This window comes from Paraburkholderia ferrariae NBRC 106233, from assembly GCF_000685035.1.
Lineage (GTDB): Bacteria > Pseudomonadota > Gammaproteobacteria > Burkholderiales > Burkholderiaceae > Paraburkholderia > Paraburkholderia ferrariae.
On the sequence record NZ_BAYB01000023.1, the window covers coordinates 1 to 115,343 of the forward strand.

The following is a 115,343-nucleotide window of genomic DNA, read 5'->3' on the forward strand; positions in this document are numbered from 1 at the left end:
AACCCTGAAGGTTTGGACGCCTGACACCCTGCATTATGCTTTCAAATACGGGTTTTGGCTCATACGCTGAGCGGCCCGGGCGCAATCGCGTCGATGAAGCGTGCGAGCGCGATGTCGCGCGAGGTGAGGCCGTTGGCGTCGTGGGTGGAAAGCGTGATCTCGACGCGGTTATACACGTTGAACCACTCGGGATGGTGGTTCATCTGCTCGGCCTTGATAGCCACGCGCGTCATGAAGCCGAAGGCCTCGTTGAAGTCGGCGAAGCGGAAGCTGCGCTGGATGGCGTCGCGCCCGGCCACGGCCTGCCAGCCATGGAGTTCGGCGAGTTGGGTGGCGCGTTCTTCGGATGTGAGTCGATTGATCATTTCTACACCTGTCGTGATGCGGGCCCGGTGCGGGTTCTCGGGGCCGATCAGCCATTTTTTCACGGATGGCGCCGGGGTGCGAGCAAAGTGGGCGGCCGGTCCGACGCGCAGCGGCGCCGGCGGGGGCTAGACGTCCCCGTCTTCGAGCCAGCCTGCGCCCGTGCCGCGCGTGAGCACCGTATCGCCGGCGAGAACGTCGCCCGCGCCGAATGCGGGTCCATCCAGCAGCGCCGCGGGATCGGCCAGACGCGCGGCCACCCCTTCGCCCAGCGCTTCGAAAAGCTGCCCGAACGACTCGATCACGAAGTAGGTCTTCTGGAACGTGTCGATGCGGTAGCGCGTGCGAAGCACCCGGTCGAGATCGAACGCGATGCGGTTGGGCGCCTCGCTTTCCACGCTGTAGAGCGATTCGCCCTTGCTGGAGACGATGCCCGCGCCGTAGATCTTGACGCCATGCGGCGCGCCGGCCTCGCGCATCAGGCCGAACTCCACCGTGTACCAGTAGAGCCTCGCGAGCAGCGTGAGCGCGCGCGCATCGCGTGCGTGCGCGGCAAGCGCCGCCTGACCATAGGCACGGATGGCATCGGCGAAAACCGGGTCGGTCAGGAGCGGCACGTGGCCGAACAGGTCGTGAAAGCAGTCCGGCTCCTGCAGATAGTCGAGCTGGTCCGGGCGGCGCATCCACCAGGTCACCGGAAAGCGCCGGTTAGCAAGGTGTTCGAAGAAAATGCGGTCGGGAACGAGGCCCGGCACCGCCACGATGCGCCAGCCCGTGGCCGGCATCAGGCGCTCGCTCACGGCCTCGAACGACGGCACGTGCGCAACGTTCAGCCCGAGGCTCTGCGCCCCCGAGAGAAAGGCATCGCTCGCGCGGCCTGCGAGGAGGGCGCTCTGGCGGCGGTACAACTGGTCCCAGACGGCGTGATCGACGGCGCCGTAACGCGCGAGCGGCTGGTCGATCGTGAAATCGGGACGGGTTTGTAGCCCGGCGTCGAACTGCTCCTGCAGCTTGGCGGTGGCGGCAGCGGCGGCCATGTTTGTAACGCTCCACTCAATACGAATACGGAGATGCAAGTGTAGAGCGGGGTACACGCGGCGTGTGCGCGTATTGGGTGTCAGAAAGCGCTATTATGCAATAATCGCGCATCATAAACGGAATCGATGCGGAATTCATTCATGCTTGAACTCGATCACTTCGATCTCGCGCTGCTGGACGTCCTGCAGCGCTTTGGCCGCGCCACGCATCAGCAACTGGGCGAACAGGTGCCGCTCTCGCCCTCGCAGATCGGCAGGCGCCTGCAGCGCCTCGAAGCTTCGGGGGTGATCGACGGGTATCGCGTCGTGCTGCGGCCCGAGAAGCTGGGCCTCGGCGTCACCGCGTTCACGAGCCTGAAGCTCAAGCATCACGGCGACTCGATCATCGAGCAGTTCCAGCAGCAGATCGACGTGCTGCCCGAAGTGCTCGAATGCCATGCGGTGGTGGGCGACGCCGACTATCTGCTGCGTATCGTGGCGCCCGATCTGAACGCGCTGTCGTCGTTCGTCATGAAGAAGCTGATGCGCGTGCCCGGCGTGGATAGCGTGCGCTCGAACATCGTGCTCACCACGTTCAAGCGCAACGGGCCGCTGCCGCTGTCTCACCTGGAGCCGGGCGCGGGCGCGCCCTGACTCCCGCTTCCGGCCGGCGCCGGAAACTCAAGCCGCGACCGGCGTATTGAGCAGATCGACGTAGGCGACCGCCACAAGGTCGCCCTCTTCTACGCCGAGCTTCTTGAACATCGCGTGGGCTTCGGCCTCGCCGCCCTCGTCGTCGTCGTCGGGGCCGAGCACCACTTCGAGCTCGACGAAGTCGCCGAGGCCATCCACACGGTCCAGGTGGATGCGCGTGCGGCCCACCAGGTACACGTGGCGCTCCTTCGAGACGATGCCGCGCGTGGTCAGCGCCGTGGCGAGCAGCGCGTGCATGGCCTCCGCATTGGTCACCGGGCTGCGCGTGTAGTACGAGGCCTTCGGGCCGTCGCGGTCGTCGCGCTGGTAGAAGATCAGCTCGGGCGGCGTGCCGTCGTCGAACTGGCGCAGCTTGAGGCGGCCGCGCGGGACGTCGTAGAAGAAGTCCTGCTGGCGAAAGATCAGCGGAGCGTCGGGGGCGATCCGGGCGGCGCGCTCGCGCAGCGCGTCGAATTCGCGGGCGCGGGCTTTGATTTCAATGTTGCGGGCCATGCAAGCTCCTGTCTGTCGAGGGTACGAAGGGGGCGGAAGGCTACGATTCGCGCGGGCGAAATTCGAATCTAGCAAAACTTGCGTGACGCCGCTGTTACACCGCGCTGGCCGCAGCGTTGGCTTCACGCGCGCCCTCATGAGCGGCGCTCATATCGCCCATTGGGTCTCGATGGCCTTGAGCGCGGCCGCGATGGCCGGCTCGTCGCGGCGCGAATCGAGCGTAATGAAGGTGAGTTCGGTGGGCACCGTCACGCCCTCCACGATGGTGAGCGCGTGCGCGTGCGCCTCGGCAATCGCGGTGGCGTCGCGCGCCAGCGTGAGTCCCACGCCCGACTTCACGAGGTCGAGCATCGACGGCTCCTGGTCCACCTCGGCAACCTTCACGGGCCTGGCGTTCGCGGCTTCGAACAGGTGCGTCAGCAGCCGGTTGTGCGCGGAGGCGGGCGGTGTCCAGATCCAGGGGAGCGCGGCGAGCGAACGCCAGTCGCGCGCGCCTTTCACGCGGTCCTTCCAGCCCGCGGGCGCGAGCACACGGTACTGGAAGCGCGTGAGCGTGAGGGTGTGGAAGGCGGCCGCGTCCGGGCCCGGCTGGCCGATGTAGTAGCCCACGTCGAGTTCGCGCGCGCGCACCTGGTCGAGCACCCAGCCCGACATGCCGTGGCGCAGCGCCGTTTCGATCTGCGGCCAGTTTTCCACCAGTTGCCGCAGGAAGCCGCCGAGGCGCAGGAACGCGGGATCGAGGATCGTACCGATGCGCAGGCGCCCGCGCACCTCGTGGCGCAGCGCAGCAGCGGCGCGCTGCACGTCGCCGGCGGCGGCGAGCGCCCGTTCGGCATGCGGCAGCAGCGCCTGGCCGTCGCGCGTGAGCGCGAGGCCGTGCGAGGTGCGCGTGAAGAGCGCGACGCCGAGTGTCTCCTGGAGGTGCTTGATCTGCAGGCTCACGGCGGGCTGCGTCAGATGCAGATGCCCCGCCGCGCGCGTGAGATTGCCCTCGCGGGCGACCGTGACGAAGGCGCGGAGCAAGGTCAGGTCCATAGCCTGATATTAACCCGCCTTATATCGCTATTGAGCATTAATCATTGGATCGCCGCGCGCATTGGCGATTACGCTTCTTGCTGATTCAGACGAACAGACAAAAGAGGCACACATGGGCGAGACACATCTGAACGACACGGGCGTACGCACGCTCGCGCACCACGTCAACGGCAAGCCGCAAAGCGGCACGGGCGAGCGCTACGGCGATGTCTTCAACCCGGCCACCGGCAAGGTCGGCGCGCGCGTGCCGCTCGCCACCGTGACCGAAGTCGATGCCGCCGTGGCCGCGGCGAACGCGGCGTTTCCCGCCTGGAGCGAGATGCCGCCCGTCAAGCGCGCGCGCATCCTCTTCAAGTTCAAGGATCTGCTCGACCAGCACCATGACGAGCTCGCCGAACTCATCACGCGCGAGCACGGCAAGGTATTTTCGGACGCGAAGGGCGAGGTGATGCGCGGCATCGAAATCGTCGAGTTCGCGTGCGGCATTCCGAATCTCCTGAAGACCGATTTCACCGACCAGATCGGCGGCGGCATCGACAACTGGAACCTGCGGCAGCCGCTGGGCGTCGTCGCCGGCATCACGCCGTTCAACTTTCCGATGATGGTGCCGTGCTGGATGTTTCCGGTGGCGCTCGCGTGCGGCAACACCTTCGTGCTGAAGCCTTCGGAGCGCGATCCCTCGGCGTCGCTGCGCCTTGCCGAACTGCTCAAGGAAGCGGGCCTGCCCGACGGCGTTTTCAACGTCGTGCACGGCGACAAGGTGGCCGTGGACGCCCTCCTCGCGCATCCCGACGTCACGGCGCTCTCGTTCGTCGGCTCCACGCCGATCGCCGAATACATCTACACGGAAGGCACGAAGCACGGCAAGCGCGTGCAGGCGCTGGGCGGCGCGAAGAACCACCTCGTCGTGATGCCGGACGCCGACCTCGACCAGGCGGTCGATGCGCTGATCGGCGCGGCCTACGGCTCGGCGGGCGAGCGCTGCATGGCGATATCGGTGGCTGTGGCCGTGGGCCACGTCGCCGATGAACTCGTCGAGCGCCTCACGCCGCGCGTGAAGGCGCTGAAGATCGGCAACGGCATGGACAGCGCCTCCGAAATGGGCCCGCTCGTCACGGGCGCGCATCGCGCGAAGGTGAAGGGCTATATCGACGCCGGCGTGAGCGCGGGCGCGAAGCTCGTGGTGGATGGCCGCACGCATGCGGTCGAGGGCCACGAGGAGGGCTTCTTCCTCGGCGGCACGCTGTTCGACGACGTGAAGACCGACATGACGATCTACAAGGAAGAGATCTTCGGCCCGGTGCTTTGCGTGGTGCGCGTGCCCGATTTCGCGAGCGCGGTCGAGCTCATCAATCGCCACGAGTTCGCCAACGGCGTGTCGCTCTTCACCTCGGACGGCGGCGTGGCGCGGGCGTTCTCGCGCCAGATCAAGGTGGGCATGGTGGGCATCAACGTGCCGATTCCGGTGCCCATGGCGTGGCACTCGTTCGGCGGCTGGAAGCGCTCGCTGTTCGGCGATCACCATGCGTATGGCGAAGAAGGCGTGCGTTTCTACACGCGCTACAAGAGCATCATGCAGCGCTGGCCGGACAGCATCGCGAAGGGCGCCGAATTCACCATGCCCGTCGCGAAGTGAGCACGCAGAACAAGAACGCGTAGGAAAGCGAAATAACGGATGCGGGCGGCGTACCGGCGCCCGCATCGGAAGTGCCAGAACAATCAGGCCGAAGCAAGGCTGAGCCGAGGCCACAGTCAGGCCGAAGCGTGGCCAAAGCGTGGCCAAAGCCAACCCGGCCATCGAGCAGGAGACAAGCATGCCCGCGACCCAGGAACCCACGGGAGGACGACCGTCCTCGCGCCGCCTCGAAGGCGAGTTCGATTACGTGATCGTGGGGGCCGGCACGGCCGGCTGCGTGCTCGCCAACCGCCTCACCGAAGATCCGGCTGTTTCCGTGCTGCTGCTCGAAGCAGGCGGTCAGGACGACTACCACTGGATTCACATTCCCGTCGGCTACCTCTACTGCATCGGCAATCCGCGCACGGACTGGCTCTACAAAACGCAGGCGGAAGCGGGCCTGAACGGGCGAGCGCTGTCTTATCCGCGCGGGCGCGTGCTGGGCGGGTCCTCGTCGATCAACGGCATGATCTATATGCGCGGCCAGCGCGAGGACTACGACGCCTGGGCACGCGAGACCGGCGATGCGTCGTGGTCGTGGGACGCCGTGCTGCCCGTGTTCCGGCGCAGCGAGGACTATCACGGCGGTGCGGGCGAGTTCCACGGCGCGGGCGGCGAATGGCGCGTGGAGAAGCAGCGCCTCAAGTGGAAGATTCTCGAATCGTTTGCGCAGGCAGCCACGGAGCAGGGCATTGCCGCCACCGACGACTTCAATCGCGGCGACAACAGCGGCGTCGGCTATTTCGACGTGAACCAGAAGCGCGGCGTGCGCTGGAACGCATCGAAGGCATTCTTGCGCGCCGCGATGAAGCGCCCGAATCTCACCACGGTGACGGGCGCGCTCACCGAACGTGTGATCTTCGAAGGCAAGCGCTGCGTGGGGGTCGAATACCGCGGCGGCGGCCTGGATTACGTGGCGCGTGCGCGCGGCGAAGTGATTCTCTGCGCGGGCGCCGTGAACTCGCCGCAGTTGCTCGAACTTTCCGGCATCGGCGATGCCCGGCGGCTCGCGGATCACGGCATCCCGGTGGTGCAGGACCTGCGCGGCGTGGGCGAGAACCTGCAGGATCATCTGCAACTGCGCATGGCGTATCGCGTGAACGGCGTGCGCACGCTCAACACGGCTTCCGCGCACTGGTGGGGCAAGCTCATGATCGGCCTGCAGTACGCGCTCCTCCAGAGCGGGCCGATGTCGATGGCGCCATCCCAGCTCGGCGCTTTCGCGAAGTCCGACCCCGACGATCCGGCGCTCACGCGCCCCGACCTCGAATATCACGTGCAGCCGCTCTCGCTCGAACGCTTCGGCGAACCGCTGCACCGTTTCAATGCGTTTACGGCCTCGGTGTGCAATCTGCGGCCCACGTCGCGCGGCAGCATTCACATCGCCAGCCCCGATCCGGCGGCCGCGCCCTTGATCGCACCGAACTATCTTTCGACCGATCACGACCGGCGCGTGGCCGCGAACGCCCTGCGCCTCACGCGCCGCATCGCGGGCTCGCCGGCGCTCGCGCGCTACCGGCCCGAGGAAATCCTGCCGGGCACGGCATTCCAGACCGAGGCGCAGCTGCGCGAGGCGGCGGGCAACATCGGCACGACGATCTTCCATCCGGTGGGAACCTGCCGCATGGGCCGCGCCGACGATGCCGGCGCCGTGGTGGATTCGCGCCTGCGCGTGCGCGGGGTAGAGGGGCTGCGCGTGGTGGATGCGTCGGTGATGCCGTTTATTACATCGGGCAATACGAATTCGCCGACGCTGATGATTGCCGAACGCGCCGCCGCCATGATGCGCGCCGACCGCAACGAAGGGGCGAGCGCGCGCTCGAGCGTCGATGCCGCTGCTCCGTTGGCCGTGAGCTGACCGATGCGCTGAAACACGGCCAGCGCAGCGCACTATCCAGGACGCGCGCCCGAGGTTTCGGGCGCGCGCGGCGGCGCTCATCCCAAGCCCGCGAGCGTGCGGACGGCCCACGCGAACGCACCGATAATGTGCTGCGATCGCACGCCCATCATGTAGCCAACTCCTTTCATCCCAGCATGGTCACATCGCGACCCGCGGGCGCAAACCCTAAGTGCAAATCCCAATGATTGCGGTGCATCATTGGTGAGACAATGCGCGAAACCGGTCGGTGTGGAGACGCTTCCAGCGATGCTGAAAAGCGGGCCCGCCGATCGGTGTCTGCATTCGTGCGGCGGCTCGCGCGAACAACGTGCGCAGTAACGCCTTTACATCGCGTGGAAGGGGACATGATTCTCGGCGACACGATTCTGGAAACCCGCGGCCTCACCAAACAGTTCAAAGGCTTCACGGCCGTGAACGGAGTAAACCTGCGCGTGTGCCGCGGCACGATACACGCGCTGATCGGGCCCAATGGAGCAGGCAAGACCACCTGCTTCAACCTGCTCACCAAATTCCTCGAACCGAGCGACGGGCGCATCGTCTTCAACGGCATCGACATCACGCACGAGCGGCCCGCGCAGATCGCGCGGCGCGGCATCATCCGCTCGTTCCAGATCTCGGCGGTGTTTCCGCATCTCACGGCGCTGCAGAACGTGCGGATCGGGCTGCAACGCGCGCTCGGCACCACCTATCACTTCTGGAAGAGCGAGCGCACGCTCGCCGAACTGGACGATCGCGCCATGGATCTGCTCACGCAGGTGGGCCTGACCGATTTCGCGGGCGTGCCCACCGTCGAGCTCGCCTATGGACGCAAGCGCGCGCTCGAAATCGCCACGACGCTCGCGATGGAGCCCGAACTGATGCTGCTCGACGAGCCGACCCAGGGGATGGGCCACGAAGACGTGGACCGCGTGACGGCGCTCATCAAGAAGGTGTCGAGCGGCCGTACGATCCTGATGGTCGAGCACAACATGAACGTGATCGCGGGCATCTCCGACACGATTACGGTCCTGCAGCGCGGCGAGGTGCTGGCCGAAGGCAGCTACGCCGAAGTGTCGAAGAATCCGCTCGTGACGGAGGCCTATATGGGCAGCGCGGACGCGGCCCTGGCGGGAGCCCACGCATGAGCACGGTGACGGAAAAAGAACCGGTGGCCGAGGGCGCCGCGGCGCCCGCCGAGCCGGCACTCGCGATTGCGGGGCTGCAGGCGTGGTACGGGGAATCGCACATTCTTCACGGGGTGGACATCACGGTCGGACGCGGCGAAGTGGTCACGCTGCTCGGTCGCAACGGGGCGGGGCGCACCACGACGCTGCGGGCCATCATGGGCCTCACGGGGCGGCGCACGGGTTCGATCCGCATCGGCGGCCGCGAGACCATCCACATGCCCACCTATCGCATCGCGCATTGCGGCGTGGGCTATTGCCCCGAAGAGCGCGCGATCTTCGCGAGCCTCTCGTGCGAGGAAAACCTGCTGCTGCCGCCGCAGGTCAACGCGAGCGTGCCGGGCATGTCGCTCGACGAGATCTACGCCATGTTTCCCAATCTCGCCGAGCGGCGCCACAGCCAGGGCACGCGGCTCTCGGGCGGCGAGCAGCAGATGCTGGCCGTGGCGCGCATCCTGCGCACGGGGGCGAACCTGCTCCTGCTCGACGAGATTTCCGAAGGCCTTGCGCCCGTGATCGTGCAGACGCTTGCGCGCATGATTCTCACGCTCAAGTCGCGCGGCTACACGATCGTCATGGTCGAGCAGAACTTCCGCTTTGCGGCGCCGCTTGCCGACCGCTTCTACGTGATGGAGCACGGCCATATCGTCGAGCAGTTCGGCGTTGCCGAACTCGACGCCAAGATGCCCGTGCTGCACGATCTGCTCGGTGTCTAGGATCCAGAGGGACACGCGTCGCGGCCGGCGCAATGCGCCTGCCGTGCCGCGTGCGATGTGCCTGTTTTGCTGTTTTGCCTCCGCTGTCAAGCCCGGATAACAATGCAACCAGAAAAGAAGGAGACTGCAATGAAGAAAACGACGTTCGCGCGGCTCGCCGCGCTCTTTGCCGCCGCAGCGGCTGCAACGGCGATGAGCGCTGGCACCGCGCAGGCTGCCGACGACGCGGTGAAGATCGGCTTTATCACCGACATGTCGGGCCTGTATGCGGACGACGACGGCCAGGGCGGTCTCGAAGCGGTCCGCATGGCGGTGGCGGACTTCGGCGGCAAGGTGCTCGGCAAGCCGATCGACGTGCTGTATGCGGACCACCAGAACAAGGCGGACATCGCGGCTTCGAAGGCGCGCGAGTGGATGGACCGCGACGGTATCGACATGCTGCTGGGCGGCACCAACTCGGCCACCGCGCTCTCCATGAATCAGGTGGCGCTGGAAAAGAAGCGGGTGTACTTCAACACAGGCGCGGGTACGGATGCGCTGACCAACGAGCAATGCACGCCGTACACGGTTCACTACGGCTATGACACGGTGGCGCTCGCGAAGGGCACGGGCCTCGCGGTGCTCAAGCAGGGCGGCAAGACCTGGTTCTTCCTCACGGCCGACTACGCGTTCGGCAAGTCGCTCGAAAAGAACACCGCCGACGTCGTGAAGGCGAACGGCGGCCAGGTGCTCGGCGAGGTTCGCCATCCGCTCTCGGCTTCGGACTTCTCCTCGTTCCTGTTGCAGGCGCAAGCATCGAAGGCGCAGATCCTCGGCCTCGCCAACGCGGGCGGCGACACGGTCAACTCGATCAAGGCCGCGAGGGAATTCGGCATTACGAAGACGATGAAGATCGCCGCGCTGCTGATGTTCCTGCCGGACGTGAACAGCCTCGGGCTCGAAACGACGCAGGGCCTCGTGCTGACGACCGGCTGGTACTGGGACCAGAACGACGCCACGCGCCAGTGGGCGCAGCGCTATTACGACAAGATGAAGAGGATGCCGTCCGAGCTGCAGGCGGCCGACTATTCGGCGGTGACCACCTACCTGAAGGCCGTGCAGGCAGCCGGTACGACCGACGCCGACAAGGTGATGGCGCAACTGAAGAAGACGAAGGTCGACGACTTCTACACGAAGGGCGGCTATATCCGTCAAGACGGCGTGCTGATCCACGACATGTATCTGGTGGAGGTGAAGAAGCCGTCCGAGTCGAAGCGTCCGTGGGACTACTACAAGGTCGTGCAGACCATTCCGGGCGAGCAGGCCTATACGACGAAGCAGGAGAGCCGCTGCGCGCTGTGGAAGTAGACGCAGCGCGAGCGCGGCACGCGGCGTGGCGCCCGGGGCAACCCGGGCGCCGCGGCGTGTGCCGCACGAATGCGATCTTGAGGGGGTGGCAGCTTCCATGACTATCTTTGGCATTCCGTTGCCGGCCATGCTGAGCCAGTTGTTGCTCGGGCTCGTGAACGGGTCGTTCTACGCGATCCTGAGCCTTGGCCTCGCGGTGATCTTCGGCATGCTCAACGTGATCAACTTTGCGCACGGCGCGCTGTTCATGCTGGGCGCGATGCTCACATGGATGGGGCTCGCGTACTTCAATCTGCCCTACTGGGTGATGCTCGTCGTCGCGCCGCTCGTGGTGGGCGCGTTCGGCATCCTGATCGAGCGCTCGATGCTGCGCTGGCTCTACCAGCTCGATCATCTCTACGGACTCCTGCTGACTTTCGGCCTGACGCTCGTGGTGGAGGGCGTGTTCCGTGCGGTCTATGGCTCGTCGGGGCAGCCCTACGACGTGCCCGAGGCGCTCTCCGGCGCAACCGATCTGGGCTTCATGTATCTGCCGAACTATCGCGCGTGGGTAGTCGTCGCGTCGCTCAGCGTGTGCTTTGCCACCTGGTACGTGATCGAGAAGACGCGCTTGGGCGCCTACCTGCGCGCGGGCACGGAGAACCCCAAGATCGTGGAAGCGTTCGGCATCAACGTGCCGCTCATGATTACGCTCACCTACGGCTTCGGCGTCGCCCTCGCGGCGTTTGCGGGCGTGCTGGCCGCGCCCGTGATCCAGGTCTCTCCGCTCATGGGCCAGTCGATGATCATCACGGTGTTCGCCGTGGTCGTGATCGGCGGCATGGGGTCGATCATGGGGTCGATCCTCACCGGCCTGCTGCTGGGTGTGGTCGAAGGCTTCACGCGCGTGTTCTGGCCCGAGGCGTCCGCCACGGTGGTGTTCGTCATCATGGCGATCGTGCTGCTGATTCGCCCCGCAGGCCTCTTCGGCAAGGAACGGTGATGCAAAGAAAAGTGCTCTATGGACTGCTGCTGGTGGGCCTGCTGGCCGCGCCGTTCGCCGGCGTGTATCCGCTCTTCGTGATGAAGGTGCTCTGCTTCGCGCTCTTCGCTGCCGCGTTCAATCTGCTGATCGGCTACACGGGCCTGCTCTCGTTCGGCCACGCGATGTTCCTCGCCACGGCGGGCTACGTCACGGGCTACATGATGCAGTCGCTCAACGTCACGCCCGAGCTGGGGGTGCTGGCCGGCACGGTGGCGGCGACAGTGCTGGGCCTCGTGACCGGCATCTTCGCGATTCGCCGCCAGGGCATCTACTTCGCCATGGTGACGCTCGCGCTCGCGCAGATGGTCTATTTCGTCTATCTGCAGGCGCCCTTCACGCACGGCGAAGACGGCTTGCAAGGCGTGCCGCGCGGCAAGCTGTTCGGCCTGCTCTCGCTCTCGTCGGACCTCGTGCTCTATTACGTCGTGCTCGTCGTGATGGTGCTCGCGTTCCTCTTCATCGTGCGCGTCGTGCATTCGCCGTTCGGGCAGGTGCTGGTCGCCATCAAGGAGAACGAGCCGCGCGCCATTTCGCTCGGCTACGACACCGACCGCTTCAAGCTGCTCGCCTATGTGCTCTCGGCGGGGCTTGCGGGTCTCGCCGGGTCGCTCAAAGTGCTCGTGCTGGGCTTTGAGACGCTTGGCGACGCCTACTGGACGATGTCGGGCCTCGTGATCCTGATGACGCTGGTGGGCGGCATGGGCACGCTGTTCGGACCGCTTCTCGGCGCCGCGCTGATCGTTTCGCTCGAAGACCGGCTGGGCGACATTGGCGGCGCGCTCGCCTCGGTGACGGGCGTGGACTGGTTCAACTCGCTCGGTGAGTCCGCAACGATCGTGACGGGCCTCATTTTCATTGCCTGCGTGCTGGCGTTCCGGCGCGGGATTGTCGGCGAAATCGTGGCGCGGGTGAAGCCATTGCGGGCATGATGTTTTTGAATGCTGTCGGGCGCGGGCGGGGAGGGGGATTCTCGTATAGTCTTGCTGCGCTGCATGCCGGATTTGCGCATAACGAAGTCCGCGACTACGACAGAATCGTGTCGGCTCGCCCCAAATCGGTGCTGCGCTGCACCACTAGGGTAAATGCTAGTTGTAGCAGAGGGGGCGGAAGTTTAAAGTTCACCCAGTTCTGATGCACCGAATTTGCAGGTGGAGAACGAGGAGACAACTGAGGCACCAAGTGCCCGGACAAGAAGGCGCTGTTGGGCGGGAGCCCAACAGCGCTTTTTATATTTGGTTCGTCATTTTTAGTTTTCCATTTTAGCCGGCGATTTTTCGTCGATTATCCATTTCCCCCGCCTTTTCGCTTTTTCTCCCGCGCTTTTTCCGTTTTTCCAGCACACGCCATTTCATTTCCCCGATTTACGCAAATCGCCATGCTGCGCAGCAAAAGCCACGTGGCACATGCCTTCTGGCATTACGCATTTTTCCATTGCTCCCGCACGCCTTGTAAGGTTCTGGAAAGCGCTTGCGGGCGCAACAGCCGGTCCGCTACACTCGGCATTCGCTGACTATCCGGTCGGCATAATGCGTCGGTCGCGGCCGGCGCATTATCGCAATCGCTGGAACCAGACCCAACGAAGGTCCGGCGCGATGGGTGCGACGAAGCATCGGAAAAGGGCACAGCGGGTTCTCCGGCGTGCCCTTTTTTGTTGCATCGAATATCGGCCGCAGCGGCATGCAGGAGCGGTCAGGGAGCCAATAAAGCGGTTCGCGCAACAGGCAGGGAAAACCATGCGTTACACGCGCGATCCCGATTACTACACTCAAGGGCCGGCGCCGATTTACGAAGATATTAGTGATCGGCGCCAGGTCAATCGACACGCAGGCAAAGCGTTTGGAGACGCGCAATGAAAACGATGAAGTGGGCTTTGAGGTCAGTGAGCGCCGGACTCGCAGCGGCGCTGATGGGCACGGCCGGGGTGGCCGTGGCACAGGTGAAGATCGGCGTGACGCTTTCGGCGACGGGGCCGGCGGCTTCGCTCGGCATTCCCGAGAAGAACACGATTGCGCTGCTGCCCAAGGAGATTGCGGGCAAGAGCGTGCAGTACATCGTGCTCGACGACGCATCGGATACGAGCAAGGCCGTGCAGAACACGCACAAGCTGATCGACGAAGATCACGTGGACGCGATCATCGGTTCTTCCGTAACGCCGAACTCGCTCGCGATGCTCGACGTGATCGAGCAGGGCAAGACGCCCATGATCTCGCTCGCGGCGTCGGCCGCGATCATCCAGCCCATGGACGACAAGCGCAAATGGGCCTTCAAGACGCCGCAGAACGACAGCCTGATGGCCGACGCGCTGGCCGGCTATATGGAGAAGCACGGCGTGAAGACGGTGGGTTTCATCGGCTTCACCGACGCCTATGGCGACAGCTGGCTCAAGGAGTTCGGCGCGGCCGCGGCGAAGCACAACCTCAAGATCGTGGCGACCGAGCGCTATAACCGCACCGATTCCTCGGTCACGGGGCAGGCGCTCAAGCTGATGTCCGCGAACCCGGATGCCGTGCTGATCGCCGGTTCGGGCACGCCGGCGGCGCTGCCCGCCACGACGCTGAAGGACCGCGGCTACAAGGGCAAGATCTATCAGACGCACGGCGTGGCCAACAACGACTTCCTGCGCGTGTGCGGCAAGGATTGCGATGGCGAGCTGCTGCCCGCCGGCCCGATCCTCGTGGCCGATCAGCTGTCGGACGCGAATCCGGTCAAGAAGTCGGCGCTGGCCTATAAGACAGCCTACGAGAAGGTCTACGGCGCCGGGTCCGTCGCAACGTTCGGCGGCCATGCGTGGGACGCCGGCCAGATGCTCCAGCGCGCGATTCCGGTCGCGCTGAAGTCGGGGCAGCCGGGCACCGAAGCGTTCCGTGTCGCGCTGCGCGATGCGCTCGAAAACGTGAAGGAGCTGCCGCTCTCGCACGGCATCATGAACACGACTCCCACCGATCACAACGGTCTCGACGACCGTGCCCGCGTGATCGTGGAGATCGTCGACGGCAAGTGGAAGCTGCAGGGCGAGTGACGACATTGCCGGGGTGAGCGCGGGCCGTCCGCCATTGGGGTTGGGCCCGGTGGAAGACGGTTCCGCGTGTTTCGCTTGTTTCGCGTGTTCCGTGCGAAACGCTCGCTCACTCGCCTGCGCGTCATTCTGTCGATCGACAATGATGAGCGGCGCGCCGGGCGCCGCTCGCGTTGCTGTTGTCGCTGTTGCCGTCCGGCACTGCGTGCCGTGGCATACCGCCGGCCGGCTGGCCGGCGGCGCTTTCCGCACTTTCCGCACGCAATCGCATTTCCGTCGTTCGACGTTCCAGGTTCCAGAGTTTCAGGAAGAGGGGTGTATGGATTTATCGATCGCCGCGATCCTCGCGCAGGACGGCATTACCACCGGTGCCATTTACGCGCTGCTGGCGCTTGCACTGGTGCTGGTGTTTTCCGTGACGCGGGTGATCTTCATTCCGCAGGGCGAGTTCGTCTCGTATGGCGCGCTTACGCTCGCTGCGCTGCAATCGCAGAAGTTTCCGGCCACCTGCTGGCTGCTCATGGCGCTCGGCGCGGCATGCTTTGTCGTGGAGACGGCGGGGCTCGTGCGGCACGCCGAGCGGCGCAGGCATGCGGCGCGCACGCTCGTCACGCTTGCCGGGAAGTATCTGCTGTTTCCCCTCGCGCTCTATGCACTCACGCGCGGGCTCGCGGCCCAGCCGTTGCCGATGCTCGTGCAGATCGCGCTCACCCTGGCGATCGTGGTGCCGATGGGGCCGTTCATCTACCGTCTCGCCTACGAGCCCATCGCCGAAGCCACGACGCTGCTGCTGCTCATCGTCGCCGTGGCGGTGCACTTCGCGATGGTCGGCCTCGGGCTCGTGATGTTCGGCGCCGAAGGCTCGCGCACCAACGCGTTCTCCGACGCCACGTTCAACATCGGCAGCCTCTCCATCTCGGGGCAGAGCCTCTGGGTGATCGGCACGGCAGCCGTGCTGATCGTCGCGCTGTACGTCTATTTCGGCCGCACGATCTCGGGGAAGGCGCTGCGCGCGACCTCGGTGAACCGGCTGGGCGCGCGGCTTGTCGGGATCGGCACGACCCAGGCCGGGCGGCTCGCGTTCACGCTTGCCGCCGGGCTGGGCGCGCTGTGCGGCATCCTCGTCGCGCCGCTCACCACCATCTACTACGACTCGGGTTTCCTGATCGGCCTGAAGGGTTTCGTGGGCGCGATTATCGGCGGCCTGGTGAGCTATCCGCTGGCGGCGGCGGGCTCGGTGCTCGTTGGTCTGCTCGAGTCGTATTCGTCGTTCTGGGCGAGCTCCTATAAGGAAGTGATCGTGTTCACGCTCATCATCCCGGTGCTGCTGTGGCGCAGTTTCGCGACACCGCATACCGAAGAAGAAGAGGAGTGATGCGATGAAACGGATCATCATGCATAACCGCTTCTTCTGGCTGTTCCTCGTGGTGATGTTCGCGCTGCCCGTGCTGCCGGGCGCCGTGCACGTGCCCGAGTACTGGATCACGCTGCTCAACTACATCGGCCTCTATTCGATCGTCGCGATCGGGCTCGTGCTGCTCACCGGCATTGGCGGGATGACCAGCTTCGGGCAGGCGGCGTTCGTCGGGATCGGCGCCTATGCCACCGCATATCTCACCACGCAGTACGGCGTTTCGCCGTGGCTCGCATTGATTGTCGGCATGGTGGTGACGGGGCTCGTGGCGCTCGTGCTCGGGCTCGTCACGATGCGGCTCTCCGGCCACTTCCTGCCGCTCGGCACGATTGCCTGGGGCCTCGCGCTGTACTTCCTGTTCGGCAACCTCGACGCATTGGGCAAGTACGACGGCATCAACGGCATTCCGGTGCTGAACGTGTTCGGCATCGCCCTGGAGTCCGGGCGGCATATCTATTACCTGATCTGGGTAGTCGTGCTGCTTTCGGTCGTCTCTGTTCAGAATCTGCTTAATAGCCGCACCGGGCGAGCGATTCGCGCGCTGCGCGGCGGCGGCTTGATGGCGGAGGCGATGGGTGTGAATACGGCGTGGATGCGCGTGGTGATCTTCGTCTATGCGGCCGTGCTCGCCGCCGTTTCCGGCTTCCTCTACGCGCATTTGCAGCGGGCCGTGAATCCCACGCCGTTCGGGCTGAATCACGGCATCGAGTATCTGTTCATGGCGGTGGTGGGGGGCGTGGCGCACGTCTGGGGCGCGGTGCTGGGCGCTGCGATCCTGACCGTGCTGCAGGACTGGCTGCAGACCATTCTGCCGAAGCTGCTGGGCGAGAACGGCAACTTCGAAATCATCGTGTTCGGCATTCTGATGGTGCTGCTGCTGCAGTACGCGCGTCGCGGCGTCTGGCCGTTCGTCGCGCGTTTCTTCCCGCGCGGTCCGCGGGCCCACGTGCCCGAAGATGCCGAGCCATTGCCGCAGCGCAGCAAACCGGCCACCGGAGAATTGCTGTTGACGGTCGATAAGGCGCGCAAGCAGTTCGGCGGTCTCGTGGCCGTCAACGACGTGAGTTTCGAGGTGAAGGCGGGGCAAATCGTCGGGCTGATCGGTCCGAACGGCGCCGGCAAATCGACGACGTTCAACCTCGTGACCGGCGTTCTGGAGCCCACGAGCGGCGAGATCATGTTCCGCGGCGAGCGCATCGATCGCCTCACTTCACGTGAAATCGTCGCCCGCGGAATTGGCCGGACGTTCCAGCACGTCAAGCTGCTGCCGACGATGACGGTGCTCGAGAACGTCGCGATCGGCGCGCACCTGCGCGGCCATGCGGGCGTGCTGCGCAGCGTCGCGAAGCTCAACGTCGCCGAGGAAGGGCGGCTGATGAGCGAGGCGGCGAAGCAGCTTCGGCGCGTCGGGCTCGAACAGCATATGTACGAAGAGGCAGGCAGCCTCGCGCTCGGCCAGCAACGGATTGTGGAAATTGCGCGGGCGCTCTGCTGCGATCCAACCCTGCTGCTGCTCGACGAGCCGGCGGCGGGCCTGCGCTATCAGGAGAAGCAGCAGTTGGCGGCGTTGCTGCGCAAGCTGAAGGAAGAGGGGATGAGCGTGCTGCTGGTGGAACACGACATGGATTTCGTGATGAACCTCACGGACCGGCTGGTCGTGATGGAGTTCGGCACGCGCATCGCAGAAGGCTTGCCGGAGGACGTGCAGAAAGATCCGGCGGTGCTCGAGGCTTATCTGGGCGGGGTGGAGTGATGAGTTCAAATCCTGTTCTGGAAGTCTCCAATCTTTCGGTGCGCTACGGGAAGATCGAGGCGCTGCACCACGCCGCTATCAAGGTGGGGGCGGGGCAGATCGTTTCCGTGATCGGGCCGAACGGCGCCGGCAAGTCCACGTTGCTCAACGCCATCATGGGCGCGCTGCCCGTAACCGGGCACGCGAGCGGCCGGATTACATACCGGGGCGATGAAGTCGGCGCGCTGCCGATCGAGCGGCGCGTGGCGCGCGGCATGTGTCTCGTGCCCGAAAAGCGGGAGTTGTTCGCTTCGATGACCGTTGAAGACAACCTCGTGCTTGGTGCGTATCGCCGCAAGCAGGCTGGCGAGCGTAATTTTCTCGATCAGCTCGACCACGTGTTCGAGCTGTTTCCACGGCTCAAGGAGCGGCGCACGCAGGCGGCCGGGACGCTTTCGGGCGGCGAGCGGCAGATGCTCGCGGTGGGCCGCGCGTTGATGGGCAAGCCCGATCTACTGATGCTCGACGAACCGAGCCTTGGTCTCGCGCCGCTGATCGTGAAGGAGATTTTCCATATCATCAGTGCGCTGCGGCAGACCGGTGTGGCGACGCTGCTGATCGAGCAGAACGCGCGCGCCGCGCTGCAAGTCTCCGACTATGGCTACGTGCTTGAAACGGGCGATTTGGCGCTGGAAGGTGCGGCAGACGAGCTTGCGCAGAACCCGCGAGTAATCGAAACCTACCTCGGACTGGTGAAGAAACCGGTCTGAGTTATCTGTATGTTGTTCACGAAGCGGGGTGTTTCACGTGAAACACCCCGTTTTTTTCGTTCTTTCGTCGGCAAAGTGCGGAACGAAATTCGGGCGTGAACGGCCCAAAACCCGAAACCGTTATAATTCGTCCATCCCACTAATTTCTGAGAAGGCTCACGCGGCTTGCCGTGCGTGAGGTCCGGCCATGCTTTATCCCACAGAGTTTGACGTAATCGTCGTCGGCGGCGGTCACGCCGGCACCGAAGCTGCGCTTGCTGCCGCCCGCATGGGCGTCAAGACGCTTCTGCTCACGCACAACATCGAGACGCTCGGCCAGATGAGCTGCAATCCGTCTATCGGCGGCATTGGCAAAGGCCATCTGGTTAAGGAAGTCGATGCGCTGGGTGGTGCGATGGCGGCTGCCACCGACGAGGGCGGTATCCAGTTTCGCATCCTCAATTCGTCGAAGGGGCCGGCGGTGCGCGCCACCCGAGCTCAAGCCGATCGCATTCTGTACAAGGCTGCGATCCGTCGGCGTCTGGAGAATCAGCCTAACCTCTGGTTGTTCCAGCAGGCGGTTGAGGACCTGATGGTGGAGGGCGATCGCGTCGTGGGGGCGGTGACGCAGGTTGGTATCCGTTTTCGCGGCCGTGCAGTCGTGCTGACCGCGGGGACCTTCCTCGACGGCAAGATTCACGTGGGGTTGAACAACTACACGGGTGGCCGCGCGGGCGATCCGGCGGCGGTGACGCTTTCCGCCCGGCTGAAGGAACTCAAGCTGCCGCAAGGCCGTTTGAAGACAGGCACGCCGCCGCGTATTGACGGCCGTTCGATCGATTTTTCGGTGCTCGAAGAGCAGCCGGGCGACCTCGATCCGGTGCCGGTGTTCTCGTTCCTGGGCCGTGCCGAACAGCATCCACGCCAGATTCCCTGCTGGGTCACGCACACGAATGCGAAGACGCACGACATCATCCGCAGCGGTCTCGACCGCTCGCCGATGTACACGGGCGTAATCGAAGGGGTAGGGCCGCGTTACTGCCCGTCGATCGAAGACAAGATTCATCGCTTCGCTTCGAAGGAGTCGCACCAGATATTCCTCGAACCGGAAGGGCTGACGACCAACGAGTTCTATCCGAATGGGATCTCGACGAGTCTGCCGTTCGACGTTCAGCTCGACCTTGTGCATTCGATGCACGGTCTCGAGCATGCGCACATCCTGCGTCCGGGCTATGCAATCGAGTACGACTACTTCGATCCGCGCGGCCTGAAAGCGTCGCTGGAAACGAGGGCGATTCAGGGGCTGTTCTTTGCGGGCCAGATCAATGGCACAACCGGCTATGAAGAAGCGGCGGCCCAAGGCCTGCTCGCGGGGATCAATGCGGGTCTGCAAGTCCAGGGTAGGGATGCCTGGACACCGCGCCGCGACGAAGCCTACCTCGGCGTACTGGTGGACGACCTCGTGACGCGCGGCGTTTCGGAGCCGTATCGCATGTTCACGAGCCGCGCCGAATATCGCCTGAGCCTGCGTGAAGACAATGCGGATATGCGCCTGACGGAAATCGGCCGGGAGCTTGGCGTGGTGGACGATGTCCGCTGGAATGCGTTCTACCGCAAGCGCGACGCTGTTTCACGTGAAACAGAGCGCCTGAAATCGACTTGGGTGAATCCGAAGACGCTGTCCGCCGATGAAGCGACCGCCTTGCTCGGCAAGTCGATCGACCGCGAGTACAACCTGGCAGACCTGCTGCGCCGCCCCGGTGTGAGCTACGACGGCGTGTGCGGTTTGCGCGAAGGCGCTTGTGCGCCCGCAGCGCCGCTGGCCGACGACGAAGTCCTGCTCGGCCAGATCAAGGAGCAGATCGAGATTGGTATCAAATATCAGGGCTACATCGACCGTCAGGCCGATGAGATCGAGCGCAACGGCGCGCAGGAAAATACGCGCCTGCCGGAAGGCATCGACTACGCCGAGGTGCGTGGCCTTTCGTTCGAAGTGCGCCAGAAGCTGACGCAGCATCGGCCGGAGACCATCGGCCAGGCGTCGCGCATTCAAGGTGTCACGCCCGCTGCGATCTCGCTGCTGATGGTGCACCTGAAGCGCGGCCTTGGCCGCCGGCGCCAGAATCCTGCCGATGCCAGTACAGATAACACGCCGGTGGCGCAATGACGGGCCGCTCGCGGCAACCCGGCGTGGCGGATCGCGACGCCTTGGCCGAGATGCTGAAGGAGGGCGCGCAGGCGCTCGGTGTGGAACTGAGCGAGCGGCAGCACGCGCAACTGCTTGACTACGTGGCGTTGCTGGCCAAGTGGAACGCGGTCTATAACCTGACCGCCATCCGCGACCCGCGCCAGATGATGATCCAGCACATCCTCGATTCGCTTTCGATCCTGCCGCACCTGCCTGCACGCGATGGGGCGGCGGTGCTGGACGTCGGTTCGGGCGGCGGCCTGCCGGGCATCGTCATCGCCATCGCACGGCCGGACTGGTCGGTGACGCTCAACGATATCGTGCACAAGAAGACGGCCTTCCAGTCCCAGGCGAAGGCCGAACTGGGTCTGAGGAATCTCTCCGTCATCACGGGACGCGTCGAATCGCTGCGTCCCGGGGTCGAAGTACCAAAAAAGTTTGATCTGATTGTCTCGCGGGCATTCGCGGAACTCGCCGATTTCGTTACACTGGCCCGGCATCTGGTTGCCGAGGGCGGTGCGATCTGGGCGATGAAGGGCGTGCGCCCCGAGGGCGAAATCGAGCGGCTGCCGGCAGGTGCCGAGGTGCGGCAGACTGTGCGCCTCGTCGTGCCGATGCTGGAGGCCGTGCGTCACCTCGTCGAAGTCGCGGTCGAGCCGGTGGTGGCCTGATGCGCCGGTTGCAGCGCGCGTTGGCCGAACGACCGGATTGATGCCGCGGCCGCGTGACGCTATAACGTAAGCAAACTTTTCAAGGCAGTAAAAGGGACACACGAAAGATGGCAAAAATCTTCTGCGTTGCGAACCAGAAGGGCGGCGTCGGCAAGACGACGACAACGGTCAATCTCGCCGCGAGCCTCGCATCGCAGGGACAGCGTGTCCTTCTCATCGATCTCGATCCGCAGGGCAATGCCACGATGGGCAGCGGCATCGACAAGGCCGCCTGCGAGAACACCGTGTACGAAGTGCTGGTCGATGGCGTTACGGTGTCCGACGCATGCACGCGCCCGGAAGCCGTGGGCTACGACGTTGTGCCCGCCAATCGCGAGCTGGCCGGTGCGGAAGTCGAACTCGTCTCCATGGAGCAGCGCGAACGCCGTTTGAAGAACGCGCTGGAGCAGGTCGATGCCGACTACGACTTCGTGCTGATCGACTGCCCGCCGGCGCTTTCGCTGCTGACGCTCAACGGGCTGTGCGCGGCGCACGGCGTGGTGATCCCCATGCAGTGCGAGTACTTCGCGCTCGAAGGTCTCTCCGATCTCGTCAACACGATCAAGCAGGTGCACGCGAACATGAACCGCGACCTGAAGGTGATCGGCCTCCTGCGCGTGATGTTCGATCCGCGCATCACGTTGCAGCAGCAGGTGTCGGAGCAGTTGAAGGAACACTTTGGCGACAAGGTGTTCGACGCGGTGATTCCACGCAATGTGCGGCTCGCGGAGGCACCCAGCTACGGCTTGCCGGGCGTGGTGTTCGATCGCGCATCGCGCGGCGCGCAGGCGTATGTGCAGTTCGGTGCCGAGATGATCGAGCGGGTGCGCGCGCTTTGACGCTGGTTTTGACGCCGGTTTTGACATATCTCGCGGCCAATGCAGACTGAGGAAGCACGATGAACGCAGTAGCACGGAAGAAAGGGTTGGGCCGCGGACTGGAGGCGTTGCTGGGCGGCAGCGCGGACATCACGGAGGCCGTGAAGATCGAGGGCGCACCCAATACGCTGCCCCTCACGAAGATGCAGGCGGGCAAATACCAGCCGCGCACGCGCATGGACGAAGGCGCGCTGCAGGAGCTGGCTGCGAGTATCCGCGCGCAGGGCCTGATGCAGCCCATCCTCGTGCGCCCGGTGGACACCGACCGGTACGAGATCATTGCGGGTGAGCGGCGCTTCCGCGCGGCTCACATTGCCGGGCTGACCGAAGTGCCCGTTCTCGTGAAGGACGTTCCGGATCAGGCCGCCGCCGCGATGGCGCTGATCGAGAACATCCAGCGCGAAGATCTGAACCCGCTGGAAGAGGCGCAGGGCATCCAGCGTCTTCTCGACGAGTTTCGTTTCACGCATGAGCAGGCCGCGGAGTCCGTGGGCCGTTCGCGCAGCGCCGTGTCCAATCTGCTGCGTCTCCTGAATCTGGCCGCGCCGGTGCAGACCATGCTGCTCGCGGGCGATCTCGACATGGGGCATGCGCGCGCGCTGCTCGCCGTCGATGCCGCGACGCAGATCACGCTTGCCAACCAGGTCGTGAACAAGCGCATGTCGGTGCGCGAAACCGAAAAGCTCGTATCGAGCACGACGAAGGCTGCGCCCGCCGTGAAGGCGAAGACCCCCCACGATGGCGGCCGCGACACGCGCCGGCTCGAAGAGGAGCTCTCCGACCTGCTGGCCGCCACGGTGAAGATCAAGCTGGGCAGGCGAGGGCGCGGACAGTTGACCGTCGATTTCGGCGACCTCGACGCACTCGACGGCATTCTGCTGCGCCTGCGCGGCGAAACCGCGACCTGAGCGCGGCCTGAGTCGACCGCGACAGACGCGCGTGACAGACTTGCGAGACGATAGTCAGCCCTGGTCCGGGCCGCGTGCGGCGGCGCTCGGCATGCTGCGCCGCGCCGGCGCGCTCGTGATGGCCGAGCCGGTGCTCGCCATTCTGGTCGTGGCCTTCGTGCTGCTCCAGGGGCTTGCGCCGCGGGCCTGGACATCGCTGCCCGCGCTGGTCGACTGGCAGACGGTGATGACGCTCGCGGGCCTGCTGATTCTGACGAAGGCCATCGAATATTCAGGACTGCTGACCTGGCTGGCGCATCGTCTCGTGCGGCGGATACATTCCGAGCGTGCGCTGGCCCTGTTTCTGATCGCGCTGGCCGCGGCGCTCGCAACGGTGGTGACGAACGACGTAGCCCTTTTCGTCGTCGTACCGCTGGTGCTATCGCTGCATCGGCTCACGCCGTTGCCGCTCAGGCAACTCGTGATCGTCATTGCGCTGGCGGTGAACGCGGGCTCGGTGCTCACCCCGCTTGGCAATCCGCAGAATCTCTTTCTCTGGCAATTGAGCGGCGTGTCGTTCGGCCGCTTCGTGGTCGCGCTTGCGCCGCTTTGCGCGATCTTGATGGCGATGTTGTTCGCTCTCGCCGCGCTGTCCTTCAAGTCGCGGGCGCTCGATCTTTCGACGGACGCCGATCCGCATCCGGTGGACCGGCCGCTCGCCAGTGTCGCCGGGGTGCTCTTCGTTGCGTTCGTGCTGCTCGCCGACGCGCACCACGCCGGCATCGCACTCGCGGGCGTGGCCGCGGGCTTCCTGATCTGGCGCGCGCGCATCGTGCTGAAGATCGACTGGCTGTTGCTCTGCATCTTCGTGCTGATGTTCATCGTCTTGCGCAGCGCCGCCGCGTTGCCATGGATACACGCTTTGCTCGCGGGACTGGCTCTGGAAGCACCGCTGCGCGCATATGTCGCAGGGGCAGTGTTGTCGCAGGTTATCAGTAATGTTCCGGCGGCCATCGTGCTCGCGGACTTCACGCACGACTGGCGGGCACTGGCCTTCGGCGTGAGCGTGGGCGGCTTCGGATTCGCCATCGGCTCGCTCGCCAATCTGATTGCCGTGCGTCTCGCAAAGGAGCGCGGCATGTGGCTGCCGTTCCATCTGTATTCCATCCCGTTCTGGCTGGTCGGCGGCGCGGCGGGCGGTTGGTGGCTGTCACGCTTCTGAGTACATTGCGCATTTTCTGCGCGTGTGCGGCAACCTTACAGTCCTCATCCGCCATCGCTCCGAAAGCCTGCTTTTTCGCATCATGAAGCGTTGTTTCATAGGCGTTTCCGAGCAGTTCAAAATCTTGAATCACCTGCCACTATCGCTTACAATCTGGCCGGATTGACAGTTTGATGCGCCTGAAGGCCTTGTGTAAGGCGTGGGCCGTACCAAGGATCTGCATGATGCGCAAATCGCCTGATCTGCCGCCGTCCAGGGCGGCAGCGCCGCGCGGGGCGCTCGAGCGCTCCGACGATCGAACCTTGTCCCAACGGGACGATTGGGACCTCGATCAAGAAAACACAATTACACCACTCACTCGGGATGAAGCCAGGAAACTGTTCGGCCCGAAAGTGGATCGCCCGTCGCGCGTAACGCCGCTGCGGGTCGTGGCAGCACAAATAGCTTTGTCGGTGCTGGTGGCGCTTGTCGTCTGGCTGTTTTTCGGCCAGTCTCTGCACGCCGTACTGTCGGCCCTGCTCGGCGGCGCCGCGTGCTGGGTTCCGGGCGGCCTGTTTGCGCTGTACCTCAAGCGTGCGGGAAGCCGCTCGAGGATGGCGCTGGTGGCGGGCGAAGCGCTCAAGACCGGAATGACGTTGGCGCTCTTCGTCGTGATCGGCGAGACGTATCACGAGGTGCACTGGCTACCGATGTTGGCGGCCTATGCGGTGGGGCTCAAGGCATATTGGGTCGCACTGGCGTTTTGATCAGTGTTTGTCGAGTTCGGTTATCGTGCGCGCGCCCTGGCGGCCGGCGTGCCGATGGACCGAGGGCGGCAGGCAGAACGTATTTTAATATTGCTAGGGTGTAAGAAAAAATGGCAGCAAGCGAATCGCACCTGCTCGATCCTGCGGAATACATCACGCACCACTTGACGTTCTTCTCGAGCAAGCCCCAGTCGAGCGTCGTCGATTTTTCCATCATCAATTACGATACGCTGTTCTGGTCGATACTGACCGGGCTCGTCACCATCCTGATTCTGTGGCTCGCAGCGCGCAAGGCCACCTCGGGCGTGCCGTCGCGTTTCCAGTGCGCGATCGAATGGCTGGTCGAGATGGTCGAGGATCAATCCAAGACCATGATCCACGGCAGCCGCACCTTTATCGCACCGCTGGCATTGACCGTTTTCATCTGGGTTGCCCTGATGAATTCGCTGGACCTTTTGCCGGTCGATCTGGTCACCCGTGTCATCGGTGTGCTCGGCCTTTCTTCCGTGATTCCGCATCAGCGCATCGTGCCGACCGCCGACATCAACGCGACCTTCGGCATGGCGCTCGGCATCTTCATTCTGATGCTCTACTACAGCATCAAGATCAAGGGCCTCGGCGGCTGGCTGCACGAACTGGTGACGGCTCCCTTCGGCGCGCATCCGCTGCTGTGGATTCCCAATCTGGCGCTGAACATCATCGAGTACGTCGCCAAGACGGTTTCGCTCGGCATGCGGCTGTTCGGCAACATGTACGCAGGCGAACTGCTGTTCCTGCTGATCGCGCTCCTGGGCGGCATGTGGGGTTTCGGCCTGGATTTCGGCGTGCTCGGCTTCATCGGACATGTGATTGCGGGCAGCGTGTGGGCGATCTTCCACATTCTGATCGTGCTGCTGCAGGCGTTCATCTTCATGATGCTGACGCTGGTCTATCTCGGCCAGGCGCACGACAAGCACTGAGCCCTGCACTACCCGGATCGTCAGGTTGTGGTTCTGGTTTCGCTTTACCGGTTTTTCTAACAGGTTTGCGGTTTTTTAAATCAAGTAATTAAGTCTTTTCAGAGGAATAATCATGCAAGAATTGCTCGCCAACATCCACGCTCTGACCGCTCTCATCCAGGGGCCGACCGCCATCGGCATCGGCATCATCATCGGTCTGGGCGCTTGTGGCGCATGTATCGGTATCGGCATGATGGGCGGCAAGTACATCGAGGCATGCGCACGCCAGCCTGAATTGATGAACCCGCTGCAAACGAAGATGTTCCTGCTGGTTGGCCTGATCGACGCGGCATTCCTGATCGGTGTGGGTATCGCAATGCTGTTCGCGTTCGCCAACCCGCTGTTGTCGAAGATCGCGGGATAAGTTTCCCTGGATTACCGCGTCTCGCCCATACTGGGACTGGCGGCGACTGCCGCCTGCGACTCCGCTCGAGGAGTTCGCCAACCGGGCAAGGCGGGACGCGGAACCAGTGACGGGATGCTCGGCCGGGTGGCGATCCACAGGATCCAGCCACCGATCGCCGGGCATCTCTATAGCAACGTTTGGAAGGAAACACCGTGAATCTCAACGCAACCCTGTTTGCGCAATTGATCGTGTTCCTGATCCTCGCGTGGTTCACGATGAAGTTCGTGTGGCCGCCGATGGTCAACGCCCTCGACGAGCGCTCGAAGAAGATTGCCGACGGTCTGTCGGCAGCTGAAAAGGGGCAAGAGGAACTGGCGGCGGCGCACAAGCGCGTCGAGCAGGAACTGGCGCAGGCCCGTGTTGACGGCCAGCAGCGGATCGCCGACGCGGAAAAGCGCGCACAGGCGCTCGCCGAGGAAATCAAGGCTAATGCGCACGCAGAAGCGTCGCGCATCGTCGCCCAGGCGAAGGCCGACGCCGAGCAGCAGGTCGTCAAGGCGCGCGAAGGACTGCGTGCGGAAGTGGCCGCACTCGCCGTCCAGGGCGCCGAGCAGATCCTGAAGCGCGAAGTCGACCAGTCGGCGCACGCCGACCTGCTGAATCAACTGAAAGCCGAGCTCTGATCATGGCGGAACTTGCAACCATCGCCCGCCCGTACGCAGAAGCCCTGTTCGGCGTGGCCGAAGCCGGTGACGTCGCTGCCTGGTCCTCGCTCGTCGCGGAGCTGGCGCAGGTTGCGGCCCTGCCCGAGGTGCTGTCGATCGCGTCGAGCCCGAAAGTGAGCCACGGCCAGGTCGTCGATCTGCTGCTGTCGGCGGTGAAGTCGCCGCTGAAGGACAGCGCCGAGGCGAAGAACCTCGTGCAGATGCTGGTCGCGGGTCATCGTCTGGAGCTGCTGCCGCAGATCCACGCGCAGTTCGAAGCGCTCAAGAACGCCAAAGAGGGCGCGGCGGACGCATTGATCGTCAGCGCGTTCCCGCTCGAAGGCGCACAGTTGAACGACCTCGTAGCCAACCTCGAACACAAGTTCAAACGCAAGCTGAAGCCCACGGTTGAAGTCGACAAGTCGCTCATCGGTGGCGTGCGCGTCACGGTCGGCGATGAAGTGCTCGATAGCTCGGTCCGCGCGCGGCTCGCCAGCATGCAGGTCGCACTGACCGCCTGAGCGCATGGATCGCGCGCCATGGCTGGCACGCAACAGAATTGAACATCAGGAGCGAATAATGCAACTCAATCCCTCTGAGATCAGCGAGCTGATCAAGAGCCGGATCCAGGGCCTTGAAGCGAGCGCAGACGTTCGCAACCAGGGCACCGTGATCTCCGTGACGGACGGTATCGTGCGCATCCACGGCCTGTCGGACGTGATGCAGGGCGAAATGCTCGAATTCCCGGGCAACACCTTCGGCCTCGCGCTGAACCTCGAGCGCGACTCGGTCGGCGCGGTGATTCTGGGCGAATTCGAGCACATCTCGGAAGGCGACATCGTCAAGACGACGGGCCGCATTCTGGAAGTGCCGGTCGGCCCGGAACTGATCGGCCGCGTGGTCGATCCGCTCGGCAACCCGATCGACGGCAAGGGCCCGGTCAACGCGAAGCTGACCGATGCGATCGAAAAGATCGCCCCGGGCGTGATCTGGCGTGAAGGCGTGTCGCAGCCGGTGCAGACGGGCCTCAAGTCGATCGACTCGATGGTGCCGATCGGCCGCGGCCAGCGCGAGCTGATCATCGGCGACCGCCAGTGCGGCAAGACCGCGGTGGCCGTCGACACGATCATCAACCAGAAGGGCAAGGACCTCATCTGTATCTACGTCGCGATCGGCCAGAAGGCTTCGTCGATCCAGAACGTGGTGCGCAAGCTCGAAGAAACGGGCGCGATGGAGTACACGATCGTCGTGGCCGCTTCGGCTTCGGAATCGGCTGCGCTCCAGTATCTCGCGCCGTATTCGGGCTGCACGATGGGCGAATACTTCCGCGACCGCGGCCAGGACGCGCTGATCATTTATGACGATCTGACCAAGCAAGCCTGGGCGTATCGCCAGATCTCGCTGCTGCTGCGCCGTCCGCCGGGCCGCGAAGCATACCCGGGCGACGTGTTCTATCTGCACTCGCGTCTGCTCGAGCGCGCCGCGCGCGTTTCGGCCGAATACGTCGAGAAGTTCACGAACGGCGAAGTGAAGGGCAAGACGGGCTCGCTCACCGCACTGCCGGTCATCGAAACGCAGGCAGGCGACGTCACGGCATTCGTTCCGACGAACGTGATCTCGATTACCGACGGCCAGATCTTCCTGGAAACCGACCTCTTCAACGCGGGCATCCGTCCGGCTATTAACGCCGGCGTGTCGGTCTCGCGCGTGGGCGGTGCGGCTCAGACGAAGATCATCAAGAAGCTGTCGGGCGGCATCCGTACCGACCTCGCGCAGTACCGCGAACTGGCAGCATTCGCGCAGTTCGCCTCGGACCTCGACGAAGCGACCCGCAAGCAGCTCGAGCGCGGCCGCCGCGTGACGGAACTGCTCAAGCAGCCGCAATACCAGCCGCTGCAGGTGTGGGAGCTGGCGGTGGCGCTCTTCTCGGCGAACAACGGCTACCTCGACGACCTCGAAGTGAAGGACGTTCTGCCGTTCGAAAAGGGTCTGCGCGAATATCTGAAGACGAGCCATGCTGACCTCGTGAAGCGTATCGAGGACACCAAGGATCTGTCGAAGGACGACGAAAACGCGCTGCACGCTGCGATCAAGGACTTCAAGAAGTCCGGCGCATACTGATCCGTCCGGGAATCCACAACGATAAACGGACTGGGACCCGAGTGAGCGCTTCAAGCGCCAGTTCGGGTCGACAAAGGAGCAAGCTATGGCTGGAATGAAGGAAATTCGCGGCAAGATCAAGAGCGTGCAAAACACGCGCAAGATCACGAAGGCGATGGAGATGGTGGCCGCATCGAAGATGCGCCGCGCCCAGGAACGCATGCGCGCGGCTCGCCCGTATGCCGACAAGGTCCGTGCCATCGCCGCGCACATGAGCCGTGCAAACCTGGAGTACCGCCATCCGTTCATGACGTCGAACGAAGGCACCGGGTTGGCCGGCCTCATCCTCGTCACGACCGACAAGGGTCTGTGCGGCGGGATGAACACCAACGTGATGCGTGCGGCGCTGCAGAAGTTCAAGGAGCTGGGCGACAAGGGCGTGAAGGTCGAAGCCACCGCGATCGGTAGCAAGGGCCTTGGTTTCCTGAACCGTTTCGGCGCGAAGGTGGTGTCGCAGGCGGTGCAGCTCGGCGACACGCCGCACCTCGAGAAGCTGATCGGCGCCGTGAAGGCGCAGCTCGATCTGTATTCGGAAGGCAAGCTGTCGGCTGTCTATCTCGCGTACACGCGCTTCGTCAACACGATGAAGCAGGAAGCGGTGATCCAGCAGCTGCTGCCGCTGTCGGCCGAAGACTTCGACGCCGCAGACGGCACGCCGAAGGCCTCGTGGGATTACATCTACGAGCCGGATGCGCAACTGGTCATCGACGAGTTGCTCGTACGTTACGTCGAGGCGCTGGTGTACCAGGCGGTCGCGGAAAACATGGCGTCGGAGCAATCGGCGCGCATGGTCGCGATGAAGGCCGCGTCGGACAACGCCAAGACGGTGATCAGCGAACTGCAGCTGTCGTACAACAAGAGCCGGCAGGCCGCGATCACGAAGGAACTGTCTGAGATCGTCGGCGGCGCCGCCGCTGTGTAAGCGGACGGGAACCCGGCTCGAGAGTGCGCCTTTGCGCGACTGAAGAATTCAGGTATTGAAAGGAAAATCGATGAGTACAACTGCTTTGCCGGAAGGCAAGATCGTACAGTGCATCGGCGCCGTGATCGACGTGGAGTTCCCGCGTGAGCACATGCCGAAGATCTACGACGCACTGATTCTCGAAGGCACGGAACTGACCCTCGAAGTGCAGCAGCAGCTTGGCGACGGCATCGTGCGCACCATCTGTCTGGGTGCGTCGGACGGCCTGCGCCGCGGCACCGTGGTGAAGAACACGGGCGAGCCCATCAGCGTGCCGGTCGGCAAGCCGACGCTCGGCCGCATCATGGACGTGCTGGGCCGCCCGATCGACGAAGCGGGCCCGATCGTCAGCGAAACGAAGCGCGCGATTCACCAGAAAGCGCCGGCGTTCGATCAACTCTCGCCGTCGGCCGAGTTGCTCGAAACCGGCATCAAGGTGATCGACCTGATCTGCCCGTTCGCCAAGGGCGGCAAGGTGGGTCTGTTCGGCGGTGCAGGCGTGGGCAAGACCGTCAACATGATGGAGCTCATCAACAACATCGCGAAGGAACACGGCGGCTTCTCCGTGTTCGCGGGCGTGGGCGAGCGTACCCGTGAGGGCAACGACTTCTACCACGAAATGAAGGACTCGAACGTTCTCGACAAGGTCGCGCTCGTGTACGGCCAGATGAACGAGCCGCCGGGCAACCGTCTGCGCGTCGCGCTGACGGGCCTCACGATGGCCGAGTACTTCCGCGACGAAGGCCTCGACGTGCTGTTCTTCGTCGACAACATCTACCGTTTCACGCTGGCCGGTACCGAAGTGTCGGCACTCCTCGGCCGTATGCCGTCGGCCGTGGGCTATCAGCCGACGCTGGCTGAAGAAATGGGCAAGCTGCAAGAGCGGATTACGTCGACCAAGACCGGCTCGATCACGTCGGTTCAGGCCGTGTACGTCCCTGCGGACGACTTGACCGACCCGTCGCCGGCGACGACCTTCGGCCACCTCGACGCAACGGTCGTGCTCTCGCGTGACATCGCTTCGCTCGGTATCTACCCCGCAGTGGATCCGCTCGATTCGACCTCGCGCCAGATCGACCCGAACGTGATTGGCGAAGAGCACTACTCGATCACGCGCCGCGTGCAGCAGACGCTCCAGCGCTACAAGGAACTGCGCGACATCATCGCGATTCTGGGCATGGACGAACTGTCGCCGGAAGACAAGCTGGCCGTTTCCCGCGCGCGCAAGATCCAGCGTTTCCTGTCGCAGCCGTTCCACGTCGCTGAAGTCTTCACGGGCTCGCCGGGCAAGTACGTGCCGCTGAAGGAAACGATCCGCGGCTTCAAGATGATTGTCGACGGCGAGTGCGATCACCTGCCGGAGCAGGCGTTCTACATGGTCGGCACGATCGACGAAGCCTTCGAAAAGGCCAAGAAGATCCAGTAAGGATATTCCGTTGCTACCAGGCGGGAAGATAACGTCAGATAGCCAGGGCGTTATCGGCCCACCACCGCAACTGAATCACCCAGCCGTGCATGGGATCGGAGCGGGCGCTCAAGCGCCGGCTTCGATCGACAGGAGTCGACACATATGGCAGCAACCATCAAGGTAGACGTCGTCAGCGCCGAAGAGAGCATCTTCGAGGGCCGGGCGAAGTTCATCGCGCTTCCGGGCGAAGCGGGCGAACTGGGCATTCTGCCGGGCCACACGCCGCTGATTACGCGCATCCGTCCGGGTGCCGTGCGCATCGTCGCGGAAAACGACGAGGAAGAGTTCGTGTTCGTCGCCGGCGGCATTCTCGAAGTGCAACCGGGCGTCGTGACGGTGCTGGCCGACACCGCGATCCGCGGCGAGGACCTCGACGAGGCGAAGGCCGCCGAAGCGCGCCGTCGCGCCGAAGAGGCACTGCAGAACTCCGGTTCGAACCTCGAGTACGCAACGGCGCAGGCTGAACTGGCCTACGCAGTGGCGCAACTCGCGGCGATCCAGCGTCTGCGAAAAATGAACCAGCATTAAGCCGGTGCACACGGCCGGCGCTTGCGCGCCAGCCGTGCTGTCCGAAGCGAAAAGGGCTCCTATCCGGAGCCCTTTTTCTTTGATCCATCCGATTGCGTGACTTTTAAGAATCACTTGACGTTTACGGAAAGGTAATGCGAAATCATGCCTTCGTAACTGACAGTGGCGAACGCTTCGTGGCCGCTTGCGCCCCATGCGCTGCGGGTAAAACTTGATGCCGCAGCCCAATGGGGCGGCGCAAAATCGGGCACAAATCGGACACAAGCGCTTTTCAAATATATTTCAAACGGGAGCGACCTCCCGGGGAGACGGCCACCATGGCAATGGACGCAGCAGGTGCGCGCGAAGCGCTCATCGCGCCGAAGGACGGACTTTCCTACGTCCGGGGCACGACCGACACACCGCTTTCCGACGCCACCATCGGCGCTTTCCTCCGGGAGACGGCAACGCGGTTCCCGGAGCGGCCAGCCGTGGTGTTTCGCGAGCAGGGCATCCGCTGGAACTGGCGCGAATTCGCCGAGGAGGTCGACGTGCTGGCCGCGGGCCTCCTCGCCATCGGCGTCGGCAAGGGCGACCGCGTCGGCATCTGGTCTCCCAACCGGGTCGAGTGGCTCCTCACGCAGTTCGCGACCGCGCGCATCGGTGCCGTGCTCGTCAACATCAATCCGGCGTATCGCCTGGCCGAGCTCGAATACGCGCTGAACAAGGTGGGCTGCAAGGCGATCGTCGCAGCCGAGAGCTTCAAGACCTCGAAGTATCTGGAGATGCTGCAGGCGCTTGCACCCGAACTCGCGGATGCCAGGCCGGGCGATCTGCATGCGGCGAAGCTGCCCGAACTGCGCGCAGTGATACGCATGTGCGACAGCGAAACGCCCGGCATGCTCAATTTCAGCGAGCTGATCGAACTGGGCCGCGAGCGGCTCGCACAGAACGGCCGGGCGGAGCTCGATGCGATCGGCGCCACGCTGCACGCCGACGACCCGATCAACATCCAGTTCACGAGCGGCACGACGGGCAACCCGAAGGGCGCGACGCTCACGCATCGCAACGTCGTCAACAACGGCCGCTTCATCGCCGCGGCGATGCGCCTTACCGAAGCGGATTCGCTGTGCATTCCGGTGCCGCTCTATCACTGTTTCGGCATGGTGCTCGCGGTGCTGGCCTGTGTGTCCGTGGGCGCGAACATGGTGTTCCCCGGCGAGGCGTTCGACCCGCGCGCGACGCTCGAGGCCGTTTCCGAAGAGCAGTGCACGGCATTGCATGGCGTGCCCACCATGTTCATCGCAGAACTCGATCATCCCGACTTTGCACGCTTCGATCTCTCGCGCTTGCGCACGGGCATCATGGCCGGCTCGCCTTGCCCGATCGAGACCATGAAGCGCGTCGTCTCGAAGATGCATCTGGCCGAGATCACGATTGCCTACGGCATGACGGAGACGAGCCCGGTGTCGTTCCAGAGCGCGACCACCGATCCGCTCGACAAGCGCACGACCACGGTGGGACGCATCCAGCCGCACCTTGAGGTGAAGATCGTCGATCCGCTCGGCAACGTCGTGCCGGTAGGCGAAACGGGCGAGCTGTGCACGAAGGGCTATTCGGTGATGCGCGGCTATTGGGGCGACGACGCGAAAACGGCCGAGGCGATCGTCGATGGCTGGATGCACACCGGCGACCTCGCGACGCTCGACGCCGACGGTTACTGCAACATTGTGGGCCGCCTGAAGGACATGCTGATTCGCGGCGGCGAGAACATCTACCCGCGCGAGATCGAGGAATTCCTGTTCCGGCATCCGAAGGTGCAGAGCGTGCAGGTGTTCGGCGTGCCCGATGCAAAGTACGGCGAGGAAGTGTGCGCGTGGATCGTTTTGCGCCCGGGCGAAGCGGCCAGCGCCGAAGAGATTCAGATTTTCTGCCAGGGGCAGATTGCGCACTACAAGATCCCGAAGTACATCCGCTTCGTGGACGAGTTGCCGATGACGGTCACGGGCAAAGTGCAGAAGTTCATCATGCGCGCGCGCATGATCGACGAGCTCAAGCTCAACGAACAGAAGACAGCGTGACGGTCTTGGTCCCCGACGTGCCATGCATGCAGGTCAGGGGCCTTCTCTCGAAGATAATCGGGAAACCGAACGATTGAATTCCGAGGGCGCGCAGCGTGGGCAACCAAGGGGAAAGGCGAAAGGGAGAAAAAAGCGGGCGAAAAAAAAGCGGGCCTGGAGCCCGCTAAAAACCACACGCTACGGGGTTAGCGCGAGGAGACCAAAGGAGGAGCCCGGTGTGTGACGTACTACACGACGCCGGTCACGGCTCCAACAAGGATGCCCCTTGAAAGGGCTTCGGCATCATGCCGACCGGCTGGTGATTTGTGTCCGCTCACACTGACACCTGCCACATCCGTGTTGAAACCGTTGAAGGCATTGTGGGCGAATTAATGGGGGTTGGCGGTAACAAAGTGTTTCAGGTTGTAACGCCCGCCAGATAAGGCTCCGAGGGATTTTTTGCCGTCCTGATCGTTATTTTGAAGTCATTTTTACCGCAACGTGCGCTACCGAACAGACGACGTCATAGCCTGTTCTTCGGCGTCATTCGCGCTGCATGAGCGAATGTCCGCCTCATGGGCATGCAGTGATCGGGACACCGAAAAACATGCATGCCACGCATGAATGCGAATGGCATGGAGGCGGTCCGGCGCATGGCAAGCGGGCCATGTTTTCGCAAGACACTGCAATGCGCCGTTGCAACTCTTCTCGCCATTTAACAGGCGATTCGAGCGGCGTACCGGACATCGGGCCGCCTGCATCGGCCATGCGAATTCAATCAGCTTACTTCAGCCACTTGTCGGAGATGGCCTGGTAGTCGCCGCTTGCGCGCAGCAGATGCAGCCATTGATCGACGTACTGCTGGAACACCACGTCGCCGCGCGGCACCATCCATGCCTTCTCGCCGTACTGGAACGGCTGGTCCGGATGCACGGAACACAGGCCCGGATTGAGCTTTTGCTGCAGCAGCGTTTCGGAGGCATCGGTGACCATCACGTCGGCCTTGCCCGCGAGGATCTGCTTGAAGATGGTCACGTTGTCGGGGTACACCGTGAGCGCGGCCCGCGGCAGGAATTGCCTCGCGAAGCGTTCATTGGTGCCGCCCGGATTCACGATCACGCGCGTGGAGGGCTGGTCGATCTGCGCGACGGTCTGATATTTGGCCACGTCGTCGCAGCGTACGATGGGCACCTTGCCATCCACCTGATACGGCTCGGTGAAGAACGCGCGCTTCTGGCGTTCGAGCGAGGTCGAGACACCGCCGACTGCCACGTCGCATTTCGCGAGGAAGTCGCTCATGAGGTTCGACCACGTCGTCTTCACGAACTCCGCCTTCACGCCCAGCGATTTCGCGAGCGACTCCGTCATGTCGATGTCGATGCCTTCGAACGTGCCGTCTGGCCGATAGTACGAATAGGGCTTGTAGTCGCCGGTCGTGCAGGCGCGCAGCGTGCCGCGCGCGATCACTTCGTCGAGACGGGACGGGGCCGCCGCGGCCGCAGCCGCGGGCGCCGTCGCCACTGCGGCCGCGCTTTGCGCGCTGGCCGGCAGCATATGGGCGCCGGCGCACAGGAAGGCGAGGGCGGCAGCGGTGCGAACGACAGCGGTCTTGTTCTTCTTCATGGAGTCTCCTCAAACCGGGGCCCTGTAACCAGGGCGATGTAATCGTCTGGAAAGCCGCACGATGATAGCTCGCGCATGCGCAACGGTTAAGCCGCGGCTGACCCGATGGCGCCGGTGCGCCGGTTATGCCGCCCATCAGCACCATCGGCGCGCGCCCGCTCCGGTAAAATAATGCCTTGCTCCTGAATTCTGATGCGCGCGAAGCGCTCCCGCCCGTGGCTCACACCCTTCTGAACGACACCTTCCTGCGCGCGCTGCTGCGGCAGCCGACCGAGTACACGCCGATCTGGCTGATGCGCCAGGCTGGCCGCTACCTGCCGGAGTACAACGCCACGCGCAGCCGCGCCGGCAGCTTTCTGGGTCTTGCGAAGAACCCGGACTACGCGACCGAAGTCACGCTGCAGCCGCTCGAACGCTTTCCGCTCGACGCCGCCATCCTGTTCTCCGACATCCTGACGATTCCCGACGCCATGGGCCTCGGCCTCTCGTTCCAGCAAGGCGAGGGTCCGAAGTTCGCGCATCCCGTGCGCACGGAAGCCGATGTCGCAAAACTCGCGGTGCCGGACATCGGCGCGACGCTGGGCTACGTGACCGACGCCGTGCGCGAGATTCGCCGCGCGCTCACCGATGCGCAAGGGCGCCAGCGCGTGCCGCTGATCGGCTTCTCGGGCAGCCCGTGGACGCTTGCCTGCTACATGGTCGAAGGCGGCGGTTCGGACGACTTCCGCACCGTGAAGTCGATGCTGTACGCGCGGCCCGACCTGATGCAGCGCATTCTCGAAGTGAACGCGCAGGCCGTGGCCGCTTACCTGAACGCGCAGATCGAAGCGGGCGCGCAGGCCGTGATGATTTTCGACACCTGGGGCGGCGCGCTCGCGGACGGTGCCTATCAACGCTTCTCGCTGAAGTACATCGAGCAGGTCGTGGCCGGCCTCAAGCGCGAGCACGACGGCGAGCGCGTGCCCGTCATCACGTTCACCAAGGGCGGCGGCCTCTGGCTCGACGAAATCGCGGCAACCGGCGTCGATGCCGTGGGCCTCGACTGGACCGTGAACCTTGGCCGCGCCCGCGAGCGCGTGGGCGGCCGTGTCGCGCTGCAGGGCAATCTCGACCCGACCGTGCTGTTTGCCTCGCCGGCGGCCATTCGTGCCGAGGCGCGCGCCGTCCTCGACAGCTTCGGCGCCCATGCGGGCCACGTCTTCAACCTCGGCCACGGCATCTCGCAGTTCACGCCGCCCGAACATGTTTCAGAACTCGTGGACGAGGTGCATCGCCACAGCCGGGCCATTCACGCGGGAACCCGCTGACAGATTCGGTGACGTTTTTGTTGCGGCGCAACGGGCTGGGCTCTGGACATCAGGGTGGAACAAGGCCGGGACGGCCATCCAGACGTGCTTTCGCCGATGTCAAGACTTGACTTATGCACACTTGTCTCGTTGCGGCGCGCAAGAGGAAAAAATTGCCGCCACAGCAGATCCCGACCGGCGATTTGACAATCGAACCCTTGACAGGCAAGGCTTTCGGCGCTCCACGGCGATTTGTGCGCCATCCCACAGAATGGCCATGCGGCGGCCCCAGCGGCGCGCCAACGGCAAGTTCTCAACAAAGTTATCCACAGGCGCGCGGCTGGGGGCACGATTGTTCTGCGGAATCCAAAACTTAGCGCCGAATGTGAAGTATTACTTTAAGTGCGGCCCAGTATGCGTTGGCGCACAGACAGCGCCTGGGAGAAACCCGTGAGCGCGGGGTTCGTGCGCGTGGCGCTCGATCATCCGCTGTCGGCGCTTTACGACTACCGCTATCCCGCGGATGCCCCCGCGCCGCAGCCGGGCATGCTCGTGCGCGTGCCGTTCGGCCGGCGCGACGTGGTTGGGCTCGTTTGCGAAGTGAGCGCCCACAGCGAGGTCCCGGCCGACAAGCTGCGCGACGTCGGCGCCGTGTGCGCGGCCTGCCCCCCGCTTTGTGCCGAATGGCTCGCGCTCGCGGAGTTCGCCGCGGACTACTATCAGCGCGGTCTGGGTGAAGTCGCGCTGCCCGCCTTGCCGCAGGCGCTGCGCGACCCGTCGCGCTGGGGGCGCCTGCTCGCGCCCGAGGAGCGCTATCGACTCTTGCCGGCAGGCCGCGAGGCGCTGCCCGACGCGTTGCCCGCCCGCGCCCAGGCGCTGCGGCGCCTGGCGCAAGCGCTGGCCGAGCGGGGCGAACTCGATGTGGCCGATGCCCGGGCGCTGCACCCGAAGGCGCTGCCGACCCTGGAAAGCTGGCGCGACGCGGGCTGGGTGGCGTACGAGCGCGTGGAGTTCGGCGCGCGGGCCGCACAGGATGCCGCGCGCGAGACGGCAATCCTTGCGGATGCGCCGATCCCGACGCTCAGCGACGAGCAGGCCGAAGCGGTGGAAGCGATCGTCGCCGCCCGCGGTTTCGCCCCGTTCCTGCTGCACGGCGTGACGGGCAGCGGCAAGACCGAGGTCTATCTGCGCTCGCTTGCCGCGCTGCTCGCGCGCGAGCCCGATGCCCAGGCGCTCGTGCTCGTCCCCGAAATCAATCTCACGCCGCAGTTCGAGGCCGCGTTTCGTACGCGCTTCGCCGCGACCCTCGCCGACAACGCCATCGTCACGCTGCACAGCGGCCTTGCCGAGGGCGAGCGCGCGCGCAACTGGCTCGCCGCGCACACGGGCCGCGCGCGCATCGTGCTCGGCACGCGGCTCGCGGTGCTCGCTTCGCTGCCGCGCCTCGCCATGATCGTGGTGGACGAGGAGCACGACCCGGCCTACAAACAGCAGGAAGGCTTGCGCTATTCGGCGCGCGATCTGGCCGTGTGGCGCGCGAAGCAACTGGATATCCCGGTGGTGCTCGGCTCGGCGACGCCGTCGCTCGAAAGCTGGTGGCAGGCGGAGCAGGGCCGCTACACGCGCCTCACGCTCTCGCGGCGCGCGGTCGCGGACGCCGTGCTGCCCGCCGTGCGTCTCGTCGATCTCGAAGAGGAGCGGCGGCGCGGCCGGGCGTCGTTCGAAGGTCTTTCGGGACCGCTCGTCGCGGCCATGAAGGCGCGGCTCGAACGCGGCGAGCAGAGCCTCGTGTTCCTGAACCGGCGCGGCTATGCGCCCGTGCTCTCGTGCGACGCCTGCGGCTGGGTGGCGGGCTGTCCGCGCTGCAGCGCCTACGTGGTCCTGCACAAGCCCGAGCGCGCGCTGCGCTGCCATCACTGCGGCTGGGAATCGCGCATTCCGCGCTCGTGTCCCGATTGCGGCAACGTCGATATCGCGCCGATGGGGCGCGGCACGCAACGCATCGAGGAAGCGCTCGCGAGCGCGGTGCCGGGCGCGCGCGTGCTGCGCATCGACGCCGACAGCACGCGCCGCAAGGGCAGCGCCCAGGCGCTCTTCTCGGATGTGCACGCCGGCGATGTCGATATCCTCGTCGGCACGCAGATGATCGCGAAGGGGCACGACTTTCAGCGCGTCTCGCTGGTGGGCGTGCTCAATGCCGACAACGCGCTCTTTTCCCACGACTTCCGCGCGAGCGAGCGCCTCTTCGCGCAGCTCATGCAGGTGAGCGGCCGCGCGGGCCGCGGCGGGCTGCCCGGCGAGGTCCTGGTGCAGACGCGCTACCCGCGCCACGCGCTCTATCACGCGCTGGCGCGCCACGACTACGTGGGCTTCGCGAACGCGCAGCTTGCCGAGCGGCGCGACGCGCATCTGCCGCCGTTCGTCTATCAGGCGCTGCTGCGCGCCGAAGGGCGCACCCTGGAAGCGGCGCTGGCATTTCTCGGCGAAGCCGCTGCCGCATTGGCCGGAATTCCCGCTGCCGGGCGGGTCACCGTCTACGACGCGGTGCCCTTGACGATCGTGAAGGTCATGAACGTTCACCGCGCGCAACTGCTGATCGAAAGCCAGTCGCGCGCCGCACTCCAGGCCACGCTGCGCGCGTGGCAGCCCGTGCTGCGATCGCTGCGCGGCGTACTGCGCTGGAACCTCGAAGTCGATCCCCTCGACATCTAGCGGCCGGGCGGACCCTTTGGCGCGGCCCGCTCCCTCACTTTCCTTCATATCCATAGAGCGAAAGATCGTTTCGTTTTCCGAATCGACCCGCCTATATTTCGCGTAATCGGCACGGTTTTAACAACAATTCCGCTCGATACCGACGCGCCGTGCCGGGGCATCTCTACCACCAGGGGCATGACGCAATGAGCGATACCAACCACACCCTGCCGGCAGGCCACGCGCCGGCGCAACCCTCGCAGACCGCAGCGCAGACCGCCACATCGCGCGGCGGCGGACTCTTTTCCACCGAAGACTGGTGGGCCGTGTGGATCGGCCTGTTCGTCATCGTCGTCGCGTGGGCGCTTTTTGCGAGCGGCAGCAGCATCAAGTGGCTCGCCGTCGCGCCGGCGAAATGGTCCGATATCGGCCAGGCCGGCGCCGACCTCGTGCGCCATCTGCCGAACTACGCCGCGCTCTTCATCGCCTTCGCCGTGCTGTTCGGCGTGAGCCTCGCGGCGCTCAAGCAGCGCCTCGCGCACTTCCTGCCCGCGTTCCTGATCCTCTTCGTCGCGGCCACGCTCATCTTCATCGTGGGCGCATGGACGAGCGCCTCGCGCCTGAACCTGGAGCCGCCGCTCGTTGCGCTCGCGCTCGGCCTCGTGATCTCGAATGCGTTCACGCTGCCCGAGTGGTTCCAGGCGGGCCTGCGCGTGGAGTTCTACATCAAGGTGGGTATCGTGCTGCTCGGTGCGACGCTGCCGTTCACGCTGCTCGTCTGGGCGGGCCCGGTGGCGGTGGGCCAGGCCTCCATCGTCTCGCTCGTCACGTTCTTCGTGATCTTTCTCGCGGGCCGCGCGCTCGGACTCGACAAGCGCTTTGCCGCCGTGCTCGGCGTGGGCGGGGCGGTGTGCGGCGTTTCGGCGGCCATCGCCATCGCCGGGGCCGTGCGGGCGAAGCGCGAGCAGGCTTCGGTGGCGATCACGCTCGTCGTGCTGTGGGCCATCGTGATGATTTTCGTGCTGCCGTTCGCCTCGCGCTCGCTCGGCCTTTCGACCGCCGTGGCGGGGGCGTGGATCGGCACCTCGGAGTTCGCCGACGCCGCCGGCATCGCCGCGGCTCAAGCCTATGGCGACTTCGCGAAGCACGCCGCCGGTGCGATTGCGGGCGCGCCTGAAGCCGCGGTGCAGGCGTTCACGCTGATGAAGGTGGTGGGGCGCGACATCTGGATCGGCATCTGGGCTTTCCTGCTCGCGCTCGTTGCCACCACGCGCTGGGAAACCGATGAGAGCGGCGTGAAGGCGAAGGCCGATGCCCGCGAAATCTGGGCGCGCTTTCCGAAGTTCGTGATCGGCTTCGTGGTGGCCTCGGCGCTCGTCACGTGGATTGCGAGCCACTATTCGCTCGTCGACTACCGCAAGGTGGTCACGCCCGAATTCGTCGCGCCGATCACGGCGCTACGCACGTGGGCCTTCACGTTCTGCTTCCTGAGCATCGGCCTCACCACGCGGCTGCGCGCGCTTTCCGCCACCGGCACGAAGCCGTTTCTCGCCTTCACGGCGGGCGTGGCGGTGAACATCGCGCTGGGCTATGCGCTCTCGGCGCATCTGTTCGCACCGTACTGGAACAGCCTCGGGCTGGCCGTGCGATGAGCAAGGTGGCGCGGCGCGCGGCGCTCTTGCTCGAGGCCGCCGATCTGGATGCGACGGGAGGCATGCGCGAGACGACGGGCGCGGCCGCCGTGGCGCTGCCTGTCGTGCCTGGGTGCGCCCGCTGCGCCCATCGCGAGGACGACCGGCACGTGCTGGAGCAGCGCGTGCCCGGCTTGATCGTGTTCAGCTCGGGATTCGGTGCGAGCGTGGCCGCCAGCCGTCTGTGCGTGCTGCACGACCGGCTGGTCTCGCCGGGCGACTATTGCGGGCAATTCGTTGCGCGCGCTTGAACTGGGCGAGCGCCTTTGAGTCCGCCTGGCGTGGCTTGAGAGGTCCGCTCAAGCTTCCTGAGCCGCAGCGCTCCGGCCTTTCCATGCCGGCCACGTCACGTCTACCGCGCCGTATCGGCCCTTTCGGCGTCGCCCACTTTCACCCGCCGCATGGCCGGCGCCGTCGCGCCGCGCATGAACAGGACGGCACACAGCGCGCACATGCTCCAGATCCCCGCCACCACCAAGACTTTTTCCATTTCAAGACCCCACCGCTTGTAATGACTGCTTTCCCCGTAGTTACGCTATGTATAACGGCGCGGCGGCGGTTTCGATAAGGGTTGTCAAAAAAAGTTTGGGCCAGGGAAAATACTGAGCGCAACCGGCCACGCCCGGCTGGCGCGGATCTGGCGCAAACCCAGGCGCCACAAGGGCTTCAGGTTGGTGCAACCATGCTAAAAGGATGGTTGCACCTTTTTAATTGGAGGGTTACGATTCGCCAACTTTTTGTCTTTGGCCGGTGCGGGTCAGCCGGCATACGAAGGAACCATGGCTAGCACCACCCTCGGCGTCAAGGTTGACGACCTCCTCCGCTCGCGGCTGAAAGACGCCGCCACGCGCCTCGAGCGCACACCGCACTGGCTCATCAAGCAGGCCATCTTCGCCTATCTGGAGAGGATCGAACATGGCCAGTTGCCCGCCGAACTGTCGGGCCACGCCGGTGCTACCGATCTGGCCGACGGCGCCACCGTCGATGCCGAGGACGAAGCCTCGTCGCACCCCTTCCTCGAATTTGCGCAAAACGTGCAACCGCAGTCGGTCTTGCGCGCCGCCATCACGGCCGCGTACCGCCGCCCCGAGCCGGAGTGCGTGCCGTTCCTGATCGGCGAGGCGCGCCTGCCCGCGAACCTCACCGGCGACGTGACGAAGCTCGCCACGCGCCTTGTCGAAACGCTGCGCGCGAAGCGCACGGGCGGCGGCGTGGAAGGGCTGATCCACGAGTTCTCGCTGTCGAGCCAGGAAGGCGTGGCGCTGATGTGCCTCGCCGAAGCGCTGCTGCGCATTCCCGACCGCGCCACGCGCGACGCGCTCATTCGCGACAAGATCAGCAAGGGCGACTGGAAATCGCACGTGGGCCACGCGCCGTCGCTGTTCGTCAACGCGGCCACCTGGGGTCTCATGATCACGGGCAAGCTCGTCACGACGAACAGCGAGACGGGTCTTTCCTCGGCGCTCACGCGCATGATCGGCAAGGGCGGCGAGCCGCTGATCCGCAAGGGCGTGGACATGGCCATGCGCCTGATGGGCGAGCAGTTCGTCACGGGCGAGAACATTTCCGAGGCGCTCGCGAACAGCCGCAAGTTCGAAGCGCGCGGCTTCCGCTACTCGTACGACATGCTCGGCGAAGCGGCCACGACCGAAGCCGATGCGCAGCGCTACTACGCCGCGTATGAACAGGCGATCCACGCGATCGGCAAGGCCGCGGGCGGCCGCGGCATCTACGAAGGCCCGGGCATCTCGATCAAGCTCTCGGCGCTGCATGCGCGCTATTCGCGCGCGCAGCAGGAACGCACGATGAGCGAACTGCTGCCGCGCGTGCGTGCGCTCGCGGTCCTCGCGCGCCGCTACGACATCGGCCTGAACATCGACGCCGAGGAAGCCGACCGCCTCGAAATCTCGCTCGACCTGCTCGAAGCGCTCTGCTTCGATCCCGAACTGCAGGGCTGGAATGGCATCGGCTTCGTGGTGCAGGCGTACCAGAAGCGCTGCCCGTTCGTGATCGACTACATCGTCGATCTCGCGCGCCGCAGCCGTCACCGCATCATGGTGCGCCTCGTGAAGGGCGCGTACTGGGACACCGAAATCAAGCGCGCCCAGGTGGACGGCCTCGAAGGCTATCCGGTCTATACGCGCAAGATCTACACCGACGTCTCGTACCTCGCGTGCGCGAAGAAACTGCTGGGCGCGCCCGACGCCGTCTATCCGCAGTTCGCCACGCACAACGCGTACACGCTCTCGGCGATCTATCACCTCGCGGGCCAGAACTATTACCCCGGCCAGTACGAGTTCCAGTGCCTGCACGGCATGGGCGAGCCGCTTTACGAAGAAGTCACGGGCCCGCTCTCGGCCGGCAAGCTCAATCGTCCGTGCCGCGTTTATGCGCCGGTCGGTACGCACGAAACGCTGCTCGCGTACCTCGTGCGCCGCCTGCTGGAAAACGGGGCGAACACCTCGTTCGTGAACCGCATCGCCGACGAAAGCATTCCGGTGAGCGAACTGGTCACGAATCCCGTGGACGATGCCGCGAAGGTCGTGCCGCCGGGCGCCCCCCACACGAAGATTCCGCTGCCGCGCGATCTGTACGGCAGCGAGCGTCTGAACTCGATGGGTCTCGACCTCTCGAACGAGCATCGCCTCGCGTCGCTCTCCTCGGCGCTGCTCGCGAGCGCGCATCACCACTGGCGCGCCGCGCCGATGCTCGAAGACAACGAGATCGCCGTGGGCGAGGCGCGCGAAGTGCGCAACCCTTCCGATCACCGCGACCTCGTGGGCACCGTGGTCGAAGCGAGCGCGCAACACGTGAGCGCCGCGCTCGCGCACGCCGTGGCCGCCGCGCCGATCTGGCAGGCCACGCCCGTGGAAGCGCGCGCCGACTGTCTCGCGCGCGCCGCCGATCTGCTCGAAGCGCAGATGCATACGCTCATGGGCCTGATCGTGCGCGAAGCGGGCAAGTCGCTGCCGAACGCCGTGGCGGAGATTCGCGAAGCCGTCGATTTCCTGCGCTACTACTCCACGCAGATCCGCGACGAGTTCTCGAACGACACGCACCGGCCGCTCGGCCCCGTGGTCTGCATCAGCCCGTGGAACTTCCCGCTCGCGATCTTCATGGGCCAGGTGGCCGCGGCGCTGGCCGCCGGCAACACCGTGCTCGCGAAGCCCGCGGAGCAGACGCCGCTGATCGCCGCCCAGGCCGTGCGCATCCTGCGCGAAGCCGGCGTGCCGGCCGGCGCCGTGCAACTGCTGCCGGGCGACGGCGAGACCGTGGGCGCGGCGCTCGTCGGCGACACGCGCACGCGCGCCGTGATGTTCACGGGCTCGACCGAAGTCGCGCGTCTCATCAACAAGAAGCTCGCGGAGCGCCTCGACTCCGAAGGCCGCCCGATTCCGCTGATCGCCGAAACCGGCGGCCAGAACGCGATGATCGTCGATTCGTCGGCGCTCGCGGAGCAGGTGGTGGCCGACGTGCTGCAGAGCGCGTTCGACTCGGCCGGCCAGCGCTGCTCGGCGCTGCGCGTGCTGTGCCTGCAGGACGACGTGGCGGAGCGCACGCTCGAAATGCTCACCGGTGCGATGAAGGAACTGTCGATTGGCAATCCTGATCGTCTTTCGACCGACGTGGGCCCCGTGATCGACGTGGAAGCGAAGCGCGGTATCGACACGCACGTGGCGGCGATGCGCGAGAAGGGCCGCAAGGTCACGCAACTGCCGCTGCCCGAGGGCTGTGCCGCAGGCACCTTCGTGCCGCCCACGCTCATCGAGGTCGAAAGCCTCGACGAACTGAAGCGCGAGGTGTTCGGCCCCGTGCTGCACGTGATCCGCTATCGCCGCAGCCAGCTCGACCGCCTGCTCGAACAGATCCGCGGCACGGGCTACGGCCTCACGCTCGGCATCCATACGCGTATCGACGAGACCATCGCGCATGTGATCGGCCGCGCGCACGTGGGCAACATCTACGTGAACCGCAACGTGATCGGCGCCGTGGTGGGCGTGCAGCCGTTCGGCGGCGAAGGCCTTTCGGGCACCGGTCCGAAGGCCGGCGGCGCGCTCTATCTCTCGCGTCTGCTCGCTACGCGTCCTGCCGGTTTGCCGAAGTCGCTTACGGCGGCGCTGGTGGTGGATGTGCCGCAAGGCGGTGCCAATGGTTCGAACGGTGCGAATGGAGCAAACGGCGCGGGCGGCGAAGCTGCGGAGCGTCCGCATTCGGCGCAAGCCGCGCTTGCCGCGCTGCGCGACTGGCTGATCGCCGAGCGCGAACCCGCGCTTGCCGCGCGCTGCGAGGGCTACCTCGAATACGTCCTGGCCGGCGCGACCGCCGTGCTGCCCGGCCCCACGGGCGAGCGCAACACCTACACGCTTTCGGCGCGCGGCACGGTGCTGTGCGTGCCGTCGACGGCCACGGGCGCACGCGCTCAACTGGCCGTGGTGCTGGCCACGGGCAACCGCGCGCTCTTCACGGGCGCAGCCGGCGAGGCGCTCGTGCACTCGCTGCCGGCCTCGCTCAAGGCTTATGTCGCCGTGCAGAAGGGCGCCGATGCGCAATACGACGCCGTCCTCTTCGAAGGGGACAGCGATGAACTGCTCGCCCTCGTGAAGGAAGTCGCGAAGCGCCCGGGCCCGATCGTATCGGTGCAGGGCGTGGCGGCCCACGCGCTCGCGAACGGCGACGAAGATTACGCCCTCGAACGTCTCCTCACCGAGCGCTCGGTCAGCGTGAACACCGCCGCGGCCGGCGGCAACGCAAATCTGATGACGATCGGCTGAGCAGAAGCCATAATTCGTCCGGTCGTCTCAGGACAAAAGGAAGCGGCAAAGTCCCCGGCCCAAGCCGCTCCATTCATACCTGGTATCAAGGAGAAGCTATGCAACACACCATGAAGCAGCTGGCAGGCGCCGCGATCGTCGCGGCCATGTCGCTGGCGGGGACTGCGCACGCGCAGCAGGCTGAGGACGTCAAGATCGGTTTCGCAGGCCCGATGACGGGCGCGCAGGCCCACTACGGCAAGGACTTCCAGAACGGCGTCACGCTCGCCGTGGAAGACATGAACGCCACCAAGCCGGTGATCGGCGGCAAGCCGGTTCATTTCGTGCTGGATTCGGCCGACGACCAGGCTGACCCGCGCACCGGCACGACCGTCGCGCAGAAGCTCGTCGACGACGGCATCAAGGGCATGCTCGGCCACTTCAACTCGGGCACGACGATTCCCGCTTCGCGCATCTACGCGAACGCCGGCATTCCGGAAATCGCCATGGCCACGGCGCCCGAGTACACGCAACAGGGCTTCAAGACCACGTTCCGCATGATGACCTCGGACACGCAGCAAGGTTCGGTGGCGGGCACGTTCGCAGTCAAGCAGCTCGGCATGAAGAAGATTGCCGTGGTTGACGACCGCACGGCTTACGGCCAGGGCCTCGCCGACCAGTTCGCGAAGGCGGCGAAGGCGGCGGGCGGCACGATCATCGACCGCGAATACACGAACGACAAGGCCGTGGACTTCAAGTCGATCCTGACCAAGCTGAAGGCGCAGAACCCGGACCTGATCTACTACGGCGGCGCCGACTCGCAGGCAGCCCCGATGGTCAAGCAGATGAAGTCGCTTGGCATCAAGGCGCCGCTGATGGGCGGCGAAATGGTGCACACGCCGACCTTCCTGCAGATCGCGGGTGATGCGGCCAACGGCACGGTGGCTTCGCTCGCCGGCCTGCCGCTGGACGAAATGCCGGGTGGCAAGGCGTACGTCGAGAAGTACAAGAAGCGCTTCGGCGAAGACGTCCAGACCTACTCGCCGTACGCCTACGACGGCGCAATGGCGATGTTCGCGGCAATGAAGGCAGCGAACTCGACGGATCCGGCGAAGTACCTGCCGTTCCTCGCAAAGACCAACATGCCGGCCGTGACGACGAAGGATCTGGCGTACGACGCGCAGGGCGACCTGAAGAACGGCGGCATCACGCTGTACAAGGTTGTCGACGGCAAGTGGACGACGCTGCAAAGCGTGGGCGGCAAGTAATGCCTGCGCGCCTCGCGGTGTGAAGTGGCGGGCGGTTTTCCGCCCGCCATTCGCCGCCGCAGGTCGTATAAAAAACCCTGCAGGGAGAGATCCCTGCAGGGTTTTTGTTTTTGCGCCTGGTGCGTAGCAGGTGCGCCGAATGTGTGTGGAATGTGCGCGCTTTAGGCCTGGGCCTTCAACGCCGCATCGCGAATCTGTTCGAGCGTGGCGGACGGCGTGCTCGCATCCTTCGGAATGCGAATTTCGATCAGGGCGGGCTTGCCTGCATCGAGCGCGCGATTCAGCGCGGGCAGGAACGCCGCCGTCGATTCAACCGTTTCGCCATGCGCGCCGAACGACTGCGCAAAGGCCGCGAAATCCGGATTCGTGAGCTGCGTGCCATGTACGCGGCCCGGATAGTGGCGCTCCTGGTGCATGCGGATCGTGCCGTAGTGCGCGTTGTTCACGACGATGAACACAACGTTGAGCCCGTACTGCATGGCCGTGGCGAGTTCCTGCGAAGACATCATGAAGCAGCCGTCGCCGGCGAGCGCGATCACCGTGCGCGAAGGATAGAGCGACTTGGCCGCGATGGCCGCGGGCACGCCGTAGCCCATCGCGCCGCTCGTCGGCGCAAGCTGCGAACGGAAGTGGCGGTACGCGTAGTGACGATGCAGCCAGGTGGCGTAGTTGCCGGCGCCGTTCGTGATGATTGCGTCGCTGGGCAGGCGCGCGCGCAGCTGCTGCATGACCTCGCCCAGTTGCACGTCGCCGGGCATGGGCCGCGGCTCGCGCCATGCGAGATACGAGCGGTGCGCTTCGTCGGCGGCACCCTGCCACACGGGATTGGCCGGGGCGTCGAGTGCGGCGAGCTGCGCCGCCATTTCGGGCAGGCCCGAGACGATCGGCAGATCGGCCGCGTAGACGCGGCCCAGTTCCTCCGCGCCCTGGTGAACGTGGATCAGCGTCTGCTTCGTCTTGGGGATGTCGAGCAGCGCGTAGCCGCCCGTGGTCGCTTCGCCGAGCCGCGGGCCGAGCACGAGCAGCACGTCCGCCTCGCGAATGCGTTGCGCGAGTGCCGGATTGATGCCGAGGCCCACGTCGCCTGCGTAGTTCGGGTGATCGTTGTCGAGCGTGTCCTGGAAGCGGAACGCGAGGCCGATGGGCAGATGCCAGTGCTCGACGAAGCGTTGCAGATCGGCGCAAGCCTCGGGCGTCCAGCCGTGGCCGCCCGCAATCACGAACGGCTTTTTCGCGTTCGCGAGCAGCGTGCGCACGCGTTCCATCTGCGCGGCCGAGGGCGAGGCCTGCACGCGCTGCGCGGCAGGCGCCACGGCTTGCGCCTCGCCGGCGGGGAACGGTTCGCTCAGCATGTCCTCGGGCAACGCGAGCACCACGGGGCCGGGCCGGCCCGAGGTCGCAACGTGGAACGCGTGGCTCAGATATTCGGGCACGCGGCGCGGGTCGTCGATCTGCGCAACCCACTTCGCCATCTGGCCGAACATGCGCCGGTAATCGATCTCCTGGAAGGCTTCGCGGTCCATCTGTTCGCGCGCCACCTGGCCGATCAGCAGGATCATCGGCGTGGAATCCTGGAAGGCCGTATGCACGCCGATCGAGGCGTGCGTGGCGCCCGGCCCGCGCGTGACGAACGCAATGCCGGGCTTGCCGGTGAGCTTGCCGACCGCTTCCGCCATGTTCGCGGCGCCCGCTTCGTGGCGGCACACCACCGTTTCGATGCGCCCGGTCACGTCGTGCAGCGCGTCAAGCACCGCGAGGTAGCTCTCGCCCGGCACGCAGAACACGCGCGTCACCTCGTTGGCGACGAGCGCATCGACGAGCAGGCGCGCACCCGTGGTCGTGGTGGAAGAAGCGGAATCGTTCGGCTGCGTCATCTCGGTCATGTCTCCAGTTCTATGTCTTCATTCAGGTAGCAGGCGCGACGCGCGCGGCAATCAGCACTCGACGATATTCACCGCGAGGCCGCCGCGCGAGGTCTCCTTGTATTTCGTCTTCATGTCGGCGCCGGTCTCGCGCATGGTCTTGATGACCGAGTCGAGCGAGACGTAGTGCGCGCCGTCGCCGCGCAGCGCCATGCGCGCGGCGTTCACGGCCTTCACCGACGCCATGGCGTTGCGCTCGATGCAGGGGATCTGCACCATGCCGCCGACGGGGTCGCAGGTCAGGCCGAGGTTGTGCTCCATGCCGATTTCGGCGGCGTTTTCCACCTGCAGCGGCGTGCCGCCCAGCACGGCGGCAAGTGCGCCCGCCGCCATCGAGCAGGCGACGCCCACTTCGCCCTGGCAGCCCACTTCGGCGCCCGAGATCGAGGCGTTGAGCTTGTAGAGAATGCCGATGGCGGCGGCGGTGAGCAGGAAGTCGATCACGCCCTTCTCGTTCGCGCCGGGCGTGAAACGCACGTAGTAGTGCAGCACGGCGGGGATGATGCCGGCGGCGCCGTTGGTGGGTGCCGTCACCACGCGGCCGCCCGCGGCGTTTTCCTCGTTCACGGCGATCGCGTAGAGGTTGATCCAGTCGATCATCGAGAGCGGGTCTTGCAGCGCGCGCTCGGGGTGGGCCGTGAGCGCGCGATAGAGCTGCGCGGCGCGGCGCTTCACGTTGAAGGGCCCGGGCAGCGTGCCTTCGGCCTCGGGGTTGCCGATGCCGCAGCCGCGCGCCACGCACGACTGCATCACGTCCCAGATGCTCAGGAGACCTGAGCGAATTGCTTCGTCGCTGCGCCAGACGCGCTCGTTTTCCAACATCAGCTGCGCGATGCTCTTGCCGGTGGAGGCGCACAGCGCGAGCAGTTCGGCGCCGGTGCGGAAGGGGTGCGGCAACTGCTCGGCGGCGGCCAGCACCTTGGTGTTCGGCGCGCCGGCCGTCACTACGAAGCCGCCGCCCACCGAGAGATAGGTGCTTTCGCGCAGCGTTTGCCCGCTGGCGTCGAGCGCGCGCAGCTTCATGCCGTTCGGATGTTCGGGCAGCGCCTGGCGATAGAAGGCAATGTGCTCCTTCTGCACGAACGGGATCGTGTGACGGCCGAGCAGCGCGAGCAGGCGCGAGGTGCGCACGGCTTCGAGACGCTCGGCGATGGTGTCGGGGTTGACCGTGTCGGGCGCGTCGCCCATGAGGCCCAGCATCACGCCGCGGTCGGTGCCGTGGCCCTTGCCGGTGGCGCCGAGCGAGCCGTAGAGCTCCACCTTGACCGATGCGGTGGCCACGAGCAGGCCGTCGCGCTCGAGTCCTTCGGCGAACATCAGCGCCGCGCGCATCGGCCCGACGGTGTGCGAGCTGGACGGCCCAATGCCGATTTTGAAGAGATCGAAAACGCTGACTGCCATGATGAGTACTGCTCCTGCTTCAAAAAACCCAACTCTGTTTCAATCGATCGCGCAATAAGCGTGCGCGGCGGCCGGCGCCGTTAGCGCGCGGGCAGCGGCAGACACACGGCGAGCCATGCGGGCGGCGTCGGCGCGAGCTTGAGCGCGATCGGCGTATAGCGGCCGTCCAGTCGGGCGGCCAGGTGATACAGCTCGGCGGCGTTCTTCGGGTCCCACGCGCCGGCATAGCCGGGCAGGCCCGCTTCGCGCCGCCGCGCGTCGAACGGCACGCTCGAATGCACGAATTCCTCGTGCGTCTTCTCGCCGAGCGCGTAGGGCGTGAGCCAGTCGAGCGCCTTCGCGAGCGTCGCGCCGTTGGCCGCCTTCTCGGGCAGCCAGTTGCGGTTGTGGCGGCGCGCGGCGAGCGCGGCGGTCACGAGCGGCTGCAGGTCGTAGGTCACGTAGTGCAGCGCGTCGCGCTCGCCGAAGTCGAGCGTCGAGCCGTCGGGCGCCACGTTGTCGCCGATGTGCTCCACGAACAGGCGCTGCGCCGCCGCAATCATCTTGCGGTTGTCCAGCGTGAACGCGATCATCGCAATCAGTTTGACCCGGTGGCTCTGCCAGTTGTTCGCGAACGTGCCTTTCAGCGGCCGCGGCTGCGCATCGACCTGCGCGATATAGCCGCTGCCCATGCGGTTCAGGAACGCCATCGTGGCGTTGCGCGTCTTCACGGAAAGCGCGCTCGCGGTCATGTCGTACGCGAGAATCAGGCCTTCGAAGCGCGTTTCGTCGATGGGGTTGAAGCTCGGCTGATAAGTGCTCACCCACGCGGCGAGAAAGCGGTCGACGAGCTTCAGATAGCGGTCGTCGCTCGTCGCGCGCCACGCGAGCGCGGCGTTGCGCATGAGGTCGAGTTCCTTCTCCGCTTCCACGCTCTGGTCGTAGATGCCTTCGTGCGGCAGCGTGCCTTCGGTGTGCAGCTTCGCGAGCGGATGCGGCACGTCGTTCACGTGTTCCTGCACTTGCGCCACCAGCGCCTTCACGCCCGGATCGGCACTGGTGCGCTCGCTCGACTGCAGGGCGGGCGCCGCGCAGAAGTTCATGGCCGCGTGCGCCGCGGGCGCGGCGGCAAGCCAGGTGCAGGCGGCCGCGAGCACGGCGGCGAGCCGGACCGGGGCAGCGCGCAAACCGTAACGAGGAGACCGGCCGCCCGGATTGTCCGCATCGGACGAGCGCGCGCCGCCGCGCGCCTGCCGGGTCGAAGCCCGGGTTGAGACCGTTCGCACCTTCCGCGCCATGCGGGACTCCCTGGTTCAAGGCTGACAGGTGTGTGATGTTAACGGTTTGCGGCGGCAAATGTGAGTGCAACGGCCGCCGCCGGCATCCACCCCGGCGACAGGGCGATGCCGGGGCGTGCCGAGTCTCGTGCCTGAGCGCGGCGGCGGACGCTGCGCTCAGGCTTCGCTCGCCTCCTGCGCGGCGTCGCCGTACTCGGCAATCGGCACGCACGAGCAGAACAGGTTGCGGTCGCCGTAGACATTGTCGGCGCGGCCGACCGGTGGCCAGTACTTGCGCGCGACCAGCGAACGCACCGGGTAGGCCGCCTGCTCGCGCGAGTAGGCGTGCTTCCAGTCGTCGGCGACCACCACGGCGGCCGTATGCGGCGCATGGCGCAGCGGGTTGTCTTCCTTGTCCGCGCGGCCCTCTTCCACGGCGCGGATTTCGGCGCGGATCGCGACCATGGCGTCGATGAAGCGGTCGAGCTCTTCCTTCGATTCCGACTCGGTCGGCTCGACCATCAGCGTGCCCGGCACCGGGAAGCTCATGGTGGGCGCGTGGAAGCCGTAATCCATCAGGCGCTTGGCCACGTCGTCCACGGTGATGCCGCTCGCGTCCTTGATGGGGCGCAGGTCGAGAATGCACTCGTGCGCGACGAGCCCGCCCGGGCCGCTGTAGAGCACCGGGAAGTGCGGCGCGAGCTTCTTCGCGACATAGTTCGCGTTGAGGATCGCGGTTTCGGTGGCGGCCGTGAGATTGGCCGCGCCCATCATGGCGATGTACATCCACGAGATCGGCAGGATCGAGGCCGAGCCGTAAGGCGCCGCGCTGACCGCGCCGATGCCGTGCCCCGCGTCCGCCGAGCGCTTGTAGCCCGTGGAAAGCTGGTTCGGCAGGAACTGCGCGAGGTGCGCGCCCACCGCGACCGGACCGACGCCCGGGCCGCCGCCGCCGTGCGGAATGCAGAAGGTCTTGTGCAGGTTCAGGTGCGAGACGTCGCCGCCGAACTGGCCCGGGGCCGCGAGGCCGACCATCGCGTTCATGTTGGCGCCGTCCACATAAACCTGGCCGCCGTGCGCATGCACGATCTCGCAGACTTCGCGCACGTTCTGTTCGAACACGCCGTGCGTGGAGGGATACGTGATCATGATCGCGGCGAGCTTTGCCGCGTGCTGCTCGGCCCGGGCCTTGAGGTCGGCGAGATCGACGTTGCCCTGCGCGTCGCAGGCCACGACCACCACCTGCATGCCGGCCATCTGCGCGGAGGCGGGGTTCGTGCCGTGCGCCGACGCGGGGATCAGGCAGACGTCGCGATGCGCTTCGCCGCGCGAGGCGTGGTACGCCTGAATGATGAGCAGGCCGGCATACTCGCCCTGCGAGCCCGCGTTCGGCTGCAGCGAAACGGCGGCGTAGCCCGTGGCGGCCACGAGCATCTGCTCGAGCTGATCGACCATCTCGCGATAGCCGACCGTTTGCTCGGCCGGTGCGAACGGGTGGATGCGGCCGAACTCGGGCCACGTGACCGGCAGCATTTCGGACGTGGCGTTGAGCTTCATCGTGCACGAGCCGAGCGGGATCATCGAGCGGTCGAGCGCGAGGTCCTTGTCGGAGAGGCTGCGCAGGTAGCGCAGCATTTCCGTTTCCGAATGATGGCGGTTGAACACCGGATGCGTGAGGTACGCGCTCTGGCGCACGAGCGCGGCCGGGAACGACGCGGCGGCCTGCGTGGCGAGCCCGGCGTCGAGCGCCTCGACCGAGGGGGCTTCGCCCGCGAACGCGGCTTGCGCGAACACGGCGAGCAGATCGGCGAGATCGGCGCGCGTGGTGGTTTCGTCGACGGCAATGCCCACGCGCGTTTCGCTCACGTGGCGCAGGTTCATGTCGCGCGCGAGCGCCGCGTCGTGCAGCGCCTGGGTGCGTGCGCCCGATTCGAACGTGAGCGTGTCGAAGAAGGTTTCGTTGACGAGCGTGTAGCCCAGTTGCTTCGCGCCGGCCGCAAGGATGGCCGCGACGCGGTTCACGCGCTGGGCGATCGTCTTGAGGCCCTGCGGGCCGTGGTAGACCGCGTACATGCTGGCCATGATGGCGAGCAGCGCCTGCGCCGTGCAGACGTTCGAGGTGGCCTTCTCGCGGCGGATGTGCTGCTCGCGCGTTTGCAGCGCGAGGCGCAGCGCCGGGTTGCCCTGCGCATCGACGGTCACGCCGACAAGGCGGCCCGGCATCTGGCGCTTGAATTCGTCCTTCACCGCGAGGTAGGCGGCGTGCGGGCCGCCGAAGCCCATCGGCACGCCGAAGCGCTGCGAGTTGCCCACGGCCACGTCCGCGCCCCATTCGCCCGGCGGCGCGAGCACGGTGAGCGCGAGCAGGTCGGCGGCGGCGATCACCGCGCCGCCCGCCGCGTGGACGGCGGCGGCGAGTTCGCGGTAGTCGCGCACGTCGCCGTTCACGCCCGGGTACTGGAGCAGCACGCCGAAGGCATGGGCCTGAGCGGCTTCGGCGGCCGGCCCGACCTTCACTTCGATGCCGATCGGCTTTGCGCGCGTCTTCACCACTTCGATGGTCTGCGGCAGCACGTCGTCGGCCACGTAGAACACATTCGACTTCGACTTGCCCACGCGCTGCACGAGCGTCATCGCTTCGGCGGCGGCCGTGGCTTCGTCGAGCAGCGACGCGTTCGAGATCGCGAGACCCGTGAGGTCGATGATCATCTGCTGGAAGTTCAGCAGGGCTTCGAGGCGGCCCTGCGAGATTTCCGGCTGGTACGGCGTGTACGCGGTGTACCACGCCGGGTTTTCGAGCACGTTGCGCAGGATGACGGCCGGCGTGTGCGTGTCGAAGTAGCCCTGCCCGATATAGGAGCGGAACACCTGGTTCTTGTCGGCGAGCGCTCGCAGGCCCGCGAGCGCTTCGGCTTCCGTGCGCGGTTGCGCGAACGGCCCGAGCGGCAGCGTTTCCTTGCGGCGGATCGCAGCCGGAATCACCGCTTCGATCAGCGCGGCGCGCGAGGCGAAGCCGAGTGCGTCGAGCATCGCCTGCTGGTCGGCCGCATCGGGGCCGATGTGGCGGCCGGCGAAGGCTTCGTGCGTTTCGAGCGCAGCGAGGGTGAGGGGGGTGTTCATCAGACGATCCGGGTGTTCGAGCTTCATGGGCGTTCCTGCGGGCGCGGCGGCCGGGCTCGTGCCGCCGCGCGGGTGCGGTGTGGGCGGTTGGGTTAGGCGCCGATGGCCTTTTCGTAGGCGCTGGCGTCGATCAGGCGGTCGAGCGCAGCGCCCGCGGCCGGCTTGATCTTGAAGAGCCACGATTCATAGGGCGCGCCGTTCACCTGGTCGGGCGTATCGACGAGCGCGCTGTTCGATTCGACGATCTCGCCCGAAACCGGGGCGTAGATGTCCGAGGCGGCCTTCACCGACTCGATCACGGCAACGGCGTCGCCGGCCGTGACCGCGCGGCCCGCTTCGGGCAACTCGAGGAAGACGATGTCGCCGAGCGCTTCCTGCGCGTGGTCCGTGATGCCGACGGTCAGCGTGCCGTCGGCTTCGGTGCGGACCCATTCGTGCGATTCGGTGTATTTCAGATCGGCCGGGATGCTCATAGGATGCTCCAGTGCGTGGTTGCTTGCGAATGCGTGAAAAGAGGGGGGCGTGCGTGCCCGGTTCAGGCGGCCAGCACCTTGCCGTTGCGCACGAACGGCAGTTTTACCACGCTTGCGGGAAGGGCTTTGTCGCGGATCTGCACCTGCACGACGTCGCCCGGCTGCACGCCTTGCGGCACGCGCGCGAAAGCGATGGATTCCTGCATGGTGGGCGAGAAGGTGCCGCTCGTGATTTCGCCTTCGCCGTGCGCGGTGAGCACTTTCTGGTGCGCGCGCAGCACGCCGCCGGCCTTGCCGTTTTCCTTCTGCAGGATCAGGCCGACGAAGACCATGCGCGAGCCGTTCGCTTCCAGCGCGGCGCGGCCGACGAAGTCGCGCGGCTCTTTCAGGTCGACGGTCCAGGCGAGGCCCGCGTCGAGCGGCGAGACGCCTTCGTCCATGTCCTGGCCGTACAGGTTCATGCCGGCTTCGAGGCGCAGCGTGTCGCGGGCGCCCAGGCCGCAGGGCTTCACGCCCTGGCGCTGCAGCGCGTCCCAGAGTTCGCACACGGCCGCGGCGGGCACGATCACTTCGAAGCCGTCTTCGCCGGTGTAGCCCGTGCGCGCGATCATCAGCTCGCCGAACGGCGTGCCTTCGATCTTCGCGGCGTTAAAGGGCTTGAGGGTTTCGGTGCTGCTGCGCGCGGAGGGCGCCACCTGCCAGACCTTCTCGCGGGCGTTCGGGCCCTGCACGGCGACGATCGCGAGGTCGCGGCGCGGCGTGATGGCGAGGCCGAAGCCTTCTTCGGCGTTGAGCTTCTCGAGCCAGGCGATGTCCTTGTCGGCCGTGCTCGCGTTCACCACGGTGCGGAACTGGTCGTCGGCGAAGTAGTAGACGATCAGGTCGTCGATCACGCCGCCTTCGGGGTTCAGCATGCAGGTGTAGAGCGCGCGGCCCGGCGTGGCGAGCTTCGCGACGTTGTTGGCGAGCGCGCGCTGGAAGAACGCGCGTGCCTTCGGGCCGGCGAAATCGACGACGCACATGTGCGAGACGTCGAACATGCCGGCGTCGGTGCGCACGGCGCGGTGCTCGTCGATCTGCGAGCCGTAGTTCACAGGCATGTCCCAGCCGCCGAAATCGACCATGCGCGCGTTGAGCGCACGGTGCGTAGCGTTGAGCGGGGTGTGTTTCAGTTCGGTCATGGGGGCAGCCTCGGCACGGTCGAAAACGAAAAGGGCCATGCATGACGCGCCGCAGACACAATGCCTGTGGACGTTTCTTGCATGGCCCCTCTGTCCTCGGTACCTGAGAGATTGCGCCGCGCGCCGCGGTGATCGGCGCTGGGCGGCGCGCGCCCCTTCGGTGGGCAGTTTGAACGCGGCCTGTCTTGCCGCCGTTCTGCTGCCGCTCTCCAGAGTGCGGACCTCGTTGCGTTTCCGTTCGCCGCGCGCGTGGCGCGCAAGGCGGGCGGATAGGCGGTCCGGCGCGCACGGTCCTTTTGCCTGAGAGTTTGTGGGTTGCCCCTTCGGCGGCGCCGGCTGCGCTCAAAGCGCAATCGGCACGCTCTCCCGGCGCGCGCAGCGATTGTGCGCGACGTGCACAGGGCGTGTCAATGCGGAAAATTTTGCGCGGGAGGGACAGATGGCGCCGTGACGCCTGGCGGCATGGCATGCCGCGGAGGGAGCCGGTGTGCGGAGCGCGTTGCGGCGCCCCGCACACCGGAAACGGGCGCTTAACGCGCGCCGCGAAGGAATCGACCGCTTTATTCGCCGATCGCGTGAGCGGCCTGGTCGAGTTCCTGGTTCAGCACGCGTTGCTCGTCGCCGGAGAGGCCGCCGCCGTGCTGGGCTGCCATGTTGTGCGCTTCGCCGCGGATCTCGTCGAGGCGGTGATGCAGCGCGCCACCCTGGGGCGGCGGATAGTAGCCCTGGTTCACGTGCACGTCGATGCGGTGGCTCAGGTTGTCGATCCGGCCATCCACCTGGTGCAGGCGTTCGACGGCGATCTGGTGCGGCGTCGGGCCGGGCGGCGGCGGAGGGGGAGGCGGCTGGTTGACGACGCATGCAGCGAGCGTCGAAACGAGGGCGCTTGCGGCAAGTGCGCGGACGATACGGGACATGAAGACTCTCCTTTTGGTCGTTGTCGCTCTTTCTGGCGTTGTCCGAACGCCCAACGTTCGAAATACCATTTCAGATGACCGGGCTGGCGCCGGGACTTGTAACCGTTTGTATTCATCTTTCATGAGTGTCGGGGCAATGAAAGATGCGGCGCGGGACATCGAAATCTTTGGCCGCGGCGCGCGCAGCCTCGCGACCACGAAAACGGCGCGGGAACGCCCGCGCCGTCTGGCTCCGGGGGCCGCCGGCCCGGCTTTCAGTTTTCAGTGGCTGCGCGCGAAGGGCAGCGTGCGGCCCTCGGCGGCGCTCTGGATCGCGAGCTCGATCACGGTCATCACGTCGATGGCGTCCTGCGGGCTCACCGGGAACGGCACGCCTTCGCGGATCGACGCGGCGAGCGCCCGATAGAGGCCCGTGTAGTCGCCGTCGCGCGTCGGCAGGGGGCGATCGGTTTCGCTGCCGTCGTCGAGCACCACATGTAGCCGACCGGCTTCGTTGCCGGCGCCGAAACCCGCCTGGCCCGGACGCAGCCCCGCCTTCAGCTGGTCCTCCTGGGTGTCGAGGCCGTTCTTCAGGTAGCCGCCGCTCGTACCGTTGATGACGAAACGCGGCGAGAAGGCCGCGAGGGCACTCGCGTGCAGCACCGCATCGTGCTGCGGGTAGCCGAGCACGAGATGCGCGTAGTCGGGGGCCGTGGCGTTGTCGCGGCGCGTGTGCACGAAGGCCGTGACCGTGTCGGGCGTGCCGAAGAGCGCGAGCGTCTGGTCGATCAGATGCGGCCCGAGATCGTAGAGCAGGCCGCCGCCGCGCGCGGCGTCTTCGCGCCAGCGCTGGCGCACGAGCGGGCGGAAGCGGTCGAAGTGGGATTCGAAGTGCGTCACGCGGCCCAGCTCGCCGCTTTCGAGGAGCGCGCGCACGGTGAGGAAGTCGCCGTCCCAGCGGCGGTTGTGGAACGGCGCGAAGACGAGCCCGCGCCCGGCCGCGAGTGCGGCGAGCGTGCGGGCTTGCGCGGAAGTGAGCGTGACCGGCTTGTCCACGAGCACGTGCTTGCCGCGCTCGAGCGTGCGGCGTGCGAGGTCGAAGTGTGTGTCGTTGGGCGTGGCGATCACCACGCATTCCACCTCGGCGAGGGCGAGCAGCGCGTCGAGATCGGGGACGATCGCGGCGGCGGGAAAGTCGGCGCGGGCGCGTTCCGGCTGGCCCGTTGCGACGGCGGCAAGCTCGACGGCCGGGCAATGCGCGATCACGGGGGCATGGAAGGTCTGGCCGGCAAAGCCATACCCCATCAGGCCGATTTTCAGCGGAGAAGTCATCAGGCGAATCCTGCAAGGACGGCGCGGCAGACATGAAACATCGCCGCGGCCGCAGTGGGCGGGAGGGCGTTATTGTGGCACGCGGTGGGCAGCGGGTGGGACGGGGGCGCGGCCGGTTGCGCACCGCACGCCGGCGCTGCAACGCGGCGTGGGGCAGCGTGGGAGTAAGGCGGGGGCAGAGCGGTCGCCGCGGTGCGGACGCTGCCCCGCGCGACCCGGCGGCGGCGTTCGATCGTGTTAACATCGCACCTCGCGCGTGCTTCGCGCTTCCGGCCGTTTCAGCCGGCCCCTCAGCCGTTCCACCTGTTTTTCCCAATCCAGCAACGATGTCCGCAGGCCTGAATCCCGCCCAAAGCGAAGCGGTGCGCTATCTCGACGGTCCCTGTCTCGTGCTCGCCGGCGCGGGCAGCGGCAAGACGCGTGTGATCACGCAGAAGATCGCGCACCTGATCGAAGCGAAAGGCTTCGAGCCGCGCCATATCGCGGCCGTCACCTTCACCAACAAGGCCGCCGCCGAAATGCGCGAGCGCGTGGGCAAGCTGCTCGAAGGCAAGACGCTCACCACGCCCGGCAAGGAAGGCCGCAAGGTGCCGACCAACCAGCTCACGGTCTGCACCTTCCACTCGCTGGGCGTGCAGATCCTGCGCCAGGAAGCCGAGCACCTGGGACTCAAGCCCCAGTTCTCGATCATGGATTCCGACGATTGCTTTTCCATGATCCAGGAGCAGGTGGGGTCGACGGACAAGGGCTTCATCCGCAAGATCCAGTCGATCATCTCGCTCTGGAAGAACGGCCTCGTGATGCCCGAAGAGGCGCTCGCCACGGCATCGAACGAAGACGAGCACCAGGCCGCGATCGTCTACCGCAACTACGTGGCGACGCTGCACGCCTACCAGGCGGTGGACTTCGACGACCTGATCCGCCTGCCCACCGAACTCTTCGCGCAGAACGAGCCCGTGCGCGAGCGCTGGCAGAACAAGCTGCGCTACCTGCTGATCGACGAGTACCAGGACACCAACACCTGCCAGTACGAACTGCTCAAGCTGCTGGCGGGCCCGCGCGCCGCGTTCACGGCGGTGGGCGACGACGACCAGGCGATCTACGGCTGGCGCGGCGCCACCATCGAAAATCTCGCGCAGCTCGGCAAGGACTACCCGAAGCTGCACGTCATCAAGCTTGAACAGAACTACCGATCGACGGTGCGCATTCTCACGGCGGCGAACAACGTGATCGCCAACAACCCGAAGCTCTTCGAAAAGAAGCTCTGGTCCGAGCACGGCATGGGCGACACCATCACCGTCACGCCCTGCAACGACGAAGAACACGAAGCCGAATCGGTGGTGTTCCGCCTCTCCGCGCACAAGTTCGAGCGCCGCGCCCAGTTTCGCGACTACGCGATCCTCTATCGCGGCAACTTCCAGGCGCGCATCTTCGAACAGGTGTTGCGCCGCGAACGCATTCCCTACGTGCTCTCGGGCGGCCAGTCGTTCTTCGACAAGGCCGAGATCAAGGACATCTGCGCCTACCTGCGCCTGATCGCCAACCACGACGACGACCCCGCGTTCATCCGCGCGATCACCACGCCGCGGCGCGGCGTGGGCAACACCACGCTGGAAGCGCTGGGTGCGTTCGCGGGGCAGGCCAAGGTGTCGCTCTTCGAGGCCGTGTACATGGGCGGCATCGAGGCGCGGCTGTCCGCGCGCCAGATCGAGCCCATGCGCGTGTTCTGCGACTTCATGCAGCGCCTCGCCGAGCGCGCGGAGAAAGACCCGGCGACCGTGGTGCTGGACGACCTCATGGAAGCGATCCACTACGAGGCGTATCTCTACGACGCCTTCGACGAACGCCAGGCGCAGTCGAAGTGGCAGAACGTGCTGGAGTTCCTGGAGTGGCTGAAGCGCAAGGGCACGAAGCCTGAACAGGAACCCGGCGAAGACAGCGAAGCGACGGGCTACGACAACGCCGACGGCCTGGCCGACACCGGCAAGAACCTCATGGGCCTGATCCAGACCGTGGCGCTCATGTCGATGCTCGAAGGCAAGGACGAAGACCCGGACGCGGTGCGGCTTTCGACCGTGCATGCGTCGAAGGGGCTGGAGTATCCGCACGTCTTCCTGGTGGGCGTGGAGGAGGGCATCATGCCCCACCGCGGCGGATCGGAAGACGACGTGATCGACGACGCGCGCATCGAGGAAGAGCGCCGCCTCATGTACGTGGCGATCACGCGCGCGCAGCGCAGCCTGCATCTGAACTGGTGCAAGAAGCGCAAGCGGGCGCGCGAGACGGTGGTGTGCGAGGCCTCGCGCTTCATCCCGGAGATGGGGCTGGACGATGGGCCGCCGCCCACGGCGGAAGAAGCGCCGATGTCGCCGAAGGACCGGCTGGCGAGCCTGAAGGCGCTGCTGCAGAAGGGTTGAGCGCTGCCTCGCCTCTTCTCGCCTCGCCAAACGAAAGGGCTGCATCTTGCGATGCAGCCCTTTGTTTTTGCAGCTAGCCGGCTTCTGGCGCTTACTCTCGGATCTGGTGGTGGCCCGTGAGTGGGGACTTACTTCGCGGCGCTGACCATGTAATCGACGGCGGCCTTCACGTCGGCGTCCGCGGCGTTCGAACCGCCCTTGGGCGGCATCTGGCCTTTGCCGTGCAGCGCGTAGTTGTAGATGGTGTCCATCGGATCCTTCAGACGCGGCGCCCAGTCGGCCTTGTTGCCGAACTTCGGTGCGCCCAGCACGCCGGCCGCGTGGCACGCCTGGCAGACCTGCTGATAGAGCGCCTTGCCCGCTTGCGAGGCATCGGCGCTTTGCGCGGCGCCGCCGGCAGCGGGCGCGGAGGCCTGCGGAATGGCGGCGATGGCCGCTGCGGCAGCCGCGGCCTGGGCGGCGTTCGCATCGGCGCCTGAAGCACTGGAAGCACCCGAGGCGCCCGCAGCCGGCGCGGCGGCCGCACCCGATGCGCCTTGTGCAGCGCCCGGCGCGGGCTTGGGCGGGTCCTGGAAGTTCGCGCCGCCGTGGTTGGCCATGTAGGCCACGGCGAGGCCGATTTCGTAGTCGCTGTAGTCGTCGGGGCTCGTGCCGCCGCGCGGGGGCATGGCGCCCTTGCCGGTGAGCGCGGTGTGCCAGAGCGTGTCGTAGCCCTGCGCGATGCGCGGCGCCCAGTCGGATGCGTTGCCGAACTTCGGTGCACCCGCGGCACCCGTGGCGTGGCAGGCCGAGCAGACGGCCTGGTAGACCTGCTCGCCGGTTTTGTAGACGTGCGGGGCGTTGGCGTCGCGTATCGAAACCTGCGCGATGGGTGCAATGCGCTGGGCGATTTCGGCGGGGGCGAGTTCATCGGTCCCGGCGCCCGTACGCGTGGTGCTGTCGACGTAGTAGGCCAGCAGGATGATGATGACGATGGGGACGGCAAACCCGGCGACAATGGCGGCAATCAGTTGGCCGGGCGTTTTGATCGGGGCTCCGTGGGGTGCTTCGCTCATGCTTGTCTCGTCTCCCGTTGGTATTGTGGTGAGCGGTACAACCTGGCGATGGATCAAACACCGACGATTATAGACGCAAGGTTTCGCGGCAGGTGCGGGCGGCCCGGGGCTCTTCAGCGGGCGTTTACCCGGAGCGGGACTGAAGGGATGGGGGCTGGAGATGCGGCCCTTTTTGATGGCTCTTTTTGGGGCCGGCTCGATGTGGCCGTGGGCTTGGGCATTCGCCCGGCAACCCTGTGCGGTGGACGGTTTAACCGAAACCGGGTATTCTCTCGGTCTCACTGCGGCGCCGCATTTCCCCCGTGTCTAGCGGGCTGGTGGCAGCGTCAGCGTCTCAACGCGCCCGTAGCTCAATGGATAGAGTACTGCCCTCCGAAGGCAGGGGTTGCTGGTTCGATCCCAGCCGGGCGCGCCAAGTTAGTTTCGAGAAATCAAAGGCTTAAAGCAAATTGCTTAAGCCCTTTTTTGTTGCCTGCTGCAAAAGCCGCAAACCTGATTTCTTTCTTGGCGCACGCCGCGCGTCCTGTATGAGTCCGATGATTTCTGCTTGATTGCCACGAAGCGGAGTGCTCGGGTGCCGATATTTTACTCTGCCGGACTCGAAGGGCAGTTCTGCCTTGGTGCGGGCGGCCTCGCTATCATAGCCTCGCCGCGACAAATCGCCGGCCAGCCACCAATCAGACTCGCTCCTTCCGGTCGCAGATTGCATCGAGCGTTGCGGCTCTGCCCAGCATTCCTATAAACGCGGCGATGAAGTTTGTCTCCCAGCAGGGCACACCGGAACTGACGCAGATACGTTCGAGCAGATAGTTCTTGAGCGGGTCGAACTTCGTCGGGCGTGGCTCGCGTCGCTTGCAACGGGCCGCCTGCTCTCCGCGCAGATAGCGGCGCACCGTGTTGCGCGACACGCCCGTTTGCCGCGCTATCTCCCGCACCGCCGTTCCCCGTCTCGCCAGTACCTTGATTTCCACTGCTTGCTCCTGAGTCAGCATCGGCAGCAAAAAACCGCCATCCTCTCCCAGGTGGGTCAGGTTTACTTCGGCGCTAACAGATGCCTTGGCATCAAGGCTCCGCGACCGGCTTTTACCTCCTTTGAGCCTGCCTCGTGAGAGTCAGCAAGCGCCCCGCGCGTTTATCTCCCGAGGAGAAACACCTCCATTAGATGGCCATTATCTCAAATTACGCCCTATCTTAAAAATTAGGGAATCCTTATTTTGAGATGAAATCGGGCTTAATCTCCGATGTTTAAACACATCAGAGGAATACATGGCGTACAACGCAACCGGCGCCGCGCAGTACGCCGACGCGCAAGCTCATGCACACAGTACAGGCAACTGCGCAAGGTATGTGCGTCTTGCAATCGCGCGGGGCGGCATATCGCTTACGCCGACCCACCATGCTAAAGACTTGGGACGATCCCTTGCGGCAGCGGGCTTTCAGTCTGTTGCCGGATCGGCATATAGAATTGGCGACGTCGCAGTGATCCAGCCGATCCCGGGCCACGCGGACGGCCACGCGGCAATTTTCGACGGCGTTAAGTGGGTATCGGATTTCAAGCAGCGCCCTGGGCCAAATGGTTTTTACCCCGGGCCGGAGTATCGCCATTTGAAGCCGTCTTACACGATTTATCGCCACAACTAGCCCATCATGAAGCGATTTTTCCTGTTCATCGTGGCGCTGGTAATCGGGTCATCGAGCTTGTTTGCATCCGCGGCAAACTCAGCGCCGCCTGCCGAACCTCAAACGCAGGTTCAGGCGTTCTACGCGTGGTACATCAAGCTCAATTCACGCGGCGATTACCCCTTGCTCGACAAAAAAATCTACGCCTACGTATCGAGAGCCACAGTGGATCACCTTAGGGCGGCGTATGTACACGACAGCCTCCCCGGCGACTCGGACTATTTCCTGAAAGTGCAGGATTACGACGATCAAGACTGGCTAAGCCACATCGTTACGGCCTCTCCCTCACGCGAGGGGCAATATGTCGTGGTGCCGGTCACGTTCGGATCTACGGATCAGGTACGAGTCCGCGTGTGCGTCGTTAAGGAAGGCGGTGCGTGGAAGGTCGTTAAGGTTGAAAATGGCAAGCGATAGCGTTCACCACTGAGAGGCTGGCGCCGTGCATCACTACTCGGGGCTTGCCCCAATCGACCTGCTGTCAGGCTGTCGACCATCAAAATGCATCTCCTGCGCATAGTCGTTACGAAACGGGCCGCCAAATGAAAATACACGTGCTATCGATGATGCTTTGCACCTTCACGGCGGGCTTCGCGGCGACAGCAACCGCACAGAACCCGGCATCGGCCGCGGCTACCGGCATGCCCCCGACCATGGTGAGCGGCGATTACGGCGACGGCATGCTGATAGGCGTGAACCCCGCGACCCGAGCTGTCACGGGCTATTACTCGGCAGATAACGTCAATAGGCAGTTCAACTGCATTTTCTATCTGACCGGCAAACTGGGCAAATCGCCCATTTCCGTTTCGACCTATTTTCCAGAGGCGCCTGCGGACAAGATCAAAGGCAAGCTGTTCCTGGAAGCACCCGATAAATTCAAAGTGCGCTTGTCAGCCGAACATGGCGGTTGCTGGAACGTGATGCATTTTGCCGACGATAGTTACCCTGCCGAATTCACCGTGGTGACGAAGCATCCCTGGTTGTCGATCGCGGTGATCCAGAGCGATCGAGCCTACTTCTTCGGCACGCCCACGAGTTCGCAACATCGCAAAGCCTATCTTGTGAGGGGAGACGGCGTCGGCGTACGGGCGGTGCAGCCGGGCTGGCTTCAAGTGGACTTCCTGGGAGAAAACAAGATGACGTCGGGTTGGATCAAGAAGACTGAGGTATATCCAGTCGAATAAGCGCCTTATCTGTTTTGCATAAAATCATTAAGGCACTCGCGAACGTTTTCGACCGGCATGCCGCTGGGCACAAGACTTCTTCACCAGAAAATTTTCGCATCTCCCCCTCAAGTCTCTCTGTTTTCAACCGTTAATTAAATCTGATTAATAACCCATAATAAGGAGAAAGGGTTTAAATGAAGAAGGCAAGGATTTCTGCAGTTGCCGGCCTCGTGGCCGCTACTGCTGTGATGCTCTCAGGGTGCCAGACGACGAATTCTTCCGTGCCCTATGAAGTTTCGACCGACAACGTCATTGCCATCCAGCAGGGGCTGCAGTCGAAAAAGATCAGTGTGAGCAACATCGAACTCGCGCAAGGGGTGAACGAGCATCTGCTGTGCCGCCTCGACGGGGACGTGAAGGTGGCGCCTGGCAAGACGCTCTCGCAGTACATCAAGGAAGCGCTCCAGAAGGAACTGTTCACGGCGCAGGCGTATGACCCGCATGGCCCGGCCATCGCGGGCAGCATCGAGGAACTGAGCTTCAGCTCGGTATCGCCGGCTTACTGGCAGATCACGATGCATGTGCGCTCGCAAACCTCGCCGGGCTATACCGTTTCGGTGAAGTACCCGTTCGACACGAGCTGGATCGCGGCCAATGCGTGCAAGAACACGGCGGATGCCTTCGCACCCGCGGTGCAGGAACTGATCAAGCAGGTCGTGACCAATCCGCAGTTCGCTACGCTGGCGGGTAAGTAACCGTACCGCTTGCGAATCACGGGTACTGTGCCGCCGAGGCTGGCGGCACACGACGACAGTCGATGCCCCTCGCGTCCCTTATCCGAGCTTGCGGCGTTCCTGGTGGCCGTGAGTCACATAGTGCGTATACGCATCGGCAAAAATACCGTTGGCCATTGCAATCGCGACATCGGGATTGGCGACGAGATAGGCGCTTTCGTCGAAGGCCACGCGTTCCAGCAATTCGGGTGCTTCGCCAACTACCGGCGAGGGCGTTGCGGCCGGTTCGGCAAACCGCATGCAATGCTGGTTCCACAGCGAGGTGAAGAGTGGCAGCACTTCCGATTCGATAGCAATTTTACCGCCATGATGATTCGCAATGCCGCGCGTGCTGGTGATCATCAGATTGCCGGCTCTGCCGACCGCCGTGATGTAATCGCCATCGTCCTTTAGCAAACCAAACTGTCGCGCTGCCTGAATCTGGTGTAGCCAGTCGGCGATGCCGAGTAGATGCATGGACAGTTCGTGGGACTGCTGTCCCTCATGAACGCGTAAATAACTCAGAGTGGCATGGACATAGCCCAGCTTGCCTTTGCACATGAGCGGGATCCACGATGCCATGTCGGCATTGCAGCCATATGCACGGCCGGCGAATACGCCGTACGGTTCATCGAGACTGTCCGCGCGGAACAGCACTGTCGTCGGCTCGCCGATATAGTTGAAAACGTCACGCAGGCAAATGTTGGCGATCGCTTTACCGGGCAGGATTGCGTCCCGCTGCAGAAAGGACGAAAGGCTCGCTATCTGGGCTCCGATTGCGCTCGACTTGTCGATCATGGCTCTTGGCGACGTGACGATTGTGACGTCCGGATCGGCCGCCACGATTGCCATCATTCTCTCGATCTTTTCAGGGTGAAACAGATCGTCGTCCATCAGATAGTTGATGTACTCCCCGCGCGCGAGGCTCATGCACTTGCGGAAGTTGCGGGCAGCGCCAAGACCAGGGCGGTTTCTTACGTAACGGATATTGTCGTACTTGCTTTGATAGTTGACGACCAGCGCTTCGGTGTCGTCGGTTGTGCTGTCGTCGGTCACGACGATTTCGATGTTCTGCCAGGTTTGCGCGAGTGCGCTTTTGAGCGCCGCTTCGAAGTAGTCGGGGCGGTTGTAGGTCGGAATAAGAATACTGACCAGTTTGTTCGTCGCGCTCACCGCGTTTGCTCCCACTCGTCTCTCAAAAGACCCATGTTGAGGACGTCTCGCCACGCCCCTCTGGAATAGTGATCGCTACGTAACGTGCCCTCGTCGACAAAGCCCACTTTTTTGTATAGCGAAATGGCGGCGCTGTTGTCACGAAAAACCTGCAGATAGATACGATTCAAATTGAGTTCGTCGAATCCGTAGCGCAGCGTCTCTCGCAGCGCGATCATGCCGTAACCTTTTTGCCTGAATTGCGGCTCGCCGATCAGAAGGCGGCCGAATTCCGCCTTCTGGTTTTTGTGGTCGATGTTGTCGAGCCCCACGGTGCCGACCGGCGTGCCTTCCGCGGTGCAAACCACGAACAGAATAGCGTCCCGCTTGCCGAGGTAGGACTCGTACCAGCGGCTTTGCCCGGAATGCGTAAGCGGTGCATGACTGAAGAAAAAGCCCCGATTGTCTGCGTCATTGCGCCAGGTGACGAGGAGGCCCAGATCGGTGGCCTCCAATGGTCGGAGTTTGACAGCAGGCGTGCTCATGCCGGTACCTTGCTATTGACATAGCTCGTGACTTTTTCCGCTATGTATTGGACATCGCTGCGCGTCAGGCGCAGATGCAAGGGTAGCGAGAACAGACGTTCGCTCTTTTCACGCGCACGCGGGCAGGTTCCACTTCCGGAGCGGTACATCGAGTAGTGCGTGTTGTCACGATAATGAACGCCCGGAAAAACTTCCGACTGATTCAACGCCAAAATCATCGAGTCGCGGTCGTCCACGAGGATCGGGAAAATATGGCGCGACGATTCGCAGCCTCGGGGCAGCGGCACCATTCCTATCAGGTCGTTTCCGGCGAACGCCTCTTCGTACCACTGGCAGATCTGCCGGCGGTAGGCGTTGTCAGCGTCAAGGTAGCGCAGCTGCACGAGGCCAATGGCAGCCATGATCGAATTGCCGTGATACTTGTATCCGACGTGTTCGACGTCGTAGTGCCACTTGTAGGCTTCCTTGCTGTTGCTGCGGGAGTACGTGTCCTTGTTGATGCCGAGCCACGAGAGCTTGCGGGCCAGTTCGTCGTCTTGCGCGCGGGCAAAGCAGACCATGCCCGAATCCGCGGTGGGCAGGTTCTTGACCGCCTGAAAACTGAAAACGGTTGCGTCGGCCTCAAGTCCCACGGCCTTGCCCTCCAGGCGGGTGCCCGCCATGTGCGCCGCATCGACAATCAGGGCGAGTCCGTGTTTACGGCACAGGGCGAGGATCTCCCGATAGGCGCCGCTGCTGCCGGCCATGCCGACGAACATGACCGCCCGCGTGCGCGGAGTGATCCGGCGCTCGACATCCTGTGGGTCGAGGCACAGATACTCGTCCACATCCGCGAATACCACCGAGAGATTCTCGTACAGGATGGCATGGTTCGTGGAGACAAACGTGAGCGGAGTGGAGATCACTTCGTCGCCGTCTTCCCAGCCAAACCGCTCTTTCAATACCTTGACGGCCAGATGCAAGCCGGCCGTTGCGGAATTGACGAAATGGCAGTGCTGGAATCCCGTGTATTCCTTCCACGCCTTTTCGAATTCGACGGTCTTGTAACCGAGGCCGGTCCAGCCGATCTCGAGACATTGCCGAATTTCCTGCAGGCACTCGTCGATGCGGTAGGTCGGAACGAATAGTTGCTTGGCCATGGTCTTTACCTTGAAATCGATAAGGTGAGGTCTCGTATGGAGTCCGATGTTTGACGGCGCGCGATGGCTGGCTTGTCCGCGCAGCAAGACTGTAGGGGCGGTGCTTGCCAGGCTCGGTTAGTTCATCCGGGAACCCGCGGCGCTTTGCGTCCTGATGGCGTGAAGGCCATCGAACTGAATACCGCGATCCTTCGGATCCTTTGTTAGTCTAGTGACGAAGGCATGAAAGTATTCGGCGAGTAAAGGCCAATTCGCCCCGCATTTCGCTCCCCTCGTCACGCGTGTCGAGCGCCACGCCCGGTTTTCAGTGCGCCGCCTTTCCAGCCTCCACCGTGTTCAGGCGTTCGATCACTTGCGTCCGCTTGCGCAGATAAGCCGCGAAATATTGCACAAACCCTGTTTCCTTCGCCATATGCTTCAGGGCGTCGAGTGCCAGCAGATCGTCGCCGAACTGGGCTAGCATCGCATTGCCGATCGGCAGCGTAACGGGGTTGAAGTGGCGGACCTTCCATTTGGACTGCGTAGCGAGAATCAACGACGCGATACGTTCGATAACGAACACCTTGGCCGGTGCATGCTGAGACTGGTACTTGACGTCGCCATTGAGCTGCTGGCCAAGAAGGCTGTCCCCCGCTTCGGCAACGTCGAAGATTTGTTCGCATTTTTCGAGCCATTGCTGCCAGAAGGCAGGCTTGGCGACGAAGTAGTTGCAAAAAATAGTTTGCTGCGAACTCATCACGATCTCGTTGACCTTCAACTCAGGGGCAATCAGTTTCGCCGTGTCCTCGACGATGGGGCCGATGCCGGGATGGCAAAGTGCCGCGTGCTCGAACGCGTTCTGAAAAAGCGCCGCCTGGTCGAAGAACGGTGAGAAGGCCACGACGTCGACGTCGTCCGGCATGCCGTTCACGAACGCCTTCGCTTCCAGGGCCGTCAGCCCGGTCTTTTCCGTGAATTTGGGCGACAGGAAGCCATAGCGGGCGTTCGGGTCCAGCGTGTTCTCGCGCAAAAACCGCCGCATGGGCCAGTACTCGCGCCAGTCGGGACGCTGCCCGGTGTTGTCGAGCGGGATGAAGCCCGCATCGATCTGATCGAGCGTCGCGTCCGAATAGTAGATCTGGAAGATGTGGTTTTTCATTGCAGGTCAGTGCGGCAATTCGGGCACTTCGAACGATTCGGCAGGCAGGCCCTCGCACCACCGGCGCCACATGGCGCGCAGCGCGCGGCTCATGCCGTCGGCAACAGCTTCTGGCCGGAACATGGGAGATTGCGCGCAACGTTCGCGCATGCCCGCGCGCAGCGCGGCGAGCCTGGCGGGATCGGAGCCGAGCGCGACCGCGCGGCGCACGTAGTCGTCCTTGCCGGTTGCGATGAAATCGTGCAGGCCGACGTGCGACATGGCGGTGAGGCCGCTGCGCCCCGGGACCGTTTGCGACGGCAGTGTCAGCGTCGGCACGCCCATCCAGAGCGAATGGAGTGCGGTAGTGAGACCGGAGAACGGGAAGCTGTCGAGACAGATATCGACATGGTGGTGCTGCTGCAGATAGACGGGCACGCTCGAGCGCGCCCGGAAATCGAGCCGCTCGCTCGCAATGCCTTCTTCGGCGAACCATTTGGCCACCTCGCCGTTGCCGCCGTCGCGCGGCATGGCGCCGATCAGCAGGCGTGCGGTTGGCATTTCGCGCAGGATGCGCGCCCACAGGGCGATCACGTCGCGGCGGAGTTTGTCGAGCCGGTTGAAGCTGCCGAAGGTCACGTAGCCGTTGTGCAATTGGGGCAACAGGTTGACCGGCGGGCAGAGCCGGTCCGCTTCGAACGGAGCCAGCGCGGGCAGGTACGCAATCTTCTCCGTGAACTGGTTGCGGAACTGCTCGGACGGCACCCAGAAGCGGTCTGCAATGAAGTAGTCCACAGCGTCGAGACCCGTCGTACCCGGGTAGCCGATCCAGCATGCCTGGATCGGCGCCGGCTTGCGCGCGAGCGTGAGCAGCCGGTTCATCGCCGTATGGCCGGAGAGGTCGATCAGGATGTCGATGCCGTCCGCACGAATGCGTTCGCTCGCCTCGTCCTCGGTCATGCCCACAACGTCGGTCCAATGGCCGAACAGACCGCGCAGCCGGGCCGTCACGTGGTCGTTCTTCGCCGTATTGGAGTAGGCGTGCAGAGAGAGGCTGGCGTCGCGGCCAAGCGGTGCGAGCACCGGTTCGATGAAGCTTGCGACCGCATGGTGGCAGAAGTCGCCGGAGATGAAGCCGATGCGCAGCTGCCGTTGCGGATCGCGGCTGTTCGTGTGGGGCTTCCAGTGCGGCTTGAGCGGCGCCTCGAAGTGCTCGGCGAAGCGGCGGTGGGCGGAGAAGACTTCGGCCGGCGTGACGGTTTCGCTATGAGTCAGGCAGAACGCGAGATTGTTGTACATCATCGCGTTGTTGGGGTCGAGGAGGGTGGCCTGCCGGAACATGTCGGCGGCATTGTCGAGACGCCCCTGTTTCATGAGCGTCACGCCTAGCGAGTTATACGCGAGCGGGGCTTTGCTCACCTCGATCGCGCGGCGGCCGAAACGCTCGGCTTCGTCGAGCCGTCCCAGATCCATCTGGATGACGCCCATCAGGCGCAGACCCTCCGGGTGGTCGGGATTGACTTCAAGCAGATGGCTGCAGTTGTGGTAAGCGCCCTCGAGCTCATGGCGCAACTGCTCGAGTCCGGCGAGCACCGCGAGCGCATCGACATCGTCGGGAATCCGCGCGAGTGCGTTGCGGCAGTTCGTCATCGCTTCGTCGTAGCGGCCGAGACGGTGCTGCGCAATGCCCACGACCTTCCAGGGAAATCCGTGCCACGGATAGCGCGCGGCGGCTTCGAGACCGCCCTTGAGCGCGGCTTCGATATTCCCCTGATTGAAGAGCGCGGCGAGCGCGTGGAATTCGCTCTCTTCGGCCTGCGTCAGCGGCCGGGCCTTGGGAGCGTCCCGGCTTACCGTTGCGCCCGCGTGCGGGGCCGGCTGGGCAGCGGATTGTCCTGCCGCCGGCGCGGCTCCAGGGCCAGCCTCGGACTTCGGCACCTTGACGGCCTGCTGCGTCGAAACCTGCGTCATGATGTTGATGAGCGTGTCGATCGCCGGTCCGGAAAGGCCGCGCTGCTGCGCCATTTCGAGCGCCAGCCAGGCCGCCTTCAATTCGTCGTTCTGCAGCAGGGCATCGATGTAGTTTGCCCAGTACTGCAGATTGTTCGGATCGGCGCCGATCGCTTTCTCCAGCATCGGAATCGCGGCTGCGGGCTGGCGCAGGCGGATCGCAATGACACCGAGCCCGTGGTTCGCAGCCGGATGGTCGGGATAGGCTTCGAGCACGGTCCGATAGTACGGTACGGCTTCTTCGTAGCGCGCGGCGCTATTGAGCGCGGTGGCGGTGTGCATCGCGCGTGCGGCGTCGAGGTGGGCGCCGAGTTCGCGATCCGTCTCGCAGAGCGCATGCGCTTTCTCGAGCGGGCTCAGGGCGCCCTCCAGATCGCCGCGCCGCAGATGCGCATAGGCGAGCGTTTTCCAGCCGAGCTCGTGGTCCGGGCAGACCTCGGTCATCTGCTTCGCGAAGGTCTCAGCCTTGTCGTTCTGGCCGCGTGCGAGCAAAGCATGGATGGCCGATGCGAGGCCTTCGGCGATGGGGTCCTCGCCGGGGGCGTCGAGCGGCGCGTGCGCGTCCTCGCGGTGAGCCGCGTGCAGCGAGAATCCATGGGCGCGTGCGGACTCGCGTACGCGCTGGGCCTCGTCGTGCTGGCCGCCCGCGATCAGCGCATCCACGTAGCTCGACCAGAACTGGCGGCGTTGCGGGGCGGCGTCCAGGGCGTTCTTGAACAGGGCGATGCCCTCGGGTATCAACCCCATTTGCAGATGCAGGAGGCCGAAATTGTGATTGGCGTCGGGATTTTCCGGTTCGCTCAGCAATATCGATCGATAGAGCGCTTCCGCTTCGGCGTAGTGCTCGGTGCGGTGAAGGTTGACTGCCTGCTGGAGTTCTGCGTCGATGGTCATTTCGGTCCTCGATTGCGCGCGTTCGGATCTGAGCCCTGCCGGCGATGGATGCGGCGCGCGGCCAGCCAGGCCGCGCGTTGGCAGCGCTCAAAACGGGCGCATTTTCCTGTGATTAGTCTAGTGAGGCGCGCGTGGGACGATTGGCCGAGCAAAGGCCGGATTGCCCCGCATTTCGCGGCCTTGCGGGCGCAGGCGTGGCCGGGACCTGAAACGAAAAAGCCCGCGCAAGGCGGGCTTTCGGGGACATGACGAACCCGGGCTGGGCCGGGGCAGGCTGCGGACTACTGTGCCTGCCAGGGCTCAATACCGCGCCATGCTCTGGTACTGGCGCGCAGCGTTCATGCCGGCAACGGCCGCGTGATACTCGTGCGACAGTTCGGTCTGCGCCGTGCGCGCGGCGTCGAGCCGAGCGATGTCCAGTGCCCGGATGCGCTGAATCAGTTCGAGCGAAGCCGGCTCCTGCGGCACGGCAATCCTGTGCAGCAGCGGCGAACGTTCGCTGGTGATGCGCGATGCGCGCCGCCAGTCGGAGAGCTGGACCGCCTCTTCGATTTCCAGTGTCATCGTATAGACCTGCTCGACCAGCTGCGTCTGGTTCATCTGCGCGTTCGCGTTCATTGCCTGGTCCTCGACGGATTACGAGCTCTTGTTGAGCGTGCCCGAGCTGTTGGAGCCGCCGAACAGCGCGGTCAGGTACTGCTGGTTGCTGTTCGTGGTCGCCATCAGCGTGTTCAGCGCCGTGAATTCCGCATTGTATTGCGACGTCAGCTGGCTCGAATAGGCCGTTAGCGCGTTGGTCTGCGTGGTCACGCTCTGCAGGTCGGCGGTGAGCGCGCTCGTGCGCGTATCGAGCAGGCCGCCGGTTTGCGTATAGGGCGTGGTCGCTGCGTTGATCTGCTGCGCGATACCGTTGGTCAGGTTGAACACCGCGGCTACTTGCTGCGGGTCGCTCTGCACGGCCGTGCTGAGCGTCGACGAATCGAGCGAGAGCGTGCCGTCCGCATTGAGCGTGATGCCGAGGGAAGCGAGCGTGCCCGTCACGCCGTCGCTCGAAACACTGCTACTCACGATGTTGCCGAGCGCGACCTGCAGGCTGGTCGTGAGCGAATCGCCGAGCAGCGGGCCGCCGCCGGAGCCGGCCGCGGCAGTCGAATCGAAGGACGTGAGCGAGCCGATCGTGCTCATGAGCGAGTTGTAGGCCGTCACGAAATTGCTGATGTCCGTGACTTCGGTGGACGTGTTGGCCGCCACCGACACCGTTTGCGCGCCGTTCGTCACCGCCGCCGAGGTCAGGTTCATCGTCACGCCGCTGATGACGCTGCTCACGGTATTGCTCGGACTCGTTGCCGTGGCGCCGTTCACCGTCATGATGGCGTCGAGCGCGGCGGAGGTCTGTTTCCAGGTGCCGCTGGACGGGCTGATCGTCGAAGTGCTGTTGGCCGTGGCGTCCACCGCGGCGGTCGTCGTCACGTCGAGGCTCTGGAGTGCGGAACTCGACGTCGAGCTCGCCGAAATGTTGATCGTGTTCGACGCGCCGCTGTTGGTGGCCTGGAGCACAAGGTGCTGGCCGTCCGAGCCGGTGATCACCGAAGCCTTCAGGCCCGGGTTGTCGTCGGCCGAATTGATGGCCGAAGCGATCTCGCTCAGGCTGTCGTTCGACGAATTGATGTTGATCGACATCGAGCTGCTGCCCACCGAGATGGTCAGCGCACCCGTGCCGAGCGATGCCGCCGCGGTCGTGGAGAACGCAGTGGAGGTGAGGGTCTGCGCGCTCGCGATCTGCGAGACGTTGACCGTGTAGCTGCCCGGCACGGCGCCGCTGCCGGCCGTGGCCGCGATGCCGGTGCCGCTGGCCGTCGCCGTGAAGGCCGTGAGCATCGAGCCGTTATAGAGCGGTGCGGAGGCGACCTGCAGACCCGAGATCGAGGCCATGAGCTGGCCGATCGCCGTGATCTGCGTGTTGTCGTTGGTCGATTCGGCCGTCAGCGAGGCCGTCTGGCCGGCAACCTTCGAGGTCACGAGTGCGGAGACGAGCGACTGCACGTCGATCGAGCTGTCGCCGGTTGAGCCGCCGATAATCGACTGGGCGGCTTCCTGCAGCGCGCTCTGGGCTGCGGCCTGCGCGGCGGCGGCCGCTTGCTGTGCCGTGGTGGTCGTGCTGCTGGTCGAAGAGGTGACAGTCGACATGGGGGCTCCGTACTCGCTCGTGAGAGCGTGGCTGCGATTGTATCCGGACGGGTGATCGAGCTTCGAAAACCGCCACAGGCGCAACGCCTATGGCAAAAATGGCTGCGCGGGCGCGCCGTGTGAGAGGTTCACGGCGCGCCCGCGTTCAGGGACCGAAGTCCGTTTGACTACCTTACTGCAGGAGCTTCAGAACTTGCTGCGGCTGCGAGTTCGCTTGCGCGAGCACCGAGATACCGGCTTGTTGCAGAACCTGTGCCTTCGAGAGGTTGGCGGTTTCCTGCGCGAAGTCCGCGTCGGTGATCTGCGATTGTGCGCTCGACAGGTCGGTCGACTCGGCTTGCTGCGACGTTGCGATACCCGTCAGACGGTTTTGAGCTGCACCGAGCGTTGCCTGGATGTTGTTGATCGTCGCGAGTGCGTTGTCGATCGATTCCATCGCCAGGTTTGCGCCGGCCGTCGTGCTGACGTTGACCTGGGCAACCGAAGTCGGCTGGTTCATGAAGTTGATCTGCTGCAGCGAGTCGCCGGTCGCGCTGGCGGTGGTCGTTGCGGCCGAGCTGCTTGCACCGTAGACCGTGCTGCTCGGCGTGCCGGCCGAACCGAAGCTGATGCCCGTACCGCCCGACGAGAAGATTGCGGCTGCTGCTGCGCTTTGCAGCTGGTTGCCGTTCTGGTCGAAGTACGAGAAGCCGCCCGAGCCGTTCGATTCGACGGTGATCGACGTGATGACGTTCGCTGCACCTGCCGATGCCGCCGAACCCGTTGCCGAGTTGAGGTTCAGGCCCGAGAGCACGCCCATCACCGTGCCCGACGCTGACGTCGAACCGCCGCCCGTGAAGTTCGAGTTGATTGCCGCGAGTTCGTTGGTCAGGCTGAGGCCGTTGCTCGTGCCGCTCGCGAGGCCGATGCTCGAGATGCCGTTCGAACCGCCCGTCACCGTGAACAGGTTGCCCGTGACCGAGCTCGACAGAACCTGGTTGTTCTGGTCGGTGAACGTGAAACCGCCCGTGCCGTTCGCGAGGATGTTGATCTGCGTGATGGCGCCCGTGCCGCCCGACGAGTTGGCCGCGCCGGTCGAGGTCAGGTCGAGACCCGTGATCGTGCCGACCGTGTTGCCAGCCTGCACCGTGCCGTTACCCAGCGATGCTGCCGAAACGCCCTGGCTCAGGTTGATCGAGATGGTCTGGCCGACGTTCGCGCCGACTTGCACCGAAACGTTGCCGGCCGTGCCGTTCAGCAGGTTGATACCGTTGTACGTCGTTTGCGACGCGAGACGGTTCACTTCCGAGATCTGCTGCGCCACTTCCTGTTGCAGAGCCGACTGGTTGCTTGCCGACAGCGAACCACCTGCCGCTTCGTTGGCGAGCTGGCGGATGGTTTGCAGGCTTTGCGTGATCTGGCTCAGACCCGTGCTGGCCGTCTGCACCATCGACACGCCGTCGTTCGCGTTCGAAACGCCTTGCGTGAGGCCGTTGATCGCGGTTTGCAGGGTCGTCGAAATGGCGAGACCGGCTGCGTCGTCCGCTGCGCTGTTGATGCGCTTGCCCGACGACAGGCGGGTGATGGCCTGCGAGAGTGCGCTGCCCGAACCATTCAGGTTTTCCTGAGCAACGAGCGACGGGATATTACTGTTAATGCTAAGCATGGAATTCTCCGTAGAGGCAAGAGTCTGAAAAACCTGGCCACGTTGAAATCGGCGGAAGCTTTCTTTCGTTCATTGCTGGCCGCCTCAGTGAAGGATGACGGCGGGGGTGAAAAAAACTTGAGGGGCCCAATCGATAATCCCGACCCGATTGGGCCTGGCCCGCCGCCCTCCGGCCGCCGCGCTGCAGCGGCGGCGGGCGCGGCGTATGCTTTGCGGGTGATTTCGATTTCGAACCCAGGCGTTATGGAATCCGGGCCGGCGCCCAGGTACCAAAGTGCTGAAGCGCCAGCCCGGACCGACACCGGAGACATCATGGAACTACGCAGCATCGGCAACGCTGCCTTGCAGGTTGCGCCGCTCATGTTCGGCGGCAATGTGTTCGGCTGGACCGCGGACGAAGCCACTTCGTTTTCGATTCTCGACGCCTTCACGGACGCCGGCCTGAACTTCATCGACACGGCCGACGTGTATTCGGCATGGGTGCCGGGCAACCAGGGCGGCGAGTCGGAGACGATCATCGGCAAATGGCTCGCGAAGAGCGGCAAGCGCGAGAAGGTGGTGATCGCAACCAAGGTGGCGAAGGATGCGCGCCGCCCGGGCCTCGCTCCCGCCAATATCGCCGCTGCAGTGGAGGATTCGCTGCGGCGTTTGCAGACCGACTACCTCGACGTCTATTTCTCGCACGAAGACGACCAGAAGGTGCCGCTGGAAGAGACGCTGGGCGCCTATCAGCGTCTGATCGAAGCCGGCAAGGTCCGCGTGATCGGGGCTTCGAATTACAGCGGCGCGCGTCTGGAGGAGGCGCTGGCCGTGTCGCGCAAGGCCGGGCTCCCGGCGTATCAGATCATTCAGCCCGAATACAATCTGTATGACCGCGCCCACTACGAAGCCGACCTCGAACCCGTGGCGCTGGCCCAGAAGCTGGCAGTCGTGCCCTATTACAGCCTCGCGAGCGGCTTTCTCTCGGGCAAATACCGCTCGCGCGAGGATCTTTCGAAGAGCGCGCGCGGCTCGCGGGTGGAAAAGTACCTGGATCACCGCGGCGTGCGCATCCTTGCGGCGCTCGACCATGTTGCGCAGCGCCATGGCGCCACGCTGGCGGCCGTGGCGCTCGCGTGGCTGATCGCGCGGCCGAGCATCACGGCGCCCATTGCCAGCGCAACTTCGCTGGAGCAGTTGCAAAGCCTCGTGGCGGCGGTGCACCTGAAGCTCGATCCGGCGGATATTCAGGCGCTCAACGACGCCAGCGCCTGATTTCGCGGGGCGTATCAAATGGCGCCAGAACGACGCACTGCGGCTCGGGCACGCAAGTGTCTGAGCCGAATCAAGAAACTGTGGCCGGCATGATCTTTTCCTGATATCATTGAGAGTGAATTGAGATCTTTGCCTGTTTTGTTGCCGTGTTCGTTACTGTTGGCGGCCGCAAACCGGCGGTCAGGCGTGAAGCTGCAAGGTAAGCCTGGTCGCGTTCCGCAGTGAACCCCCTACTTCTCTTTTCCGGCCTCCGTGGCCGCCTTGCCTTTCGTTACGCCCCATGCGGCGAACGACCGGAGGGCCGGTGCGCGAGCGGTTTTACGCTTGCGCCTTTGAACCGTATCAAGCGATTGAGTTAGGAAATACATGACGACGATTCTTCTGAAGGAAAACGAGCCGTTCGAAGTGGCGATTCGCCGCTTCCGCCGTGCAATCGAAAAGAACGGCCTGATCGCCGAGCTGCGTGAGCGCCAGTCTTACGAAAAGCCGACGGCCGTTCGCAAGCGCAAGAAGGCCGCTGCTGTGAAGCGCCTCCACAAGCGCCTGCGCAGCCAGATGCTGCCGAAGAAGCTCCACTAAGCTTCTTTCGCGCTTACTGCTGTACCGCCAGACGGCGGCGCATGCTTCTTTCGAAGCTGCGCCGCCGTTTGCATTGGTGCGGCCGATATGCAGCCGATATGCAGCCGATATGCAGCCGATGTGCGGCCGATGTGCGGCCGACCGGTGTCGATCCGGGCCGCCGCACCGGGCGCTCAGGCCTTGTCCGCCGCGCGCCGCTTCTTTCCCTTTGCCGCACAGCCCGCACGGCACATGCAGTCGCGCTCGTGGTCGTTGACCATGCCCACGGCCTGCATGAACGCGTAGCAGATCGTCGTGCCTACGAACTTGCAGCCGTATTTCTTGAGCGCCTTGCTGAGCGCATCCGAGACTTCGGTGGAGGCCGGCGCGTCGCGATACGACGGCCAGTCGTTCTGGATGGGCGTGTCGTTCACGAACGACCAGATGAAATTTGCGAGCGAGCCGTGCTCGGCCTGGATCTCCTGTACCACGCGTGCGTTGACGATGGCCGCCTCGATCTTCGCGCGGTTGCGCACGATCGACGCGTCCTGCATGAGCGTTTCGACGTGCTTCGGCGTAAAGCGCGCCACCTTGGCGACATCGAAACCGGCGAACGCACGCCGGTAGCCTTCGCGTTTGTTGAGGATCGTGGACCACGAGAGGCCCGCCTGCGCGCCTTCCAGCACGAGCATTTCGTAGAGGTGCTGGTCGTCGCGCGACGGCACGCCCCATTCGTTGTCGTGATAATGCGCAAGCGCTTCGGTGGTCGCCCAGTTGCAGCGGTGAGTCACGGTGTCGTCTCCTTGCCTCGGGTTCGGTCAGGCCCCGTCAGCATAGCGGATCGGTGCCGCTCCGCCACCCTGGCCGAGTGGCCGATTGTGCGAACGCGCGAGGTCCGTTAGTCTCTGCGGCAACTCATCGCGACCTCGCGCGCAAGCCGCGCTCATCATCATGCAGACATACACCTGGCTCGTTGGCGTGGACGGCGGCGGCACCGGCACGCGTGTGGCCATCGGCGAAGCGAATGGCACAGAACGGGCGCGCGCCGCCGCAGGGCCTTCGGGGCTCGGTCTCGGCATTGCGCGCGCGTGGGAATCCATCGAAACCGGATGCCGCGCGGCGTTCGAGAAGGCGGGGCTCGCCTTCGACTGGTCGCAGTGCGTGCTGGGCTGCGGGCTCGCGGGCGTGAACAACCCCGACTGGCTTGCCGCGTTTCGCGAGCAGGCGCCGCCGGTGGCCGGACTCGCGGTGCAGAGCGATGCCTACACGACGCTGCTCGGCGCGCACGGCGGCGAGCCCGGCGTGGTGGTCGCACTGGGCACCGGCAGCATCGCGGCGGTGCTCGACGCATCGGGTGCGTGCCGCATTGCCGGCGGCTTCGGTTTTCCGTCCGGCGACGAAGCGAGCGGCGCCTGGTTCGGCCTGCGCGCCGTGGTGTGGGCACAGGAAGCACTCGATGGGCGCGCGCCGTTCGATGCCTTCGCTCAGGCGCTGCTGGCCCATACGGGCGCGACCGATCGCGACAGCCTCATTGTCTGGCTGTGCGCCGCCAACCAGACGGGGTATGCGAGCCTTGCCCCGGTGGTGCTCGCTCACCGCGAGCATCCGTTCGTGGCGAAACTGCTCGCCGAAGCCGGCGAAGCCATTGCGAAGTTCATCGTCGCGCTCGATCCTACGACCGCATTGCCGGCGGCGCTGTCGGGCGGGCTCGGCCAGCCGTTGCGGGAATGGGTGCCGCAAGCCGTTCGAGAGCGGTTGCGCGCGCCGCTGGCGGATTCCACGAGCGGCGCGCTCATGCTGGCGCAGCGCGAGGCCGCGCGACTCGCCGGGGCTTGATGAGGCTTGATGAGGCTTGACGGGGCTTGACGGGGCTTGACGGGGCTTGGCAGGGTTTGAGGGCGCCGCGCAGCGGCAACGCCGTGCTCGAGTCCTGGCCCCTGCCTGTGCGCCCGCGTTTGGCGTCGCGCCCCCTGCGTAGATGCTACGATTGGACGTTTCTCGCCTCGCTGCCCGCGCTTTCTCCCATGTACCAGGTTATCGCAACCGATCTCGACGGCACGCTGCTCAACTCGGATCATCAGCTCGATCCCTTCACGGTCGCCACGCTCAACCGGCTCGATGCCCGGGGCCTGCCGTTCATCATTGCCACGGGGCGCCATTATTGCGACGTTGCGGGCATTCGCGACGTACTCGGCATCCGCCCGTATCTGATCACGTCGAACGGGGCGCGCGTCCATGCGCCCGACGACACGCTGATTCACGCCCGCAATCTGCCCGAGCCGGTGATCCAGCGCCTCGTCGCGCCCGATGTGACGGGCGAGCATGGCCGGGTAATCGTCAGCCTGTTCTCGGACGATGCATGGTTCATCGACCGCGATGCGCCCGAGCTGCTGGCATTCCATCAGGACTCCGGCTTTACGTATCGCGTGACCGACCTGCGCGCGCACGACGGCGTGGGCGTCGCCAAGGCGCTCTATATCGGCGATCCTGCGGATCTCGCGCACATTTCGCGGAGTCTGGAAGAAGAGTTCGGCGACGCGCTCTACATCACCTATTCGCTGCCCGACTGCCTCGAAGTGATGACGGCCGGTGTCTCGAAAGGCCGCGCGCTGCGCGTCGTGCTCGAACGACTGGGCATGGCGGCGTCGGGCTGCGTGGCGTTCGGCGACAACATGAACGATATCGACCTGCTCGAAACCGCGGGCCATCCGTTCATGATGAACAACGCGAACCCCGACCTCATTGCCCGTCTGCCTGCTGTGCCGCGTATCGGCAACAACTTCGAGGCAGGCGTCGCGCATCATCTGCGCAAGCTCTTTGCACTCAGCGACGCTTAACTCGCCTTAACGGCGTACGCCGGAGGCTATTGCGCGGCGCCGGGCAGCGCGGCGCAGGGGCAATCCGTGGAACGGCCGTCGAGGCCCTCGTGGTCGTGCGCGAAGCTCACGCGAGGCGCGTCTGCGCTCCAGTCGATGCGCAGTACGTAGATGCTGTCGAAGTCGGCGCTCTTCCACTTCGGTACGGTGCCCGGGTCGCCGCCGTGCGCGCTCACGATCTGACGCACGAGCTGTTCGATCTCGCGGTGTTCCCAGCCGACCAGCACCGTGCGGTTACGCCATTTCGGATCGACTAGCGTGTCGGCCAGCTTGCTGATTTGCGCATAGCCGTACGGCGTTTGCACCGGCAGGCCGAACTGGATCGCCGCAGGCTCGACCGTCGCGAGCGGGCGCACGTAGTAATAAGACTGGCCGCCGTCTTCCTTCTGCTGGCCGGGGTCCGGTGCGTAGACGGCGTCTGGCTTGCCGTATTTCGCGGCAATTACGGCCGGCAGCGCGAGCGCGCGGTTCAGGCCTTTGCAGTTCAACTGGCCGAGGCCGGCACCGGGCTTTTCGCCGTGGCGCACGAACACCAGCGTTTCCACGTTGTTCGCGCTTGCCGGCGCGGCGGCATCGGCCGCCTGCGCGCCGGCGCTTGCCGTCGCCAGCGAGGCCGCGATCAGGGCTGATGCGAGAGCGGGCGTGAGGCTCGAGGCAAGCTGCCTCAGCCGGATGTGTGAGCGCTTCATGATGCGGACCCTGGACGGTAGAGGTCGATGAGTCGCCCGATTCTAGCAGCGCTGCCGCGTCGTGCCGGGCGGCGCGCGCAGCGTCTTCGCACGCATTTGAGCGATGAAAAGACGAACGGGCGCCGCGGCGCCCGTTCGATCAATGTGGAATATCAGCTCGCGAAACGCCACGAAGGCGCCGAGAATTGCGCCGAGCACCTGCGCCACGATGTACGGCAAGAGGTCGCGCGCCGGGATGCGCCCCGCGACGGCGAGGCCCACGCTCACGGCCGGATTCAGATGGCAGCCCGAAATATGCCCGATGGCGAACGCCATGGTGAGCACGGTCAGGCCGAACGCGAGCGCCACGCCGACGAAGCCGATGCCGAGCCCGTGAACCGGGCCGGCAAAGCTGGCCGCAAGCACCGCGTTGCCGCAGCCGCCCAGCACGAGCCAGAAAGTGCCGAACAGCCCGGCGGTGAGTCGTTTGGATCAGTGCATCTTCTGATACTTCGAAAGTCGATTAGAAGTGGCCGGTAAAAAGTCCGCTTCCAGCGAGTCGCAGATTCCAGGCAGTCAACCGGTTCGAGACTGTGGAGAATTGTCAATTCCGGCGCGAATGATCGAATTATTGCGTAGGGCGGACGCCGGATTTCATCGTGGCAGGCCAATCGTTAAATATCGGAAATTGACTGATAAAACCGTATTACCAGCGATTGCTAATTCCCGTATTTACGTCTAATCTCCTTTTTAGTCGATTTTCGTGACAAAGAAGGGGGGAAAGGAATGTCGCAATATTCAGAACTCAAAGCCCAGATCGCCAAGCTTCAGGCCCAGGCCGACGATGCGCGGCGTACCGAAATTGCGGACGTCATTGCCACGATCCGCGAGAAAATTGCCGAGTACGGGCTGAGCGCCCAGGACCTCGGCTTTGCAGCCGGCGCCCGGCGCGGGCGTCCGCCCAAGAAGGCGCCGCTGCCTCCGCGCTACCAGGATCCGAAAACGGGCGCGACATGGAGCGGGCGGGGCAAGCCGCCCAAGTGGATCGCGGGCAAGAATCGCGAACGCTATCTGATCGGTTAGCGCAGGCGGCTTGCGGGCCGCTTACGTTTTCGTGAATAAAGAGCCGCGTGCTTCCACGCGGCTCTTTATCAAGATATGTTCGTCAATTGTCTTAATGCGGCATACGCAAACGATACACCGCGTGTATTCGTCGGCTTTATCCGGTATGCGAGTGCGCGCCGGATACCGCCGCGTTATCAGCCCGCTGCAACACGGCGCAGCATCGGCCGGCGTTCCGCTTCGATCAGCGCCGTATACGTTTCCACGTAATTGCGCGCCATCGTATGCGAGGTAAAGCGGCGTTCGAACTGGGCGCGAATCGCTTCGCGTGAAAGCGAATCGATATTTTGCAGTGCCGCCACGGCACCCTGCGCATCCTCCACGATAAAACCCGTTACGCCCGGATCGATCACTTCCGGCACCGAACCGCGATTGAACGCGATCACCGGCGTGCCGCAGGCCATGGCTTCGATCATCACGAGGCCGAACGGCTCCGACCAGTCGATCGGGAACAGCAGCGCTTTCGCACCCGAAAGGAACGCGGGCTTCTGCGTTTCGTCGATCTCGCCGACGAATTCCACATGGGCCTGCGAGAGCAGCGGCTCGATTTCGGTCTTGAAGTAGTCGCGGTCCACCTTGTCCACCTTGGCGGCGATCTTCAGCGGCAGGCCGGACAGCGCGGCGATGCGGATGGCGGTGTCCACGCGCTTTTCCGGGCAGATGCGGCCGAGGAAGGCGAGGTACTCGGGCTTGCGGCCGGGCTCCGGGGCGAGCAGATTCTTCGGCAGCCCGTGATAGATCGTGTTTTGCCAGTTGGCCTGCTGAAGCGGCTGGCGCTGCGAATCCGAAATCGATATTACCGGCGCGTCCGGGAACGAGTCGAACACCGGTTGTAGTTCGGGCAGATCGAGCCGGCCGTGCAGCGTGGTGACGAATGGCGTATCGAGCGTCGAGAAGAGCGGGAACGGCAGATAGTCGAGGTGGAAGTGCAGCACGTCGAACTCGTGAGCCGCGCGGCGCACGCGTTCGAGCAGCACGATGTGGGGCGCCAGTGCGTCGCGAACGGTCGGATCGAGCCGCAACGCGCGTGGCCAGGCGGCTTCGAGCTTCGCCGAGGTGACCGAATCGCCGCTGGCGAACAGTGTCACGTCGTGGCCAAGATCGACGAGCGCCTCGGTCAGATACGAGACGACGCGCTCCGTGCCGCCATAGAGCTTGGGCGGAACGGCTTCGTAGAGCGGCGCAATTTGGGCGATTCGCATGAGTTGGATCTCCTTGGAGCCTGGGCCGCGACGGTTGACGCCTGAGCATCGCCCCGCGGAAAGCGCCGCACGGCAGGTGCGGGCGCAAGGGCATTGAGCGGTATGTCGAGATATCGGGGTATGGGGTTATCCCTGAGTCCCATTATGAAGATGTGACTCGCCGATACGAGTTCTTTTGCAAACGCTTAACCTTGTTACAGCGGGAAACACCGTCCCACCGGCATTTTGCGGCCCGCGCGCCGCGGCGGGCCGACGCTCGTATGCAAGCGGCGTGCCCGGCGCCGGGAAAAGCGGCACGCCAGTATTACAAGGTAATGAAACCGTTTTATAATCCGTGCATTACGAGGTCATCTATGCGCATGACATAACATCTGCGCCCATCCCCCCCTCCCCCCGCCTCGTTGTCAGAAAAATTCCTACACGGTTGCGAAGCGATTTCCTGCAAATCGTCGCGGTGTCCGTCCAATTTCCAGTTGCGCACGGCCTGGCCACAATGCCGCTATGACCATAAACGGGCCGCTCGTCCAGATTTTCTGGACGCAATCGAGCAAACGTTTCCGTAACCGGCCTGACCAGCCGATTCGCATTCGGGGGTATCCATGAGCGCGACGACTCACAGTGACATGCTCAGCGAGATCAAGGAAGTGAACCTGTCGTACCTGTTGCTCGCGCAACGCCTTTTGCGTGAGGACAAACCGACGGGCATGTTCCGCATGGGGATCTCGGAGCAACTCGCCGAGGTCATCGCCAATCTCTCGCTGGCACAAACCGTCCGGCTCGCCGCATCGAACCAGGTGCTGTGCCGTTTCCGCTTCGACGATCACGCCATCCTCAGCGCACTGGCCGAGAAGGGCAAGTCCGCTCAAGCGCACACCGCCATCCTGATGGCGGGCCAGCCCGTCGCCCAGTTCGACTGAACCACCTGCCGTTGCGGCACGCCTTCCTTCGCGACTGCCTGTCCTCGCGACCGGCCCGGCGAGCCCGCTGCGCTTGTCCGCACTTCTGCGCCGGCGAGCGGGGCGGCCGCCGAAGCCGGATCAGGCGGATTAAAGCTGCGCACCCGAAAAGCCGATCAGAAAAGCGAAAACCCAGCCGGAGGGCTATGGCGACAAAGAGCGTGGTACTCGAGGTCAAGGAGATTGCTCTCGCGATCGAGCTGATCGAACTCGGCGCGCGGCTGCAATTGCTCGAAGCGGAAACCACGCTGTCGCGCGACCGCCTGATCCGGCTCTACAAGGAAGTCAAGGGCGAATCCCCGCCCAAGGGCATGCTGCCGTTCTCCACGGACTGGTTCATGACCTGGCAGCCCAACATCCAGTCTTCGCTCTTCTACAACACCTTCCTGTTCATGAGCCGGCAGGCGCGCTGCGAGCCGGTTCACGCGATCGTGAAGAGCTACCGGCTCTATCTCGAGCATATGCAGTTGCAGGGCGACGAACCGGTGCTGAGCCTCACCCGGGCCTGGACGCTCGTGCGCTATTTCGCCTCAGGCCTGCTGCAGATGACGCCGTGCAGCCGCTGCGGCGGCCACTTCGTGGCGCACGCCCACGACCCGCAGCGCGGCTTCGTCTGCGGGCTCTGCCAGCCGCCTTCGCGCGCCGGCCGCACGCGCCGCAGCAGCGAAGCCGCCACGGCCGAGGGCTGAGCGCAGCGGGCAGGGCGCCGCGCCCGGCGCGTTGCCCACGGCAGCGGCCGCAAGCGCCGCCGCCGGCCTTCCCGACAGGCCGCGAGCCCGCCGACCCGGCACCAACGCTGCACCAACGCGGCCCCAGCAGGGCGCTTTGTCTGATCAATCCCTCCCGCGGGCTAGCCCTAACGGGGCATACCCCAATCCCAAAGTTTTCCGCATCGATGCCGTAAACCAGCTAAGGACGCGGGCCGACGGCGGTGCGCGGCACTTTCTTAGTGAGGACCCAGCTGTGCTGATTTTCGTGGGAGTACTCGTGACGATTCTGTCCGTCTTCGGCGGTTACGCGCTCGAGGGCGGCCATCTCGGGGCCATGATGCAGCCGATGGAACTGCTGATGATCGGTGGTGCGGGCGTTGGCGCGTTCATCCTCGGCAACGGCATGAAGACGATCAAGTCGACCCTGAAAGTGGTCCCGACGCTCTTCAAGGGGTCGAAGTACAACAAGGACGTGTACATGGAGCTGCTCGCGCTGCTCTACGTCCTGCTCGCGAAGGCACGCAAGGAAGGCACGCTCACGCTCGAGGCCGACATCGACGATCCGATGAAGAGCCCGATCTTCACGCAGTACCCGAAAATCCTCGCCGACCACCACATCGTCGAGTTCCTCACCGACTATCTGCGCCTCATGGTGGGCGGCAACATGAACGCTTTCGAAATCGAAAGCCTCATGGACGAGGAAATCGAAACGCACCACCACGAGGGCGAGGCGCCCGCGCATGCGCTCGCCAAGGTCGGCGACGCGATGCCGGCCTTCGGTATCGTCGCCGCGGTGATGGGCGTGGTGCACACCATGGCTTCCGCCGACAAGCCTCCGGCGGTTCTCGGCGAGATGATCGCCCAGGCGCTGGTGGGCACCTTCCTCGGCATTCTGCTTTCGTATGGCCTGATCGGCCCGCTTTCGAGCGTTGCCGAGCAGCGCGTGGCCGAGTCCACGAAGATGTTCCAGTGCATCAAGGTGACGATCCTCGCGAGCCTGAACGGCTATGCCCCTGCCATCGCGGTGGAGTTCGGCCGCAAGGTGCTGTTCTCGACCGAGCGTCCGTCGTTCTCCGAGCTCGAAGAACACGTGCGCCGCGTGAAGGCGAAGTAAGGCCTGCACGATGAAACCGGCAAGGAACGCGCGATGAGCAAGGACAAGAGCCAACCGATCGTCGTCAAGAAGTCGGCGCCCGCGAAGGGCGGCCACCACGGCGGCGCGTGGAAGCTCGCCTACGCGGACTTCATGACCGCGATGATGGCGTTCTTCCTGCTGATGTGGCTGCTGTCCTCGGCTTCCACGACGCAGTTGCACGGCATCGCCGAGTACTTCAACCAGCCGCTGAAGATCACGCTCTGGGGCGGCGATCGCAGCGCGACGGATTCGAGCATCGTGAAGGGCGGCGGGCGCGACATCTCCACCGACCAGGACGGTGTCCAGCGCCGCACCGACGGCTCCACGGCGCGTGCCGAGCACACCGCCTCGAAGAGCGACGACGAGGCGATGAAGCAGTTGAAGGGCTCGCTCGAGCGTCAGGAGCAGGTGCGCCTGCACGACCTGCAGATCAAGCTGATGGCCGCGATCGAGGCGAACCCCGTGCTGCGCCAGTTCAAGCAGCAGATCCGCATCGATTCGACGCTCACGGGCCTGCGCATCGAGATCGTGGATTCGCAGAAGCGCCCGATGTTCGCCACCGCGCGCGCCGTGGTCGAGCCGTATATGCGCGACATCCTGCGCGCCATCGGCGAGACGCTGAACGACGTGCCCAACCGCATCATCGTGCAGGGCCACACCGACGCCGTGCCCTACGCGGGCGGCGAGAAGGGCTACAGCAACTGGGAGCTTTCGGCGGATCGCGCGAACGCCTCGCGCCGCGAGCTGATTGCGGGCGGGATGGATGAGTCGAAGGTAATGCGCGTGATCGGCCTCGCCTCCACGCAGAACCTGAACAAGGCCGATCCGCTCGACCCCGAGAATCGCCGCATCAGCATTCTGGTGCTGAACAAGAAGTCGGAAGACGCGCTGATGCACGACGACTCGACCACCACGACGCTGTCGGACGACGCCGCCGGGTCGGGCAAGTCGCTGTCGCCCGATCAGCTCGTGCCGGGCGCGGCGCCCGTGAAGGTGCCGCCGGTGGCGGTGCCCGGGCCGGTGAAACTCCCGCCCGTGCCCGCGCCGATGGTGGTAGCACCGGCGGTAGCCCCGCCGCCGCCGGCGGTGGGACCGGCAGAGCAGGCGGCACACTGAAAGCGCGACGGCAACAGGAAAAGTGCGAGGAGCGGATGATCAGGAACATTCTGGCGATCGACGATTCGGCGTCCATGCGGGAGATCCTGCAGGCGGCGCTGGGCGGAGCGGGTTACGAAGTGACGTTGGCCAACGACGGCGAGGACGGGCTGGAGCACGCGCTCGCGCAGTGCTTCGACCTCGTCCTCACGGACCTGCACATGCCGCGCATGAGCGGCCTCGACCTGATCCGCAAGCTGCGCGCGAATCCTTCGTACCTCGAAACGCCCATCCTCGTGTTGACCACGGAATCGGACGAAACCTTCAAGGTGGCGTTGCGCGATGCAGGCGCGACAGGCTGGCTGGAAAAACCGGTGGACCCGGAACTGCTTGTCGATCTGACGAGCGCACTCGGCGAGACGCGCGCCTGACGGCGCAAGACTCGCGGCGCGCACGACACGACAGTACTGGCACCCCAAACAGGCATATATCGCGGTGAAAGAGGCATGACACTCGACATCACTCAGTTCTATCAGACGTTCTTCGACGAGGCGGACGAGCTGCTCGCGCAGATGGAGCAGTTGCTGCTGAATCTGAACGTTGGCCGGCCCGATCCCGAGGACCTCGCGGCGATCTTTCGCGCGGCGCACTCGATCAAGGGCGGCGCGGCGACGTTCGGCTTTACCGCGCTCACCGAAACGACGCACATCCTCGAATCGCTGCTCGACCGGGCTCGCAACAACGAGCTCGTGCTGCGCAAGGACATGATCGACACGTTCCTCGAAACGAAGGACGTGTTGTCCGACCAGCTCGCGGCCTACCGCGCGAGCGCCGAGCCCGACGCGGCCGCGGCGGCCGCCGTGCGCGCGAAGCTCGAGCGCCTCTATGCGGAAAGCCGCGGTTTGCCGGCTCCGGCGGAGGCTGCGGCGCCCGCACCGGCTCCAGCCCCTGCCCCCGCTCCTGCGGTGGCGCCCGCGCCGGTTGCCGCGAGCGCGCCCGAAGTGGATAGCGAAGCCGATCTCGACGCGGCCTTCGAAGCGAACCTGCCTTCGGCCATGGCTGCGGCCCCGGCGGCTGAGGCTGCCGGCGCGCCCGAGCACGTGGTCGATCAGGCGATTGCGGCCGCGCCGGCGCAAGTCGCGGGCGGGGCAGCCGAAGGCCCGCATCTGCGCATCACGCTGCGCCGCGTCGATCCGAAGGACCAGGAGCTGCTGCTCGAAGAGCTCGGCAACCTGGGCCGCGTGCTGGGTCAGGTGAAGACCGGCGACGACATCACGCTCTGGCTCGAAACCGACGTGCCCTCGGACGACATCATCGCCGTGTGCTGCTTCGTGATCGACGAAAGCCAGATCTCGATCGGCCGCGGCGCCGCGCCGCAAGGCGAGGGCGAAGCGGCGCCCGCCGTCGTGGCTGCGGCGCCCGCGCCGGTTCAGGCGGCGGCGCCTGCTCCGGCACCTGCCGCCCCTGCCGTTGCACCCGCGGCACCCGCCGCACCCGCCGCACCCGTTGCGCCGGTTGCCGCGGCACCGGTTGCGGCGCCTGTACAGGCGCCCGCGCCGGCCCTCGTTCAGGAGGCGGCGCCCGTCGCTGCCGTGGCCGCCGCCCCGCAAGCGGCCGCACCCGCGGCCGAAGCCGACCGCAAGCACCGCCCGGCCGCCGCCGCCGCGTCGGCCGAAGGCAGTTCGATTCGCGTGGGCGTGGAAAAGGTCGATCAACTGATCAACCTGGTGGGCGAGCTCGTCATCACCCAGGCGATGCTGGCGGAAACCACCAGCACGTTCGACCCGGCGCTGCACGACCGCCTCTTCAACGGCATGGCCCAGCTCGAGCGCAACGCGCGCGACCTGCAGGAAGCCGTGATGTCCATCCGCATGATGCCGATGGATTACGTGTTCAGCCGCTTCCCGCGTCTCGTGCGCGATCTCGCGGCCAAGCTCGGCAAGGAAGTGGAGCTCGTCACGTTCGGTCAGGCGACCGAACTCGACAAGAGCCTCATCGAGCGCATCATCGACCCGCTCACCCACCTCGTGCGCAACTCGCTCGACCACGGCATCGAAACCGTGGAAGCGCGCCGCGCCGCGGGCAAGGACGGCACGGGCCAGCTCGTGCTCTCAGCCGCGCACCACGGCGGCAACATCGTGATCGAGGTGAGCGACGACGGCGCGGGCCTGCGCCGCGACAAGATTCTCGCGAAGGCCATGAAGCAGGGCATGCAGGTCAGCGAAACCATGGCCGACGAAGAGGTCTGGAACCTCATCTTCATGCCGGGCTTCTCCACCGCCGAGCAGGTCACGGACGTCTCGGGCCGCGGCGTGGGCATGGACGTGGTCAAGCGCAACATCCAGTCGATGGGCGGCCACGTGGAGATCACCTCGCACGCGGGCAAGGGCACCACCACGCGCATCGTGCTGCCGCTCACGCTGGCGATTCTCGACGGCATGTCGGTGAAGGTGGGCAACGAGATCTTCATCCTGCCGCTGAACTTCGTGATGGAGTCGCTGCAGCCGCGCCACGAAGACATCTACACCGTGACGAACGGCGACCGCGTGGTGCGCGTGCGCGGCGAATACCTGCCGCTCGTCGCGCTCCACCAGGTGTTCAACGTGGAAGGCGCGCGCACGGAGCCCACCCAGGGCATCGTGACCATCATGGAAACCGAGGGGCGGCGCTTCGCCATGCTGATCGACGAACTGGTCGGCCAGCAGCAGGTGGTGGTGAAGAACCTCGAAACGAACTACCGCAAGGTGCACGGCATTTCGGCGGCGACCATCCTCGGCGACGGCAGCGTCGCGCTGATCGTCGACGTGGCCGCGCTCAACCGCGAAACGCGCGCGAGCCATGGTGTCAGTTCCGGCCACGGCGCGGGCGCGAGCCAGAACGCCGGCTCGTTCGCAGAATTCGCATGACCGCATGAAGCTCAAGCAGCGCTTTATCCCAACCATCTCCCAACAGTTCAGGGGCTAACGTGGCAGAAGTCCAATCCATTCATGGCGCCGGCGCGCACCGCCGCGACGCGCAGCAAGCCGACGCGGGCGGTGCGGAATTCCTCGTCTTCACGCTCGGCGCGGAAGAGTACGGCATCGACATCCTCAAGGTGCAGGAAATCCGCGGCTACGAGAGCGTGACGCGCATTGCGAATGCGCCCGAGTTCATCAAGGGCGTCATCAACCTGCGCGGCATCATCGTGCCGATCGTGGACATGCGCATCAAGTTCCATCTGGGTCGCGTCGAGTACGACCATCAGACCGTCGTGATCATCCTGAACGTCGCGCATCGCGTGGTGGGCATGGTTGTGGACGGCGTGTCGGACGTGCTCACGCTGCAGATGGACCAGATCATGCCGGCGCCGGAGTTCGGCGCCACGCTCACCACCGAGTACCTCACGGGCCTCGGCACGGTGGACGGCCGCATGCTGATTCTGATGGACATCGAAAAGTTGATGACGAGCCGGGAAATGGCATTGACCGAGGTACTCGGCTGAAACATCGCGAACGGTTAATCGGGGGTGGTCCCCTTGCGGGGACCCGCGCGGGAGAGCGGAAGCCGCCGTCAAGAGCGGCAAACCGCCTTGCTGGCGGCGCACGCCGCCGAACCGGCTGACGCGAAGCTCGCCGCAAGACTCGACACGACACTCGCCGAACGCCCCGCTACAGGACAGGAGCAATCGAGATGCTGCACAGGTGGTCGATCCGCACGACGCTCACGGGCGTCGGGGTCATTCTGGTTGCGCTGACCCTCGTGGTCGGCGCGCTCGGGCTGGTCGCGCTCGGCAATGCGAGCGACTCGCTCGGCGCGATTGCGCGCGGCGACCTCGTCGCCATGCGCTCGCTCAACGACGCCTCGTCGTATCTGCTGCGCTCGCGGGTCGCGCTCGAACGCGTGAGCGCGCTCGCCGCCGCGAACCAGACCGACGATGCGAAGAAGGCGCTCGATCGCGCCGAGGAACTGCTCACCAAGGGCAACGACGCCTGGAAGGCTTTCCAGGCCGCGCAGAAGAACGGCCTCGACGCCGCCGCGCTCGACGCGCTGGGGCAAAAGCGCGCGGCGCTGCTGCAAGACGGCGTGCAGCCCGAGCTGGCGGCGCTGCGCGCGAACGATCTGAACGCGTATCACGCGATTGCCGACACGAAGATCAGCCCGATGTTCGTGGACTACGACAACGTCGCGGCCCCGCTCGAGCAGGCCCTGCTGGACGGCGCCCAGGCGCGCGAGGCAGACGCGCGCTCGCAGATCGCGCTGATGCGCACGCTGATCGCCGGCACGGTCGTGATCGCGCTGCTGATGGTGGTGCTGATCCGTTTCGCGCTGCGCGGGCTCATCGTGCAGCCGCTGAACGACGCCGTGGACTGCTTCGAGCGCATCGCCCAGGGCGACCTCTCGCAGCCGATCGAGGTGTACAGCCGCAACGAAATCGGGCGCCTCTTCGCGGGCATCAAGCGCATGCAGGAAAGCCTCATCAAGCTCGTGAGCGCCGTGAATACGGGCGCGAGCTCGATCGACATCGGCGCGCGCGAAATCGCGATGGGCAACACCGATCTCTCGCAGCGCACCGAACAGCAGGCCGCTTCGCTGCAGGAAACCGCGTCGAGCATGGAACAGCTCACGGGCACCGTGAAGCAGAACGCCGACAACGCGCGCCAGGCGAGCCAGCTTGCCGTGAACGCCTCGGACATCGCCACGCGCGGCGGCGAGGTGGTGGGCGAAGTGGTGCATACGATGCAGGACATCGCGGCAAGCTCCGCGAAGATCGTGGACATCATCAGCGTGATCGAGGGCATTGCCTTCCAGACCAACATCCTCGCGCTCAACGCGGCCGTGGAAGCGGCACGCGCGGGCGAGCAGGGCCGCGGCTTCGCGGTGGTGGCGGGCGAAGTGCGCAGCCTCGCGCAGCGCAGCGCGAGCGCGGCCAAGGAGATCAAGGAGCTCATCAACAACTCCGCGCAGAAGGTGCAAAGCGGCTCGGAACTGGTGGGCCGCGCGGGTTCCACGATGGACGAGATCCTCCAGGCCGTGCGCCGCGTGACCGACATCATGGGCGAGATCAGCGCGGCTTCGGAAGAGCAGTCGGGCGGCATCGAACAGGTCAACCGCGCCGTCACGCAGATGGACACGGTCACGCAGCAGAACGCGGCGCTCGTGGAAGAAGCCGCGGCCGCGGCCGCCTCGCTCGAAGAGCAGACGCGGCAGTTGCAGACGGTGCTCGGCATCTGGCGCACGGGTAGTGCGGGCGCGTCGGGCCATGCTTCGGTTGCGGGTGCAACGAGCGGTGCGGGCGGCGCAAGCGGCGGTGCAGGCGGCGCAAGCGTGCGCAGCCCTGCGGCGCGTTCGGTTGCGCTGCCTTCGGCGGCATCGGCCAGCGCCGCGCCGGCAGCGGCAGCGGCTGCAGTCAAGCGCGCGCCAGCGGCATCGGCTGCCCATGCCGCACCGGCAAAGCCGGCGGCCGAAACCGCCCCGGCGGCCACTGCCGCGCCCGCGCACAAGCCGGCGCCGAAGGTGCTGCCGCAGCGTGTGGAACCGGTGGTGAAGTCGGCAGCGTCCGACGACGCCGACTGGGAAACGTTCTAGCCAAGACGATTTGACGACCTGAAGAGCAACCGCAATGCACACGAGCGCACAAGAACGGGATGAGTCGTTCCGCGCGGCCGTCCGCGAGACCGCCGCCGCGCACGACGCGCTGCACGCATTGCGAACCGGCACGCGTGCGGCCGGACAACGGGGAGGCGCAAGACGATGAAGGGTTTGCGTTTTTCCCGTGAGGGACGCGGCGAGAGCGCCGCCCCCACCAGGAGCGCCTCCGCCGGCATGCCGGGCGCGGGCGGCGAGAGCAACCGCGACTTCGAATTCACGACGGCGGACTTCGAGCGCATTCGCGCGCTGATTCACCGCCGCGCGGGCATTTCGCTCTCGGACCACAAGCGCGACATGGCGTACAGCCGTCTTGCGCGGCGCCTGCGTGCGCTCGGTCTGGAGAGCTTTCGCGAGTATCTGGATCAGCTCGAATCGCGCCAGGACGTCGAAGAGTGGGAGGCGTTCACGAACGCGCTCACCACGAACCTCACGGCGTTCTTTCGCGAGGCGCATCACTTTCCGATTCTCGCGGAGTTCGTGAAGCGCCGTCCGCAGCCGGTTTCGGTCTGGTGCTCGGCGGCTTCGACGGGCGAGGAGCCGTACTCGATCGCGATGACGCTGATCGAAGCGCTCGGCGAGCGCGCGGCGCGCGAGGCCAGGGTGCTCGCCACCGACCTCGACACCCAGGTGCTCGCCAAGGCCGACTCGGGCGTCTACGCCTGGGACCAGGTGAAGCATCTCTCGCAGGAGCGGCTCAAGCGTTTCTTCCTGAAGGGCACGGGCGCGCATGCGGGCCTCGTGAAGGTGCGCCCGGAACTGCGCGCGATGATCCGCTTCGAGCAGCTCAATCTCACCGATGCGGACTACGGCCTGCGGCAGACCTTCGACGCGATCTTCTGCCGCAACGTGATGATCTACTTCGACAAGCCGACGCAGGGCCAGGTGCTGACCCGCTTCGAGCCGCTCATGAAGCCGGACGGCCTGCTCTTCGCCGGTCATTCGGAGAACTTCACGTACGTCACGCAGGCGTTCCGTCTGCGCGGCCAGACGGTGTACGAACTCGCGCGCGGCGGCCGCCGCGACGAAGGCGGGTCCGCGGCGCCGGCATCGGCGGCATCGGCCGCCTCCGGCACGCAGCGCGCCGAGAAGATCGGAGTGACAGCATGAGCACCAGCCTCCCGATCGCCACGAACCGCTATTTCGACGCGCACTTTCAGCGCCCGGGCGTGAAGCTCCTGCCCAACGAGTTCTACACGACCCACGAAGACATGGTGCTCGTGACGGTGCTCGGCTCGTGCGTGGCCGCGTGCATCCAGGACCGCACGGCGGGCATCGGCGGCATGAATCACTTCATGCTGCCCGACGACGGCGCCGATGTCGCCCAGGCCGCCTCCGACGCGATGCGCTACGGCGCCTACGCGATGGAAGTGCTCATCAACGAGCTCATCAAGGCGGGCGGGCGCCGCGAGCGCTTCGAAGCCAAGGTGTTCGGCGGCGCGGCCGTGCTCGCGGGCATGACGACCATGAATATCGGCGACCGCAATTCGGCGTTCGTGCGCCGCTATCTGGCGATGGAGAACATCCGCATCGTCGCCGAAGACCTGCAGGGCTCGCACCCGCGCAAGGTTGCTTTCCTGCCGCGCACGGGCCAGGTGATGGTGAAGAAGCTGCGCCTCACCCAGGACCCGAGCGTGACCGAGCGCGAGCAGGCGCTCGCGCGGCAAACCCCCGAAGCGCGCGCAGAACGTCTCGCGAAGGCGCGCGCCCGGGTCGAGCTGTTTGGCCTCGCTTCGTCGCGGGGGGCCGCGACGGGGCAGCAGGCCGCTTCATCCCAGCCGTCGCCTGCGCGCGGCCGCATCGAGCTCTTCGGTGCGGCCGGCGCAGCGCCGCGGCCCACAACAAATCAAGACAACGCCAGGACAGTAGAGGAGGCGTGAACGCTGTGCAAAAAATCAAAGTACTCTGCGTCGACGATTCGGCGCTGATCCGCAGCCTGATGACGGAAATCATCAACAGCCAGCCGGACATGACCGTAGTCGCAACCGCGCCCGATCCGCTCGTGGCGCGCGAGCTCATCAAGCAGCACAACCCCGACGTGCTCACGCTCGACGTGGAAATGCCGCGCATGGACGGGCTCGATTTCCTCGAAAAGCTCATGCGCCTGCGGCCGATGCCGGTCGTGATGGTGTCGTCGCTGACCGAGCGCGGCAACGAAATCACGCTGCGCGCGCTCGAACTGGGCGCCGTGGACTTCGTGACGAAGCCCAAGGTCGGCATTCGCGACGGCATGCTCGACTACGCCGAAAAGCTCGCCGACAAGGTGCGCGCCGCGGCCCGTGCGCGCGTGCGCGTGCGGCCTGCCGCAGCCCATGCGCCGGCTGCCGCCGGTGCCGTGGGCGGTGCAGCGGGCGCCGCCGCGAGCGCGCACGCCGCGCCGGCGAGCGCGAGCCCGGCGCCGATGCTCAACAATCCGCTCCTCTCGACGGAAAAGCTCATCATCGTGGGCGCCTCGACGGGCGGCACCGAAGCGATCCGCGAAGTGCTCACGCCGCTGCCGCCCGACGCGCCCGCGGTGCTGATCGCGCAGCACATGCCGCCGGGCTTCACGAAGTCGTTCGCGCAGCGCCTGAACGGCCTGTGCCGCATCACCGTGAAGGAAGCGGAGCACGGCGAGCGCGTGCTGCCGGGTCACGCCTACATCGCGCCGGGCCACGCGCACCTGCTGCTCGCGCGCAGCGGCGCGAACTACATCGCGCATCTCTCCGACGAGCCGCCGGTGAACCGGCACCGCCCTTCGGTGGACGTGCTGTTCCGTTCGGCGGCCGCGCACGCGGGCAAGAACGCCATCGGCGTGATTCTCACGGGCATGGGGCGCGATGGCGCCGCGGGCCTGCTCGAGATGCGCAACGCGGGCGCTTACACGCTCGCGCAGGACGAGGCGAGCTGCATCGTGTTCGGCATGCCGCGCGAGGCAATCGCACTCGGCGCGGCAGACGACATCTCGCCGCTCGCCGACATGAGCCGCCGCGTGATGGCGCGTCTCGCCATGATGGGCGAGCGCGTGCAGCGCGTGTAACGGGTGCGTCAAACCCGGCCTGTGCAACACCCGCATGGCGCAGCAAAAAGCGCCTGCGAAGCAAGATTGAGCGATGGCGTCGGCGTTGGACGACGGCGCGATCGATCGCGATTAATTTATCTGGATCGGTGTCGCGCTTGTCTGGATAATTGCCCGGGGTTAAGCCTGGAGGAATGAAACGAGATGGATAAGGGAATGAAGATTCTGGTGGTGGACGACTTTCCGACGATGCGCCGGATCGTCCGCAACCTGCTCAAGGAACTGGGCTATTCGAACGTGGACGAAGCCGAAGACGGCGCCGCGGGCCTCGCCCGCCTGCGCAGCGGCAGCTACGACTTCGTGATCTCCGACTGGAACATGCCGAACCTGGACGGTCTCGCCATGCTCAAGGAGATCCGCGCCGACGCCTCGCTCACGCACCTGCCGGTGCTGATGGTGACGGCGGAATCGAAGAAGGAGAACATCATCGCGGCGGCCCAGGCCGGCGCGAGCGGCTACGTGGTGAAGCCCTTCACGGCCGCGACGCTCGACGAGAAGCTGAACAAGATTCTCGAAAAGATGGCCAAGGCCGGGAGCTGACGTGAACGAGCCCATCAGCGCCGAGGCCGGCGGCCCGCACGCCGACCTGCACGAGATCGGGAGCGACCGCATCCTTGCGCGCATTGGTCATGTGACGCGCACGCTGCGCGATTCGATGCGCGAGCTCGGCCTCGACAAGCACGTCGAGCGCGCGGCGGAAGCCGTGCCGGACGCGCGCGACCGCCTGCGCTACGTCGCGAACATGACCGAGCAGGCCGCGGAGCGCGTGCTGTCGGCCATCGAGATCGCCAAGCCAATGCAGGAGCAGCTCGAACGCGACGCGAAGGCCCTTTCGGAGCGCTGGGCGACGTGGTACGACGCGCCCATCGGCCGCGAGGAAGTGCGCGCGCTGATGGACGACACGCGCGCCTTTCTGGGCGGCGTGCCCGAAGCCACCACGGCGACGAGCGAGCAACTGCTCGGCATCATGCTGGCGCAGGACTTCCAGGATCTCACCGGCCAGGTGATCAAGAAGATCATGGACGTGGTGTACCTGATCGAGCAGCAACTGCTGGGCGTGCTGGTGGAGAATATCGCGCCGGAGCGGCGCGAGCAGTTCGCGGCCACGGCGGCGCAGCTCGCCGGCCCGGCTGCGGTGTCGGCGACGGGCAGCCCCGAAGGGCTCCTGAACGGCCCGCAGATCAACCCCGAAGGCAAGGCCGACGTGATGCAGGACCAGGGGCAGGTGGACGACCTGCTCGCAAGCCTCGGCTTCTAGCTTCCGGGGGCCGCGGCCGCATGCCTGCGCGTTGGCCGTTTGGCAAAGCTGCCGGCTGTAATGTGGGACAGGCATACTAGCGAGGACAAGCTGATGCGACGGCCATGGCGACTGCCGTGGCCGCATCGCTCACGTTGGCTCCTCGTCGCCGCGCCGCGCCCGGCACCGCTTCGGTGGAGCACGTCATCGAACGGGAGGGGTATGGCTGTCTTGTCTACGAACGCTTCGTCTATCCCGAGGCGCCTTGCCGCGCTCACGCTCGCCGGCGCTGCCGCCGCGGCGCTGGCGGCAGCGCCTTCCGCCTTTGCCGCGCTCGGCGGCGCACCGATGGCCACGCCCGCAGGCGCCAGTGTCAGCACCTCCAGCGGCATGCCCAATGCCGTGGCCCGGCAGGCCGTTCAGACCGCTTCCGCTTCGTCCGCTTCTTCTTCGGCTTCTTCCGCCTCCTGGACGGTCCGCCAGACCACGCTCGGCAACGGCACGGTCGTGCGCGAGTATCTCTCGCAGGCCGGCACCGTGTTCGGCGTCGGCTGGACCGGGCCGCAGCCGCCCGACCTCTCGGCGCTGCTCGGCAGCTACTTTCCCCAGTACGTCGCGGGCGTGAAGGCGAGCCGCGCCGCGGGCGTGCACGGCCCGGGTGTCGTGGATCAGCCCGGACTCGTCGTGCATTCGGGCGGCCACATGGGGGCCTTCTCGGGGCAGGCCTGGGTGCCTCAGGACCTGCCCGCCGGCGTCAGCGCCAGCGATATCCAGTGATTGGCGATCAAGGGGAGGCGACGCGTGCTCACACAACGACTTCAGACAACCATCCTTCACTGGCTGCGCCGCGGCGCGCTGTTCGCCGTCGCTGCGCTCGCCCTGGGCGTGGCGGCCTGCGGTGGCGGGGGCGGCAGCAGTAGCAGCAGCAGTGGCAACAACACGAGCGGCGGCGTCGATACCTCGTCGCTGCCGCCCTTGCCGAGCCAGCAGCCCATTGCGGCTACGGCCCCGAACACCGTGCCCGTCACCGTAAACGGCGGCGTGGCCGGCGTGCCGAATATTCCCACGGTGAGCGTGACCGTCTGCGTGAGCGGCACGAGCACCTGCACGACCGTGAACAATGTGCAGCTCGATACGGGTTCCTTCGGGCTGCGTCTCGTGGCCTCGGCGCTGCCGGCTTCGTTCACGAGCGCGCTGCCCGTGAGCACGGCAGCGAGCGGCGGCACGCTCGCCGAATGCACGGCGTTCGCCGACGGCTACACCTGGGGCACCGTGCGCACGGCCGACGTGAAGATCGGCGGCGAAACGGCAAGCCGCATTCCGATCCAGTTCATCGGCGATCTCGCTTCCGCCACCGTGCCGCAAGCCTGCTCGAACATCGGCGCGGCGCAAAACACGGCGAGCGACCTGGGCGCGAACGGCATCCTCGGCATTGGCGTGGCGCTGTGGGACTGCGGGCCGAGCTGCGCGAACAGTGCCGCGAACAGCAACTACTATTCGTGCCCGAGCGGCGCGAACTGCACCAGCACGACGGTGGCGACAAGCCTGCAGGTGGCCAACCCGGTCGCGAGCTTCGCCGCCGACAACAACGGCGTGATCCTGCAGATGGCCCCGGTTTCGTACAACGGGGCGGCTTCGGCCACCGGCACGCTGGTATTCGGCATCGGCACCGAGTCGAACAACACGCTGAGCGCTTCGCACCGTTTCCAGACCACGCAGTGGGGCGACCTGAGTGCCGCGTTCAACGGCGCGACGCTCACTTCGTTCCTCGACTCGGGCTCGAACGCGCTGTTCTTCAACGATAGCGCGCTGCCCCAGTGCGGCGGCTCGCTCGGCACGTTCTACTGCCCGTCTGTGCCGCAGTCGCTCAGCGCGGCGCTGACCGGCGTGGACGGTTCGAGCGGCGCCGCCACCTTCGCCGTGGTGAGCGCGGCCACGCTCCTCGGCAGCGGCGGCAACAACGGCAATTTCGCCCTCAACGATCTGGGCGGGCAGTTCGGCTCGTCGGCGGACCTCGACCTCGGCCTGCCGTTCTTCTATGGCCGCTACGTGTACTTCGGCCTCAACACGGCCGCCAATGGCGGCAGCCAGGCGCCGTACGTCGCTTTCTAGCGCTAGACCGGGCCGATCCGGGGCAATTCGGGCCGGTCCGGGGCAATTTGAGCCAAAGCCGGGCGGGCAGGCGCGCCGTACTGCGCCTGTGCCGATCCCCCGGCCGTGTGTCCCCACGACCCCACGGCCCCACGGCCCCACGGCCCCACGGCCCCACGGCCAGCTTCCTCCCCCATTTTCCCGCCGGCACACCGCGCTCCCGGTGCGCCGGCCACCCATCCCCTGAAATACCCCCGTTTCTCCGCCTTACTCCGTCAATCGCCGCTGGCGCCCCGCGGCAATAATCGCTGTCACTGAAAATGGGTGTGCGCCGCCTCGCTTGCGCCGCACGCCACCGACCGGAGCAGCCGTGGCTGAGGACAGCGACCTCGAAAAAACCGAACCCGCCACTCCCAAGCGCCTGCAAAAGGCGCGGGAGGAGGGGCAGGTTGCGCGTTCGCGGGAGCTTTCGACGTTTGCGCTGCTTTCGGCGGGCTTCTACGGCACGTGGATGCTCTCGGGCACGATCGGCCTGCGCATGCAGGACATGCTGCGCGGTGCGCTCACCTTCAACCACGCGATGGTCTTCGATACCAGCCGCATGCTGATCGGCGCGGGCGCCGTCGCGAGCGAAGGGTTTTCGGCGATCGCGCCGGTGCTCGCGCTCACGGGCCTCGCGGCCCTGCTCGCGCCCATGGTGCTCGGCGGCTGGCTCTTCAGCACGGCTTCGCTCGAACCGAAATTCAGCCGCCTCGACCCCATCGCCGGGCTCGGGCGCATCTTCTCGCTGAACGGCCCGATCCAGCTCGGCATGTCGTTCGCGAAAACGCTCGTGGTGGGGGTGATCGGCAGCCTGGCCGTATGGAACCATCGCGAGGAGATCCTGGGCCTCGCCATGCAGCCGGGCCTGCGCGCCTACGCTGACTCGTTCCACCTCATCGCCGTGTGCTGCGGCACGACGGTCGCGGGCATGTTCGTGGTGGCCGCGCTCGACGTGCCCTACCAGCTCTGGCAGTACCACCGCAAGCTGCGCATGACGAAGGAAGAGGTCAAGCGCGAGCACCGCGAAAGCGAAGGCGACCCGCACGTGAAGGGCCGCATTCGCCAGCAGCAGCGGGCCATGGCGCGCCGCCGGATGATGACGCTCGTGCCGAAGGCCGACGTGGTGGTGACCAACCCGACGCACTTCGCCGTGGCGCTCCAGTACGCCGACGGCGAAATGGGCGCGCCGAAGGTCATTGCGAAGGGCGTGAACCTCGTGGCGGCGCGCATCCGCGAGATCGCCACCGAACACGGCGTGCCGCTGCTCGAAGCGCCGCCGCTCGCCCGCGCGCTCTATTACAACGTCGATCTGAACCGCGAGATTCCCGGCCCGCTCTACGGCGCGGTCGCGCAGGTGCTGGCGTGGGTGTACCAGCTGAGGCGTTTTCGCGAGCAGGGCGGCGACGTGCCGATGGCCCCGACCGATCTCGACGTGCCGGCCGATCTCGACAAGGGTGCCGTGAGCGAGAACGACGCGAGCGAAGAAGCCGAAGACGCCCTGGGCGCCGAGGCGGCAGCCGCGGCCAGCGCCGCCGCCGATGCAGCGAATACCGTGAACGCGTCGAATGCGGCCAACGCCGCCAACGCACGGAACCCGTCGGCCCAGGCCGACGACAGCACCACAAAGCCGGCCGGCACCGCCGACGGCACCGCAAGCAGCGACGGCGCAGGCAGTTCATCCAGTGACGCGCGCCGCGGCAACGAAGGAGTCTCTGAATGAACGCCCGCACCGGTTTTCTCGCGCGCCGCCCGGAAGTGCTGCAAAGCACGAACCTGCGCGCGCTCGCGGGGCCGATCCTGATCTGCATGATCCTCGGCATGATGATCCTGCCGTTGCCGCCGTTCCTGCTGGATCTGCTGTTCACGTTCAACATCGCGCTTTCGGTGATGGTGCTGCTCGTCAGCATGTACACGATGAAGCCGCTCGATTTCGCGGCCTTCCCGAGCGTGCTGCTGTTCTCCACGCTGCTGCGGCTCTCGCTGAACGTGGCGTCCACGCGGATCGTGCTGCTCGAAGGCCACACCGGCCCCGCCGCCGCGGGCAAGGTGATCGAGTCGTTCGGCCACTTCCTCGTGGGCGGCAACTTCGCGGTGGGGATCGTGGTGTTCGTGATCCTGATGGTCATCAACTTCATGGTGATCACGAAGGGCGCGGGCCGGATCGCCGAAGTGGCCGCGCGCTTCACCCTCGACGCGATGCCCGGCAAGCAGATGGCCATCGACGCCGACCTGAACGCCGGCCTCATCAACGAAGAGGCCGCGCGCAAGCGCCGCAGCGAGATTGCCCAGGAGGCCGAGTTCTACGGGTCGATGGACGGCGCGAGCAAGTTCGTGCGCGGGGACGCCATTGCCGGCCTCATCATCATGGCGGTCAACATCATCGGCGGGCTGATCGTCGGCGTCGCGCAGCACGGTCTGGACTTCGCGACCGCGGGCAAGACCTACACGCTGCTCACCATCGGCGACGGCCTCGTCGCGCAGATCCCCTCGCTCGTGATCTCCACCGCGGCCGGCGTGATCGTCTCGCGCGTGGCGACCAACGAGGACATCGGCACCCAGCTCACGAGCCAGCTCTTCACGAACCCGCGCGTGCTGATGATCACCGGCACGATCATCGTGATGATGGGCCTCATCCCGAACATGCCGCACTTCGCGTTTCTGCTGCTGGGCGCCGGGTCGATCCAGCTGGGCCGGGTCATGAAGAAGAGCGCCGAGGCGAAGAAGGCGAGCGCCGTGCTGGTGGACACCGCGCCCACCGCGCTCGCGCCCGCCGAAAACGCCGAGGCGAGCTGGGACGACGTCGTGCTCATCGACACGCTGGGCCTCGAAGTGGGCTACCGCCTCATCCCGCTCGTGGACAAGAACACCGACGGCGAACTGCTCAAGCGCATCAAGAGCATCCGCAAGAAGTTCGCGCAGGAAATCGGCTTCCTGCCGCCCGTCATCCATATCCGCGACAACCTGGAACTGCGCCCGAACGCCTACCGCATCACGCTCAAGGGCGTGGAGGTGGGCACGGGCGAGGCGTATCCGGGCCAGTGGCTCGCCATCAACCCGGGCCAGGTGAGCGCCGTGCTGCCCGGCACGCCCACGGCGGACCCGGCCTTCGGCCTGCCCGCCATCTGGATCGACACGAACCTGCGCGAGCAGGCGCAGGTGTACGGCTACACGGTCGTCGATTCGAGCACGGTGGTCGCCACGCACCTGAACCACCTCGTCGTGACGCACGCCTCGGAGCTGCTGGGGCGCCGCGAAGTGCAGGCGCTCATGGAGCGCGTGCAGAAGGACACGCCGTCGCTCGTCGAAGACCTCGTGCCGAAGGTGCTGCCCGTCACGACGCTGCAGAAGGTGCTGCAAAACCTGCTGGAAGAGGGCGTGCCGATCCGCGACATGCGCACGATCATGGAGGCGCTCGCCGAGCACGCCGGGCGCGTGACCGACGCGCACGAACTCACGGCGGCGGTGCGCATTGCGCTGGGCCGCGCGATCACGCAGCAGTGGTTCCCGGGCAACGGCGACATGCAGGTGATGGGGCTCGACGCGAACCTCGAACGCGTGCTGTCGCAAACGCTCACCTCGGGGCCGAACCCGGGGCTGGAGCCGGGCCTCGCGCACACGCTGCTCACCCAGACCGAAAACGCGATGGCGCGCCAGCAGGGCCTGGGGCTTGCCCCGGTGCTGCTCGTGCAGCACGCGCTGCGGCCCATGCTGTCGCGCTTCCTGCGGCGCAGCCTGCCGCAGTTGAAGGTGCTCTCGTACGCCGAGGTGCCGGATACGCGCAACGTGAAGGTGGTGAATGTGGTGGGGGGCGGCTGAGGCCCCCGGGGCCGTCACGGCGAACGGGAAGCCCGCTTTATCGCACTTCAGCCCGCTTCGGCGGGCTTTCGTTTTTGTGTTTCTCCGGCGCGGCGCCCGCCACGGGTTCCCCGTCTTTGCCCCGCCCGCCGCCCCATTGCGCGAATTGCCCGCATTTCCCCGCCTTGATCCATCGATCGTGAAGACGCCGGCTTCGAAATAATTCCAACATCGGAAAAGGTCTTGCGCCCGGGCGCCGCATCTGACGCCCGGGGTCGCCGGGAGGCCAAACAGCACGAGACCAGCAGCAAACGAAGGCGGCACGCGTGCCGCTCACCTCTATCGGGGGCTCAGCTTGAACATTCGCAAATTCATCGGCGGCACCAGCCGCGACGCGCTGCGCCTCGTGCGCGAAGCGCTGGGCGCCGACGCCGTCGTCCTGTCGAACCGTACGCTCGACGACGGCAGCGTCGAAATCGTCGCGCTCGCGGATAGCGATCTCGCGGCGATCGCGCCGGCCGATGTCGCCGCGGCAGCCGGCCAGCCGCTCGCCAGCGCGACGAAGCTCGGCCGTCCCGCGGCTTCCGCGGGCACGGCAGCGCCTGCCGCCGCCGCGATGGGCGGTGCGAACCCCTACGCCGGCGGTGTGCCGGACGTGTTCTCGTCGGTCTTCGGCGCGAGCCCCGAAGTGGGCGCGCAGCCGGGCACGGCGCTCACCTGGGCCGACGCCTCGGACGACAGCGACGACGGCGACGCCGCCGATGTCTCGATTGCTTTCGAAGGCGTGCAAAAGCCCGCCGTGTACGGCACGCCCGCGTACACCGGCCCCGCAGGCATGCCCGGCCAGACGCAGCACGGCGCGCCCCCGATGCCGGGTGCGGGCGCCCCGGGTGCAAGCGCTGCCGGTTTCATGGCTTCCGCGGCACAACCGGCCTCGCCGATCCCGCCGCTCGCACAGGGCGCCCCGCGGGCCGCGCAGCGGCCGCTCGCGCCGCGCGAAGCCGCGGCGATGCTGGAGCAGGCCGCGGCCCAGTCGATCCTTCCCGATCCGCCGCCCATCGCCGCGCGCGAGCCGCGCACGATGGCCGAATCGAACCCCTGGCTCATCGACCACGCACGCCGCATCGCGAACCAGCAGGAAGCCGCGCGCGCCGCGGGCATCTCGCCGGCCGACGCCATCGCGAAGGGCCTCGGCATGCCCGCCGATCCGATCCTGCCGCCCGACGTCGACGCGAGCACGCCTGAGTGGGCGCGCGAGGCCGCCGAAGTCGCAGCCCGCCGCGCCGCGGCGCGCCTTGGCCACGGCCCGGAAGCGGTCGGCCCGGCGCCTTCCGCGAGGGCATCGGCGAACGGCGCGGCGAACGGAGCAGCAAATGGAGCCGCAAATGGAGCCACAAGCGGCGCGGCCGCCGGCGCAGCGGCGAACGCGGCGCAAACCGTCAGCGAAGCGATCCGCTCGCGCATCGAACAGGTCGTGAACGAGACCGTGATGAACGAGCTCGCCTCGATGCGCGGCATGATGGAAGAGCAGTTCGCCGGCCTTCTGTGGGGCGAGCGCCAGCGCCGCAGCCCGGTGCAGGGTGCGCTCACCAAGCAGCTTTTCGCGGCCGGCTTCTCGGCCCAGCTCGTGAAGATGATGATCGACCGCATGCCCGCCGTCGAAACCGACGAAGCCGGCATGGAGTGGGTCCAGTCGGTGCTCGAATCGAATCTGCCGGTGCTGGAGAACGAGGAAGCCCTGATGGAGCGCGGCGGCGTGTTCGCGCTGATGGGCCCGACCGGCGTGGGCAAGACCACCACCACGGCGAAGCTCGCGGCGCGCTGCGTGATGCGCTTCGGCGCGAGCCGCGTGGCGCTCCTCACCACCGACAGCTACCGGATCGGCGGCCACGAGCAACTGCGCATCTTCGGCAAGATCCTCGGCGTTTCGGTGCACGCGGTGCGCGACGGCGCCGACCTGCAGCTCGCGCTCACCGAACTGAAGAACAAGCACATCGTGCTGATCGACACGATCGGCATGAGCCAGCGCGACCGCGCCGTGGCCGACCAGATCGCCATGCTGTGCGGCGCGGGCCGTCCGGTGCAGCGCCTCCTGCTGCTCTCGGCCACGAGCCACGGAGACACGCTCAACGAAGTCGTGCAGGCCTACCAGAGCTCGCCGGACAAGGCGCCGCTCGCGGGCTGCATCCTCACCAAGCTCGACGAAGCGACCAACCTGGGCAGCGCGCTCGACACGGTGCTGCGCTACAAGCTGCCGGTGCACTACGTTTCGACCGGCCAGAAGGTGCCCGAGAACCTGTACGTGGCCACGCGCCGCTTCCTCGTGCGCAGCGCGTTTTGCGTCCCGCGCGATCACTCGCCGTTCGTGCCGCACGAGGACGACATCCCCGCGCTGCTTTCCGCGCTTTCGCTGCGCACGGGTTCGCAGTCTCACGAGGTTCAGTTTGGATAAGTTCGTGATCGATCAGGCAGAAGGGCTGCGGCGGCTGCTTGCACGCGTCGGCTCGCGCGTGGTCGCCGTCACGGGCGGCGCGGGCGCGCCGGGCCGCACGACGACCGTGGTGAACCTGGCCGCCGCGCTCACCGAGCAGGGCAAGGACGTGCTCGTGATCGACGAGTGCCTCGGGCCCAGGTCGGTGTGCACGACGCTCGGCGGCGTGCGCGGCGCGGGCAACTTCGAGGCCGTCATGCGCGGCGAGATGGCGCTGGCCGACGCCGTGGGGCGCCATGGGCTCGGCTTCAGCGTGCTCGCCGCCTCGCGCGAGAACCGCGCGCGCTACACCGGTGCGCAGTTGCAGAAAGTGCTGGCGGGGCCCGCCGACGTCGTGCTGATCGATGCCCAGCTCGACGCCGAAGGCGCCCTGTCACCGCTCGCGCTGCATGCGCACGACGTGCTGATCGTCATGCGCGTGTGCGCGCAGTCGATCACCGACACCTACGCGAGCGTCAAGCGCCTGCATTTCGCGCACGCGATCGGGCAGTTCCGCGTGCTCGCAAACCAGGTGGCGAGCGTGGAGGAGGCGCAGTCGGCCCTCGAAAACCTCGCGGGCGTGGCAAGCCGCTACCTGAGCGTCACGCTGGAAAGCGCGGGCTGGGTCGCCGCCGACCCGCACATGCCGCGTGCGGTGCGACTCTCGCGCTGCATCGTCGATGCGTTTCCCTCGACGGTCGCCGCGCGCGATTTTCGCCATCTCGCCGATGCACTGCCGCACTGGCCGATGCGGCCGGCGGTGTCGTCGCGCTCGCCGGGCACGTCGCGCCTGCTGGGCGCGGCGGCCGCAGCGGCCGCGGACGCATTCGTTTCAACCGTTGCTGGCGTTACATCCGCCCCCGAGCCGGCCCATGCGGGCTGGCGGGCCGATCCGCCCGCGCAGCGCCCCACGACGCAGCCCGCTTGAAGCGGCGCCGCGGGACGTTGCAGAGGACATGTTGCAGGAGAGCACGATGTACAACGCTCAAGGAAAAATCTCGCAGGCCGAAGTGCTGACGAAGTACGCGCCGCTCGTGCGCCGTCTCGGGCTGCAACTCGTCGCCAAAATGCCCGCGAGCGTTGACCTCGACGATCTGATCCAGGCCGGCATGATCGGCCTGATGGATGCGGCCAACCGCTACAAGGAAGACCAGGGCGCGCAGTTCGAGACCTACGCGAGCCAGCGCATTCGCGGCGCGATGCTCGACGAACTGCGCAGCAACGACTGGCTGCCGCGCAGCCTGCGCCGCACCTCGCGCGAGGTGGAGTCGGCCGTGCACCAGGTGGAGCAGCGCCTCGGGCGCGCGGCGAGCGAAACCGAAATCGCCGGCCACCTGAACATGCCGCTCGACGAATACCAGTCGATGCTGCAGGACCTGCACGGCAGCCAGCTCATCTACTACGAAGACTTCGACCGCTCGGCCGAGGACGAGCCGTTCCTCGACCGCTACTGCGTCGATCATTCGGACCCGCTTTCGGCGCTGCTCGACGACAGCCTGCGCGGTGCGCTGATCGAGGCGATCGACCGCCTGCCCGAGCGCGAGAAGCTGCTGATGTCGCTCTACTACGAGCGCGGCATGAACCTGCGCGAGATCGGCGCGGTGATGGAGGTGAGCGAGTCGCGCGTGTGCCAGCTGCACAGCCAGGCCGTGGCGCGCCTGCGCACGCGGCTGCGGGAAATGGCCTGGGCGGGCTCGGAGAACTGAGGCGGGCAGCCTGACGGTTGTTCTGCGAAACCGCAAAGCAAAAAAGCCGAAGCGCACAACGCTTCGGCTTTTTGCTTTCTACCCGCGAGAAGAAGGGCTGTTCAGAGCCCGAACGCCGGCAGGCGGCCATCCGGGCCGTACAGCATCGGCGCGGCATTGCCGGTGTCGCCGCGCAGGATCGCGAGCGCCCGGCGGTTATGTTCCATGCGCGTGCGGATCATCATGCCGATCGTGAGATTGGCGCGGCGCGCGCGTTCGGTCGAACCCTTGAGCAATTGCCACTGGCCGGCGAGCCGGTCGTCGCGCTCGCACGCCATCTCGATGCCCTTGGGACCGGCCGGCAGGCCGAGGCCCGCGAGCTCCGCGTCGCGCACCTTCTCCAGACCGGCGAGGCGCTGCGTGAGCGTGGTCTTCTGCTCGACGATCTGCGGCAGCGACGTCATGCCGTCCAGCGACGTGAGCGCCTTCTGCTCGACGGCGAGAAGCGATGCGAATGCCTCAACGGTGGCGTGTTCGTCGATCAGCGTGGCTAGCAGGGCGTCTTTCATCGTTGCTCAATAAAGGGTCGCCGGTCAGGCGGGTGTCAATTCCCCGAGGTCGGCGCCAGCAGGTCGCGCGCGGTTTGCAGTACGCCGTCCGCGATCTTGCCAGTGTCGATCTGCAGGGTGCCGTTGCGGATCGCGCTCTTGATCGACTCGACCTGGGCCGTGTCGATGTCGGCGGAGCCGCTTGCCGCGAGCGAGCGCAGCGAGGACGAAAGCGCCGAGAGGCTCACGTTCGAGTCCCCGCCGGCGCTGCCGGAAGAGGCTTGAGCGGATGCGCCCGCGGTGGCGCCACCGGCGCTCGCGGTGCCGGCAGATTCGCCTTGCTGCGTGCGCGCCACGCTGTCTTGCAGCGTACGCGGTTCATTGCGGGTGGTGGAGTCGATTTTCACGATGGCCCTTCCTGATCGATTTGATCGTGATATCGGCAAACGCCGGCCCGAACTTTAGTCCGAAACTCCTGCCGTTACATGCTGTTACGTGTGCTACCGCTCATATCTGGATCTGCACGGTGCTGGCGTCCTTCACGACGCCCGTGATGATCTGCCCCCCCGAGGTGCGCACGCGCACCTGCTGGCCGGGCGCCGCATTGTTGAGCACGCTGCCCTCTGACGAAATGGTGAAGTTCGTGCCCACGGCGATTACCTTGACGGTCTGGCCGATGATCACCGATGCCGCGCTGCGCAGCATGTCGGTGCGCAGCGGCAGGCCCGCGGAGATGCGCAGCAGCGCGAGGGCGCCCGCGGCCTGCGACGGATCGGTGATGACGGTGCGCGGCAGGCTGGCGAGATCGGCTTCGCGCGGGGTCAGGTCGGCCATGGAGAGCGTCTGGCCGGGCTCGATCTGGCGGTCGGCGACGTAGTAGGTGACGTCCACGGCCACGCGGGCGGCCACGTAGAGCGTCCACGGCCTGGCGCCCACGCAGCGCACGCCGACGGTCGTGCGGCCCCAGGAGCGCGCGCCGGGCGGCATGAAGGGGTCGAGCGAGGTGCAGGCGGCGAGGCCGCGCGGGAACACCGGCGCAACGGTCACCGTCACCTTGCCAGGCAGCCCCACCGATTGCTGCTGCAAGAACGTGAGCGCGGCGGCGCGAATCGATTCGCCGTCCTGCTGGCCCGCGGGCACCGGCTGCGCGGCGGCTGCGGCCATGGCGGCGTTCTGCGGCGCGGCCGCGTTCTGTTTCGCGGCGGCGTTCGTGTTCGCGACTGCGGCGGCGTAACGCTGGATGGCATTGGCGCGCGCGTTGGCGGCGTCGTAGCCGGCCTGCGCTTCCGGCCCCGACGCTTCCACGACCACCGGCGCCACGCGGCTCGCCGCCGTCGCGACGTTCACGCGCGGCAGCGCATTCGCGGCCGCCGTTGCCGTATTACGTGCGGCCGATGGCGCGACGCCCGCCGCCGACGCGCCGGGCGAGGTCGTGCCGGGCGCGGGAATCGTGACGATCTGCGGTGCGTCGGCTTGCGCGGCGCCCCCGCGCTCGCCCGGACCGGGGATCGTAATCATGCCGCTTTGCGCACTGTCGCTGCCCCCCGCGCCGTTCGGCAGACGCGAAAGCGCGGCGTAAGTCGGAGGGGCGGCGGTCGGAGGCATGGCGGGCGCGGGCGCACTGCCGGGCGCCGCGAGCATCGCGCTCATGCGTACGGCATCGGAACCGGCGCGATCGCCGGGGCCCGGAATATAGATCTGGCTGTCCGTCCCTTGCGCCCCTTGTGAAGCCTGCGCATGCACGCCGCCCGCCGCGCCCAGGCCGAGGCACAGCGCAACGCCCGAAAGCCAGGCGAAGAACGCGCCGCCGCGCGAGCGCCGGTCCATGCCGGCGCGGCGCGCTCGGGTCGGGGCAGTCTGCGGCATCGTGATCTCTCCGGAATTGCATTGACACGCATCGCATTCTAGGCGGCGCCCCTCGCGCGCTTACGTCGAATAGAGGGGCGCTTTCCCGGCTATTCGTCCGATTGGTTCTTGCCAGCCCCGCCTAACATTCCTCTCCATGCGAAAAGGTCTGCGCATTGCGCGGGCCGTCTTTCATTTCGTGTTCGTCTCACGTAAGGACAACGGAGAACGCCCGATGCTGGACAAACTCGACGCCGAATTCGCCTTCGGCCGCGAAGCGCTCGACGTGCGCGCCACCCGTCAGGCGCTGCTGTCCGCGAACATCGCGAACGCCGATACCCCCGGCTACCTCGCGCGCGACGTCGATTTTTCGGCCTCGCTCGCGGGCGCGCTCCGGGAGCAGGGTGCGGCGACGCCGTCCGGCATGGCGAGCCCCACGGGCGGCAATGCTTCGCCGCTCGCGATGGCGCAGCCCGCGAGCGTGACGAGCGGCATGACCATGGCGACCACCGAAGCGGGCCACATGGCCGGCAACGTGAAGCTGATTCCCACGGGCGGCCCGACCGAGCAGTACACGAGCCCGCTCATGTACCGCAATCCCGTGCAGCCCGCGCTCGACGGCAACACGGTCGATCTCGACACCGAACGCGTGCAGTTCGCCGACAACGCGCTGCACTTCGAGGCGGGCATGACGACGCTGTCCACGCAGATCAAGACGATGCTCTCGGCGATTACGTCGGGTTCGAGCTAAGGAGCGAAACATGCCATCCCTGATGAATATTTTCAGCGTTGCCGGCTCCGCCATGACGGCCGAGTCGCAGCGCCTGAACGTGACGGCGTCCAACCTCGCCAACGCCGATTCCACCACGGGCCCCGACGGCCAGCCCTACAAGGCGAAGCAGGTGGTGTTCGCGGTCGACCCGCTGGGCGGCGCGCGCACGGCCTCGGGCCAGCAGGTGGGCGGCGTGAGGGTGACGGGCGTGATCGACGACCCGACGCCCATGAAGCAGACCTACGACCCGAGCAACCCCGCGGCGGACGAGAACGGCTACGTGACGATGCCCAACGTCGATCCGGTGCAGGAGATGGTGAACATGATCTCGGCATCGCGCTCGTACCAGGCCAACGTCGAAACGCTGAACACCGCCAAGCAACTGATGCTCAAGACCCTGACGATCGGCACCTGAGCGGCCTTCGGGCCGCGCGGTTGAGCAAACCGCATCCGGGCAAACCGCATTTGAGCAAACGTTACGCAGCAACACCACGCGCCAGACCACGCGCAAGAACAGACGAAACGCATCCCAGGAGAACGCGTTGACCACCAACACCACCATCGGCGGCAGTACCGCCACCGTATCGCAGCAGTTGCTCGACACGATGAACGGCACGAGCACCGCGAGCTCGTCCAGTTCCACGAGCGGCACGAGCGCGAACGATCTGCAGACCACCTTCCTGCAACTGCTCGTCACCCAGCTCCAGAACCAGGACCCGACCGATCCGATGGACAGCTCGCAGATGACCTCGCAGCTCGCGCAGATCGATACGGTATCGGGCATCGGCCAGCTCAACACGTCGCTCTCCTCGCTTTCCACGCAGCTCTCCGCGGGCCAGAACGCCCAGGCCGCACTCCTGATCGGCTCGACGGTGCTCGCCCCCGGCAGCAGCTTCGCGGTGGCGGCCGCAAGCTCGGGCTCGGGCGACGCGACGGCGCAGATCGGCGTCTCGCTGCCGGCGGCGGCGTCGGACGTGAAGCTCACGATCACCAACTCGGCAGGCCAGGTCGTCAACACGATCGACCTCGGCGCGCAGTCGGCGGGTACGGTGCCGGTCAGCTGGACCCCGACGGACGCGACGGGCGCCGTGCTGCCGGCCGGCACCTACACGGTCAGCGCCGCGGCCACGACCAACGGCCAGGCCGCCACGGCCACCGCGCTCGTCGCGAGCCAGGTGACGGGCGTGGTCCAGCAGACGGGCGGCGCGGCCGGCCTGCAGCTCGCCAACGGCAAGACGGTCGCGCTGTCGAACGTCGCCGGCATCGAATGATCCAGACATAACGCGGAGAAGAAAACATGGGCTATCAACAAGGCTTGAGCGGTCTTGCCTCGGCGTCGAACGACCTCGATGTGATCGGCAACAACATCGCGAACGCGAACACCGTGGGCTTCAAGCAAAGCACGGCGCAGTTCGCGGACGTCTATGCCAACACGCTCGCGACTTCGGTGAACAACCAGATCGGTCTGGGTGCCGCGCTGGCCAACGTGCAGCAGGACTTCTCGCAGGGCACGATCAATACCACGGGCCAGGCGCTCGACGTGGCGATCAACGGCAACGGCTTCTTCCAGATGTCGAACAGCGGCACGCTCACGTATTCGCGCAACGGCGTGTTCCAGCTCAATTCGAACGGCTACATCACGGACGCCCAGGGCAACGACCTGATGGGCTATGCCGCGAACTCCGCCGGCGTGATCAACACGGCGCAGACGGTGCCGCTGCAGGTGCCGACCACCAACATCGCGCCGCTCGCGACCACCTCGGTCGCAGCCCAGGTGAACCTGAACGCGCAGGCTTCGGCCCCCACCGTCACGCCGTTCAGCCCGACGAATTCGAGCAGCTACAGCTACTCCACCTCGATCACGGGTTACGACTCGCTCGGCGGCTCGCAGACGATCAATCTGTACTACGTGCAGTCGGCCACCGGCACGGCCCAGGTCTATGCGGTGAACAACGGCACGACGACCGAGCTCGGCACGATGTCGTTCAACTCCTCGGGCCAGCTTTCGGGCACGACGCTGCCGAGCGGCACCGCAACGACCTCGAGCGGCATCTTCAGCCTGCCGATCACGCCGACCGACGGCGCGGCCCCGCAGACCGTCTCGATCAACGTCAACGGCACGACCCAGTACGGCAGCGCGAACGGCGTGAACAACCTCACGCAGAACGGCTACGCGAGCGGCACGCTTTCGAACTTCACGATCGGCACCAACGGCACCATCACGGGCAACTACTCGAACGGCCAGACCATGGCGCTCGGCCAGATCGTGCTCGCCAACTTCAACAACCCGAACGGCCTCGTGAACCTGGGCGGCAACCAGTTCCAGGAAACGGCGGCTTCGGGCGTCGCGCAGGTCTCGACGCCGGGCAGCACGAACCACGGCACGCTTTCGGGCGGCGCGGTGGAAGAGTCCAACGTCGACCTGACGAACCAGCTGGTCGATCTGATCACCGCGCAGCGCAACTACCAGGCGAACGCGCAGACGATCAAGACGCAGCAGACCGTCGACCAGACGCTGCTCCAGATGTAAGCCATCCACCGGCAATGTGAAGGAACGGGCGAATCATGGACCGACTGATCTACACCGCGATGACGGGCGCCGGGCAGGCGCTCGAGCAGCAGGCCACCATCGCGAACAACCTGGCGAACGTCTCGACCACGGGCTTTCGTGCGCAGCTCTCCAACTTCCGCGCCGTGCCGATGTCGTACGCCGACGGCTCGACGGTGGGCGACGACACGACGCGCACCTTCGTGCTTTCGGCCACGCCCGGCTCGGACATGACGCCCGGCGCGATCTCGAGGACGGGCAACCCGCTCGACATCGCGATCCAGGGCCCGGGCTTCATCGCCGTGCAGACGGCCGACGGCAACGAGGCCTACACCCGCGCGGGCAACCTGCACGTGGATGAGAACGGCCAGCTCGTGACCGCCAACAACCAGCAGGTGATCGGCGGCGGCGGCCCGATTGCGGTGCCGCCGGGCTCGCAGGTGACGATCGGCTCGGACGGCACGGTCTCGGCCGTCGCGGCCGGCAGCCCGCCCGACGCGATCGCCATGATCGACCAGATCAAGTTCGTGAACCCGCCCGCGGGCACGCTCACGCGCGGCAACGACGGCCTGTTCCACACCGCCGACGGCAACCCCGCCGACGCGGACCAGACCGTGCAGGTCGCCACCGAATCGCTCGAAGGCAGCAACGTCAATCCGGTGGCGGCGATGGTCTCGATGATCACCAACGCGCGGCAGTTCCAGATGCAGACCAAGCTCATGCAGACCGCCGACCAGAACGACCAGACCGCCAATCAGCTGCTGCAGTTCAGCTAGGCATCCAGCAAAGAATTGAGCGCCGCGCCGCGCGCGGCACGACCGGGAGAAAGACACCGTGAATCGATCGCTTTACATCGCCGCCACCGGCATGAATGCGCAGCAGGCGCAGATGGACGTGATCTCGAACAACCTCGCGAACGTGAGCACCAATGGCTTCAAGGGCTCGCGCGCCGTGTTCGAGGACCTGATGTACCAGACGCTGCGCCAGCCGGGTGCGAACTCCACCCAGGAAACCGAACTGCCCTCGGGCAGCCAGGTCGGCACCGGCGTGCAGCAGGTCGCCACCGAGCGCCTCTACACCCAGGGCAACCTCACGCAGACCGGCAATTCGAAGGACGTGGCGATCAACGGCGCGGGCTTCTTCCAGGTGCAGATGCCCGACGGCACGACGGCCTATACGCGCGACGGTTCGT

Annotated in this window: 98 protein-coding genes, 1 tRNA gene, 2 pseudogenes and 2 riboswitches (1 of these 103 running past the window's edge); of the genes and pseudogenes, 70 read left to right on the forward strand and 31 right to left on the reverse strand. The window is 65.7% G+C overall.

From position 1 onward, the window contains the following. Nucleotides 1–59 precede the first annotated feature (59 nt). The gene (locus BFE01S_RS23010; protein WP_281177409.1) at nt 60–383 is read right to left on the reverse strand and encodes a 4a-hydroxytetrahydrobiopterin dehydratase; all 324 of its coding nucleotides are present in this window, start codon (nt 381–383) and stop codon (nt 60–62) included. A gap of 108 nt (nt 384–491) precedes the next feature. Beyond that, on the reverse strand, nt 492–1,400 hold the full coding sequence (phhA, locus tag BFE01S_RS23015) for a phenylalanine 4-monooxygenase (RefSeq protein ID WP_028227524.1): 909 nt from the start codon (nt 1,398–1,400) through the stop codon (nt 492–494). A 141-nt stretch (nt 1,401–1,541) separates the two neighbouring features. Here phhA and BFE01S_RS23020 point away from each other — a divergent pair, with 141 nt between their 5' ends. Then, nucleotides 1,542–2,033, forward strand: a complete 492-nt coding sequence (locus BFE01S_RS23020) for an Lrp/AsnC family transcriptional regulator (RefSeq protein WP_028227525.1) — start codon at nt 1,542–1,544, stop codon at nt 2,031–2,033. 27 nt (nt 2,034–2,060) lie between these two features. Here the strand turns inward: BFE01S_RS23020 and BFE01S_RS23025 are convergent, their stop codons facing one another. Together BFE01S_RS23025 and BFE01S_RS23030 are read right to left on the reverse strand one after the other, a co-directional pair. After that, nucleotides 2,061–2,585, reverse strand: coding sequence for a class IV adenylate cyclase (locus BFE01S_RS23025; protein ID WP_028227526.1), 525 nt, complete (start codon nt 2,583–2,585; stop codon nt 2,061–2,063). 147 nt (nt 2,586–2,732) lie between these two features. Continuing rightward, complete coding sequence (locus BFE01S_RS23030) at nt 2,733–3,620, reverse strand: LysR family transcriptional regulator (RefSeq protein ID WP_028227527.1); 888 nt, start codon at nt 3,618–3,620, stop codon at nt 2,733–2,735. Between the two features lie 112 nt (nt 3,621–3,732). Between BFE01S_RS23030 and BFE01S_RS23035 the strand changes: the two genes are divergently transcribed. The 26 genes from BFE01S_RS23035 (at nt 3,733) to BFE01S_RS23160 (ending at nt 34,212) form a co-directional block, all read left to right on the forward strand. Then, on the forward strand, nt 3,733–5,256 hold the full coding sequence (locus BFE01S_RS23035; RefSeq protein ID WP_028227528.1) for a CoA-acylating methylmalonate-semialdehyde dehydrogenase: 1,524 nt from the start codon (nt 3,733–3,735) through the stop codon (nt 5,254–5,256). Between the two features lie 178 nt (nt 5,257–5,434). Next, nucleotides 5,435–7,153, forward strand: a complete 1,719-nt coding sequence (locus BFE01S_RS39815; RefSeq protein WP_042338313.1) for a GMC family oxidoreductase — start codon at nt 5,435–5,437, stop codon at nt 7,151–7,153. Nucleotides 7,154–7,539: 386 nt separating this feature from the next. After that, nucleotides 7,540–8,319, forward strand: coding sequence for an ABC transporter ATP-binding protein (locus tag BFE01S_RS23045; protein WP_028227529.1), 780 nt, complete (start codon nt 7,540–7,542; stop codon nt 8,317–8,319). Beyond that, nucleotides 8,316–9,074: an ABC transporter ATP-binding protein gene (locus tag BFE01S_RS23050; RefSeq protein WP_042338314.1), complete on the forward strand. Its 759-nt coding sequence runs from the start codon at nt 8,316–8,318 to the stop codon at nt 9,072–9,074. Before BFE01S_RS23045 ends, BFE01S_RS23050 begins: the two co-directional genes overlap by 4 nt. A gap of 129 nt (nt 9,075–9,203) precedes the next feature. Then, entirely contained in the window at nt 9,204–10,421 is a 1,218-nt protein-coding gene (locus BFE01S_RS23055) for an ABC transporter substrate-binding protein (RefSeq protein WP_028227531.1), read from the forward strand. 97 nt (nt 10,422–10,518) lie between these two features. Continuing rightward, complete coding sequence (locus tag BFE01S_RS23060) at nt 10,519–11,403, forward strand: branched-chain amino acid ABC transporter permease (RefSeq protein ID WP_028227532.1); 885 nt, start codon at nt 10,519–10,521, stop codon at nt 11,401–11,403. Continuing rightward, the gene (locus BFE01S_RS23065) at nt 11,403–12,374 is read left to right on the forward strand and encodes a branched-chain amino acid ABC transporter permease (RefSeq protein ID WP_028227533.1); all 972 of its coding nucleotides are present in this window, start codon (nt 11,403–11,405) and stop codon (nt 12,372–12,374) included. Before BFE01S_RS23060 ends, BFE01S_RS23065 begins: the two co-directional genes overlap by 1 nt. 920 nt (nt 12,375–13,294) lie before the next feature. Further along, nucleotides 13,295–14,464 (forward strand): ABC transporter substrate-binding protein, encoded by a 1,170-nt coding sequence (locus BFE01S_RS23070; protein ID WP_028227534.1) that lies wholly within the window; start codon nt 13,295–13,297, stop codon nt 14,462–14,464. Nucleotides 14,465–14,780: 316 nt separating this feature from the next. Further along, nucleotides 14,781–15,836 (forward strand): branched-chain amino acid ABC transporter permease, encoded by a 1,056-nt coding sequence (locus BFE01S_RS23075; protein WP_028227535.1) that lies wholly within the window; start codon nt 14,781–14,783, stop codon nt 15,834–15,836. 4 nt (nt 15,837–15,840) lie between these two features. Next, entirely contained in the window at nt 15,841–17,628 is a 1,788-nt protein-coding gene (locus BFE01S_RS23080) for a branched-chain amino acid ABC transporter ATP-binding protein/permease (protein ID WP_052420962.1), read from the forward strand. Then, nucleotides 17,628–18,377 (forward strand): ABC transporter ATP-binding protein, encoded by a 750-nt coding sequence (locus BFE01S_RS23085; RefSeq protein WP_042338317.1) that lies wholly within the window; start codon nt 17,628–17,630, stop codon nt 18,375–18,377. The genes BFE01S_RS23080 and BFE01S_RS23085 overlap by 1 nt, the downstream gene beginning before the upstream one ends. Nucleotides 18,378–18,564: 187 nt before the next feature. Next, nucleotides 18,565–20,523 (forward strand): tRNA uridine-5-carboxymethylaminomethyl(34) synthesis enzyme MnmG, encoded by a 1,959-nt coding sequence (gene mnmG / locus BFE01S_RS23090; protein ID WP_028227538.1) that lies wholly within the window; start codon nt 18,565–18,567, stop codon nt 20,521–20,523. Then, nucleotides 20,520–21,215: a 16S rRNA (guanine(527)-N(7))-methyltransferase RsmG gene (rsmG, locus tag BFE01S_RS23095; RefSeq protein ID WP_028227539.1), complete on the forward strand. Its 696-nt coding sequence runs from the start codon at nt 20,520–20,522 to the stop codon at nt 21,213–21,215. Before mnmG ends, rsmG begins: the two co-directional genes overlap by 4 nt. A gap of 107 nt (nt 21,216–21,322) precedes the next feature. Continuing rightward, nucleotides 21,323–22,093 (forward strand): ParA family protein, encoded by a 771-nt coding sequence (locus BFE01S_RS23100; RefSeq protein ID WP_028227540.1) that lies wholly within the window; start codon nt 21,323–21,325, stop codon nt 22,091–22,093. Between the two features lie 59 nt (nt 22,094–22,152). After that, nucleotides 22,153–23,040 (forward strand): ParB/RepB/Spo0J family partition protein, encoded by an 888-nt coding sequence (locus BFE01S_RS23105; protein WP_028227541.1) that lies wholly within the window; start codon nt 22,153–22,155, stop codon nt 23,038–23,040. A 91-nt stretch (nt 23,041–23,131) separates the two neighbouring features. Then, entirely contained in the window at nt 23,132–24,241 is a 1,110-nt protein-coding gene (locus BFE01S_RS23110; protein WP_028227542.1) for an SLC13 family permease, read from the forward strand. A gap of 221 nt (nt 24,242–24,462) precedes the next feature. Beyond that, a complete protein-coding gene (locus BFE01S_RS23115) occupies nt 24,463–24,987 on the forward strand; it encodes an ATP synthase subunit I (protein ID WP_028227543.1) in 525 nt (174 codons plus the stop codon). Between the two features lie 110 nt (nt 24,988–25,097). Continuing rightward, complete coding sequence (gene atpB, locus BFE01S_RS23120) at nt 25,098–25,946, forward strand: F0F1 ATP synthase subunit A (RefSeq protein WP_028227544.1); 849 nt, start codon at nt 25,098–25,100, stop codon at nt 25,944–25,946. Between the two features lie 112 nt (nt 25,947–26,058). Then, nucleotides 26,059–26,349 (forward strand): F0F1 ATP synthase subunit C, encoded by a 291-nt coding sequence (atpE, locus tag BFE01S_RS23125; protein ID WP_156967128.1) that lies wholly within the window; start codon nt 26,059–26,061, stop codon nt 26,347–26,349. Nucleotides 26,350–26,543: 194 nt separating this feature from the next. Beyond that, entirely contained in the window at nt 26,544–27,014 is a 471-nt protein-coding gene (locus BFE01S_RS23130) for a F0F1 ATP synthase subunit B (protein WP_028227545.1), read from the forward strand. Nucleotides 27,015–27,016: 2 nt separating this feature from the next. After that, on the forward strand, nt 27,017–27,556 hold the full coding sequence (locus BFE01S_RS23135) for a F0F1 ATP synthase subunit delta (protein WP_028227546.1): 540 nt from the start codon (nt 27,017–27,019) through the stop codon (nt 27,554–27,556). 58 nt (nt 27,557–27,614) lie between these two features. Beyond that, the gene (gene atpA / locus BFE01S_RS23140; protein WP_028227547.1) at nt 27,615–29,156 is read left to right on the forward strand and encodes a F0F1 ATP synthase subunit alpha; all 1,542 of its coding nucleotides are present in this window, start codon (nt 27,615–27,617) and stop codon (nt 29,154–29,156) included. An 85-nt stretch (nt 29,157–29,241) separates the two neighbouring features. After that, a complete protein-coding gene (gene atpG / locus BFE01S_RS23145; RefSeq protein ID WP_028227548.1) occupies nt 29,242–30,117 on the forward strand; it encodes a F0F1 ATP synthase subunit gamma in 876 nt (291 codons plus the stop codon). 70 nt (nt 30,118–30,187) lie between these two features. Then, on the forward strand, nt 30,188–31,582 hold the full coding sequence (gene atpD / locus BFE01S_RS23150; protein ID WP_028227549.1) for a F0F1 ATP synthase subunit beta: 1,395 nt from the start codon (nt 30,188–30,190) through the stop codon (nt 31,580–31,582). Between the two features lie 144 nt (nt 31,583–31,726). Beyond that, on the forward strand, nt 31,727–32,152 hold the full coding sequence (locus BFE01S_RS23155; RefSeq protein ID WP_028227550.1) for a F0F1 ATP synthase subunit epsilon: 426 nt from the start codon (nt 31,727–31,729) through the stop codon (nt 32,150–32,152). Between the two features lie 323 nt (nt 32,153–32,475). Beyond that, nucleotides 32,476–34,212 (forward strand): AMP-binding protein, encoded by a 1,737-nt coding sequence (locus tag BFE01S_RS23160; RefSeq protein WP_028227551.1) that lies wholly within the window; start codon nt 32,476–32,478, stop codon nt 34,210–34,212. Between the two features lie 762 nt (nt 34,213–34,974). Here the strand turns inward: BFE01S_RS23160 and BFE01S_RS23165 are convergent. Continuing rightward, nucleotides 34,975–35,745, reverse strand: a complete 771-nt coding sequence (locus BFE01S_RS23165; RefSeq protein ID WP_042338345.1) for a transporter substrate-binding domain-containing protein — start codon at nt 35,743–35,745, stop codon at nt 34,975–34,977. 284 nt (nt 35,746–36,029) lie between these two features. Here BFE01S_RS23165 and hemE point away from each other — a divergent pair, with 284 nt between their 5' ends. The 4 genes from hemE (at nt 36,030) to BFE01S_RS23185 (ending at nt 41,733) form a co-directional block, all read left to right on the forward strand. Then, nucleotides 36,030–37,121 (forward strand): uroporphyrinogen decarboxylase, encoded by a 1,092-nt coding sequence (gene hemE / locus BFE01S_RS23170; protein ID WP_028227553.1) that lies wholly within the window; start codon nt 36,030–36,032, stop codon nt 37,119–37,121. A 393-nt stretch (nt 37,122–37,514) separates the two neighbouring features. Then, nucleotides 37,515–39,812 carry a primosomal protein N' gene (locus BFE01S_RS23175; RefSeq protein WP_042338322.1) on the forward strand — a complete coding sequence of 766 codons (2,298 nt, stop codon included), beginning with the start codon at nt 37,515–37,517 and terminating at the stop codon, nt 39,810–39,812. A gap of 185 nt (nt 39,813–39,997) precedes the next feature. After that, complete coding sequence (locus BFE01S_RS23180) at nt 39,998–41,443, forward strand: YeiH family protein (RefSeq protein ID WP_028227555.1); 1,446 nt, start codon at nt 39,998–40,000, stop codon at nt 41,441–41,443. Next, nucleotides 41,440–41,733 carry a hypothetical protein gene (locus BFE01S_RS23185; protein WP_245621175.1) on the forward strand — a complete coding sequence of 98 codons (294 nt, stop codon included), beginning with the start codon at nt 41,440–41,442 and terminating at the stop codon, nt 41,731–41,733. The genes BFE01S_RS23180 and BFE01S_RS23185 overlap by 4 nt, the downstream gene beginning before the upstream one ends. Nucleotides 41,734–41,834: 101 nt before the next feature. Here BFE01S_RS23185 and BFE01S_RS45110 read toward each other — a convergent pair whose 3' ends face one another. Beyond that, the gene (locus BFE01S_RS45110) at nt 41,835–41,972 is read right to left on the reverse strand and encodes a hypothetical protein (protein ID WP_169742658.1); all 138 of its coding nucleotides are present in this window, start codon (nt 41,970–41,972) and stop codon (nt 41,835–41,837) included. Between the two features lie 289 nt (nt 41,973–42,261). Between BFE01S_RS45110 and putA the strand changes: the two genes are divergently transcribed. Beyond that, nucleotides 42,262–46,254: a trifunctional transcriptional regulator/proline dehydrogenase/L-glutamate gamma-semialdehyde dehydrogenase gene (gene putA / locus BFE01S_RS23195; protein ID WP_028227557.1), complete on the forward strand. Its 3,993-nt coding sequence runs from the start codon at nt 42,262–42,264 to the stop codon at nt 46,252–46,254. 98 nt (nt 46,255–46,352) lie between these two features. Beyond that, on the forward strand, nt 46,353–47,501 hold the full coding sequence (locus BFE01S_RS23200; protein ID WP_028227558.1) for a branched-chain amino acid ABC transporter substrate-binding protein: 1,149 nt from the start codon (nt 46,353–46,355) through the stop codon (nt 47,499–47,501). A gap of 161 nt (nt 47,502–47,662) precedes the next feature. Here the strand turns inward: BFE01S_RS23200 and BFE01S_RS23205 are convergent, their stop codons facing one another. The 8 genes from BFE01S_RS23205 to BFE01S_RS23240 all read right to left on the reverse strand — a co-directional run bounded on the left by BFE01S_RS23205 (nt 47,663) and on the right by BFE01S_RS23240 (nt 59,082). Then, nucleotides 47,663–49,375 carry a thiamine pyrophosphate-binding protein gene (locus BFE01S_RS23205; RefSeq protein ID WP_028227559.1) on the reverse strand — a complete coding sequence of 571 codons (1,713 nt, stop codon included), beginning with the start codon at nt 49,373–49,375 and terminating at the stop codon, nt 47,663–47,665. A gap of 60 nt (nt 49,376–49,435) precedes the next feature. Further along, complete coding sequence (locus BFE01S_RS23210; protein ID WP_028227560.1) at nt 49,436–50,824, reverse strand: L-serine ammonia-lyase; 1,389 nt, start codon at nt 50,822–50,824, stop codon at nt 49,436–49,438. An 80-nt stretch (nt 50,825–50,904) separates the two neighbouring features. Further along, a complete protein-coding gene (locus BFE01S_RS23215; protein ID WP_407668242.1) occupies nt 50,905–52,101 on the reverse strand; it encodes an alginate lyase family protein in 1,197 nt (398 codons plus the stop codon). 156 nt (nt 52,102–52,257) lie between these two features. Continuing rightward, on the reverse strand, nt 52,258–55,227 hold the full coding sequence (gcvP, locus tag BFE01S_RS23220) for an aminomethyl-transferring glycine dehydrogenase (RefSeq protein WP_028227562.1): 2,970 nt from the start codon (nt 55,225–55,227) through the stop codon (nt 52,258–52,260). Nucleotides 55,228–55,292: 65 nt separating this feature from the next. Continuing rightward, nucleotides 55,293–55,673 carry a glycine cleavage system protein GcvH gene (gcvH, locus tag BFE01S_RS23225; RefSeq protein WP_028227563.1) on the reverse strand — a complete coding sequence of 127 codons (381 nt, stop codon included), beginning with the start codon at nt 55,671–55,673 and terminating at the stop codon, nt 55,293–55,295. Between the two features lie 62 nt (nt 55,674–55,735). Next, complete coding sequence (gene gcvT / locus BFE01S_RS23230) at nt 55,736–56,854, reverse strand: glycine cleavage system aminomethyltransferase GcvT (RefSeq protein ID WP_028227564.1); 1,119 nt, start codon at nt 56,852–56,854, stop codon at nt 55,736–55,738. An 80-nt stretch (nt 56,855–56,934) separates the two neighbouring features. Beyond that, nucleotides 56,935–57,077, reverse strand: a riboswitch (glycine riboswitch). A 56-nt stretch (nt 57,078–57,133) separates the two neighbouring features. Further along, a riboswitch (glycine riboswitch) is annotated at nt 57,134–57,233 on the reverse strand. Between the two features lie 181 nt (nt 57,234–57,414). Further along, nucleotides 57,415–57,771, reverse strand: coding sequence for a hypothetical protein (locus tag BFE01S_RS23235; RefSeq protein WP_028227565.1), 357 nt, complete (start codon nt 57,769–57,771; stop codon nt 57,415–57,417). Between the two features lie 261 nt (nt 57,772–58,032). Beyond that, the gene (locus BFE01S_RS23240) at nt 58,033–59,082 is read right to left on the reverse strand and encodes an oxidoreductase (RefSeq protein WP_028227566.1); all 1,050 of its coding nucleotides are present in this window, start codon (nt 59,080–59,082) and stop codon (nt 58,033–58,035) included. Between the two features lie 326 nt (nt 59,083–59,408). On the opposite strand from BFE01S_RS23240, the gene BFE01S_RS23245 reads away from it, so the two are divergent. Continuing rightward, nucleotides 59,409–61,499 (forward strand): UvrD-helicase domain-containing protein, encoded by a 2,091-nt coding sequence (locus BFE01S_RS23245; RefSeq protein ID WP_028227567.1) that lies wholly within the window; start codon nt 59,409–59,411, stop codon nt 61,497–61,499. 128 nt (nt 61,500–61,627) lie between these two features. Here the strand turns inward: BFE01S_RS23245 and BFE01S_RS23250 are convergent, their stop codons facing one another. Next, complete coding sequence (locus BFE01S_RS23250) at nt 61,628–62,554, reverse strand: c-type cytochrome (RefSeq protein WP_028227568.1); 927 nt, start codon at nt 62,552–62,554, stop codon at nt 61,628–61,630. A gap of 339 nt (nt 62,555–62,893) precedes the next feature. Here BFE01S_RS23250 and BFE01S_RS23255 point away from each other — a divergent pair. After that, nucleotides 62,894–62,969 (forward strand) — tRNA-Arg (locus BFE01S_RS23255). Nucleotides 62,970–63,318: 349 nt separating this feature from the next. On the opposite strand, the pseudogene BFE01S_RS39820 reads toward BFE01S_RS23255, so the two are convergent. Continuing rightward, nucleotides 63,319–63,546 (reverse strand): annotated as a pseudogene (locus tag BFE01S_RS39820) (helix-turn-helix domain-containing protein); the annotation flags it as partial. 274 nt (nt 63,547–63,820) lie between these two features. On the opposite strand from BFE01S_RS39820, the gene BFE01S_RS43330 reads away from it, so the two are divergent. The 4 genes from BFE01S_RS43330 to BFE01S_RS23275 all read left to right on the forward strand — a co-directional run bounded on the left by BFE01S_RS43330 (nt 63,821) and on the right by BFE01S_RS23275 (nt 66,152). Beyond that, entirely contained in the window at nt 63,821–64,195 is a 375-nt protein-coding gene (locus BFE01S_RS43330) for a CHAP domain-containing protein (protein WP_084170107.1), read from the forward strand. Nucleotides 64,196–64,201: 6 nt separating this feature from the next. Continuing rightward, nucleotides 64,202–64,648 carry a DUF3828 domain-containing protein gene (locus BFE01S_RS23265; protein ID WP_028227569.1) on the forward strand — a complete coding sequence of 149 codons (447 nt, stop codon included), beginning with the start codon at nt 64,202–64,204 and terminating at the stop codon, nt 64,646–64,648. 125 nt (nt 64,649–64,773) lie between these two features. Continuing rightward, nucleotides 64,774–65,415, forward strand: coding sequence for a hypothetical protein (locus BFE01S_RS23270; RefSeq protein WP_156967129.1), 642 nt, complete (start codon nt 64,774–64,776; stop codon nt 65,413–65,415). Between the two features lie 176 nt (nt 65,416–65,591). Beyond that, nucleotides 65,592–66,152 carry a hypothetical protein gene (locus BFE01S_RS23275; protein WP_028227571.1) on the forward strand — a complete coding sequence of 187 codons (561 nt, stop codon included), beginning with the start codon at nt 65,592–65,594 and terminating at the stop codon, nt 66,150–66,152. A gap of 78 nt (nt 66,153–66,230) precedes the next feature. Here the strand turns inward: BFE01S_RS23275 and BFE01S_RS39825 are convergent, their stop codons facing one another. The 8 genes from BFE01S_RS39825 to BFE01S_RS23315 form a co-directional block, all read right to left on the reverse strand. After that, complete coding sequence (locus BFE01S_RS39825) at nt 66,231–67,343, reverse strand: glycosyltransferase family 2 protein (protein ID WP_052420963.1); 1,113 nt, start codon at nt 67,341–67,343, stop codon at nt 66,231–66,233. After that, complete coding sequence (locus tag BFE01S_RS42030; RefSeq protein WP_084170109.1) at nt 67,340–67,867, reverse strand: GNAT family N-acetyltransferase; 528 nt, start codon at nt 67,865–67,867, stop codon at nt 67,340–67,342. The genes BFE01S_RS39825 and BFE01S_RS42030 overlap by 4 nt, the downstream gene beginning before the upstream one ends. Next, nucleotides 67,864–69,006, reverse strand: coding sequence for a DegT/DnrJ/EryC1/StrS family aminotransferase (locus BFE01S_RS23290; protein WP_028227572.1), 1,143 nt, complete (start codon nt 69,004–69,006; stop codon nt 67,864–67,866). Before BFE01S_RS23290 ends, BFE01S_RS42030 begins: the two co-directional genes overlap by 4 nt. A gap of 304 nt (nt 69,007–69,310) precedes the next feature. Beyond that, the gene (locus BFE01S_RS39835) at nt 69,311–70,144 is read right to left on the reverse strand and encodes a hypothetical protein (protein ID WP_052420965.1); all 834 of its coding nucleotides are present in this window, start codon (nt 70,142–70,144) and stop codon (nt 69,311–69,313) included. Nucleotides 70,145–70,150: 6 nt separating this feature from the next. Continuing rightward, the gene (locus tag BFE01S_RS39840; protein WP_052420966.1) at nt 70,151–73,027 is read right to left on the reverse strand and encodes a tetratricopeptide repeat protein; all 2,877 of its coding nucleotides are present in this window, start codon (nt 73,025–73,027) and stop codon (nt 70,151–70,153) included. A gap of 300 nt (nt 73,028–73,327) precedes the next feature. Continuing rightward, nucleotides 73,328–73,645 (reverse strand): flagellar protein FliT, encoded by a 318-nt coding sequence (locus tag BFE01S_RS23305; RefSeq protein ID WP_042338327.1) that lies wholly within the window; start codon nt 73,643–73,645, stop codon nt 73,328–73,330. An 18-nt stretch (nt 73,646–73,663) separates the two neighbouring features. Beyond that, entirely contained in the window at nt 73,664–75,214 is a 1,551-nt protein-coding gene (fliD, locus tag BFE01S_RS23310; protein ID WP_028227574.1) for a flagellar filament capping protein FliD, read from the reverse strand. Nucleotides 75,215–75,386: 172 nt separating this feature from the next. Beyond that, nucleotides 75,387–76,859, reverse strand: coding sequence for a flagellin N-terminal helical domain-containing protein (locus BFE01S_RS23315; protein WP_028227575.1), 1,473 nt, complete (start codon nt 76,857–76,859; stop codon nt 75,387–75,389). 312 nt (nt 76,860–77,171) lie between these two features. Here BFE01S_RS23315 and BFE01S_RS23320 point away from each other — a divergent pair, with 312 nt between their 5' ends. Together BFE01S_RS23320 and rpsU are read left to right on the forward strand one after the other, a co-directional pair. Further along, entirely contained in the window at nt 77,172–78,113 is a 942-nt protein-coding gene (locus BFE01S_RS23320; RefSeq protein WP_028227576.1) for an aldo/keto reductase, read from the forward strand. 366 nt (nt 78,114–78,479) lie between these two features. Beyond that, the gene (rpsU, locus tag BFE01S_RS23325) at nt 78,480–78,692 is read left to right on the forward strand and encodes a 30S ribosomal protein S21 (protein ID WP_006401410.1); all 213 of its coding nucleotides are present in this window, start codon (nt 78,480–78,482) and stop codon (nt 78,690–78,692) included. A gap of 173 nt (nt 78,693–78,865) precedes the next feature. On the opposite strand, the gene BFE01S_RS23330 is transcribed toward rpsU, so the two are convergent. Continuing rightward, nucleotides 78,866–79,462 carry a DNA-3-methyladenine glycosylase I gene (locus BFE01S_RS23330; RefSeq protein WP_028227577.1) on the reverse strand — a complete coding sequence of 199 codons (597 nt, stop codon included), beginning with the start codon at nt 79,460–79,462 and terminating at the stop codon, nt 78,866–78,868. A 160-nt stretch (nt 79,463–79,622) separates the two neighbouring features. Between BFE01S_RS23330 and BFE01S_RS23335 the strand changes: the two genes are divergently transcribed. Continuing rightward, nucleotides 79,623–80,507, forward strand: a complete 885-nt coding sequence (locus BFE01S_RS23335) for a BadF/BadG/BcrA/BcrD ATPase family protein (protein ID WP_028227578.1) — start codon at nt 79,623–79,625, stop codon at nt 80,505–80,507. A gap of 188 nt (nt 80,508–80,695) precedes the next feature. Next, complete coding sequence (locus BFE01S_RS23340) at nt 80,696–81,508, forward strand: Cof-type HAD-IIB family hydrolase (RefSeq protein ID WP_028227579.1); 813 nt, start codon at nt 80,696–80,698, stop codon at nt 81,506–81,508. A 26-nt stretch (nt 81,509–81,534) separates the two neighbouring features. Here the strand turns inward: BFE01S_RS23340 and BFE01S_RS39845 are convergent, their stop codons facing one another. Both BFE01S_RS39845 and BFE01S_RS39850 read right to left on the reverse strand, forming a co-directional pair. Continuing rightward, nucleotides 81,535–82,236 carry a histidine phosphatase family protein gene (locus tag BFE01S_RS39845; RefSeq protein WP_245621176.1) on the reverse strand — a complete coding sequence of 234 codons (702 nt, stop codon included), beginning with the start codon at nt 82,234–82,236 and terminating at the stop codon, nt 81,535–81,537. 162 nt (nt 82,237–82,398) lie between these two features. Then, nucleotides 82,399–82,707 (reverse strand): annotated as a pseudogene (locus tag BFE01S_RS39850) (aquaporin); the annotation flags it as partial. Between the two features lie 294 nt (nt 82,708–83,001). Here BFE01S_RS39850 and BFE01S_RS23355 point away from each other — a divergent pair. Further along, nucleotides 83,002–83,298 carry an H-NS histone family protein gene (locus tag BFE01S_RS23355; RefSeq protein ID WP_028227580.1) on the forward strand — a complete coding sequence of 99 codons (297 nt, stop codon included), beginning with the start codon at nt 83,002–83,004 and terminating at the stop codon, nt 83,296–83,298. A 176-nt stretch (nt 83,299–83,474) separates the two neighbouring features. On the opposite strand, the gene BFE01S_RS23360 is transcribed toward BFE01S_RS23355, so the two are convergent. Next, entirely contained in the window at nt 83,475–84,539 is a 1,065-nt protein-coding gene (locus BFE01S_RS23360) for a glycosyltransferase family 4 protein (RefSeq protein ID WP_028227581.1), read from the reverse strand. Between the two features lie 599 nt (nt 84,540–85,138). Between BFE01S_RS23360 and flhD the strand changes: the two genes are divergently transcribed. The 20 genes from flhD to BFE01S_RS23460 all read left to right on the forward strand — a co-directional run bounded on the left by flhD (nt 85,139) and on the right by BFE01S_RS23460 (nt 108,459). After that, on the forward strand, nt 85,139–85,456 hold the full coding sequence (flhD, locus tag BFE01S_RS23365; RefSeq protein ID WP_028227582.1) for a flagellar transcriptional regulator FlhD: 318 nt from the start codon (nt 85,139–85,141) through the stop codon (nt 85,454–85,456). A 185-nt stretch (nt 85,457–85,641) separates the two neighbouring features. Further along, the gene (gene flhC / locus BFE01S_RS23370) at nt 85,642–86,184 is read left to right on the forward strand and encodes a flagellar transcriptional regulator FlhC (protein ID WP_028227583.1); all 543 of its coding nucleotides are present in this window, start codon (nt 85,642–85,644) and stop codon (nt 86,182–86,184) included. Between the two features lie 274 nt (nt 86,185–86,458). Continuing rightward, complete coding sequence (motA, locus tag BFE01S_RS23375) at nt 86,459–87,319, forward strand: flagellar motor stator protein MotA (protein ID WP_028227584.1); 861 nt, start codon at nt 86,459–86,461, stop codon at nt 87,317–87,319. A gap of 33 nt (nt 87,320–87,352) precedes the next feature. Continuing rightward, nucleotides 87,353–88,456 carry a flagellar motor protein MotB gene (motB, locus tag BFE01S_RS39855; protein WP_084170110.1) on the forward strand — a complete coding sequence of 368 codons (1,104 nt, stop codon included), beginning with the start codon at nt 87,353–87,355 and terminating at the stop codon, nt 88,454–88,456. Nucleotides 88,457–88,491: 35 nt separating this feature from the next. Beyond that, nucleotides 88,492–88,866, forward strand: a complete 375-nt coding sequence (locus BFE01S_RS23385) for a response regulator (protein WP_028227585.1) — start codon at nt 88,492–88,494, stop codon at nt 88,864–88,866. A 75-nt stretch (nt 88,867–88,941) separates the two neighbouring features. After that, entirely contained in the window at nt 88,942–91,341 is a 2,400-nt protein-coding gene (gene cheA / locus BFE01S_RS39860; protein WP_042338329.1) for a chemotaxis protein CheA, read from the forward strand. Nucleotides 91,342–91,400: 59 nt separating this feature from the next. Beyond that, nucleotides 91,401–91,916 (forward strand): chemotaxis protein CheW, encoded by a 516-nt coding sequence (locus BFE01S_RS23395; protein ID WP_028227586.1) that lies wholly within the window; start codon nt 91,401–91,403, stop codon nt 91,914–91,916. A 188-nt stretch (nt 91,917–92,104) separates the two neighbouring features. Beyond that, nucleotides 92,105–94,000 (forward strand): methyl-accepting chemotaxis protein, encoded by a 1,896-nt coding sequence (locus BFE01S_RS23400; protein ID WP_028227587.1) that lies wholly within the window; start codon nt 92,105–92,107, stop codon nt 93,998–94,000. A 237-nt stretch (nt 94,001–94,237) separates the two neighbouring features. Continuing rightward, nucleotides 94,238–95,170 carry a CheR family methyltransferase gene (locus BFE01S_RS39865; RefSeq protein WP_042338331.1) on the forward strand — a complete coding sequence of 311 codons (933 nt, stop codon included), beginning with the start codon at nt 94,238–94,240 and terminating at the stop codon, nt 95,168–95,170. Then, nucleotides 95,167–95,940 (forward strand): chemoreceptor glutamine deamidase CheD, encoded by a 774-nt coding sequence (cheD, locus tag BFE01S_RS23410; RefSeq protein WP_028227588.1) that lies wholly within the window; start codon nt 95,167–95,169, stop codon nt 95,938–95,940. Before BFE01S_RS39865 ends, cheD begins: the two co-directional genes overlap by 4 nt. Further along, complete coding sequence (locus BFE01S_RS23415; protein WP_028227589.1) at nt 95,937–97,079, forward strand: protein-glutamate methylesterase/protein-glutamine glutaminase; 1,143 nt, start codon at nt 95,937–95,939, stop codon at nt 97,077–97,079. Before cheD ends, BFE01S_RS23415 begins: the two co-directional genes overlap by 4 nt. Before the next feature lie 183 nt (nt 97,080–97,262). Continuing rightward, nucleotides 97,263–97,658 carry a chemotaxis response regulator CheY gene (cheY, locus tag BFE01S_RS23420; protein WP_028227590.1) on the forward strand — a complete coding sequence of 132 codons (396 nt, stop codon included), beginning with the start codon at nt 97,263–97,265 and terminating at the stop codon, nt 97,656–97,658. A gap of 1 nt (nt 97,659) precedes the next feature. Then, nucleotides 97,660–98,376 carry a protein phosphatase CheZ gene (cheZ, locus tag BFE01S_RS23425; RefSeq protein WP_042338332.1) on the forward strand — a complete coding sequence of 239 codons (717 nt, stop codon included), beginning with the start codon at nt 97,660–97,662 and terminating at the stop codon, nt 98,374–98,376. A gap of 201 nt (nt 98,377–98,577) precedes the next feature. After that, entirely contained in the window at nt 98,578–99,132 is a 555-nt protein-coding gene (locus BFE01S_RS23430) for a DUF2844 domain-containing protein (protein ID WP_084170111.1), read from the forward strand. Between the two features lie 24 nt (nt 99,133–99,156). After that, the gene (locus BFE01S_RS23435; protein ID WP_028227593.1) at nt 99,157–100,467 is read left to right on the forward strand and encodes a DUF3443 domain-containing protein; all 1,311 of its coding nucleotides are present in this window, start codon (nt 99,157–99,159) and stop codon (nt 100,465–100,467) included. Nucleotides 100,468–100,816: 349 nt separating this feature from the next. After that, nucleotides 100,817–102,208 (forward strand): flagellar biosynthesis protein FlhB, encoded by a 1,392-nt coding sequence (flhB, locus tag BFE01S_RS39870; RefSeq protein WP_084170112.1) that lies wholly within the window; start codon nt 100,817–100,819, stop codon nt 102,206–102,208. Further along, complete coding sequence (gene flhA, locus BFE01S_RS23445) at nt 102,205–104,304, forward strand: flagellar biosynthesis protein FlhA (protein ID WP_028227594.1); 2,100 nt, start codon at nt 102,205–102,207, stop codon at nt 104,302–104,304. The genes flhB and flhA overlap by 4 nt, the downstream gene beginning before the upstream one ends. A 334-nt stretch (nt 104,305–104,638) precedes the next feature. Next, nucleotides 104,639–106,735 carry a flagellar biosynthesis protein FlhF gene (flhF, locus tag BFE01S_RS23450; protein WP_028227595.1) on the forward strand — a complete coding sequence of 699 codons (2,097 nt, stop codon included), beginning with the start codon at nt 104,639–104,641 and terminating at the stop codon, nt 106,733–106,735. Next, on the forward strand, nt 106,728–107,681 hold the full coding sequence (locus BFE01S_RS39875; protein ID WP_042338333.1) for a MinD/ParA family ATP-binding protein: 954 nt from the start codon (nt 106,728–106,730) through the stop codon (nt 107,679–107,681). Before flhF ends, BFE01S_RS39875 begins: the two co-directional genes overlap by 8 nt. 46 nt (nt 107,682–107,727) lie before the next feature. Beyond that, the gene (locus BFE01S_RS23460) at nt 107,728–108,459 is read left to right on the forward strand and encodes an RNA polymerase sigma factor FliA (RefSeq protein ID WP_028227596.1); all 732 of its coding nucleotides are present in this window, start codon (nt 107,728–107,730) and stop codon (nt 108,457–108,459) included. Nucleotides 108,460–108,560: 101 nt separating this feature from the next. Here BFE01S_RS23460 and BFE01S_RS23465 read toward each other — a convergent pair whose 3' ends face one another. From BFE01S_RS23465 to flgA, 3 genes are all read right to left on the reverse strand, one after another. Then, complete coding sequence (locus BFE01S_RS23465) at nt 108,561–109,007, reverse strand: flagella synthesis protein FlgN (protein ID WP_028227597.1); 447 nt, start codon at nt 109,005–109,007, stop codon at nt 108,561–108,563. Nucleotides 109,008–109,042: 35 nt separating this feature from the next. Beyond that, entirely contained in the window at nt 109,043–109,393 is a 351-nt protein-coding gene (gene flgM, locus BFE01S_RS23470; RefSeq protein WP_028227598.1) for a flagellar biosynthesis anti-sigma factor FlgM, read from the reverse strand. Nucleotides 109,394–109,493: 100 nt separating this feature from the next. Further along, complete coding sequence (flgA, locus tag BFE01S_RS23475; RefSeq protein WP_028227599.1) at nt 109,494–110,813, reverse strand: flagellar basal body P-ring formation chaperone FlgA; 1,320 nt, start codon at nt 110,811–110,813, stop codon at nt 109,494–109,496. A 253-nt stretch (nt 110,814–111,066) separates the two neighbouring features. On the opposite strand from flgA, the gene BFE01S_RS23480 reads away from it, so the two are divergent. The 6 genes from BFE01S_RS23480 to flgG form a co-directional block, all read left to right on the forward strand. After that, nucleotides 111,067–111,582, forward strand: a complete 516-nt coding sequence (locus BFE01S_RS23480; protein ID WP_028227600.1) for a flagellar basal body protein — start codon at nt 111,067–111,069, stop codon at nt 111,580–111,582. Nucleotides 111,583–111,592: 10 nt separating this feature from the next. Continuing rightward, the gene (flgC, locus tag BFE01S_RS23485; protein WP_028227601.1) at nt 111,593–112,018 is read left to right on the forward strand and encodes a flagellar basal body rod protein FlgC; all 426 of its coding nucleotides are present in this window, start codon (nt 111,593–111,595) and stop codon (nt 112,016–112,018) included. Nucleotides 112,019–112,145: 127 nt separating this feature from the next. Next, nucleotides 112,146–112,874, forward strand: coding sequence for a flagellar hook assembly protein FlgD (locus tag BFE01S_RS23490; RefSeq protein ID WP_028227602.1), 729 nt, complete (start codon nt 112,146–112,148; stop codon nt 112,872–112,874). Between the two features lie 26 nt (nt 112,875–112,900). Then, a complete protein-coding gene (gene flgE / locus BFE01S_RS23495) occupies nt 112,901–114,133 on the forward strand; it encodes a flagellar hook protein FlgE (RefSeq protein ID WP_028227603.1) in 1,233 nt (410 codons plus the stop codon). Nucleotides 114,134–114,168: 35 nt separating this feature from the next. Then, nucleotides 114,169–114,927, forward strand: a complete 759-nt coding sequence (flgF, locus tag BFE01S_RS23500; RefSeq protein WP_028227604.1) for a flagellar basal-body rod protein FlgF — start codon at nt 114,169–114,171, stop codon at nt 114,925–114,927. Nucleotides 114,928–114,985: 58 nt separating this feature from the next. Continuing rightward, nucleotides 114,986–115,343, forward strand: partial view of a flagellar basal-body rod protein FlgG gene (gene flgG, locus BFE01S_RS23505; protein WP_028227605.1) — the start only. The gene runs 431 nt beyond the window's last position; the window shows 358 of its 789 coding nt (coding positions 1–358); its start codon is at nt 114,986–114,988; the stop codon falls past the right edge of the window.

Excerpts from the sequence above, each read along its gene's own strand:
- BFE01S_RS23460 (WP_028227596.1), top strand. The coding sequence starts at position 107,728 with ATGTACAACGCTCAAGGAAAAATCTCGCAGGCCGAAGTGCTGACGAAG.
- BFE01S_RS23180 (WP_028227555.1), top strand. The coding sequence starts at position 39,998 with ATGAGCGATACCAACCACACCCTGCCGGCAGGCCACGCGCCGGCGCAA.
- BFE01S_RS23355 (WP_028227580.1), top strand. The coding sequence starts at position 83,002 with ATGTCGCAATATTCAGAACTCAAAGCCCAGATCGCCAAGCTTCAGGCC.
- BFE01S_RS23105 (WP_028227541.1), top strand. The coding sequence starts at position 22,153 with ATGAACGCAGTAGCACGGAAGAAAGGGTTGGGCCGCGGACTGGAGGCG.
- putA (WP_028227557.1), top strand. The coding sequence starts at position 42,262 with ATGGCTAGCACCACCCTCGGCGTCAAGGTTGACGACCTCCTCCGCTCG.
- BFE01S_RS23135 (WP_028227546.1), top strand. The coding sequence starts at position 27,017 with ATGGCGGAACTTGCAACCATCGCCCGCCCGTACGCAGAAGCCCTGTTC.
- BFE01S_RS23305 (WP_042338327.1), bottom strand. The coding sequence starts at position 73,645 with ATGAACGCGAACGCGCAGATGAACCAGACGCAGCTGGTCGAGCAGGTC.
- BFE01S_RS23075 (WP_028227535.1), top strand. The coding sequence starts at position 14,781 with ATGGATTTATCGATCGCCGCGATCCTCGCGCAGGACGGCATTACCACC.
- BFE01S_RS39815 (WP_042338313.1), top strand. The coding sequence starts at position 5,435 with ATGCCCGCGACCCAGGAACCCACGGGAGGACGACCGTCCTCGCGCCGC.
- flgC (WP_028227601.1), top strand. The coding sequence starts at position 111,593 with ATGCCATCCCTGATGAATATTTTCAGCGTTGCCGGCTCCGCCATGACG.
- BFE01S_RS23165 (WP_042338345.1), bottom strand. The coding sequence starts at position 35,745 with ATGCTGCCGGCCAGCGCGCAAAGCGCGGCCGCAGTGGCGACGGCGCCC.
- BFE01S_RS23240 (WP_028227566.1), bottom strand. The coding sequence starts at position 59,082 with ATGACTTCTCCGCTGAAAATCGGCCTGATGGGGTATGGCTTTGCCGGC.
- BFE01S_RS23020 (WP_028227525.1), top strand. The coding sequence starts at position 1,542 with ATGCTTGAACTCGATCACTTCGATCTCGCGCTGCTGGACGTCCTGCAG.
- motB (WP_084170110.1), top strand. The coding sequence starts at position 87,353 with ATGAGCAAGGACAAGAGCCAACCGATCGTCGTCAAGAAGTCGGCGCCC.
- BFE01S_RS23235 (WP_028227565.1), bottom strand. The coding sequence starts at position 57,771 with ATGTCCCGTATCGTCCGCGCACTTGCCGCAAGCGCCCTCGTTTCGACG.
- BFE01S_RS45110 (WP_169742658.1), bottom strand. The coding sequence starts at position 41,972 with ATGGAAAAAGTCTTGGTGGTGGCGGGGATCTGGAGCATGTGCGCGCTG.
- fliD (WP_028227574.1), bottom strand. The coding sequence starts at position 75,214 with ATGTCGACTGTCACCTCTTCGACCAGCAGCACGACCACCACGGCACAG.
- BFE01S_RS23400 (WP_028227587.1), top strand. The coding sequence starts at position 92,105 with ATGCTGCACAGGTGGTCGATCCGCACGACGCTCACGGGCGTCGGGGTC.
- flgF (WP_028227604.1), top strand. The coding sequence starts at position 114,169 with ATGGACCGACTGATCTACACCGCGATGACGGGCGCCGGGCAGGCGCTC.
- atpG (WP_028227548.1), top strand. The coding sequence starts at position 29,242 with ATGGCTGGAATGAAGGAAATTCGCGGCAAGATCAAGAGCGTGCAAAAC.
- BFE01S_RS23110 (WP_028227542.1), top strand. The coding sequence starts at position 23,132 with ATGCTGCGCCGCGCCGGCGCGCTCGTGATGGCCGAGCCGGTGCTCGCC.
- BFE01S_RS23115 (WP_028227543.1), top strand. The coding sequence starts at position 24,463 with ATGATGCGCAAATCGCCTGATCTGCCGCCGTCCAGGGCGGCAGCGCCG.
- flgA (WP_028227599.1), bottom strand. The coding sequence starts at position 110,813 with ATGGACCGGCGCTCGCGCGGCGGCGCGTTCTTCGCCTGGCTTTCGGGC.
- BFE01S_RS23290 (WP_028227572.1), bottom strand. The coding sequence starts at position 69,006 with ATGGCCAAGCAACTATTCGTTCCGACCTACCGCATCGACGAGTGCCTG.
- BFE01S_RS23080 (WP_052420962.1), top strand. The coding sequence starts at position 15,841 with ATGAAACGGATCATCATGCATAACCGCTTCTTCTGGCTGTTCCTCGTG.
- BFE01S_RS23035 (WP_028227528.1), top strand. The coding sequence starts at position 3,733 with ATGGGCGAGACACATCTGAACGACACGGGCGTACGCACGCTCGCGCAC.
- BFE01S_RS23025 (WP_028227526.1), bottom strand. The coding sequence starts at position 2,585 with ATGGCCCGCAACATTGAAATCAAAGCCCGCGCCCGCGAATTCGACGCG.
- BFE01S_RS23465 (WP_028227597.1), bottom strand. The coding sequence starts at position 109,007 with ATGAAAGACGCCCTGCTAGCCACGCTGATCGACGAACACGCCACCGTT.
- BFE01S_RS23275 (WP_028227571.1), top strand. The coding sequence starts at position 65,592 with ATGAAGAAGGCAAGGATTTCTGCAGTTGCCGGCCTCGTGGCCGCTACT.
- atpD (WP_028227549.1), top strand. The coding sequence starts at position 30,188 with ATGAGTACAACTGCTTTGCCGGAAGGCAAGATCGTACAGTGCATCGGC.
- BFE01S_RS23200 (WP_028227558.1), top strand. The coding sequence starts at position 46,353 with ATGCAACACACCATGAAGCAGCTGGCAGGCGCCGCGATCGTCGCGGCC.
- BFE01S_RS39845 (WP_245621176.1), bottom strand. The coding sequence starts at position 82,236 with ATGAAGCGCTCACACATCCGGCTGAGGCAGCTTGCCTCGAGCCTCACG.
- BFE01S_RS23100 (WP_028227540.1), top strand. The coding sequence starts at position 21,323 with ATGGCAAAAATCTTCTGCGTTGCGAACCAGAAGGGCGGCGTCGGCAAG.
- rsmG (WP_028227539.1), top strand. The coding sequence starts at position 20,520 with ATGACGGGCCGCTCGCGGCAACCCGGCGTGGCGGATCGCGACGCCTTG.
- BFE01S_RS23320 (WP_028227576.1), top strand. The coding sequence starts at position 77,172 with ATGGAACTACGCAGCATCGGCAACGCTGCCTTGCAGGTTGCGCCGCTC.
- BFE01S_RS39840 (WP_052420966.1), bottom strand. The coding sequence starts at position 73,027 with ATGACCATCGACGCAGAACTCCAGCAGGCAGTCAACCTTCACCGCACC.
- BFE01S_RS23335 (WP_028227578.1), top strand. The coding sequence starts at position 79,623 with ATGCAGACATACACCTGGCTCGTTGGCGTGGACGGCGGCGGCACCGGC.
- BFE01S_RS23480 (WP_028227600.1), top strand. The coding sequence starts at position 111,067 with ATGCTGGACAAACTCGACGCCGAATTCGCCTTCGGCCGCGAAGCGCTC.
- BFE01S_RS23210 (WP_028227560.1), bottom strand. The coding sequence starts at position 50,824 with ATGGCAGTCAGCGTTTTCGATCTCTTCAAAATCGGCATTGGGCCGTCC.
- BFE01S_RS23360 (WP_028227581.1), bottom strand. The coding sequence starts at position 84,539 with ATGCGAATCGCCCAAATTGCGCCGCTCTACGAAGCCGTTCCGCCCAAG.
- BFE01S_RS23050 (WP_042338314.1), top strand. The coding sequence starts at position 8,316 with ATGAGCACGGTGACGGAAAAAGAACCGGTGGCCGAGGGCGCCGCGGCG.
- BFE01S_RS23250 (WP_028227568.1), bottom strand. The coding sequence starts at position 62,554 with ATGAGCGAAGCACCCCACGGAGCCCCGATCAAAACGCCCGGCCAACTG.
- BFE01S_RS23045 (WP_028227529.1), top strand. The coding sequence starts at position 7,540 with ATGATTCTCGGCGACACGATTCTGGAAACCCGCGGCCTCACCAAACAG.
- BFE01S_RS23205 (WP_028227559.1), bottom strand. The coding sequence starts at position 49,375 with ATGACGCAGCCGAACGATTCCGCTTCTTCCACCACGACCACGGGTGCG.
- BFE01S_RS23215 (WP_407668242.1), bottom strand. The coding sequence starts at position 52,101 with ATGGCGCGGAAGGTGCGAACGGTCTCAACCCGGGCTTCGACCCGGCAG.
- BFE01S_RS23430 (WP_084170111.1), top strand. The coding sequence starts at position 98,578 with ATGGCTGTCTTGTCTACGAACGCTTCGTCTATCCCGAGGCGCCTTGCC.
- BFE01S_RS23030 (WP_028227527.1), bottom strand. The coding sequence starts at position 3,620 with ATGGACCTGACCTTGCTCCGCGCCTTCGTCACGGTCGCCCGCGAGGGC.
- BFE01S_RS23175 (WP_042338322.1), top strand. The coding sequence starts at position 37,515 with ATGCGTTGGCGCACAGACAGCGCCTGGGAGAAACCCGTGAGCGCGGGG.
- BFE01S_RS23315 (WP_028227575.1), bottom strand. The coding sequence starts at position 76,859 with ATGCTTAGCATTAACAGTAATATCCCGTCGCTCGTTGCTCAGGAAAAC.
- cheY (WP_028227590.1), top strand. The coding sequence starts at position 97,263 with ATGGATAAGGGAATGAAGATTCTGGTGGTGGACGACTTTCCGACGATG.
- BFE01S_RS23060 (WP_028227532.1), top strand. The coding sequence starts at position 10,519 with ATGACTATCTTTGGCATTCCGTTGCCGGCCATGCTGAGCCAGTTGTTG.
- BFE01S_RS23265 (WP_028227569.1), top strand. The coding sequence starts at position 64,202 with ATGAAGCGATTTTTCCTGTTCATCGTGGCGCTGGTAATCGGGTCATCG.
- BFE01S_RS23055 (WP_028227531.1), top strand. The coding sequence starts at position 9,204 with ATGAAGAAAACGACGTTCGCGCGGCTCGCCGCGCTCTTTGCCGCCGCA.
- BFE01S_RS23155 (WP_028227550.1), top strand. The coding sequence starts at position 31,727 with ATGGCAGCAACCATCAAGGTAGACGTCGTCAGCGCCGAAGAGAGCATC.
- phhA (WP_028227524.1), bottom strand. The coding sequence starts at position 1,400 with ATGGCCGCCGCTGCCGCCACCGCCAAGCTGCAGGAGCAGTTCGACGCC.
- gcvH (WP_028227563.1), bottom strand. The coding sequence starts at position 55,673 with ATGAGCATCCCGGCCGATCTGAAATACACCGAATCGCACGAATGGGTC.
- gcvP (WP_028227562.1), bottom strand. The coding sequence starts at position 55,227 with ATGAAGCTCGAACACCCGGATCGTCTGATGAACACCCCCCTCACCCTC.
- BFE01S_RS23270 (WP_156967129.1), top strand. The coding sequence starts at position 64,774 with ATGAAAATACACGTGCTATCGATGATGCTTTGCACCTTCACGGCGGGC.
- BFE01S_RS39865 (WP_042338331.1), top strand. The coding sequence starts at position 94,238 with ATGCCGGGCGCGGGCGGCGAGAGCAACCGCGACTTCGAATTCACGACG.
- BFE01S_RS23070 (WP_028227534.1), top strand. The coding sequence starts at position 13,295 with ATGAAAACGATGAAGTGGGCTTTGAGGTCAGTGAGCGCCGGACTCGCA.
- cheD (WP_028227588.1), top strand. The coding sequence starts at position 95,167 with ATGAGCACCAGCCTCCCGATCGCCACGAACCGCTATTTCGACGCGCAC.
- flhC (WP_028227583.1), top strand. The coding sequence starts at position 85,642 with ATGGCGACAAAGAGCGTGGTACTCGAGGTCAAGGAGATTGCTCTCGCG.
- atpB (WP_028227544.1), top strand. The coding sequence starts at position 25,098 with ATGGCAGCAAGCGAATCGCACCTGCTCGATCCTGCGGAATACATCACG.
- BFE01S_RS42030 (WP_084170109.1), bottom strand. The coding sequence starts at position 67,867 with ATGAGCACGCCTGCTGTCAAACTCCGACCATTGGAGGCCACCGATCTG.
- BFE01S_RS23065 (WP_028227533.1), top strand. The coding sequence starts at position 11,403 with ATGCAAAGAAAAGTGCTCTATGGACTGCTGCTGGTGGGCCTGCTGGCC.
- BFE01S_RS23385 (WP_028227585.1), top strand. The coding sequence starts at position 88,492 with ATGATCAGGAACATTCTGGCGATCGACGATTCGGCGTCCATGCGGGAG.
- BFE01S_RS39835 (WP_052420965.1), bottom strand. The coding sequence starts at position 70,144 with ATGAAAAACCACATCTTCCAGATCTACTATTCGGACGCGACGCTCGAT.
- flhD (WP_028227582.1), top strand. The coding sequence starts at position 85,139 with ATGAGCGCGACGACTCACAGTGACATGCTCAGCGAGATCAAGGAAGTG.
- flgE (WP_028227603.1), top strand. The coding sequence starts at position 112,901 with ATGGGCTATCAACAAGGCTTGAGCGGTCTTGCCTCGGCGTCGAACGAC.
- BFE01S_RS23160 (WP_028227551.1), top strand. The coding sequence starts at position 32,476 with ATGGACGCAGCAGGTGCGCGCGAAGCGCTCATCGCGCCGAAGGACGGA.
- flhA (WP_028227594.1), top strand. The coding sequence starts at position 102,205 with ATGAACGCCCGCACCGGTTTTCTCGCGCGCCGCCCGGAAGTGCTGCAA.
- BFE01S_RS43330 (WP_084170107.1), top strand. The coding sequence starts at position 63,821 with ATGGCGTACAACGCAACCGGCGCCGCGCAGTACGCCGACGCGCAAGCT.
- cheA (WP_042338329.1), top strand. The coding sequence starts at position 88,942 with ATGACACTCGACATCACTCAGTTCTATCAGACGTTCTTCGACGAGGCG.
- gcvT (WP_028227564.1), bottom strand. The coding sequence starts at position 56,854 with ATGACCGAACTGAAACACACCCCGCTCAACGCTACGCACCGTGCGCTC.
- rpsU (WP_006401410.1), top strand. The coding sequence starts at position 78,480 with ATGACGACGATTCTTCTGAAGGAAAACGAGCCGTTCGAAGTGGCGATT.
- BFE01S_RS23340 (WP_028227579.1), top strand. The coding sequence starts at position 80,696 with ATGTACCAGGTTATCGCAACCGATCTCGACGGCACGCTGCTCAACTCG.
- BFE01S_RS23085 (WP_042338317.1), top strand. The coding sequence starts at position 17,628 with ATGAGTTCAAATCCTGTTCTGGAAGTCTCCAATCTTTCGGTGCGCTAC.
- atpE (WP_156967128.1), top strand. The coding sequence starts at position 26,059 with ATGCAAGAATTGCTCGCCAACATCCACGCTCTGACCGCTCTCATCCAG.
- mnmG (WP_028227538.1), top strand. The coding sequence starts at position 18,565 with ATGCTTTATCCCACAGAGTTTGACGTAATCGTCGTCGGCGGCGGTCAC.
- atpA (WP_028227547.1), top strand. The coding sequence starts at position 27,615 with ATGCAACTCAATCCCTCTGAGATCAGCGAGCTGATCAAGAGCCGGATC.
- BFE01S_RS23245 (WP_028227567.1), top strand. The coding sequence starts at position 59,409 with ATGTCCGCAGGCCTGAATCCCGCCCAAAGCGAAGCGGTGCGCTATCTC.
- BFE01S_RS23185 (WP_245621175.1), top strand. The coding sequence starts at position 41,440 with ATGAGCAAGGTGGCGCGGCGCGCGGCGCTCTTGCTCGAGGCCGCCGAT.